This window comes from Streptomyces sp. SD15 (assembly GCF_054462255.1).
The window spans coordinates 115,344-223,164 of record NZ_JBTLMO010000009.1 but is presented as its reverse complement, the minus strand read 5'-3'; the positions used below and the strand labels follow the sequence as shown (position 1 = coordinate 223,164).

Sequence of the window (107,821 nt, the reverse complement as noted above, 5' to 3'; positions counted from 1 at the left end):
CCACCTCGGCCTACTCCAACTCGCCTGCAGCATCATCTGCTTGAGACGACTCCGAACCTCATTCTGAAACGATCAGTTAGACGGTGTCCTACGCGTAGGACACCGTCTTAGCTTGACGCCTGTCCCGGCCAGCCTGTTGTGGCATGTGACCCTCGTCTGTCAGTGCTCGGGCGGTCCGGCGCAGCGGCGTAACCAGCCCAGGAAACGGCGCATCACAAGTGCCGCCAAGTGCGCCACGGGCGGATGATGACCTCCCGGAAGGTGTGGTGCGACGGGTTCCGGCCGGAGTGCGACAGCGCCCAGCCTTGCGGGTAGGCGAAGTCCCGGTTGGCCGCCGAGGACTCCCCACACACCGCGCACTCCATCGCGTACGTGGTTGGCTCCGCGTCCGGCTCGCGGTCCGGCGCCAGCGTCCACGTCTCGTGACGGATTACCGAACGTGCGCTCACAGGCCCCGCTCCGCTCGCAGGTTGGCGGCCTTCACACCAGCGCTGAGCCTTTCCGCCACCGTGGCTGGGCGAATACGTGTCGGGTCTGCCTCCCACTCACGACCGCCGCCCATCGGCCTCAGCATGGCGTGGGGCCCTGCCGCTCCCTGGTACTCCCCGACATTGCGCGTCGCCGGGTCGTACATCAGCGCCCCAACCTCGGGCACGGCCGTCTCTGCTTCTCTTCCTTGAGTCGCCATGCCAATGACGCTAGGTAACAGCGCAGACACGCCTCAATGGCACTTTCGCGAGGTGTCAGACCGAAGTGCCACACCGCGTCACAGTGGTACACCGATCGCGTCGGCAAGGCTCCGCATCTCTGGCGTGAGAGCGCGCCGACGGGCGATCACCCGGTTGAAGATGTCTCGTGCGTACCGCTGGTTGGGCAGCCACTGGGGCGCGACCGCGCTGATGCCTTGCAGGACCTCAACCGTCTTCGCGTAGTCGCGCGAGCGGACGTGTGCCTCCGCCACGTCCAAGAGGTGACGATTGCGGTTGTTGGACGTGGGTCGCATGCCTCCGGTGGGGATGCGTGCCGCGAGCTTGAGCACCAGGTCCGGCTTGTCGACGATCATGGCGTTCTCGGCACGCTTCAGAGCCACCGTTACCGGGCCGAAGGCTTGCAAGAAGTCGTCACGCGGCGCGAACTCGCGTCCCATCGCCACCGCCGCAGAGTTGGCGTACCGCAAGGTGTCCTCGGCCTCCCCGGGCCGGTTGTCCCGGATCGCGGCAGCGGAGGACCGCAACAGCAGCCACCCCCACGCGCTCAGTTCCGCTGGAGTCGCCCGCGAGATGCGCGGCTCCACTTCATCCGCCCACCTGGTTGCCAGCTCTCGCGCCTCGGCCAGCCGACCGCGACGTAGCAGGAGCCAGCACTGAGTACTCACGGTCGCCGCTGCCTGTAGCCGGTCCGAGGCGTCGTCGAGAGATCGCGTGAGGGCGATGTCCGCCGCCTCGAACTGCCGTGTCTGGGTGAGTAGCCAGCCTGTCAGTTGCGTGAGCCGGACACGGATCGCTCGTCCTTGGGGTCCGCTGTCGGCGATGAGATCGGTATCCCGGAGCAACGGCGGAAGAATAACGCTCAGCTCCGCGAAACGGTCACCGGAGAAGAGCGGCAGGGCAGACTCCAGGGCCTCCTGTACGCCGTTTGCGGTCGGCTCCTCGCTCAGGCCGTCGGCATGCACTGGAGCCAACAGAGCACGCCGGACAGCCTCCCAACGCTCAAACGAACCGGGCGCCGCGTCTGGGGCATCCTCGTGATCGGCGATGAGGCTTGTCGTTGGCACGCGCAGCGTCTGCGCCAGTTGGCGCGCCGTCTCCAGGCGCGTGTCAGCCCTCTCCCCCTGCTCCAGTTTCCGGATCAAGGAGAGAGAAACGCCGGAATCGCTCGCCAGCTGACGCTGTGTCATGCCACGCCGCTTGCGTACTTCTTGAAGCCGCTTGCCGATGTTGGCGCTCATGATTCGAGCGTACGGCGACGATCGGGTGTCCGTGCAGGCTTCCCGTACCCGTCGCTCTCCAGCAGGGGCGACACCGATCGGGCAAGAAACGCTGGTCCCGGCGAGTCTGTGGTGCCGTGTGCCCCTGGAAGGGCATCCGCCCATGACCGCGAGGGTGACGAAGGCGAGCTCAGGGGCGGGGAACCAGCCGGCCCCGTTTGTCTGATCCCAGCGACGTCCCGCTCTTCTTGGACTCCCCTACGCGCGGCCCGCGCTGCGGGAGTAGTGCCACAGCTGGTCATGCTCACGTTGACCTGCGGGACGGTACGAGCGGTTGTCCATGACGAGTGGATATGCGTCACGGCAATTGCTGGATAGAGTCGTCTCGTTACAACTGGTTGTGGGGACAACCAGAGTGCCTCGGGGAGGGCCAGCACCACATGAGTCGTCGCTCTACCGGCTTTGTCGGCGTCTGGGCTGAAATGCAACGACAGCAGCAGCGCCAGATGGAAGCAGAAGCCAGACGGCGGAGACAAGACGCGCAGCAAGCACGTGCCTATCAGAGGCGGGCTGCACAGAGTCACCGTGAGTACAGGCAGGCAGAGGCTCTGCGCCGCACGGAGGAACTGGACGCACAGGTTGCGTCACTGCAAGGACTGCTCGCGACGGGCTGTCAGGCTCCGGCTTTCAGGGCTTCCTCTCTCTTGCGCCCCGAGGAGGTCCAGCCCTTCGCTCCAGGAGCACTGGCGCAGCCCGTGCCCATGCCGGATTTCCAGCAGTACCAAACGCAGAGCGGGTGGAGCGCCAATCGTCGGGCCCAGGCGCAGGCAGAGGCAAGGGCGCGCTTCGAGCGGGACTGGCACGCCGCCCAGACGGCGGAGACTCAGCGGCAACATCAGTTGGCGGTGTATCAGCGGGAGTACCAGCATTGGGCCGAAGCCCAGTTGGCCGAGGTGCGCCGACACAACTCGGGCATCGCCGAGGTGACGGAGGCAGTAAGACTCGGCGATCCTGAGTCGGTGGTCGAGTATTTCTCCGGCGCTCTCTACGCCTCCACTGCCTGGCCGGAGGGTTTCCCACGTCAGGTGGTGGCCGCCTACGATCCAGCAGCTCGACAGCTGGTGCTGGACTGGGAGCTGCCCGCCTACGGCATCATCCCCGAGGTCAAGGCCGTTCGGTACATGTCCGGGGTGGATCAGGACAAGGAGACGCCCCGCCCAGCGGGTCAGCGTCGCGCCCTGTACCGGGAGATTCTCGCGCAGTGCATGCTGCTCGTCCTGCACGAACTCTTTGCCGCGGATGAGCTGAGCGCGCTCGAATCGGTGACCTTGAACGGGTTCGTGGATGGGCACGACCCTACGACGGGCCGACCGGGCCACATCTACCTGGCAACCGTCATGGCTTCACGCTCCACGTTCCGCACCCTGCACTTGGCGCAGGTGGACGCAGGCAGCTGCCTGGCCGACGCTCTGCGCGGGCAACTGTCGGCTCGACCCGACCAACTCACGCCAGTACGGCCGAGTCGCCGGCCACAGGAAGTGGGAAACCGCGTTGTCACGCATGGCGGCGATGAAGAACCCGACCTGTACGACATGGATCCGATCGCCTTCGAGAATCTCGTTGCCGATCTCTTCCGGGCCATGGGGATGCAGGCGGTCACCACCCAACGCTCCAACGATGGCGGCGTGGACGTCGATGCCCTGGATCCGACGCCGATCCGCGGCGGCAAGATCGTCGTGCAGGTGAAGCGCTACCGCAACACCGTTCCGCCCACCGCTGTACGGGACTTGTACGGGACCGTGCAGGATGCCGGCGCCAACAAGGGCGTCTTGGTGACGACTTCGGGTTTCGGCCCTGGCTCACACACCTTCGCCAACGGCAAGCCACTGGAACTGATCTCGGGCACTGAGCTCGTCGACCTGCTGCACCGTCACGGGCTGCGGGGACGGCTGGGCCAGGGTGGGCCTCGGACTGCGGCGTCGCCCACCCTGCCGGGTTCGGACACCCCGTTGCCCGACGACTACAACGTGCTGGGCATGTCGTGGACCGGAAGCGTCGCCCTGGACGTGTGTGCGCTCGTCTGCCGTGGCAAGCGCGTCCTCAGCGACGATCACTTCGTCTTCTTCAACAATCCGCACACACCGGACGGCGCTGTGCGCGCTCTTCCCGCCACCGCGCCTGACAAGGCCGCAATCTGTGTGTCGTTCGACGGGTTGCCGGACGAAGCCGACCGATTCGTGCTCGTGGCCGCTATCGACCCCGAGGTCAACCCTGACGCCGACCTCTCCGGTTTCACGAACGCCCGCATCCGACTGCTCGACCCGAGACTCACTGAGCTGGGACAGCTCGAAGTCTCCGACGGCCGGTCTCGCGAAACCGCCTTGGTACTCGGTTCCTTCCGCCGACGCTCCAACGGAGACTGGGACTTCGTCCTGGGCGGCAAGGGCTACATGCATGGTCTGGAAGAACTCGTGCGGGATTTCGGCATCGCGGTGGAATAGTTCCGCCGTGGGTTCAGCTGCTGCCCTCGCCTGGGGCCCACGTGCGTTGTCGCTTGGGAGATCTCGAAGACCGTCAGCCGTCGTGACTGCGCGGCATGACCGCCAGTCACATGGCCAACGTGTCCCGCTGCATGTCTACGCTCCAGGCAGCCTCGCCCGACGCAAGAAGGAGGCCGTGGCAATCCTTCCGTAGCAGACAGCAACGTCCCCGCCTCTGAAAAGGGGTTGTGAACGCGGCTTGATGACCCACGTCAAGCCGTGTTCACAGACCCTATTAGGGGGCGGGGCGCCTGGCGCTGGGCCCGGCGACGATACCGGAGGCAGTCTTCAGCGAGCTGCTCGGCAGTTCCATCGTGCTTCGATCACCGGCAGCGCAGCACCGGCGAAAGCCGCATCGATCCGGATCTCGGACCGCCCCGGAAAGCCGCTCGCCACTCTCCGGACGTGCGGCAGCGCATGATCGCCGGCGTTGACCTTGTAAACGTGGCATGCACACAATCTGCGGGCCTGCGACGGCCGCTGGCGAATAGGGAGGCCCACCATGTGTGGAGATTGCGGTCACCGCGAGACGATCGCTGCGATCGCGCGAAATCCTGCGGCGCCGGCCGACGTCTTGACCAGGCTGCTGTGCGAGGAAGCCATTGCGGCCCGGAGCACGATCGCCTGGCGCGCCCTGCCGGACGAGGTGGTTGACGCCATCGTTGCGCATCCCGACCACAGGCTGCGGACCGTGCTCACTGAGAACGTCTCGGTGCCGGCGGAACAACGCGCCAAGCTCGTAAACGATCCCGATCCACGCGTCCGCCATGCTCTGGCCATCGGACCCGACTGGTTCCGCATTCCAACGCCGCCACTGCCCCTGTCCACTCAGCAGCGCCTGCTTGCCGATCCGGAACTGCGGGTCCGCCGAAGCGCGGCCTTCTGCCGCCACACAGCTCCGACCCTGGTCGCCGGGCTCGCCGACCACCAGGACGCGGACCTTCGGCAGGCAGCCTGCCGCCAGTGGACCTTGTTGTCCGAGGACACCCGAAGCCGTCTGCTCCGCGACGCTGATGACAAAGTCCGTCAGGCGGCCATGATCGAGGCCTGCCGCGATGACGCGGGCTGTACGGACCTTCTTCTCGGCGCAGGAATTGGCTACCTCGACAGGCGGGATGTGATCCGGTACGGCGCCATGAGTACGGCGACCGCCGAAGGCCTCGCAGCAAGTACCGAAGAGGAGGACCGGCGGGGGCTGGCGGCCAACCTCAACGTTCCCATCGACATCGTCCGTGGGTTGGCGAACGACGACGCGCACAGCGTACGGCTGGCGGTATCGGTACGCCCCGAGCTGACAGAGACAGAACGCACCGCCATTGACGTCACCATCAGCTCGTCCGACCGGCTCCATCCCGTCGAATGGGTTCGCCTCTGCACCGATCCCGACCTCTTGCGCCAATGCGCCAAGTCGGCCAACACCCTGCTACGGCGCAGCGCCACTTACAGCCGGCACCTGCCTGCCGACGCCATCGACCTGCTCTCGAAGGACGACGACTACCCCGTACGACTCCTTCTGTGTGAGAACCAACCGACCGTCGACGGCGAGGTGGTGCTGCAGACGTATCTGGACTGCAAGGTCATCACCAGGGGCGCTCTGCTGAGCCACCCGAACTTCCCGGGCGCGGGCTGCTGGCAACGCTTCGCCAACGACCCGGATCCAGAGAAACGACGGCTGGTGGGGCTGGACTCCGAAGCGCCCGTCGACACTGTGGTCCGGCTGCTTGCCGACCCCGACGATCATGTACGTGCCACGGCAGCCGCGCACCCCGCGCTGCCAGTCGATCTCATTCTCGAAAGCTGCGGGAATCCGGAGACCTCCTCCCGCGCCCTCAGCAACCCGAGCCTTCCCGCGGAAGTCATGCACCAATACCTGGATGATGCAGGCATCCCTCGCTGAAACTGGCAGATCAGGAGTAACGCGAACACTGCGTCGCGCGGACGAGGGTTGGTCACCCGCGCGGCGTGTGCTGGTTGACCGCGGAAGCATGCGCTCCAGCTGGGTCTCTGCCTGCGGGTTTCTGTCGTCTTCCCACATGGAAAGGGCTGTGAATGCGCCTTGATGACCAATGTCAAGCCGTGTTCACAGGCCTCATTGCGGCCGACGCACCTCGCGGGATCAACTCTGTGAAGGGCGACCATGTGCGCACTGCAGGCCGGTACAGCTTTGGAGGCCATCTCATGTGGCTGGTCCGAACGCTGTCATGCGGAAGCCACCACCTCGCCGGCCATGACCTGGGGAGGGTTGGGGAGCAGTGACGCAAGGTTGACCCGCACGAAGTCCGCAGCCCTCGAGATCGATTCCTCGGCACCGGCCTGGTCCTGGAAGACGCTGGTCGAGACCATCACTCCGTCCCCGGCATCGATCCAGTAGTAGGCCACGAAGCCGGAGACCTGGCGCATGAGCGGCACGAACCCCTCGTTCACGAGACGTGCCGCCTCGGCCGAATCGGTCACCCCTTCGTACCGCCGGACTGCTGCGTACATCGCCAAGCTCCTCACGGCGTTCTGGGTTCGTCCTCTGCTGAGACGTCGTACCCCTGCGACGGCTGCCGGGCTCATGAGGCGTCCGGCAATCACCTGAAGGGCCGCCTTGAGTGATCCGAACGGCGGCCGCAGGCCCGGACACACGGCCCTGCGCACGTCTGCCACGAGACGGCATGCAATACCCGTCCTGGTCACGGAGAAGATCGAACTGCACAGGCAGTCGGCCGGGGGCAGAATCGGGCGCGTTCCGGCCTGCCCCCGTGATCCACGGGCGGTTGGTGGTTCTGAGCAGGGTCAGTTCCTCGCCTCATCGGCCAGGAAGGCGCTCAGGCTGTCGAGGAGCATGGTGCTGCCCTGCTCGGCCGTGTCGCGTTCCTCGGCGGTGTCGCAGGTCTGGTGGAGCACGATCTGCGTGTGGTGGTCGTTCTGCTCGTCGAGTTCCATGGTCATGGCTGCCGGCGCGGGCTTGCCGGGTACGTCCATGCCGACCACCAGGAGGCGGTTCTCGGCGACCTCAAGATAGGAGCCGGTCAGCGGGAACTGTCCGCCGTCGGGCGTGACCACCGTGGCCTTCCACGCTCCGCCCGGCCGTACGTCCATCTCGACGGAGCCGGCAACGGCGTAAGCCCACCGGGCGTACTGCTCGGGAGTGGTCCACGCCCGCCACACCTTCACCGCGGAGGCGTCGAGCGTTCGGGTCAGCTTGTAGGAGAAGCCGTTGGCCGGGGTGGCCTGCTCGGTACTCATGCTTCGTCTCCTCGTTTTCGTGCCTGGTCGGGACTGTCGCACCTGTAGACACCCGTGGACGCGGAGACTCATCGGTCTTGCCGGGGCTTTTCTCAATTGGGCGAGAATGCGGGTAGAGAGCGGTTCGAATGAGCCCGGAGGAAGCGTTCAGAATCATCGATCACATCCTTGCTGCGATCTTTCCCGCCCTCTGATGCGCCCTGGTCGATCGACCGCTGAGGCTGCGCCGTTTGCACTACCAACAGATGGCTGGGCGTCCATCCGGACCGCCCTACCGGCTGCGAAGAGTTTGCGAACGCGGCTTGATGATCCACGTCATCCGGTCCCGTTTCCGCGCCGGAGGGAAATGGCCCTCTTCGGCGGCGAGTTGGCCGATTTCCGGAGAGTGTGCCTGGTGGACGGTGACCGTGGATGCTGTGTAGACCGCCTGGATCCCGCGCCGGGGCTCTTCCATGGCGTACAGCGTGGGGTCCAGGTACGCCTCCCGCATCGAGCAGCCTCACACGCGACGTCGGAGATTCTCCAGGCTGCATGAAGGCGTGCCGCGCGGTGGTCCGGCGCGGCTCACCCCTTGGGCGCCCGCGTCGTGCGGCTGGGCGATGTCCGGTCGAGGATGTCTGTGGAGGTGTCTGAAGGTCTGTGGCCCAGTGCTCTGCCCAGCACAGTCAGGCGGCTCTCCGCACGGGCTGCCGGGTCGACTCCTGCCAAGCCTGCCCAGTCCGATCGCTTCGATCCCCTACTGGAGGCTGCCATGGGTCAGGTTCTCGGTGATGTCCTGGGTTTTGCGGCCGCCGTCGCCGTCAGCCCGCTCCCGATCATCGCGATGATTCTCGTACTCGCCACGCCTCGGGGGCGGCTCAACGGGTTACTGTTCGCCGCCGGCTGGGTTCTCGGGCTCTTCGCGCTGGGCGGGGTGGTGCTGGCGATCGCCGGCCCAGGGGGCGCCTCCACCAAGAGTCAGCCGGCCACCTGGGTGGGCGGCCTCAAGCTTGCCCTGGGCGTGCTGCTCGTCCTCTTCGGCGCTCGGCTGTGGCGTCGGCGCCCGAAGGATGCCTCGGAGGCGCAGCTGCCGAAGTGGATGGCCACGATCGACCAACTCACGCCGCTGAAGGTCTTCGGACTTGCCGTGGCCCTGGCCGCGCTCAATGCCAAGAACGCCCCGCTGACCATCGCCGCAGGCGCCTCGATCGCTTCGGCCGGGCTTCCTGTCGGGCAGCAGATCGCCTCGCTGGCGATCTTCGTACTGATCGGCTCACTCGGGCTGCTGGCCCCGCTGGGAGTCTTCCTGATCGGGGGAGACCGAGCAAAGACCACGCTCGGCGGCTGGAAAGACTGGGCCGCGCAGCACAACGTCGCCGTGATGGCAGTCCTGTTCTTCGTCATGGGGGTGAAACTGCTCGGCGACGGCATCGCCATCCTCACCTCCTGACAGCGGCCACAGCAACCGCGCTTCTTGCTGAAACTGAAACGCGAGACCAGGGACCCCACGCGCGAGTACGCCGGCAGCTTCAACGCCCTCTGGCTTGCTGGGGTGAGCGACGCCCGCACGGCCCTTTCCCGGGGTGCGGACGACATGCGCGCGGGATACGCTTTTTGACGGCAAGGTCAGGTTCTCCGGGCGGTTTTGCAGACGCCCGGGCCTCATTCGCGATGATCGATTCTTCCTGCGGAGACCTTTGACGTGCGTGGTGCACCCCTTCGCATTCGCAGGGGTGAGCAACAGCCGATTCCCTTCTTCGAAGGCGTGCCTCGCGCTTTGGGCGCCGTAGTGGTGCTGCCTCAGGGCCCGCAGCTTTGCGTCCCTGAAACGGAGTTCGGGATGAAAGTTGTCGTTGATCTTTCCCGGTGTCAGGGGTATGCGCAGTGCGCGTTCCTGGCTCCGGACGCTTTCCGGATGCACGGCGAGGAAGCGCTGATGTACCACCCGAAGCCCGACGACGTCCAGCGCGAGCAGGTGCTGCGCGCCGCGGCAGCCTGTCCGCTCCAGGCCATTCTGGTCGACCAACTGGAGGGACGGGACGCGCCGGTGGGGGCGTCGCCGTCATGAGCAGTGCCGACACCCTGCAAGGGTTCAAGCGCGACGGCCGCGTCGTGATCGTCGGGGCGTCGCTGGCGGGACTGCGAGCCGCGGAGGCGCTGCGCAACGAGGGTTTCACCGGTTCGTTGACCATGATCGGTGACGAGTTGGGCGAGCCCTACGACCGGCCTCCCCTGTCCAAGCAGGTACTGACCGGGTGGGTGTCGGCCGGGGACACCACGCTGCCGCGACGTCGTGACATCGAGGCGGAGTGGCTCCTGGGCGTACCTGCCGACGGGCTGGACCTGGCGACCAACAACGTGCACCTGGCCGACGGCCGCGAGGTTCCCTTCGACCGCATGTTGATCTCCACCGGGGTACGGGCCCGGCCCTGGTTCGTCGAGGCCGAGGCGGCCCTGGAGGGAGTGTTCGTCGTTCGCACGCGTGGGGACGCCGAGGGCCTGCAGCGAGCGATCGCCGCAGGGCCCTCCCGCGTACTGATCATCGGCGCGGGCTTCACCGGCTCCGAGATCGCCTCCATCTGCCGCGAGCGTGACATCGCGGTGACCGTCGCCGAGCTCGCGCCGGCCCCGCTGGTCGGGGGACTCGGCGCCATGATCGGCGAGGTCGCCGCCGACATGCAGCGCGCCCACGGTGTGGACCTGCGCTGCGGTGTCAAAGTCACCCAGCTGGAGGGCGACGCGCAGGGGCGGTTTCGCCGCGCTCACTTCTCCGACGGCAGCACGGTCGACGCCGACGTGGCGGTGGTGGCGCTCGGGGGCATCCGCAACACCGAGTGGCTGCGGGACTCGGGACTGGCGGTGGGCGTATGGGGAGTGGCCTGCGACGCGGGCTGCCGCGCCTTCGACCTCAACGGCCTGGTCACCGACGACATCTTCGTCGCCGGAGACGTGGCACGCTGCCCGAACCCGATCTACGAATACCGGTTCATCTCGCTGGAACACTGGGCCAACGCCGTGGAGCAGGCCGAGATCGCGGCGCACAACATGGTCAGCGCCCAGGCGGACCGCTGGCCGCACCTGTCCATCCCGGCGTTCTGGTCGATCCAGTTCGGCGTCAACATCAAGTCCGTCGGTGTACCGACCTACGCCGACGAGGTCGTCGTCACCCAGGGATCCGTGCCCGACCACCGCTTCGTCGCCGCGTACGGGTACCAGGGCCGCGTCACCGCGGCCGTCAGCTTCAACAACGCGAAGTGGCTGGACCACTACCGGCAGCTGATCGCCACGGCCGCGCCCTTCCCGCCCCCCTGCCCCACGCCCGACCAGCCCGTCGACGCGAAACCGGTGCCCGTCGACTTCCCCGGCCCCGTGCTGCTCGCCCAGGGCGCCACGGTGATCGTCACGGGCCATGACCCGGGCGAACGGCGCGTCACAGCAGTGCGGCAGCACCGGTAGGAGGGAAAGCGACATGACCACGACCGAGACGCCCGACATCCTGCCCCGGATCCTCGACTACTCCGCCCGGGCCGACCCGTACCCGCTGTACGCCGAGCTGCGCAAGACACCGGTGGCCCTGCAGGAGGACGGCAGCTACGTCATCAGCACCTATCGCGAGCTCACCGGCATACTGCACGACCCGCACCTGAGCTCCGACGTCCGCAACCTGTCACGACCGATGCCCGCGGTCGAGGGACGTGCCACGCCGTCGTTCATCAACCTCGACCCGCCCGAGCACGACCGCTTGCGGCGCCTGGCGATGCGCCACTTCGGCCCCCCGCACACCCCGGGACTGGTGGCCGGCATGGAACCCGACCTGACCGCCACCGTCAGCAGCCTGATCGACGACTTCGCGGGCAAGCAGCAGATCGACATCGTCGACGACTTCGCCTACCCGTTCCCCGTCACCGTGATCTGCCACCTGCTCGGCGTACCACGCGAGGACGAATCGCGGTTCCACCTGTGGGTGAACGCCATCATCGACTCGATCGACTACAACCCCAAGACCGACCCGAAGGAGAAACTGGACAACGGCGTGCAGGCCACCAAGGACCTTCGCCAGTATCTCGGCGGGCTGCTGGAACAACGCCACGGCCGCCCCGGCGACGACCTGTTGACACGGCTGGCCAACGACGACGGGCCCGACGGGCGGATGACCGACGAGGAAATCATCAGCACCGCCAACCTGCTGCTCATCGCCGGCCACGAGACCACCGTCAACCTCATCACCAACGGCATGCTGACCCTGCTGCGCCACCCGCAAGTGCTGCAGCGGCTGCGCGACGAACCGGACCTGGTCGTGCCGCTGGTCGAGGAACTGCTGCGCTACGAGCCCCCCGTGCACATCATTCCGTGGCGGGCGGCGTACAGCGACATCACCGTCGCCGACACCGTCATCCCCAAGGGCTCGCAGATCATGCTCATGCTCGCCTCGGGCAGCCGCGATCCGGACCGCTTCGACGATCCCGACCGCTTCGACCCCGACCGGCAGGACAACCAGCATCTGGGGTTCGGCAGCGGCATCCACCTGTGCTTCGGTGGACCGATGGCCCGGCTGGAGACCCAGATCGCGCTGAACGAGCTCGTACGTCGCCTGGACGGGCCCAGGCTGGTCGCCGACCCGCCGCCGTACCGGACCAGCCCCGTCCTGCGCGGTCCCATCCATCTCCCCATCGAGCAGAGCTGAGTGCCCCCTCGCTGATCCGGTGCCCGTCGAAGGCCGGAGCAGGGCCCGAAGGCTCAGCCATCGGCCTTGTCGGCCTTGGCCACACCGATCGGGCAAGAGACACCGGTTCCGCCGATCCCGCAGTACCCCGCCGGATTCTTGTCGAGGTACTGCTGGTGGTATCCCTCGGCCGGATAGAAGGTGCGGCCCTCCGCCGGGAGGAGTTCGGTCGTGATCGTGCCGTAGCCCGACCCTGTGAGGACCTTCTGGTAGGCCTCGCGGGAGGCCTCGGCGGTCGCCGCCTGGTCCGGGGTGTGGGTGTAGATCGCGGAGCGGTACTGGGTGCCGACGTCGTTGCCCTGGCGGAAGCCCTGGGTCGGGTTGTGGGATTCCCAGAAGAGCTTGAGGAGGGTCTCGTACGAGACGAGGGACGGGTCGTAGACCACGCGGACCGCCTCGGTGTGGCCGGTCAGGCCCGAGCAGACCTCCTCGTACGCGGGGTGCTCGGTGAAGCCGCCCTGGTAGCCGACCAGGGTGGTGTACACGCCGGCCGGGAGCTGCCAGAACTTGCGCTCGGCGCCCCAGAAGCAGCCCAGGCCGAAGTCGGCGATCTCCAGGCCCTCGGGGTAGGGGCCGAGCAGTGGGGTGCCGAGGACCGTGTGCCGGTCGGGGACCGTGAACGTCGGCTCCGGGCGACCGCGCAGGGCCTGCTCCGCGGTGGGGAGCTGCGGCGTACGGCTGTGCAGAAACATGCGGTCTCCACGAGGTCGGTCCGAGGGGGCACGCCCTCCAACGTACGAGCGGGGCCCGGCATTCCTCAGCGTGGCAGCGTCGCCGGGCTGCCCCCGTTCGCCTCGTATCCCGCCACCGCCAGCGCGCGGTAGACCGCGAACTCCGCCGCCGGGTCGGAGGTCAGGGTCCAGGGGAGCGCGCCGATGTGACCGTCCACGTGCACCAGCTGGTTCATCGCCTCGGCCCAGCGCTCGCTGCGGACCAGGAAGAAGATCAGGAGGTGACGGACGTGCGCCAGCATCGGGTCGTCGGGACGGGCCGCGTGCACCGCGAAAAGCGCGCCGTGCACCGCCTTGGTGACGACCTCGCTCTGGTAGAAGCTGCGGACCAGATTCACCTCGGGGAGGTGCTCGAAGACCGCGAAGAGGGGCATCGCGGCGAGGAGAGAGCCCTGTGGGGCGCGGGCCGCCGCGGCCTCGGCGAAGGAGTACGCCACCTCGCGCGAGCCGTGCCACTTCTCGCACCAGTAGTGCAGGGCGGCCAGGTGCGCGCCCATGTGGGACGGCGCGCGATCCAGGATCTTCAGCCAGAGCTGCTCGAACTCCGGCTGGGAGTAGGCGAGTCCGCGGGCCACCGACAGCTCGACGATGTACGGGATCGGGTCCCCGGGGGCGAGGAGCGCCGCCTCGCCGCAGGCCGCCTTCGCCTCCTCCATGATGATCCGGAACTCGTCCGTGCCCGGCGTCGCCGTACGCCACGCCTGCTGCACCAGGAACTCCGCGTGCACCGCCGAGCCGCCCGCGTCCTTGGGCGCCTCGGCCCGCCACACCCGCAGCCACTGGCCGCCCGGCGTCTCGCTCACCCCGCCGGGGTGCTGCGCCAGCTCCAGCGAGGCGGCACCCGCGAAGGCCTGCACCCGCTGCCATCGCTGCTCGCCGTCCCGCTCCGTGCCCGAGAGCAGCTGCGACGCCGAGCGGTAGTCCTGCGTGCGCTGCACCAGGTCCAGCACGTCCAGCAGGTCCTGGTCCGCCCCGGGCATGCGGATGTCCAGCTGCTCCTGCCGCAGGAATCCGTAGTTCGCCGGGTCCGCGGCGTCCGGGTCGGCGGGCGAGACCAGCTGAATACCGGCGCGCCTACGCCTGAGCACCGGCAGCAGGACCAGCGTGAACATGGCCAACGCCATCAGGACCCAGAGAATCTCCATGCCTCAAGCGAACCAGACGGGTCCGACAATTGGCGAACCCGGTCCCCACGAACTCGCTCGCAGGGCCTCGCGGACGTCACCGGACGCGTGGGCGCATTACGCTCGGGACCCATGAGCGACAGGCACATCAGTCAGCACTTCGAGACCCTCGCGATCCACGCGGGCAACACCGCCGATCCCCTCACCGGCGCGGTCGTCCCGCCGATCTACCAGGTCTCGACCTACAAGCAGGACGGCGTCGGCGGGCTGCGCGGCGGCTACGAGTACAGCCGTAGCGCCAACCCCACCAGGACCGCCCTCGAAGAGAACCTCGCCGCCCTGGAGGGCGGTCGCCGCGGCCTTGCGTTCGCGTCCGGACTGGCGGCCGAGGACTGCCTGTTGCGTACGCTGCTCAGCCCCGGCGACCACGTGGTCATCCCCAATGACGCGTACGGCGGTACGTTCCGCCTCTTCGCGAAGGTGGTCTCGCGGTGGGGTGTGGAGTGGTCCGTGGCGGACACGAGCGACCTCGACTCCGTACGAGCCGCCCTCACCCCGAAGACGAAGGTCATCTGGGTGGAGACGCCCTCGAACCCGCTCCTCGGCATCACCGACATCGCCGCGGTCGCCCAGGTCGCGCGGGAGGCGGGTGCCAAGCTCGTCGTCGACAACACCTTCGCCACGCCTTATCTGCAGCAGCCGCTCGCGCTCGGTGCGGACGTCGTCGTGCACTCGCTGACCAAGTACATGGGCGGGCACTCGGACGTCGTCGGCGGTGCGCTGATCGTCGGCGACCAGGAGCTCGGCGACGAACTGGCGTACCACCAGAACGCGATGGGCGCGGTCGCCGGGCCCTTCGACTCCTGGCTGGTGCTGCGCGGCGCCAAGACGCTCCCCGTGCGTATGGACCGGCACAGCGAGAACGCCACCAAGGTCGCCGACATGCTGACCCGGCACGCGCGCGTGACGCGCGTGCTGTACCCCGGCCTCCCGGAGCACCCCGGTCACGAGATCGCGGCCAAGCAGATGAAGGCGTTCGGCGGCATGGTCTCGTTCCAGGTCGAGGGCGGCGAGGAGGCGGCCGTGGAGGTCTGCAACCGCGCCAAGGTGTTCACGCTCGGTGAGTCCCTGGGGGGTGTGGAATCCCTGATCGAGCACCCGGGGCGTATGACGCACGCGTCCGCGGCCGGCTCGGCGCTCGAGGTGCCCGCCGACCTCGTCCGCCTCTCCGTGGGCATCGAGAACGTCGACGACCTGCTCCAGGACCTCCAGCAGGCCCTGGGCTAGGCATCAGGGAACGGCCTGGCAGAGGCCTACCAGCCCCTCAGCGGTGGAGTCGTCTCCGACGGCGGCTCCACCCAGGGGCGGGCCGTCGTCGCCCAGACCACGAAGGCGACGGCCGCCGCGAACAGCAGCAGCCACAGCAGACGCCGGGCCACCGTCCCGCGACGCAGCATGCGGCCGCCCCGGCGCACGACGTCCGCGTACAGGTCGGGCGGCAGCGGGGGCGGCGCCTGCTCCAGCATCCGCCGTACGGCTGCCTCCCGCTCGCGCTGGTTCATGAGGGTGCCACCTCCGCCACCGCCGATGCCGGTCCGCGCGGCGGGTGCAGCAGTGTCGCGGTCGCGCGGGCGCAGATCGTGCGGACCCGTTCCGTGGGGAGTCCGAGCAGGGCCGCCGTCTGTTCCTCGGCGACCCCCTCGTACAGCCTGAGGACCAGGACCAGCCGGTCCTGGGGGGCGAGCCCGGCCAGGACGCCGCCGGTGGACGGGCGGGCCCGCCCGAAGCTTCCGTACGGGTGCCAGGCGCCGCGCGCGAAGCGCACGGCCAGATGCCGACGGGCCCGGTCGTACGGGTCCTCGCCGCGCAGCCGGTCCCAGGAGGCGTACGTGTGGGCGAGGGCCAGCGTCAGCAGGCGCCGCGCGCGCGGGTTGGCGTGCGGAGGTTCCGCCGTGAGCAGGGTGGCGGCATGCAGCAACCGCCCTGCCGCGCCCGCGACGAACGCCTCGAACTCCCGGGCCCGGCGGGCGCCTTGCGACGCACGCCGTTCTCGCACCACGCCTCCCGCCCGAGGGCGACCCTGAGGGCAACGGGGCCCCGGCCGGGTACGACGGGCCGCACCGCGTGCGACAAGGACCCGGTCTCATATGAGGCCAGGTGCTGCCTTCCGGTCAAGACTCCGGGATGCCAGGACTGACGAACGCCAGGACTGCGGCACGCCAGGGCTGTGGAACGCGACGACTCCGGGACGTCAGGGCTGCGGGGCGCGACGACTCCGGGACGTCAGGAGTCCGGCTGCTCCGCCGTCGTGACCCCCGTGGGGGCCATGCGTGCCGACAGCGCGCCATTGAAGCGCGTGAGGAGCGTGCAGAAGGCCTCGCGCTCCTCCGGCGCCCAGTCGTGTGTCAGCTCGGCCATCAACTGACGCCTGGAGGAGCGCACTTCGTCGAGGCGGGACTGCCCGCGCGGCGACAGCTGGAGCACCACGGCGCGCCCGTCCTCGGGGTGCGAGGTGCGCTTGACGAGGCCGGTGTCGACCAGCGGGGCCACCTGCCGGGTGACCGTCGACGAGTCGATGCCCATGCTCGCGGCGAGCGCCTTGACGCCCATCGGGCCCTCGTTGTCGAGGCGGTTGAGCAGCAGGTATGCGGCGCGGTCCATGGAGTTGCGCACCTGCCCCACTCCGCCGAGCCGGGTCTGTTCGGCACGGCGCGCGAACACCGCGACCTCGTGCTGCAGCGTTTCGAGAAGACCGGTGTCACCGACGGTCGTCATGTCCATCGACATCTCTGGTGTTGTGGGCATGGCCGGGGGCTCAATTCATGCGTGGGGAGCTGGGTTGGGGGACAGGGTACGCGGCTGGGGCGTGGGCCGTACGGGCGCTGCGAAAACCGGTCTCGGACCTTGGTCACGCCAGGAGTGCGCCCGTGTGAACTGCGAGACTGGTGGTCATGAGCTACAGCACGGCTGACTCCTTGCCCAGGGTGACTCTGGACGACGTACGAGGCGCCCAGAAGATGCTCACGGGCGTGGCGCGGATGACCGCGATGGAGGGCAGCAGGTATCTGTCCCAGCTGGTGGGCGCTCCGGTGCACTTCAAGTGCGAGAACCTCCAGCGCACGGGCTCGTTCAAACTGCGTGGCGCGTACGTGCGGATCGCGGGGCTGCTGCCCGAGGAGCGCGCCGCGGGTGTGGTCGCCGCGAGCGCCGGCAACCACGCGCAGGGCGTCGCGCTGGCCTCCTCGCTGCTCGGCGTGCGTTCCACGGTCTTCATGCCGACCGGCGCCCCGCTGCCGAAGGTAGCGGCCACCCGCGACTACGGCGCCGAGGTGAGGCTGTACGGGCAGGTGGTGGACGAGACGCTGGCCGCCGCCCAGGAGTACGCGGCCCGGACGGGTGCGGTGTTCATCCACCCCTTCGACCACCCCGACATCATCGCCGGTCAGGGCACGGTCGGCCTGGAGATCCTGGAGCAGTGCCCCGAGGTGCGCACGATCGTCGTCGGTATCGGTGGCGGCGGCCTTGCCGCGGGGGTCGCGGTCGCGGTGAAGGCGCTCCGTCCCGACGTGCGGGTCGTCGGTGTGCAGGCGGCGGGCGCGGCGGCGTATCCGCCCTCGCTGGCGGCCGGGCGTCCGGTGACGATCGAGAATCCGGCGACGATGGCCGACGGCATCAAGGTCGGGCGGCCGGGCGACGTGCCGTTCCAGCTCGTCGGGGATCTGGTGGACGAGGTCCGCACGGTCTCCGAGGACAATCTGTCCAGCGCGCTGCTGCTCTGCCTGGAGCGCGCCAAGCTGGTCGTCGAACCGGCCGGCGCGAGCCCGGTCGCGGCGCTGCTGCGGGAGCCCAAGGCCTTCGAGGGGCCGGTCGTCGCCCTGTTGTCGGGCGGCAATGTGGACCCGCTGCTGATGCAGCGCATCCTGCGCCACGGCATGGCCGCCGGCGGCCGCTATCTCGCGGTCACCCTGCGGCTGACGGACCGTCCCGGCGCCCTGGCCACACTTCTTGGGGTGTTGTCAGTGGCGGACGCTAACGTCCTCGACGTGAGCCATGTACGGACCGACCCACGGCTCGGGCTCACGGAGGTGGAGGTCGAGCTGCACCTGGAGACGAAGGGGCCGGAGCACTGCGCCGAGGTCGAGCGCGCGCTGCGCGAGGCGGGCTACATGGTCATCGACTGAGGTCGGGGCCGCCGTCGTCCGTCGGCGTCGTCCGCCGTTGTCGTTCGCCCTTGTCTCCGATGGAAAAAATCCGTTGAGCAACGCGATACATCGCGTTATGGTGTGGCTCAGCGTGAAGTCCCGACTCGTAAAAACCCCCAACGACGTGGAGAAAACACATGCCAGGAGCCATCTACGCCGAAGGTCTGGTGAAGACCTTCGGTGACGTAAGGGCTCTGGACGGCGTCGATCTCGATGTCCCGGAAGGCACCGTCCTGGGCCTGCTCGGGCCGAACGGCGCGGGTAAGACGACCGCCGTCCGCTGTCTGACCACCCTCCTGCGGCCCGACAGCGGAAAGGCGGTCGTGGCCGGAATCGACGTGCTCAAGCACCCCGACGCGGTACGGCGCAGGGTGGGCCTCTCCGGACAGTTCGCCGCCGTCGACGAGTACCTGACCGGCCGCGAGAACCTGCAGATGGTCGGCCAGCTCTACCAGATGCGGGCGAAGGCCGCGAAGGTGCGGGCGGACGAGCTGCTCGAGCAGTTCAACCTCGCGGACGCCGCCGACCGCACCGCGAAGACGTACTCGGGCGGTATGCGCCGCCGGCTGGACCTGGCGGCCGCCCTGGTCGTCTCGCCTCCGGTGATGTTCATGGACGAGCCGACGACCGGCCTCGACCCGCGCAACCGCCAGCAGCTGTGGGAGGTCATCAAGCAGCTGGTCTCCGGCGGTACGACGCTGCTGCTGACCACGCAGTACCTGGAAGAGGCCGACCACCTCGCGCACGACATCTGCGTGGTCGACCACGGCCGCGTCATCGCCCGCGGCACCGCCGACCAGCTCAAGGCGCAGACGGGCGGTGAGCGCGTCGAGGTGGTCGTGCACGAGCGCGAGCACATGGTGACCGCGGCCGAGGTGCTGCGCGGCTTCGGCAAGGGCGAGACCACGGTGGAGGAGCACACCCGCAGGCTCACCGTGCCCGTCACCGGCGGCGCGAAGCTCCTCGCGGAGGTCATCCGCGAGCTGGACACCCGCGGCATCGAGATCGACGACATCGGTCTGCGCCGCCCGACCCTGGACGACGTCTTCATCTCGCTCACGGGCCACCTGGCCGAAGAGCGGGAAGAGGGCTCCGGGACGGCTGACGACCGCAAGGCCCAAGCGCGCAAGAAGGAGACCACCAAGTGAGCGCCGTCACCGACGCCGTGCAGGTCGCGGCGCCCTCGAACCCGATCGGCCAGTCCGTCCGGGACTCGTTGGTCATCGCCCGCCGGAATCTGATTCGCATGGGCAGGATTCCCGAGATGCTCATTTTTGGGCTGATCCAGCCCATCATGTTCGTGGTGCTGTTCACCTACGTGTTCGGCGGCTCGATCCAGGTCGGCTCGTCCAGCTCCACCCAGGCCTACCGCGAGTTCCTGATGGCTGGCATCTTCGCCCAGACCGTCACGTTCGCCACGGCGGGCGCGGGTGCGGGCATCGCCGACGATATGCACAAGGGCCTCATCGACCGCTTCCGCTCCCTGCCGATGTCACGTGGTGCGGTGCTGACCGGCCGCACCATTGCCGACCTGGTGCAGACGGCGCTCACTCTCGTCGTGCTGGCGGTCGTCGCCGTGATCGTCGGCTGGCGCACACACGAGAACCTCGGCAAGGTGCTCGCTGGATTCGGCCTGCTGCTGCTACTCGGGTACGCGTTTTCCTGGATCGGCGCGCTCATCGGCCTGTCCGTGCGCACTCCTGAAGCAGCGACCTCGGGTGGCCTGATCTGGCTGTTTCCGCTGACATTCATCTCGAACGCCTTCGTAGACGCGAACCAGATGCCGTCCTTCTTGCGGCACATCGCGGAGTGGAACCCGTTCAGCGCCACCGTGCAGGCGTGCCGCGAGCTGTTCGGCAACCTTCCCCCGGGCTTCCAGACGCCCGACGCCTGGCCCATGCAGCACCCCGTATGGGCCTCGCTGATCTGGTCGGTCGTGATCATCCTGATCTTTCGGACGCTCGCGGTCCGCAAGTACCGCCGGGCGGCTGGTTGATGGCTCTGCTTTCCGGATTCTGTCCGCCAAAGTTGGCTAGGGTGCAGTTGGCCTGGGCGCGCCTCTGACCAGGAACGATGACCCACCTCGAAGCCCCTCCAGGAGATGAACGCCATTGGTTGATTCCGCCCCGCGGGTCTCATCTGGCGAGGCGGCTTTGATCAACAGCGTCCCCTTTCCGCGTGAGGGGCTCAGGGCCCTGCCTCAGCCTGTGAGTCACAGCGCCCGACGGGGCCTCAGCCGCACCCGAGGGGTCGGCGACTACTTGCTCAGTACGTGTGCCGTGGCGCCTGGGTGACGTCACGGCACACGCGAAAATCAATGGCCGACGGGAACCGGTCGGCCGCACGCTGTACGCCATGGAAGAACCGCAGCGCGGGATCCGTGCGGTGCACGCGGCGTCCACGATCACCGTCTACCAGGCGTACTCACCGGAGATCGGCCTGCCCGCCCGTCCGGGAGGGCCGTTTTCCCGCCAAGTGGAAGCGGGACCGGATGACGTGGATCAAGCCGGCCTTCCTGTCCCGGGCGGCAGTCGGCCGTTCGGCAAACTTGTCCGTCATGGAGAGTGGGAAAACCATGGGAGGGTCATTTGTTCGAATGTTGGTGGCCCCCTGTGGCGCTCGCGGCACAGGTCTCCTTGGAGACTTGGCGCGGAGGAAAGATCGCTAAGCGTTCGAACGCTTGCTCCTCTCGCGGTTTTTCCCGCTCTCCCGGAAGGGCCTCGTTGTACATGCCGCCACCGGGCCTATCGCGCGGCCCCGTACGGGTTATTTCGGTACGGCGACACGGTGTCCACGCGGAAGAAGGGGTAGTCAGTCTCCAGACCCGGACACGGAATGACGAAATATCGCAAAGAAAGGTGGAAGAGATGCCCCTCCCCCTCCCCCTCCCCCTGCCCCTCCCCCTCCCCGCTGACGAGGTCATGTGCCTTGAGGAGTGGCGTCTGGAACTCGCTGAGGGCGACACCGACTGATTCGTTGCCGTTTCCGGCGGCAGATCCTTGTGCGAGGGTCCGCCGCCTCAACTGTGAGGGGAGTCGACGAACGTGACGGACGCGTCCACGCTGCGGCGGCCGGTCGTGGATGAGGTGCAGGGGCGGCTGGTGTCAGATCCGTACCGGTGGCTGGAGGACGACACGGCGGCCGAATGCGCGCAGTGGCTTGCCACCCAGGATCAGATGCTCGCCAAGCACTCGTCGGCCTGGCGGACGAGGCCCGCTTTCCGGGCGCTCCTTGGTGAGCTGATGGACTGCGGGGGCGCGGCGGCGCCTGTGGTGTCGGCGCCTGTGGTGCGGGGGCGGCGGCGGTTCTTGCTGCGCCGGCGGGCTGGGCAGGAGCTGCCGGTGCTGGTCACCGTCACGGGCGGGGAAGGGGGGGAGGTCGAGGATGTAGTGCTCGACCCGATGAGCCTGGATCCGTCCGGGAGGACGGCGCTGTTGGCGTGGCGGGCGTCGTGGTCGGGGCGGCTGGTGGCTTTCCAGGTGGCGGCCGGCGGCGCGGAGGCGCCTGTTCTGCGGGTACTGGACGTCGCTGACGGCCGGGTGGTGGATGGGCCGTTGGCTCTGGGCCGGCCGACCGCGGTGGCCTGGCTGCCTGACGACACGGGCTTTTACTACGTGACCGGGTCGGTGGCCGAGCCGCGCCGGGTGAGACTGCACGGCATCGGGGACGATCCCGCGCACGATCCGGTCGTGTTCGAAACGGCGATGCGCCACCTGTCGGTTTCCCTGGGCCCCGAGGGCCGCTGGCTGCTGGTGAGCGCCGCCCCCGGGGCGCAGACCGGCAACGTTCTACGCCTGGCGGACTTGGAAGCTGATGTGACCGGCGGGCGGGGGCTCGGCACGCCGGATCTGGTGACGGTTCACGACGGGACGTCCGACGGCAGCAGCGCTCTGGTCAAAACCGGCCCGCGAGGTCTGCTGTATGCCATCACCAACGCGGGAGCTCCGCGCGGGCGGGTGTGCCTGCTCGATCCGGTCCAGCCGCGCTCTGCGGCCTGGACCACCGTCGTCGAGCCCGGCCCCGACGTCCTGCTGTCCGCCTGCACCGCCTTGAGTGATGCGGGCAGCGGGGAGATGAGGCTGCTGGTGAGCACCGTAAGCAACGGCGTTCCCAGCCTCGCTCTGCACGAGGTGACCGGGCGGCTGCTCACCGACATCCCCACGCCGGGGACTGGTCCGGGCACGATCAGCGGTCTGACGACCCCGCCGGGGGACGCGGACCGGGTGTGGTTTCGCTACACCGACTTCCTCACCCCTCCGGCCGTCTACCGGTTCGAGCTGCCGCAGGAGCGGTGCTTGCCAGAAACGAGCCACCTGCCCCGGACAACGCCCGTCCGCCCCCGACCGCCGGCGCCCCGGCAGGAACCACCTGTCGTACGGCAGCTCACCTACCTCTCCGAGGACGGCACCCCAGTCGGCCTGTACCTCATCACCCCTCCCGGGCCCGTTCACGGCCCGCGCCCCGCTCTGCTGACCGCCTACGGAGGCTTCGGCGCCTCCGCGGCCCCCGCCTACTCGCCCACCATCACCGCCTGGGTCCGGGCCGGCGGCATCTACGCCGTGGCCGGCGTCCGCGGCGGCGGCGAACACGGCACCACCTGGCACGCCGCGGGCAGCGGACCCAACAAACCCAACGCCTTCGCCGACTTCGCGGCCGCCGCCTGCCACCTCATCGACGAGGGCCTGACCACCCCCGCCCAGCTCGCCGTCAAAGGAGCCTCACACAGCGGACTGATGGTCGCCGTCGCCATCACCCGCAACCCCGAGCTCTACGCCGCAGCCGTCTGCTCCGACACCCTGACCGACATGGTCCGCTATCCCCTGTTCGGCCAGGGCACGTGGTGGACAAACGAGTTCGGTACGCCAGACGATGCCGGCCTGCTCGACACGCTGCTCAGCTACTCGCCCTACCACAACGTCCGCCCTGGCACCCCTTACCCCGCCGTCCTCCTCACCAGCACACGCATCGACCCCCGGGTCGGCGCAGCCCACATGCGCAAATTCACCGCCGCCCTCCAACACGCCACCACAAGCGGCAAACCCGTCCTCCTGCGCACCGAAGACGGAGTCGGCCACGGCTCCCGCGCTCCCTCCCGCTACGCCGACCTCCACAGCGACGCCCTCGCCTTCTGCGCGGAACACACCGGCCTCACACCCCCCCGGAGACCGGAAAAATCGTGGGAGGGGTGAGCCCTGACCGGTTGTTGAATCAGGCCGCGAGCTCGACCCTTCCGGGGGTGGTGAAGCCGGGGTACCAGCGGGCGAAGTCGTCGGCGAGGTCTCCGTTGATGACCCGGGTGCGGACTTGCAGCAGCAGGTGGGCGCCTCGTGGTGACCAGCGCATCTGCTGTTTCTTGACCATGCGCTTGCTGATGACCTGGTTGACCGCGGACTCGGCCGTGGCGCTGGAGACCGGCTCGCCGCAGCGGTGGCGCTCGCCGTAGTTGGGGATCTGATCGGCGTTGCCGTGGATGTAGCCGCAGAACTCGCCAAGTCGGGTGGAGAACGCCTGTTGCGTGTCGCTGGGGTCTTCGGTGCACAGGATCTCGAAGTCCTCCACGAGGTCGTCGAGGAGGTCCAGGGCACGGAAGGTGTTGCCGTGCCACAGGAAGTGCTTGATCCGTTCCAGCTCGGCGTCCACCCGTTCGGGGTCCACGGTGAACGTGTCCTGGTCGTCCTCGCTGTCTGGCGGTGGTGGGGGCAGCGAGCGGGTCATCTGCCGCAGCACGGTGAGGCGCATGGTGATGTGGAACCAGTCCAGGTAGTACTCGGCTTGGGGGTTGAGGAAGGCGGGCAGCTCGCGGATGTCCTCGCCGCCGTCGGTGAGGAAGACGACCTGCTGGTTGTCCTGCATGCCCTGGCTCTTGAGGACTTCGTAGAGCCGCCGTTTGGGTTTGGTGTCCCAGGTCTGCACGAACGCGAAGGTCTTCGCTGTGCCGTCGCCGGTCGGCGTGGACCTGCCGGTGATCACCTCGAACCAGCCGTTGCGTCGGGAGGTCTGGTTGCTGGAGTGGACGTATCCGCCGTCCAGGGTGACCACCAGCGGAAGGTCCGGACGCGGCAGGTCCTCCCAGTCGCGCGGGCAGGTCTCGATGAAGCTGGTCTGTTCCTCGCCGAGCTCGTCCTCCAGCCGGGCAGCGGTGCGTTCGACGTGCTGGCGCACCGCGGCGGCCTGAAGCTCCCGCCCGAGAGGGAAGGTCTCGCTCAGCAGGGTCGCGGCGGCGCCGTAGGAGGTGAGGGCTGCGTACGTGGCCTCCCAGAACAGGAGCTCCGGTGTGGTGCGCTCAGGCAGTAGCCGGGCCAGCGGACTGACCGTCGCCGCGCCGTCGGCCCCGCAGGCGCGGGCGAGGAAGCGGCCGTCTGGGCTGAGATTGAGGCCATGCTTTCGGACGTGGACAAGTTCAGGGCCCTTGCTGCCAAGTGGTTGGGGGCGATCCCGGCGCGCGCTGAGACGTATCGGGAGCGTCTGGCCGAGTTGGACGCGCAGATCGAGAAGAAGAAGGCCAGCCGCAAGGGTCAGCTCATCGAGAAGCTCACCCAGCTCTTTGAAGATGAGTTGGGCGAGGGCGCCGGAGACGGCCTCGACGGGGACACGATTCGGGAGGTGAAACAAGCTCTCCAAGCGAAGGAAGACGAACTGACCGCCGAGCGTGATCGTGTGGCTCGTTGGCTCCGAGAGGCCGAAGATCAGCAGCAGTGGGCGGGCGAGATCGTTGCCCTGGTGGAGGAGCAGGCGACCGAGATGGACTCCTTCACTCCCGCGCAGCGCCGGGAGCTGCTCGAGTTGCTGGACATCCGCGTACAGGTGATGGGCAAGGGGCAGCCGCGCCGCAGGGGGATCGCCGACCCCCTCACGGAGTGGCACAGGGAGACAGGCATGCTGGTGCCTCTCAAGATCACCGATGAGGAATGGGCGAGGACTGACGCCGTCCTTCCTGACTCTCGTCAGAACTGGACGCCCAAGCGCGAGATGTTCGAAGCGATCTTGTGGAAGCTGCGGACTGCTGCCCGGTGGAGCGAGGTGCAGGTCTCCGGGAACTCCTGGAGCGCCGTGAGGCGGCGCGCGGAAGTCTGGCGTATCTCGGGTGCCTGGGAGACTGCCATGGCTCTGAAGGGCTCCGGCGGGGTTCCTGTGCCGCCACTCATGGTCCTGCCGCCCATGGAGGTCTGGGGCAGCATTGACCCGAGGTTCGCGGCGCTGTCGCTGGAGACCTGCGAGGGGGACGGGGACTGCTGCAACCAGAATCACACCCACGCACACACGGCAGCACCAGCTCCACCGACTACCGCAACTTCCTGATGGCGGGCATCTTCGCGCAGACCGTCACCTTCGCCACCGCGGGCGCCGGCGCGGGCATCGCCGACGACATGCACAAGGGCCTCATCGACCGCTTCCGCTCACTGCCCATGGCACGCGGCGCGGTGCTCACCGGGCGTACCCTCGCCGACCTCGTGCAGACCGCGCTGACCCTGCTGGTCCTCGCGGCGGTGGCCCTGCTGGTCGGCCGGCGGGTCGGGTCGGACGGCGACACCAACGCCGCCAAGGTGCTGGGCGCCTTCGGGCTGCTGCTCCTGTCCGGGTACGCGTTCACCTGGATCGGCGCGCTCATCGGCCTGTCCGTACGCACCCCCGAGGCGGCCACGTCCGGCGGGCTGATCTGGTTCTTCCCGGTCACGTTCATCTCGAACGCGTTCGTGGACTCCAGCAATATGACGCCCTGGCTGCGGCACATCGCGGACTGGAACCCGTTCAGTGCCACGGTGCAGGCCTGCCGGGTCCTGTTCGGCAACCCGGGGGTGTCGGCGTCGGACGCCTGGCCCATGCAGCACCCGGTCTGGGCCTCGGTGATCTACTCCGTCCTGATCATCGTGGTGTTCAGAACCCTCGCGGTACGCAAGTACCGATCCGCCACGGCGTGACCCGGGCATGACGGTGCCCCTGGCCGCGTGGCCAGGGGCACCGTCGTAGTCGCTGGTCCCGGGCTCAGCCCTGGTAGGGCTCGGCCTTGAGGATCTTCACCGAGGTGAGCTTGCCGTTGGGCAGCTCGTACTGGGCGTCCTCGCCGACCTTCTTGCCGTTCACGCCGGAGCCCAGGGGGGACTGCGGCGAGTACGTCTCGATGTCGGCGCTCGCGTACTCGCGCGAGGCGAGCAGGAAGTCCAGCGTGTCGTCCTCATCGCCGTCGAAGGCGATGGTGACGACCATGCCGGGGGCGACCGCGCCGTCCGCCGCGGGAGCCTCGCCCACCTTGGCGCTCTCCAGGAGCTGGGTCAGCTGGCGCACACGGAGCTCCTGCTTGCCCTGCTCTTCCTTGGCTGCGTGGTACCCGCCGTTCTCGCGCAGGTCGCCCTCCTCGCGCGCGGCCGCGATCTTGGCGGCGATCTCCGTGCGCGCGGGACCAGACAGGTACTCCAGCTCGGCCCTGAGCTGGTTGTACGCCTCCTGGGTCAGCCAGGTGACGTTCTCACTGGTCTGGGTCACAGGTGCTCCTCGTAGGTACTGGGAATACAAAGCATCGCCCTACCCAGAAGAATGTTCCTTCACGGGTGGGCGAAACCACGAGCCTAACAATTCAGCGGCTGAAGGGGGAGGACATAAGACATCAGAATTACGTCAACGCAGGTCAGTGCCTGGTCGCCCATGACGGACAGTAGGTGTCAAGGGGACGTCAGTCGGCGTGGCAGCCGAGCAGCTCGGCCGTGGTGCCACGAGAGGTCGTACGGAGCGTGACGACTTTGTCGATGCGGGAGGAGTCCTGCTCGAAGCGGAAGTCCGCGCGGCCCACCTCGGTGCCGTCCTCGCTCTGTGAGCGCAGGGTGCAGTAGCCCTGGGCGTCCGCGTCCTTGCGTACCTCCAGGTGCACCTCGACCGCGCTGTCCGAGGCCGCCTTGAAGGTGATCACCTCGGCGCTGATGTTGTTGGCGGCGACGTAGTAGTACGCGAAGTAGCCGAGCAGGGCGAGCAGGGCGACGCCCAGCGCACCGCCGATGACCTTGAGCTTCCGGTCGGCCCGCTCGTCCGCGGAGCGGCCGTACCGGCCCTCGGGCAGCTGCGTGCTCGCCGTACTCATGATCGTCCTCTCGGCAGGGCCGGGACCGAGATCTCGCCACGGTCCTGGATAGGGGCCCCGGGAACCGGGCCCCGGAATTATTCGCCCCCCGATTCCGTCACTATAGAAGCCGCCCATGGCGCAGATTCACGCTGGGCGCCGACTTGCTGACTTGCCGACCGGCCGACGTCGTCGACTGGCCGACTTACCGAGGATTGAGTCTTGACTGACCAGCTGCGACTGATGGCCGTACACGCCCACCCCGACGACGAGTCGAGCAAGGGCGCGGCCACCATGGCGAAGTACGTGTCCGAGGGGGTGGACGTGCTGGTCGTGACCTGCACGGGCGGGGAGCGCGGCTCCATCCTCAACCCGAAGCTTCAGGGCGACAAGTACATCGAGGAGAACATCCACGAGGTACGCAAGAAGGAGATGGACGAGGCCCGCGAGATCCTCGGCGTCGAGCAGGAGTGGCTCGGCTTCGTCGACTCGGGCCTGCCCGAGGGCGACCCGCTGCCGCCGCTGCCCGAGGGCTGCTTCGCCCTGGAGGACGTCGACAAGGCGGCCGGGGAGCTGGTCAGGCAGATCCGCTCGTTCCGTCCGCAGGTGATCACCACGTACGACGAGAACGGCGGTTATCCGCACCCCGACCACATCATGACCCACAAGATCTCGATGGTGGCGTTCGAGGGGGCGACGGACACCGAGAAGTACCCGGAGTCCGAGTACGGCCCGGCGTACCAGCCGCAGAAGCTGTACTACAACCAGGGCTTCAACCGCCCGCGCACCGAGGCGCTGCACCACGCGATGCTGGACCGTGGCCTGGAGTCGCCGTACGGGGAATGGCTGAAGCGGTGGAGCGAGTTCGAGCGCGTCGAGCGCACCCTGACCACCCACGTCCCGTGCGCCGACTTCTATGAGATCCGTGACAAGGCGCTGATCGCGCACGCCACGCAGATCGACCCCGACGGCGGCTGGTTCAAGGTCCCCATGGAGCTCCAGAAGGAGGTCTGGCCGACGGAGGAGTACGAGCTCGCCAAGTCCCTCGTCGATACCTCCCTCCCCGAGGACGACCTCTTCGCGGGCATCCGCGACAATGCCTGACATGAGCGCAAGCCTGGCACTGACACACCTCGTCCCTCTCGCCAAGGAGGTCGACGAGAACAAGGTCACCCCCGGCGTCCTCGGCTTCATCGTCTTCGCGGTGATGGCCCTGGCGGTATGGGGGCTGATGAAGTCGATGAATCGGCATATGGGCAAGGTGGCCTTCGAGGAGGATCCGGAGAAGGGCGCGGCGGCCTCCGACGCCACCCCGGGTGGGAAGGCGTCGCCGGCGAAGGGCTGAGTCCCTTCACGCCGACGGTCACCGCGAGTGGTCCGCCAGCGACAGCAGCAGGTGCGCGGACTCCGGCCGCAGGTGGTCGGAGTGCGCACCCGCCGGGCCGTTCCCCCGTACGAATACCTCGCTCGCGTCGACACTGACGAAGCGGTGGTCGAGGACGTCGCGCGGATACGGCTCCTCGACGGGCCGCATCCTGATGGCGGAGACGGGCGCGGGCGCGGTGCCGATGCCCGCGTACCCGATGCCCGCCCGCTTCTCGGCGCGCAGATGCCAGAAGCCGGTGGCCCGGTCGTGCTGCGAGTACGTCGCCACGACGGGGCCGCGCAGCGGGGCCTCGGCGAGGGCGGTGAACGTCGACGCGAACGCGTCGCGCGGCCCTGCCATCTGCAACAGCAGCATCGAGTCGACGGTGAAGGGCCGGCCCGGCGGCTCGGGTGTGGACCAGCCGAGCGTGCCCGCGTCCCGACGCCGCGCCGCCCACTGCACCGCCTCGCACAGGAACCGGCAGCCGAACGAGTGCCCCACCAGGTGCAGATACTGGCCGCCGCGGTTCGCCAGCACGGGAGCGGCCGCCGGGTCGGCCCGATGGCCGTCCAGATAGCCGAGCAGCTGTCCCACGACGCGTGCGGCGTGCCCGCCGGTGGACATGGCGTGTGCGCGGTCCCGTATCCGCCGGTAGCCGCCGAGCGAGGGCAGGGAGCGCGACGGCCAGCGCACCAGCACGGGCCAGGGGACGAACGGCCGCCCCGCGCCGCCGAGCCGCGGATAGATCTCGCGGCGCCCTTCGAACTGTTCGCGGACCAGCCCCAGCAAGTCGCGTACGGCGTCCAGCGCCGAGTCCCGCGAGGTCTGCCAGCCATGGACGTACACGACGATGTCGGTGGCCCACGGTGGCGGGGTGAGCCGCTCGGCGAAGTACGCGTCGAGTCGCGCGGCGGGCACGGGGCGCGGGCCGGAGCGGGTGGGTCCCAGGGGCCAGCCGGACTCGTCGAGGTCGAAGGCGCGCACCTCGGCCGCCGCACCGCTGCCACTCATCCGGTGCGCTCCAGTCTGTTGTCCATGCCGCAGTGCAGGGTGTAGGCGAAGCCGAGCGGGTTGTTCCAGGTGTCGGCGAAGTACCGGGCCAGCCCGTGGGCTATCTCTCCGGCGGTCTCCCGGCCGCCGAGATAGCGGGTGACGTACGCGTACGCGTACTCGGCGGCGAACATCTGCGGCATCTCGATCTGCGGCCCCAGCACCCCGCCCGCGCCCGCCTCGATGAGGGCGCCGCCCAGGTGCACCAGCTCGGCGGTGCCGGGCAGACCGGCGTAGCAGGCGTTGAGGAGCACCAGAGGGCGCTGCCGCAGCAGCGGACCGCCGGTGGTCCGCCGGGCCAGCACCGCGCGGGCGTCGATGTCCTTGTGGTCGCTCAACTGCACCACGAACAAGGGCGAGTTGTCGTCCGCGGTACGTCTGAAGTGCCCGTGGCACCAGAAGTACATCAGCTGCTCGTCGAGCCCGCCCGAACCGAGCGCACGCAGCAGTTCCTCGCGCCGGGTGCGTTCGACGCACAGGGTGTCCGCGGCGAGGGCGGCCTCGACCTCGGCGGCGCGGGTGACACCCTCCGGGTCGATGCCCTTGTCGTGGTTCAGGCTCACGACCGGTGGGGAGGGCGGCGGACAGGCGCCCTCCCCACCTTCGCCTTCGACCTCGGCTTGGGCTTCGGCTTCGGCTTCGGTTTCGGGGAAGACCGGGTAGCAGCTGCCGGTCTGTTCGATCTGGTGCCGGTAGCCGAGGAAGCGGCGGAAGACGTGGCCGCCGGGGTCGGTGGCCGTGTCCTCGGGCAGACACAGCATCGGCCAGGGCAGGAACAGGTTGGAGTCGACCCGGATCCGCAGCGGCCGTTCGCCGCTCAGCGCGCCGGTCAGGATGTCGCGGAAGCGCCGGGTGGCCTGGCCGCCGTCGCCCAGCAGTTCCCCGTACAGCAGATAGGCGCCCTGCCGCGCGAGTTCGTCGAGGATCTCGCGCAGCTCCTCCTCGGGCTCCGCGGTGAGATCCGGGCAGGTCGCGTACGGGAAGTGGGGGCGGCCCCCGACCGGGATCCCGCGCTCGTCGACGGGCTGGAAGTCGACCAGTTCCCGCTTCCACAGGGCGCGCAGCTGCGCCGCGGCGGCGGTCACGGCGGCGGGCTTCACGTTCAGCTTCAGTGCGTGCTCGGTCGGGGACGGGGGAGTGGCCGGGCCGTACATCCGGGCCCTGATGTGGTCGTCGGCGTACGCGTCGAGGGCGAGGACCAGGTCCGGGTGGCGGACCGAGGGCGCAGGTCGGCGGGTGAAGCCGACGCTGGGGTCCTGGACGACCTGGGCGGGAAGTTCGCGGGCCATGGGGCTCAGGCCCTCCGTGCGGGTTCGGGACGGGGCGCCGCCGCACGGGGCCCCGGGGCGGAGGGGATCACGTCGATCTCCGTCTCGACCTGCTGGAGGACGGCGCCGGTGACCGGGTCCTCGATCGTGAAGCGCAGGCGGTGGTGGCCGGGGCGGTGCGGGGTGAAACGGAACTCCGCGCCCTCACCACGCACGGTCACGGTCACGGCGTGCGGGGGTTCGACCTCGGCGTGCGTGAGGGGGGTCGCGCGGGCGCGGAGCGCGGGGAGCGGGGCGGTGGACCAGGGGTGCCGGGCGCCCGGGACGACCTGGAGGGCGATGCGGGCGGACTCGTCCTGGGCGGGGGCGTCGTCGAGGAGCGTCAGGCGGACGTGGGCGTGGGTGGCGTCCGGGCCGCGGTCGTCGGGGTCGTGGCTGTCGGGGCGGGGTTCGGGCTGGGTGTGGCGGGCGGTGCGGGGGATGAGCAGATCGCCGTCCTCGGTCCACTCGACCGCGTCCAGCACGGCGGCGGGGTACCGGCGGACCAGTTCGTACGGGGGCGCGGTGCCGGGCGGCGATTCGGCCAGGTCCACCCATGCCTCGCCCGCGTCGTCGCCGACGAGGCGGAACATATGGCGGATCTCCGCCGACCAGTCGGCGTTCAGGAACCGGCGGGCGGGGGCGCGGAGCGCGTACTCCAGCATGGTCCAGGCCCTGCCATGGGGGCAGCTCGCTATGTCGAAGAGCAACACGGACTCCTCGAACAGCCGGTCCGCCTCGCGCCCGCTCTCCTCCGATCCGCTCACGCGGGTCAGCGCCAGCCCGTGGTGGTGCAGCGCCCAGGCCAGGCCGAACTGGTCGTACGTGGCACGAAAGCGGCGTACGACGGCCGTGAACTCGTCCTGCCAGGGGAAGCCGGGCTCGTCCACGCTCGCGAGGATCCACCACAGGTGTGCCCAGGCGGCGCCCCGCCGGTCGCCCTCGCGCTCGTGCAGACGGCGGGGCACGGCGAGGGCTTCGGGGTCCGGCGTACCCAACGGGAAGGAAACCCGCCCGAGTTCGGTCGCCGCCCAGGCCACGCCCCGTACGTCACCGATCGCGTGGAACGCCTCCTGCGCGGCGTACAGCAGCTTCTCCGCGTCCTCTGCCTGGCCGCGCAGCAGACACAGCCGCCCGTACTGGAACATCGTCCACGCCTCGCCGCGCCGGTCGCCCGCGACCTGGTGAGCCTCCACAGCGCGCCTGAGCAGGGGTCCGGGTGCGCGCAGATCACCCCGGTCGCAGTGCACGGCGGCCCGGGTGAGCAGGGCCCAGCCGTCGGCGCCACGGCCGGAGGGGAGGGTGGCGAGGTGGCCCTCGGCGTTTCCGAGGCGGCCCATGTGGTGGGCGGTGACGGCCAGTTCGAGGACGGCCGCGGTGTCGGGCGCGTGGGTGGCGAGGAGCTGGGCGGCGGGCTCCGGACGTCCGGCCTCGCGCGCGGCGACGGCCAGCGGCACGTCCAGGGGTATGTCTCCCCTCCTGGCCCGGAGGACCTGCCGCAGGACCAGCAGCTCGGCGAGCCGGCCGCGTCGCGCCAGCTGATCGGTCAGCGGTCCGACGAACTCGTCGCCCGCCGTGTCCGTGCGGCTGACCAGGTCGACGAAGGTCGCCGGGTGATCACCGAACGCGCCCGGGTGCTCGTGCGCGGCGTCGAAGAGTGTTCGGGTGACCGCGTTCGCCCTCGCCTGCGACGCGGCGCCGCTCCAGCCCCGTAGGACGAGCGAACGGATCAGAGGAGGGAGCCGCAGATCTCCTTCGCCGGTGGCATGCAGCAGTTCGAGCCGGTGCAGTTCGCGCATGGCCGTGGCGGATCCCAAGAGGGGGGCCAACTCGGCCGGCAGTTCCTCGATGCCGAGTGCGGCCAGGTCGTCGAGCAGCTCCCTGGCCTCGTCGCCCGCGACCCGTTCGATCGCTTCGAGTGTCTGCCGTTCGCTGCGGTGCTTCAGCCCGCCCCGAACCAGCTCTTGCCCGTCGCCCGGGAACGGCGAGACCAGACGGCAGACCGCCAGCCGCGGGTCGGAGGGCGGACGAGGTCCCGCCGAGCTCATCAACAGCGGCGACTCCGTTTCGGAGAGGGCGGCGAGAAGGGGGGCGGGTGCCGTGCCGTCGGGCAGCCCGTGCACGACCACGACCGAGGGGCGTACGCGGAACACCTCACGGCAGGCTCGGACGACCGCGTCCATCAGCCCTTCCGGAGCCCGCCCGATCAGCGTGGCGAGAGCCCCGGCACCCTCCGCACCGCTCGCCCCCAGCAGCCGCAGCAGCGTGACCTCGGAGGGCCGGTCCCCGGCGTAGTCCGCCACCCGCACGCGGCACACCGGAAGCCCACGCTCCGCCGCCAGCTCCCGTGCCAGTACGTCGAGAAACTCCGACCTGCCCGCGCCCGGCCCGCCGGTCACCAGCAACGGCCGACCGTCCGCCAAGTCCCGCCGCGCAACCGCCAGTTCGTGCCCGCGCCCCACTAACCCCACCGGATCCCCGCCTCCCGCTCGCCCCCGTACGCGTCCTATCGCGGCGTGGCGACCGCCACCCCCATGACTTCCCGAGCGTGTCGATCGGGCACCATCCCCAACCGCCAAGCCTGCCATCCCGCGTCCAGGTCGACGCCCCGTTCCAGCAAGAGCTGATACGCCTCCACGTAGTCGTCGAGCTTGGTGTCGCGGGACGGATGGCCGGTGCGGGAGAGCCGGCCCAGTTCCTCCTGGGCTACGGCGCTGCCCACCTCGAGTCCGCCCGGGGAGGCGTACGGCAGGAGGGTGCACCGCAGGAGCCTGGCCCAGTCCTCGCCACGCCGGTCGCCGTACGAGGTGAAGAGGTCCACCGCCTCGTCGCACAGGGCGAGAGCCTGTTGCGTACGGGCGTTGCCGGCGTCCACCACGGCCAGCTCCAGGCAGGTCCACGCCTCGCCATGGGCCACGCCGATGCGCTGGAAGTCGGCCCGCGCGTCCACCAGAAGCTGGCGGGCGAAGCCCGAGTTGCGCAGCGAGCCGGTCTGCGCGGCGCGCTGGTCGCGGGTCACGCGGGCCGAGTGGTGACGCGCACACGCGAGCCCGTACACGTCCCGCATCCGGGAGAACATCGTGCGGGAACGCTCCAGTTCACGCACCGCCTGGTCCAGGTTGCCGGTCTCCTCCAGGGCCTGGCCCAGGTAGTACACCGTCCAGGCCTCGCCGCGTGCGTCCTCGTTCTCGCGGTGCCGGGAGATCGCCTGGCGCAGGCCCGCGATCGCGCCGGTCGGGTCGCCGTCGACGAGGCGGGCGCGGGCCAGCTGGGTCAGCGCCCAGGCCTCGCCGCGGGCGTCGCGGGTGCGGCCGTACAGGTCGAGGGCCGCGCGCAGATCCCGCTCCGCGCTCGGTACGTCGCCCCTGCGCAGGCCCAGCTGGCCGAGCTGGAAGTGGGCCCACGCCTCGCCGTGCACGGACTCGCTCTCGCGGTGCAGGTCGAGGGCCTGGGTGAGCAGGTCGAGGGCGGTGGCGAGGCGGGCCCGGTCGCGCTCCACCGCGGCGAGCGCGTGCATCGTCCAGGCGCGGTCCGCGGCCAGCTCCGGGGCGGCCTGGAGGTCCATGGCCTCCTGGAGCTTGGCCGCCGCCTCGGTGAGGTTGCCCTGGTGGTGCAGGGTGATGCCGAGAGAGCACAGGGCCCGGGCCGCGCCCGCGTCGTGGTGTGCCTCGAAGTAGAGATCCACCACGGAGGACAGGGTGGTACGGGCCTTGTCCAGCTCGCCGAGCTGGCGGGCCGCGATGCCGGTGCGCCACTGGACCGAGCGCACCAGGAGTCCCTGGTCCACGGCCTGCGTCAACTCGCTGATCTCGCCCAGGCGGTAGAGGTCGCCGCGCAGCAGGCAGTAGTCGCACAGGGCGCCGAGCAGGTGCAGTACGGCCGCCTGGTTGACGCCTTCCGCGTGGCGCAGGGTCGCCGTGATGAAGCTCGACTCGTCGTCCAGCCAGCGCAGGGCCGCGTCGAGGGAGGTGAATCCGTGCGGACCAAACTGATCAGCGCGCGTGGACGTCTTGCCGTCGACCAGGCGGATCACCGAGTCGGCCAGTTCGGCGTAGTTCACGATCAGGCGCTCCTGCGCCGCCGTCCGCTCGGACGGTTCCTCCTCGTCCAGCAGCCGCGCCTGCGCGAAGGCCCGGACGACGTCGTGCAGGCGGTAGCGGCTGCCACGGACGTGGTCGATCAGGCCCGCCCGGGCGAGCGCGGTCAGGTGGCGGGTGGCCTCCTGCTCGTCCGTCGCCAGCAGGGAGGCCGCCGCCGCGGCGCCCAGTGAGGAGCGGCCGGCCAGTGCCAGGCGCCGCAGCAGCCGCCTGGCCGGATCCGTCTGGTCGGTGTAGCGCAGCCACAGCACCCGCTCGACGGGCTCCACGGGGCCGTACGCCCCGAGGTCGGAGGCCAGTTGGCGGGGTGTGCGCGGGCCCAGCGAGGAGCCCGCGACGCGCAGGGCCAGCGGCAGGCTTCCGCACAACTTCCTTACGTGGTCGGAGGATTCGGCGTCGTAGGGTCCCGACGAGTCCTGTGCCACCGCCTTCAGCAGTTCCTCGGCGCCTGCCGCGTCCAGCGCCTCGACGGGCAGCTGGTGCACCCAGGCGGGGAGGTCGGCGGGCAGGTCGAGCGGCTTGCGGGCGGTGACCAGGACCAGGCTCTCCGAGCGCTCGGGGACCAGGGTGCGCACCTGCCCGGCGTCGGACGCGTCGTCGAGCACGATCGTCACCGGCAGGCCGGTCAGATGCTGGTGGTACAGCTCGCTGAGCCTTCTGACCTGCTGGTCCTGCGAGGAACGCTCACGGAAGAGGAGCTGTTCGCGCGGCGCGCCGAGCCGGTTCAGGAGGTGCAGCAGCGCGTCGCGGGTGGTCAGCGGCGGCTCCTCCGCGCTGTCGCCGCGCAGATCCACCACGCACGCGCCGCGGAACTGGTCCCGCAGGCTGTGCGCCGCCCGGACGGCGAGGGCGCTGCGGCCGGAGCCGGGCGCGCCGTGCAGCACCACCACCGTCGGCTTCGTCTCCGTGCTCGCCCGCGCCGCGTGCACCCACTGCGCGATCCGCGACAGCTCGGTCCGACGGCCCGCGAACGGGCCGTCCGGCTCGGGGAGTTGGCCGAACGACTGCTCCAGGACGCTGCGCCGCCTGGCCGCCGCGCTCTTGTCGGTGCGGCGCAGCTGGGGCGCACCCTGCTTGGCGCCCGTGGTGGCGCTGAGTACGCGCTGCTGGTCGAGGAACGGCCGGATGCCGCGTACCTCCAGGGCCGTCAGCCACTGCAGTCGCAGCTGCTCGGCGCCTCCCGGCCGGCCCAGGGCTCCGGCTCGCCTGCTCGCGGCCGGCAGATGCGAGGCCGTCACCTTGACCACGGTGGCCGCCGCGCCCACCACCGCGACCGTCGCCCCCGCGCCGATCGCCGTCCCCGCGCCCGTGCCGAGCGCCAGGTCGGCCACGCAGGCCGCGACCGCCGCGACGACCGCCACCAGCAAGGGGGTACCGGCGCCCTCCCGGGCGTAGCGCTGCCCGAAGGTCAGCCGGCCGGCCTCCGCCTCGTCGAGGGCATGGGTGTACGCCCCGTACTCCTCAGCGGCGGCCTGCCCCAGGGCGTCGAGCGCGGTGCGGGCCCGCGACAGCAGCACGGCCCCGTCGGTGCGCCCGCCCGAGCGCCGTACCTCTTCCTCCACAGCCCGGGCCAACAGCCTTTCGGCCTCCGCCCGGTGGCTGTCCCGCATGTCACGTCCCCCTCCGGCGGCAACTCCCTTTCCGTCAAGTGTCCTTCGCGCGGGGCGCGAGCGCGAGGGGGCGGCGATCACGGAAACGCGGGGGTGGGTGGCGCTCGTACGGCGCTGGGCGGATCGGTCGCGCGGATCGGGTGGCGTCGTACCGAGGACGGTCCGACGATCAGGCCGCCCCACGCGTGACCGGGAGCCTTCGGGCAGGATGGAGACATGCCGAACCGACTGGCCCATGAGACGTCCCCGTACCTGCTCCAGCATGCCGACAACCCCGTCGACTGGTGGCCCTGGTCGGAAGAGGCCTTCGAGGAGGCGCGGCGGCGGGGCGTTCCGGTGCTGCTGAGCGTCGGCTATTCGAGTTGCCACTGGTGTCACGTCATGGCGGACGAGTCCTTCGAGGACGAGGCGACGGCCGCGTATCTGAACGAGCACTTCGTCACCATCAAGGTCGACCGAGAAGAGCGCCCCGACGTCGACGCCGTCTACATGGAGGCCGTCCAGGCGGCCACCGGCCAGGGTGGCTGGCCCATGACGGTCTTCCTCACCCCGGACGCCGAGCCGTTCTACTTCGGCACCTACTTCCCGCCCGCCCCCCGCCATGGCATGCCCGGCTTCCCGCAGATCCTGGAGGGCGTGCACAGCGCCTGGACCGACCGGCGGGGCGAGGTCGCCGAGGTCGCCGGGAAGATCACGCGGGACCTCGCCGAGCGGGAGCTGAGTTACGGGGACGGCCAGGTCCCGGGTGAGCCCGAGCTGGCCGGGGCCCTGCTCGGGCTCACCCGGGAGTACGACGCCTCGCGGGGCGGCTTCGGCGGCGCACCCAAGTTCCCGCCGTCCATGGTCATCGAGTTCCTGCTGCGCCGTCACGCGCGGACCGGCTCCGAGGGTGCCCTCGAGATGGCGCAGGACACCTGTGAGCGGATGGCGCGCGGGGGGATCTACGACCAGCTCGGCGGCGGCTTCGCCCGGTACTCCGTCGACCGCGAGTGGACGGTGCCCCACTTCGAGAAGATGTTGTACGACAACGCGCTGCTGTGCCGTGTCTACGCGCATCTGTGGCGGGCCACCGGCTCCGAGCTCGCCCGCCGCGTCGCCCTGGAGACCGCCGACTTCATGGTCCGCGAACTCCGCACCGACGAGGGCGGGTTCGCCTCCGCGCTCGATGCCGACAGCGACGACGGGACCGGCCGGCACGTCGAGGGCGCGTACTACGTGTGGACGCCCGAGCAACTGCGTGAGGTGCTCGGGGACGCGGACGCCGAACTGGCCGCCCACTACTTCGGGGTGACCGAGGAAGGCACCTTCGAGGAGGGCGCCTCTGTCCTCCAACTCCCGCAGCGCGAACGCGTGTTCGACACCGAGAAGATCGACGACATCCGGCGCAGGCTGCTCGCCGCCCGCGCGGAGCGCCCGGCCCCCGGCCGCGACGACAAGGTGGTGGCCGCCTGGAACGGCCTCGCCGTCGCCGCCCTGGCCGAAACCGGCGCCTATTTCGAGCGTCCGGACCTCGTGGACGCCGCGATCGGCGCCGCCGACCTCCTCGTACGCCTGCATCTGGACGAGCGTGCGCGGCTCGCCCGTACCAGCAAGGACGGGCGGGTCGGGGCGAACGCCGGGGTGCTGGAGGACTACGCGGACGTCGCCGAGGGGTTCCTCGCGCTCGCCTCGGTGACCGGCGAGGGGGTGTGGCTGGAGTTCTCGGGGTTCCTCCTCGACCGTGTGCTGATCCACTTCGTCGACGCCGAGTCGGGCGCCCTGTACGACACCGCCGACGACGCCGAGCAGCTCATCCGCCGCCCCCAGGACCCCACCGACAACGCCACGCCGTCCGGCTGGAGCGCGGCCGCCGGAGCCCTGCTGTCGTATGCCGCCCAGACCGGTGCAGAACCCCATCGCACCGCCGCCGAGCGGGCGTTGGGCGTCGTGAAGGCGCTCGGGCCGCGCGCTCCCCGCTTCATCGGCTGGGGCCTGGCGGTCGCGGAGGCGCTCCTCGACGGGCCGCGTGAGATCGCGGTCGTCGGTCCGGCCGGCGATCCGGCGACGAAGGCCCTGCACCGCACCGCGCTGCTGGGCACCGCGCCGGGCGCCGTGGTCGCCGTAGGCGCTGCGGGGAGTGATGAGCTGCCGCTCCTTGTCGACCGACCTTTGGTGCAGGGGCAACCTGCTGCGTACGTTTGTCGTAACTTCACCTGTGACGCCCCGACGACCGACCCGGAGCAGCTCGGCGCGGCTCTGAACGGCTGAAACATCGATCAGCAACCGGTCTAAACCGGATCTGTGTACGATTTATTCAGTAATCAATCCGACTGTCTTGAAACACGCTCTTCATCAGAACAGCGCGCGCGCTTCACAGATCACCCATAGCATCTGCACGGTGACGCGGCGGATGTGACTGGCCGTCGCGACTGGGGGTTTTGGGGATCTGGGGGGATCTGTTGTTGACGTCTGTCTTTATTGCTGCCGTTTCGCTGGCCCTGTTCTGGATGGCAGCCTTCACTTTGTGGTGGCAGATGCATGCCTGGCGTACGCCCGAAGTGCTGGCTTCCACCCGTTTCAGCAGACCGGACGGCGGTGACCGGCTCGCCTTCTCGCTGCTGCTGCCGGCCCGCCACGAACAGGCCGTGCTCGACCACACCATCCAGCGCCTGCTGGAGTCGAGCCACACCGATTTCGAGATCATCGTCATCGTCGGGCACGACGATCCGGAGACCACCGCGGTGGCCCGGGCGGCCGCGGAGCGCGACGCGCGTGTACGCGTCGTCGTCGACCATCACGAGAAGAAGAACAAGCCGAAGGCCATGAACACGGCGCTGCCGCACTGCCGCGGCGACGTCGTCGGAGTCTTCGACGCCGAGGACCAGGTCCATCCGGAGCTGCTCGCCCACGTGGATCACGCGTTCCGCACGACGGGTGCGGACGTCGTCCAGGGCGGTGTCCAGCTCATCAACTTCAACTCCAGCTGGTACAGCCTGCGCAACTGCCTGGAGTACTTCTTCTGGTTCCGCTCACGGCTGCACCTGCACGCGCAGAAGGGGTTCATCCCGCTCGGCGGCAACACCGTCTTCGTGCGGACCGACGTACTGCGGGAGGCCGACGGCTGGGATCCCAACTGCCTCGCCGAGGACTGCGACCTGGGGGTCCGGCTCTCCAGCGTCGGCAAGAAGGTCGTCGTCGCCTACGACTCCGACATGGTGACCCGGGAGGAAACTCCCGGCAGCCTGATGTCACTGATGAAGCAGCGCACCCGGTGGAACCAGGGCTTCCTACAGGTCTACCGGAAGAAGGACTGGAAGCAGCTTCCGGGCTTCGGGCAGCGGCTGCTCGCCCGCTACACGCTCATGACGCCGTATCTGCAGGCCGTCTCCGGTGTGGTCATCCCGCTCAACGTGGCCATCGCGCTCTTCCTCGACGTGCCCGTGGGTATCGCCTTCATCACCTTCCTGCCGGCCGTGACCGCCCTGGTCACCTTCGTCTTCGAGCTTGTCGGACTGCATGACTTCGGCAAGCAGTACGGGCTCCGTGTCCGCTTCATCCACTACGTCAAGCTCGTCTTCGGTGGCCCCTTCTATCAGGTGCTCCTCGCCGGTGCGGCCGTCCGTGCCGTGTGGCGTGAGCAAAGGGGCCGCAACGACTGGGAGTTGACCAGCCATGTCGGCGCGCACCTCGCCGAGGTCGAAGTGAGCCGCTAGGGCCGGCGCGATCCGGCGTGATCCGGCGGGGCCGATGTGGCTCCGCCAGGACCCTATGTGGCCCGTCAGGGCTGATGCGGCCCCATGGGGCCGATATCGGCCCTGAGGGTGGATATGGCCGTCAGGGCCTATGTGCTCCGGCTGGGACCCGCTCCGGTGGGCCGGCCTTGCCGCCGAGCGTCCGATAAGTACCGAAAGTGCCGAAAGTCCCGAGAGGACCTTCCCGCGTGACCTCGACCCTTCCCGCGGCGACCACCTCCACGGTCCCCGCGCAGCGGCCCTCCGCGCCCAAAATCGTCCACGACTCCCGTCCCCTGCAGCGTCTGCGCCGCTCGCGCGCCGACCTCGTGCTGTGCGGTGTCCTGCTCCTGGCGATCCTCGCCGTGCAGGGCTGGAACATCACCGACTACCCGACCCTCAGTGACGACGAGGGCACCTATCTCGCGCAGGCCTGGGCCGTCCAGCAGGGCAAGGGCCTCGCCCACTACACGTACTGGTACGACCACCCGCCCATGGGCTGGATCCAGATAGCCGCGCTGACCTGGATCCCGGCCCACCTCAGCCCCTCGCTGATGACGGTCGGCTCGATGCGGGTCGCGATGCTGGCGGTCAGCGCTGTGAGCGCGATCCTCCTGTACGTCCTCGCGCGCCGTCTCTCGCTGCCGCGCTGGGCGGCCGGGCTCGCGATGGCGCTCTTCGGGCTCTCGCCGCTGTCGGTGGTGCTCCAGCGCGAGATCTTCCTGGACAACATCGCGGTGATGTGGACGCTGCTCGCGTTCTGCCTCGCCGCGTCCCCGAGCCGCCACCTGTGGCACCACTTCGCGGCGGGCATCGCGGCCGCGGCGGCCGTGCTCACCAAGGAGACGATGCTGGTCATCCTGCCCGCGCTCCTGGTCACCATGTGGCGCCACGGCCACCGCGACACCCGCAAGTTCGCGCTCACCGGAGCCATCACCGCCTGCGCCCTGATCGGCCTCTCGTATCCGCTCTTCGCCCTGCTGAAGGGCGAGTTGTTCCCGGGCTCGGGCCATGTCTCGCTCTGGGACGGCATCATCTACCAGATGAGCCGCCCCGGCTCCGGCTTCATCCTCGACCAGAGCACCGGCTCGTACGGCGTCCTGCAGTCCTGGCTGTACTACGACCGCGTGCTGCCCCTCGGCGGCCTGGCCGGAGCGCTCCTGCTGCTGGCCACCTGGCGCTGGTCGGTGACCGCCCGCGCGCTGGCCGGACCCGCGCTCACCGTCGCCATCCTCGCCCTGGTGGCGCTGCGCCCGAGCGGCTACCTGCCCGCGATGTACGTCATCCAGGCCCTGCCGTTCCTCGCCCTGGTCCTCGCCGGGGGCACCGCGAGCGTCGCCCACGCGGTGCTGCGCAGGGGGCGCGGCGCGGACGACAAGCCGTACGTCACCTGGGGACGGCGGGTGACGGCGGCCGCGCTCGTGGCGGCGGCCGCCGCCTATGTCGTCCCGCGCTGGTACGACGGCAACCACACCGCCGTCACCGCCGACGCCAACGCCCCCTACCGGGCCGCCGCCGCGTGGATGAAGACCGAGGTGAGCGATCCGCGGAACACCCGGGTCCTCGTCGACGACGCGCTCTGGCTCGACCTCGTGCACGACGGCTACCGGCCCGGACTCGGCGTCATCTGGTTCTACAAGGCGGACCTCGACCCCGCGGTGACCAAGACGATGCCCAACGGCTGGAAGGACCTCGACTACGTCGTCGCCTCCCCGACCGTGCGCCGTGACGCGGTGGACCTGCCCAACGTCAAGGCGGCCATCGAGCACTCGACGCCGGTCGCCACCTTCGGCAAGGGCGATGACCGGATCGAGATCAGGCAGATCAACGACACCACCATGACCACGGCGAGTTCCGGAGGCAGCCGATGAGCAGCTTCGAAAGCACTGTCCCCGACGAACTGGGCGACCCGGCCGTGCGCGCCGCGGAAGTTGCTGAACCGGGTGCCGTCACTATTGTCGTACCGACCTTCAACGAGTCCGCGAACATCCGCGAGCTGCTGCACCAGATCACCGAGTCGGTGCCGGCCCGGCTGCCCTGCGAGGTCGTCTTCGTGGACGACTCCACGGACGACACCCCGGAGGTGATCAACCGGGAGGCGCAGGACTGCCCCTTCCCGGTCACCGTGCTGCACCGCGACCAACCCGAGGGCGGGCTCGGCGGGGCGGTCGTCGAGGGGCTGAAGGCGGCGAGCTCCGAATGGATCGTGGTCATGGACGGCGACTGCCAGCACCCGCCGTCCCTGGTACCGGAGTTGGTGGCCTCCGGCGAGCGCGCGAACGCCGGGCTCGTCGTCGCCAGCCGCTACATCAAGGGCGGCAGCCGCCAGGGGCTGGCGGGCGGCTACCGCATCGCCGTCTCACGCGGCGCGACCTGGCTGACCAAGACGCTCTTCCCGCGCAAGCTGCACGGCATCAGTGACCCGATGAGCGGCTTCTTCGCGATCCGCCGCAGCGCGGTCACCGCCGAGGTCCTCCAGCCGCTCGGCTACAAGATCCTGCTCGAACTCGCCGTGCGCAGCCGCCCCCGCGAGGTCACCGAGGTGCCCTTCGTCTTCCAGGACCGGTTCGCGGGCGAGTCGAAGTCGACCGCGCAGGAGGGCTTCCGGTTCCTGCGCCACCTCGTCGGGCTGCGCACCGCCTCGCCCATCGCGCGGATGGTGGTCTTCGGCCTGATCGGCGCCACCGGCTTCGTACCGAACCTGCTGGGCCTGTACGCGCTCACCGCCGCCGGAATGCACTACCTGCCCGCGGAGATCCTCGCCAACCAGCTCGGCGTCGCCTGGAACTTCCTGCTCATCGAGCACCTCCTGTTCCGGGACCGCCGAAAGCACCGCAAGCGGTGGGACCGCGTGGGCCGGTTCGCGCTGCTCGCCAACGCCGATCTGGTGCTGCGCATTCCGCTGATCGCGCTCTTCGTCCACCACCTCGGGATGGGCGCGCTGTCCGCCACCGCCCTGGCCCTGGTGACGACCTTCGTCCTGCGCTTCGTGGGGACCGAAGCGCTGGTCTATCTGCCGCGCCGCAGCGACAAGGCCGCGCGTGGGAGCCGCACCGCAAGGAGAGCCGCATGACCTACCTGGTACGACCAAGACGCAGAACGTCGCTGCTGGCCGTGGTGGGCCTCGCCGCCGGGCTGCTGCTCATCTCCCCGCAGCCCGCGTCCGCCGCGAACCTCGTCACCAACCCGGGCTTCGAGACGGCGGGCACGGACGGGATGCCGTACTGCTGGGAGAAGTCCGGCTGGGGCGACAACGACTTCACCTTCGCCACCGTCGCCGACGCGCACTCCGGCACCAAGGCCATGAAGGTCGAGCTGACCCGACGCGTCGACGGCGACCGCAAGGCGCTGATCACCGAGTCCACCGCCTGCGCGCCGGTGGTCACCGTGGGCAAGCAGTACGACCTCGGACTCTGGTACAAGACGACCACCCCGGACGCCTCCATCACGCTGTTCCGGCACGACACGACGGCGGGCTGGCAGTACTGGACCGACCTCAAGACCCTCGACATGGCGGGCAGCTGGACCCAGGCCACGGTCCGCACGCCCGCTGTCCCGGCCGGCACCGACCGCATCACCTGGGGCGTCTCGGTGTACGGCACCGGCGCCGCGACCACCGACGACTACACGATGGAACAGGTCGCCGACACGCCCCCGCCGGCCACCTGCACCGGCTCCGCCGAACAGTGCGCCAACGGCAAGTGGGACGTGCTGCCCACCCAGAACCCGGTGCGCTCCATGCACTCCGTCGTCCTCAACAACGGCAAGGTGCTGCTGATCGCGGGCTCCGGCAACAGCGAGGAGCAGTTCAACGCGGGCACCTTCACGAGCGCGGTCTACGACCCGGTGAACGGCACGTACAAGACGATCCCCACGCCGAAGGACATGTTCTGCGCCGGACACGTCCAGCTCTCCGACGGGCGCGTGCTCGTGATGAGCGGCAACAAGGCGTTCCCGGCGGCGGACGGTTCCCACGGCTACGAGGGATACAAGGACTCGTACATCTTCGACCCGGCCACCGAGACGTACAACAAGACGAACGACATGAACGACGGCCACTGGTATCCGTCGGCCACCGAGCTCGGCAACGGTGACATCATCTCCTTCGGCGGGCTGCGCGAGGACTCCACCGGTTCGGTGACCGCCGAGCTCTGGTCGGACGCCCAGCAGCAGTGGCTGCCGACGTGGCAGGTCAACCAGACCTGGTCGTACTGGGGCCTGTACCCGTCGATGATCCTGATGCAGGACGGCCGGCTCTTCTACTCGGGCAGCCATGTCTTCGGCAACGGCACCCCCGGCACCGGCTCGGCGATCTACGACTACGACGCCAACACGACGACGGCGATCCCGGGCCTCCAGAACAAGGACGAACGCGATCAGTCCGCCAGCGTGCTGCTGCCCCCGGCCCAGGACCAGAAGGTGCTGACGATCGGCGGCGGCAACATCGACTCCAACCCGGAAGCCAACCGGCTCACCGACATCATCGACCTGAAGTCCGCCAACCCGACGTACGTCGCGGGCCCGCCGATCCCGCAGGGCACGGTCGACCTCGGCAACGGCAAGGTGGCCCAGACCGGCGCCCAGGGCAAGATGTACGTCTCCACCGTCCTGCTGCCCGACGGCAAGGTCCTGGAGACGGGCGGCGCCCTGCACAACCGCGCCAACCCGGTGTACGAGACGTCGATCTTCGACCCGGCGACCTCGACCTTCGACCAGGTGGCGACCGACCCCGAAGAGCGCGGCTACCACTCGTCCGCGTTCCTGCTGCCCGACGGCCGGGTGATGACGACCGGCGACAACCCGGGCAACGGCACCTGGAACCACGACGTGTCCATCTACACCCCGCCCTACCTCTTCAAGGGCACCCGTCCGACGATCACCTCGGTGATCGACAACGAGTGGGTGTACGGCGACACGCAGCGCATCACGGTCGACCGGCCCATCGCCAAGGCCGAGCTGATCCGCCCGGCCGCGGTGACGCACTCCTCGGACCCGAACCAGCGGTTCGTGGACCTGCCGCTGAGCGTGGACGGCAACAACGTCGACCTGAACGTGACGAGCAACCCCAACCTGGCGCCGCCCGGCTGGTACATGCTCTTCGCGGTCGACGCGAACGGCGTCCCCTCGATCGCCAAGTGGGTGCACCTCCAGGGCCCGTCGGCACTCGCCGCCGCGGACACCGCCTCCGCGCACGTCCACTCCTTCGCCGACTCCCTCGAGGGAACCGTCAAGGAGCCCGGCAAGAAGAAGACCTCGCAGAAGGTCAGTCCCACCCTTTCCGGCTGCGACCGGCACTACGGCTCGATCAACGTCTGCGTGCCGACGGTCTTCCCGGACGAGGTGAAGAAGACGACGGCCTCACGCTGCGCCTGGCTGAAGACCAATGACTACGGCCGACTGAAGGTCAACGGCAAGGACGATCCGCTGGGCCTCGATCCGAACAAGGACCGGGTGGCCTGCGGCGCGAAGGACCTGAAGCGCCGCTAGGGCCTGTCCGGTCAGCTTCCGAACTCGGCGAGGGCGCGCCCCACGATGGCCTCCAGGCGGTCGTGGTGCGCGCCCTTCCAGTAGGCGCGTCCACACTCCCCGCACTGCGCGAAGACCTCGTACGACCGCTCGGTGCCGCCCTCCAGCTGATGCGCGACCTGCTCCTTCGTGGCGGTCCCGAGCAGGCCGTTGCACGCCGTGCAGCGCGTCCAGGGCTTCAGCTCGGGCGCGAACCGGCCCAGTACGTCACGGAGTTGGTCGTCGGGCAGGGTGCTGTAGACGAAGGCGCCCGCCCACAGCTCGCGGCGCCGCAGCAGTCCGCGGTCACGGCTGAGCATGACGCGCCGCTCGGCGGCGGAACGGGCGGCGAGGGCCGGGTCGCCGATGTCCGTGGACTCGTACGCCGTGTCCACGCCCAGCAGGCGCAGCCGGCGGGCGAGGGTGCCGAGGTGAACGTCGAGGAGGAAGCGGAGCGGGGCGCCGGGGACCTCCTGCGGGCGCTCGACCGTGAGCACCCGTACGAACTCGCCGGCCACCGGGATGTGCGAGAAGGGCACCTCCCGGCCGTCCACGACCAGGGTGCCGACCTCCGTCAGCGGAACGCCGAGCGACTCGACGACATGGCCGAGCGTGGAGGATCCGTCGGTGCCGACCGGAGTGGCACCCGCGCGCCGCCCGTGCGGGACGAACACCCCCAGCTCGGGGGCGAATTCCACGTGGATCTCCGGTCCGTTCACCAGGTCAGGATGTCATGCGGGGCGCGCCCGTGGCCTCCGGGCCTGCGGCGGCCAGACCGTGCTGCAGGACGTCCACCGCGCGGCCGACGATCTCGGCGAAATCCTCCTGGTGGCCGCCCTCGGCCCAGTACAGGGAGGTCTCCATCAGCCCGCCGATCAGCGACATCGCGAACACCCGCACTTCGAGGCTGTCGGGGTCCCGGCCGGTGCGCTCGCCGATGGCCCGGCACAGCAGGCGGCCGGTGAGCGACATGCTCTCCATCATCCGGGAGCGCACCGCGGGGACCTCGACCATCAGCCGCGTCCGCAGCCGGCTCACCTCGGGCTCCTCGGCGTTCCCGATGCCGACGGCCTTCGTCATCACATACCGCAGGGAGTCGAACCACGGCTCGTCCGCGGGCCGCGACCGCAGCTCCTCCTCGAGGACGGGGTCGAACTCGTCGGTGAGGACGATGTCCTCCTTGGTCGGGAAGTAGCGGAACACCGTGGACGGGGAGACCTCGGCCGCCTCCGCGATCTGCTCGATGGTCGTCGCTTCGTACCCCTGCTGCTGGATCAGTCGGTACGTCGCGTCGCGGATCGCGATCCGGGTCTTCCTCTTCTTCCGCTCCCGGAGCCCCAGCTGGGGTTCGGGAGCGGAAGAGGTGCTGTGTGCGGTGGCGGCCATGCTGTTCATTGTCCGGCATCCACGGGGGTCGGAGCCATGGCGGTGTCCTCCTTCGACGCGGGCTCGACCTGCGGGGTCCCCGGCAGCAGCGCCGCGGCCGGCAGCGCGACGAAGCGAGCCGAGCAGGGCGATGCCGATCGCGCTGCCCACCTGGCGCACGGTCATCAGGAGCCCTCCGCCTCCCCCACTGCCTTAAGGGCGTGGGGGTACCCCCAGCCGGCCCGGTCGCGGGGCAGGGCGCCGAGGGCGGCGGACATCGCGGGCACCACGGCGAAGCCGAAGCCGAACCCGGCGATGGACAGCCACAGGGCGGTGAAGCCGTAGCCGTGGGGGCTGTCATGCGCCGTCAAGGCATGGCAAAGGGCCGCGGCTTGAAGCCGCGGCCCTGGAAAGAGGCTGGTCGGGAGGGTAGCTCCCGCCGGTGGGGGTTATGCGTGCTGGTAGGCCACCAGCGAGATGCCGACGTAGTGCACGACGAACGCCGCGAGGGTGAAGGAGTGGAAGACCTCGTGGAAGCCGAACCAGCGCGGTGACGGGTTGGGGCGCTTGATCCCGTAGATCACGCCGCCCGCGCTGTAGAGCAGTCCGCCGACGATCACCAGGACGAGGACGGCGATCCCGCCCGTGCGCATGAAGTCCGGCAGGAAGAAGACGGCCGCCCAGCCCATCGCGATGTAGCAGGGGGTGTAGAGCCAGCGCGGGGCGCCGACCCAGAACACCCGGAAGGCGATACCGGCCGCCGCCGCGGCCCAGATGCCCCACAGGAGCCACTGCCCCTTGGCCCCCGGCAGCAGCAGCATGGTCAGCGGTGTGTAGCTGCCCGCGATGATCAGGAAGATATTGGCGTGATCGAGTCTGCGCAGCACTCCGTCCATGCGCGGGCTCCAGGTGCCGCGGTGGTAGAGCGCGCTCACCCCGAACAGCAGGCAGGCCGTCAGGGCGAAGATTCCGCAGGCGATGCGGCCGCGGGTCGAGTTCGCGAGGGCGGTGAGCACCAGGCCGGAGATGAGAACGGCCGGAAACATGCCCAGGTGCAGCCAGCCGCGCAGCTTGGGCTTGATCTCGTGCGTCTCGTGCAGCAGGGGGGACGCCACGGGGCCGCGGCCTGCGGCCGGCGAGTCCGTGGGCGCGTCGGGGACGGGCGCAGTCATGCGCCGAATCGTACCTACGGAACCGTAAGTTACGTATCAGTACGAGGCAATCATCGGCCAGAAGTGGCCATGATCTCACGCGTTGTCCGGGCCTGCGAGGGGCGCCCTGGATGAACCCGCGATGTGCGGAAGGAAACCCCGAGGTGAGCCGCGCGTGAGTGGCGATGGTCACTCCGCTCAGTTGTGCGGCCATCTGGACAGATGCGCGGTACCATCGGATGATCAAATGAGTGCGGTCGGCACCGGATGAGCGCCATGGGCTTCCATGCCCCGAAGCATCCGGGTCGCAGCCCCCACGGGGCACCAAAAACAAAACCCCTCATCTAGGAGCAATCGTGGCGCGCGACATCGCGGCTCCCTCCACCGTTCCCTCCCAGCACAAGGAACTGATCTCGTGGGTCAACGAGATCGCAGAACTGACGCAGCCGGACAGCGTGGTCTGGTGTGACGGATCCGAGGCCGAATACGAGCGGCTGAGCGAGGAGCTCGTCCAGAAGGGCACCTTCAAGAAGCTCGATCCGATCAAGCGACCCCACTCCTACTACGCCGCCTCCGACCCGACCGATGTCGCGCGGGTCGAAGACCGGACGTTCATCTGCTCCGAGAAGGAGGAGGACGCGGGCCCGACCAACCACTGGAAGGACCCCGCGGAGATGCGGGAGATCTTCACGGGAGATCAGGGCGTCTTCCGTGGCTCGATGAAGGGCCGGACGATGTACGTCGTCCCGTTCTGCATGGGCCCGCTGGGCTCGGACCTCTCCGCGATCGGCGTCGAGATCACCGACTCCGCCTACGTCGCCGTGTCCATGCGCACCATGACGCGCATGGGACAGCCCGTCCTGGACGAGCTCGGCTCCGACGGGTTCTTCGTGCGTGCTGTGCACACGCTCGGAGCGCCGCTGGCCGAGGGCGAGGCGGACGTGCCGTGGCCGTGCAACTCCACGAAGTACATCTCGCACTTCCCGGAGTCCCGCGAGATCTGGTCGTACGGCTCGGGTTACGGCGGCAACGCGCTGCTCGGCAAGAAGTGCTACGCCCTGCGCATCGCGTCCGTGATGGCGCGCGACGAGGGCTGGCTCGCCGAGCACATGCTGATCCTCAAGCTCACGCCGCCGCAAGGTGAGTCGAAGTACGTCGCCGCCGCCTTCCCGAGCGCCTGCGGCAAGACCAACCTCGCCATGCTGGAGCCCACCGTCTCCGGCTGGACGGTCGAGACGATCGGCGACGACATCGCCTGGATGCGGTTCGGCGAGGACGGCCGCCTCTACGCGATCAACCCCGAGGCCGGTTTCTTCGGCGTCGCGCCCGGCACAGGTGAGCACACCAACGCCAACGCGATGAAGACGCTGTGGGGCAACTCCGTCTTCACCAACGTCGCGCTCACCGACGACAACGACATCTGGTGGGAGGGCATGACGGAGGAGACTCCGGCCCACCTGATCGACTGGAAGGGCAACGACTGGACACCGGAGTCCGGGACGCCCGCCGCACACCCCAACGCCCGCTTCACCGTTCCCGCCGCGCAGTGCCCGATCATCGCGCCGGAGTGGGAGGACCCCAAGGGCGTGCCGATATCGGCGATCCTCTTCGGCGGACGCCGCGCCACCGCCGTACCGCTGGTGACGGAGTCCTTCGACTGGAACCACGGCGTCTTCCTCGGTGCGAACGTCGCCTCCGAGAAGACCGCCGCCGCCGAGGGCAAGGTCGGCGAGCTGCGCCGCGACCCGTTCGCCATGCTGCCGTTCTGCGGCTACAACATGGGCGACTACATGGGTCACTGGGTCGACGTCGCCAAGGACAAGGACCAGGCGAAACTCCCGAAGATCTACTACGTGAACTGGTTCCGCAAGAACGACGCGGGCAAGTTCGTGTGGCCGGGCTTCGGCGAGAACAGCCGTGTCCTGAAGTGGATCGTGGACCGCCTCGACGGCAGGGCCGAGGGTGTCGAGACGCCGATCGGCATCCTGCCGGCCAAGGGGGCCCTGGACACCAAGGGTCTCGACCTGTCCGAGTCCGACCTCGACTTCCTGCTCACCGTCGACAAGGACGTGTGGCGCGAGGAGGCGGCGCTCGTGCCCGAGCACCTCAACACCTTCGGCGAGCACACACCGAAGGAGCTGTGGGACGAGTACCGGGCGCTGGTGCAGCGCCTGGGCTAGGTCCTGCCATGGATCTCCGCGGCCGGTCCGACATGCCCTGACCTGCGACGTCGTCGCGATCGGCCGCGGTGGCACCATCCCGGGAGGCCGGGGCCCGCACAACGGTGTGCGGGCCCCGGCCTTCTGGTGATGCGGTTGACGAATCTGGTCGGCGGTGTCTCCGGCACCCCAGGGGTGCCGGAAACCGCCAACACTTTGGCCCGAAGTGTTGGCGGTTTCCGAGAAGGGTCCCCGGCAGCGGATCGGCGACAGCGTCTTCTGGTGTGCGGGGCACCGGCTTTCTGGTGTGCGGGCCCCGGACGTCGGCCGTCGTGGGGTCGAACGTAATCCCGGCCCTCATTTCCGCCATCACCTCTGCCCCGACGGGGATTTCGCGGGACACTCGGGACATCCTGCAACGAACCCTGAAATGAGGTGAGCGGGATGCGCACGCCGGTCAGCGACCCCATGAAGATCGGGCCGTACCGCATCGTGGGGCGGCTGGGCTCCGGGGGCATGGGATGGGTGTATCTCGGCCGGTCGCCCGCCGGGCGCGAGGTCGCCGTCAAAGTGGTGCGGCCGGAACTCGCGGCGGAGGACGAGTTCCGGGAGCGCTTCGCGCGCGAGGTCGCCGCCGCCCGGGTGGTGAGCGGCGCGTACACCGCCGCCGTGGTCGACGCCGACACCGAGGCCGAACTGCCCTGGCTGGCCACGATGTACGTGCCCGGACCCTCGCTCGCCGAAGCGGTTCGCACCGACGGCCCGCTGCCCGAGCCGCAGGTACGCCGGCTCGGCGCGGGCCTGGTCGAGGCGCTCCAGGCCATCCACGCCGCCCGCGTGGTGCACCGGGACCTCAAACCCGCGAACGTCCTCCTCGCCTCCGACGGGCCCCGCGTTATCGACTTCGGGATCTCCCGCGTCGACGGCGCCCCCGGGCTCACCCTGACCGGCGTCGTGGTCGGCACCCCGCCGTTCATGTCGCCCGAGCAGGTCAAGGGGGCGCGGGTGGGCCCGCCGAGCGACGTCTTCTCCCTCGGCGGGGTCCTGGTGTACGCCCTCACGGGCCGGCCGCCGCACGGCAGCGGGGAGGCGGTGCGCTACCGGGTCGCCCTCGCCGAGCCCGAACTCGACGGCGTACCTGAGGCAATGCGGGAACTGGTCGGGCGCTGCCTGGCCAAACGTCCCGAGGACCGGCCCCCATTGGACGTCCTCCTGACCGAGTTGCTGGAGCCGACTCCCCAACCGGCGTCCTGGCCGCCGCCCACCGTGGCCCGGAGCATCAAGGTGCGCACCCGCGACCTGGCGGTCCGCCGTCGCAGTGGTACGAGCGTGTCCGTGCCCTCCTGCCTGCTGCTGCACGCCCAGGCACTGCTGGACGCGGGGCTGACCGACGCGATGGTCGCCGAGGCGGTGGGCCGTGGCGACGCCTGAGTCGTTTCCCGGCCGGGAGCCTTTTGCCGGCCGGGATCACGAGGTGCTCGAAGTGGGCGCCCACTGGCGGAGGTTGGTGCAGAACTGGGTGGCGTTACGGAATTACCACACCGTGACCGACACCGTTTCCGTGTCCCTGCAATTCGATCTCAAGGAGACGGGACGGATGGTCACGGTGCGCTTCATGACGACCAAAAGGCTCCTTGTCGCCTTCGCGACGGACGGTCATTATCTGCGCCAGGACCAACTGGCCGTCGCCGCCGCGGCATCGAACGCATGGAATACCGAACAGTTGAATCCCATGCTGTCCGTGTGGGACGTACGAGGGCCGCGTCCGTGTCTTGCCGGGGTCTGCGATCTGCCGCTGACCTGCCGGGTGACACAAACAGATTTTGATGCTTTGGCCAGCGATTGGGTGGAACGGGCGCGGCAGATGTTCATCCGCTGCCACCAGGTTTTCAAGTTGTAGAAGTGAAACGCGCTTTGTGGAAGTGAAAGCCGTCAGGTGCCCCAAACCCCTTCCGGGCGCACGCCGGTTGCCCTCACTATGGGCGAGTGCCTTTCGGGCCACGGGGGTTTCCATGAGACGTGCACTGTATTTCGTCGCGCTTTTGGGGTTGTTGGTCGCGGTGGTGCCCGCGGGGGCGGTTTCGGCGGCCGAGGAGTGCGGCGGGGACTTCGAGGCTCGCCTGCGGTGCTGGTCCCAGTGGATCGACGAGGGGACCGTCGTCGTCAGGCTGGACGACGAGGTGCCCTTCGACGGCAAGCAGACGGACCGCGGAGCCCTCGAGAAGACCGTGTGGGACAACAGGGAGCGCCTCGTCGTCCAGGTGCCGACAGGGCAGCGCACCGGAGAGGGCGGCACGGCGCTGCTGCTGCTGGCGTCGACCGGCTATGTGGCCGAGGACGCCACGATCTCCCGGCTGACAGGGCCTGCCCTCAACGAGCTGGAGACCGTCGGGGCCTGCCACCCCAAGGACCCCAGAGACCTGTGCGCCCGGCTGGCCGACGGCGAGCTGAAGGGCCGTGATCTGATCGCCGCGAACGGGACGGCGTACCGCTCCGCGCGTGCGTACTCCATCGCCCCCACCCCCTCCGACCGACCCACTCCCTCCGACCGACCCACCCTCGTCGAGTCGCCCGCCCCCAAGGAGCCGACCGCCGACGGGAACTCCTCCACCTTCGACAAGGCCACCCTCGCCGCCCTGTGTGCCGTCCTCGTCCTCCTTCTCGCTTTCCTCCTCATCCTCGTCCGCCGCTCCTCCCGGGGCTCCGGACACACCCACCGCCTCGCCGCGCCCGGCGTAGGAGCCGTGCCGGCGTCCGCGCACACCCGGGCCGAGGACAAGACGACCACCCGGATCAGGGTCACACCGGGCCCCCGGTACGGACGTGAGGTCGGCGGCAGGTCGGGGCCCGCGAGGTCCGCCGTCGTACGCACCGAACTGCACCCCCAGGGCTATGTCGAGCTCGACCACGTCCTGTACCGGGCGGTGTGGGCGGAGCCCGGGCGCCCGCCGCCCGCCCCCGGCGGACTCGTCGATGTCACCGACGCACGGGAGCGGGACTCCGACGTCCTGTACGCCTTCCCGCCCGCCGCCGGACGGCACGCCAAGGGCACCCGGCCCTGAGACCCCGGCCCTGAGACCCGGCCCTGAGACCAGGAGAAACAGAGATGTACAGCGAACACCCGCCCACCATGCCGGCGGAGTACGCCGACATCGAGTTCGAGAACAACGCGCAGCGCCTGCCCCTGGTGCTCTGCCTCGACACCTCGAGCTCCATGGCGGGAGCGCCCATCCAGACACTCAACAACGCGCTGATGGAGTGGACCCGGGAACTGCACGACGACGTCAGCCTCAGCTACAGCGTCGAGGTCGCAGTCATCACCTTCGGCGGCCAGGGCGTCGGCGCCTGGCGCGGGCCCCAACTCCTCCCCCCGCGCGCCCCGGTGAGCCCCTTCGTACCCGCCCACATGTTCCGGCCGCCGCAGCTCACCGCCGCCGGGGTGACCCTGATGACGGAGGCGCTGGAGCTGTCGATGCACATCGTGGCGGCCCGCAAAGCCGAGCTGCGCGCCTCCGGACTCCAGTACTACCGGCCGCAGATCTGCCTGGTCACCGACGGACTGCCGACCGACGGCACGGGCCATCTCACCGACTCCTGGCACCGGTTGATACCCGTGCTCGCCGAGGAACAGATCGCCCGCCGTTTCCGGCTGTACGCGATCGGGGTCGGCGGCATCACCGACATGGGCGAGCAGGTGCTCCAGGCCTTCGCGCCGAAGTTCAACGCCCGGCTGCAGGGATTCCCGTTCCGCGAGCTGCTCCAGATGATGTCCGCGAGCGCGAACGCCGAGCAGAAGGGCGCGGGCGACGAGGTCTTCGAGAAGATCTTCAGCCAGTTCAAGACCCAGCGCCCGGCCTGGGAATCCTGACCCATGGCCGGAGCCGAGAAGCTCGAGTCGACGCCGTGGCGCATCCACGGCATGAGTGTCGAGGGCTACCGCCACCGGCGCCAGGGCCTGCCCTGCCAGGACGCCTGTGCCTACACGGTGTCGAATTCGGTGGCGGTCCTCGCGGTCGCGGACGGCGCGGGCAGCCGGCCGCGCTCCGAGGAGGGGGCGCGGCTCGCGGTCGAGCTGGCCGCCGAGCACTTCGCCCGTCGGGCCGCCGCGGCAGCCCAGAGCCAACCCGGCGACAGCGTCCACGAACTCCTCGAGGACGCCTTCCACGACGTCAGCAAGACATTCCTGGACACCACCGGCGCCGACGCCGCGGACTTCGCCACCACCCTCACCGTCGTGGTGCTCGCCCCGGGCTGGCTCGGCCATCTCACCGTCGGCGACGGCTTCGTCGTCCTACGAGCCGGTACGGAGGACGGCGAGCGCCAGTTCCATCTGCTGCCGCAGGCCGCCGCGGCCAGCGAGTACAGCAACGAGACGGTCTTCCTCACCTCACCGGACGCGGCCCGCTGGGTGCACACCGAGTGCGTGTCCGACGAAGGCGTCGACGGGGTGCTGCTGTCCACCGACGGACTCGCCCAGGCCGCGCTCGCCCGCTCCGGCAACGGCGCGCAGAGCCCGAACGCGTCCTTCGCCGACGCCGTGTTCCGCTCCCTCGACACTCCCGGACCCGTGCCCGACACCGCCCACGAGGGGCTGGCCACACTGCTCAGGTCGGACCGGCTGACCGCCCTGAACGCCGACGACAAGACCCTGCTGCGGGCCGTGCGCAAGGCGCGCCCATGAGCGGCCTCACCGTGTTCCTGGACGGCAAGCCCGTCACCCTCGCGGAGCTGCCGCTGAAGGGCGGCGGCCAGGCGGCGGTCTTCCCGGTGGTCGGCGACGACAGGACCGTCGTCAAGCTCTACCGCGAACCCCCGGGCCCGGAACAGGAGCGCCGGCTGACCCGGATGCTGACCATGTCCCCGCTCGCCGCCCGCCCCACCAACGCCTCCCAGCCGCCCGAACTGGCCTGGCCCACGGCCCTCGCCCGCAGCGCCCGGGGCGACTTCCTGGGCTACGCCATGCGCCGCTTCGGCGAACCCGAACACGTCCAGCTGATCGGCCTGTTCACCCGCGCCCAGCGCCTCAAACTCTTCGCCGAGCGGGCCGACTGGCGCTTTCTGCTCGGCGTCGCCTGGAACCTCGCCTTCATGACCGCCCGCATGCACCACGACAACCTCGTCATCGGCGACTTCTCCAGCAACAACGTCGTGGTCGACGGACACGGCTTCGTCACCTTCCTCGACTGCGACTCCATCGCCTTCACCGACCCGCTCACCGGGGAACTCTTCCCGTGCCTCATGCACACCACCGACTACTCGTCCCCCGAGCGGCAGGCCGGCGGCCCCGCCACCCGCGCCACCGACAACTTCGCCCTCGCCGTCCTCGTCTACCAACTCCTCACGGCCGGCAACCACCCCTTCGGCGGCGTCCCGCACGACAGCGCGTCCGAGTCGACCGTCAAGGACAACATCGCCGCCAGCTGCTCCTACGTCGTACGCCCCGAGCTGGTCGTCATCCCACGCGGCACCATCGACCCCACCGTCCTCCCCGCCGACCTGCTCACCCTGGCCCGCGCCGCCTTCGGCCCCGGTGTCCTCGCCCCGGCCGCCCGGCCCCCGGCGGAAGCCTGGCTGCGCGCCCTCGACAAGGAGCGCTCCCAGGTACAGATCTGCCCACTGCGCCCCCTGCACGCCTACGGCTCCCATCTCCCGTCCTGCCCCTGGTGCACCCGCGCGGCGACCACCGGCCACGACGTGTTCAACGGGCCCACGCCGGTGCCGCTGCCGGACCCGCCGCCGCAGGAGGAGAACGAGAAGAAGACGGGCGAGACCTGGTCCAAGGCGCTGAAGGTCGCCCTGTTGATCGCGGTGGTGGTGATCCTTATGGTTCTCGCGGTGCGGTCGGGATGAACCCACACTGCGAGGACCGCCTACGGGAAGTCTGGGCGGTCAACGCATCCGGCTGGGCCGGCACCACTGGACGCTCGAGCACACGATGTCCTGGCTGGGCGGCTGCCGCCGCCTGCACCCCCTCGTCACTGGCCCACCCTTCCGTCGACGCACTCGCGCAACAGGTCGGCGTGCCCGCAGTGACGGGCGTACTCCTCGATCCTGTGCACCATCAGCTCCCGAACCGCGATCCCGTCCTTCCCCAGACGCTCGCTCAGATCCGGGTGCTCGGCCAGCGCGGCGTCGACCTCGGCCTGCTCGGCGACAGCTCCGTCGAAGTCCGCGTCACGCTCGCCGTACAGCTTCGGCAGCGGATCACCGTCGCTGATCCAGTTGCGCCAGTCCCGTTCCACCTCGACGAGGTGCCGAACCAGGCCGAACAGCGACATCGTCGACGGCGGAACCGACCGACGGGCCAGTTGCTCCGCATCCAGGCCCTCGCACTTCATCCGCAAGGTCATGCGGTAGCCCGCCAGGAAGTCCTGCAGCGTCGCAAGCTCGCCGTCCGGACTGACTCCTTCGCTGTGGCGGGGGTCGTCGTCCGGGTCAACCCACATGTCGGGGTGGGTGGTTGCCCGGCTCTATCGTGCGGGTTCGTCACTCATGCGTTCCATGTTCGTCCGTGAGGACCCGAGCTCGCTAGTGCCCCGCGCTTGAAGCGTTCTTCAGGTTCGGGTGCTTGTGGGCGGATCCATCACCAGGTACAGCTCGCCTTCGACGGGGTGGGCTTCCGCTACGAGCGCCCCCGGTCCTCCAAATACCGCGTGTGCGACTCCTGGCGGCGGGCCTCCGTCTCCCGTAGGGCGGCGGCCAGGCGGTCCGCCTCCTCGTGGAGGAGGGTGAGTTGGCGTTCCAGGTGGCGCTCCGGGGGTTCGGTGCCGGGGGTCAGGCGGGTCCACCACCTTGTGCGTACGAAGGTGTCGACGGCCTCGGGGATGTCCTGGCGTACGGCGCGGGACAGGGCGTGCACGCCCTCCGGGTCCTGGGCGAGGACCGCGGCCACCCAGCCGGGGTCCAGCAGGGCGGTCAGGATTTCGGTCAGCTCGGTGAGCCGGCCCGCGGCTGCCGGGGGCAGCTCGATGCCGTTCAGATAATCCCGGAGCTTTCCGAAGTCAACGCGCAGTTCGTCGAGTTGGGCCGAGGGGTCCGGGAAGTCGGGGAGCGGCGGGCGCTCCGGCGGGGCGATCAGGGCGCCCGCGCCGTACAGGCCCACCACGACGACAGGCCAGTACGCGCCCGCGAGCCCGGTGAAGGTCAGGGCGAGGCCGACGAGCCCGCAGGCGCTGCCGGTGAGGTTCTTGCGGGACTCGAGATAGCCGACGAACTTATTGGTAGCCACGGATCTCCTCGAAGGCGCCGTCGAGCGAGCCCTTCTGGGCGTCGAAGAGACGGCCGCCGGTCAGGTCGGCGATGTGCTGGAGTTCGCCACGGTCGGAGTCGCCGAAGAGGATCGGGAAGACGGGGATTTCGCGCTCCGCGTCCGGCAGTGCGCGGTAGAAGCCGTCGAAGTGCTCCGGGTCCGCGCCCGCCGTGTTCTCGCCGTCCGTCATCAGCACGATCGACGTGAATGTGTCGTCGTCGGCGCCCAGATGCTCGTACGCCTTCTCCAGCGAGGTGAAGATCGCGGTGTCGCCGCTGGCGCTGAGGGCGCGGGTGTCGGCGCGGATGCCGTCGAGCCCGGTCTGCGGGTCGGCGGGACGTACGAGGTGGGTGCGGACGCTCTTGACCTCCGATCCGAAGGGCATCAGCGTCACTTCCTCGCGCTCGCGGAAGTCGCCCGTCAGGGAGGTGAGTGCCTTCTTCAGGCGGTCGAGGCGGTCGCCGCGCATCGAGCCCGAGGTGTCCAGGACGTATACGGTCCGGGAGGGCCGGCGGAGCTGGTTCTCGTACGAGTCGAGGAGCCCGTCGGCGACGGACCGGCTGCCGGGAAAGGGCAGTTCGCGTCGGCGGCTGGTGTCGAGGCCCGCGGCCGGGGCGACGGAGGCGACGACCGGGCGGCGCAGGGTGGTCTCGGTGATCTGCCGCTGGACGGCCGGGGTGCGCAGCGCCTCGGTGAGACGGCGGACCGTCTCGCGGGTGTCCTTGCTGGAGGAGGCGAGCGAGGTGAGCGGATAGTCGGCGGTCACCACGCCGTCGCTCGGGCGGATGACGGTGAGCCCCTTCGTGCCCTTGAGGACCGACTCGTAGTTGAGCAGGGCGTCCACGGTGCCGCGCCGCTCGTACGCCTCCGCCAGCCAGCCGGAGGAGCCCGAGGTCAGTTTCTGCCCCTTGAAGAACTGCTTCAGCCGCGGCGTCGCCTCGTCCACGTCCGCGTCGGTGAGTGCCGACTGCGCTCCGGACAGGCCCGAGGCCACCGAGATCAGCGTGGAGAAACCGGAGTTGGAGTCGGCCGGGTCGGTCATGCCGTACGTCAGTTTCCCGTCCGTCACGGCCTGGTCCACCTGCGACCAGGTGACGTCGTCCGGCTGCCAGTCCAGGGCGCTCACGGTCGCCGGCTTCACCCCGATGGCCACCGGGCTCGACATGATCGGCGTCTCCGAGACGACCTTCTTCGCCGCCTCGGGGCGCAGCCGCAGATAGTCGTTGGAGGACAGCCACAGCGCGTCGTACGAGTCGTCCACCGTGCCCTTCGCGAGCAGGTCGACGGCGGTGAGTGTGCCCATGTACGTGGGGCGGACCGTGATGCCGGTGTCCTCGCGGACCTGTTCGAGCACCGGGGCCATGTCGGCGAGTTCGCTGGAGGCGAGGACGCGCAGGGTGCCGGGCCGGGGGGCGTTGTCCTCGGGCTGCGGCTGCTGCTGCGTGGTGCACGCGGTGAGCAGCGCGAGCACCGTCAGGGCGGCCAGGCGTACGTGTCTCATGCGAGCCCGCCTTCCAGGGCGCCCTGCGAGCGGCTGCGGTCCAAGTAGGCGGACGCGTGCTGGAGTTCGGACGTCAGGGACTCGACTGTCGCGGCCATGGCCTCGGTGGCCTGGACCTTGTACGTGTCGATCGCGTCGAGCGTGCGGTAGATCTGCTGGAAGGCGCTGCGGAGGGTCTCCGCGCCGACGGCCGGGTCGGCGGCGATGCGCTGGATCTCGCCGCTCTGTGTGGCGAGCATTTCGGCGTTGCCGCGGATGAGGTCCTCCGTGGTGCCGCGCAGGGCGTTGACCTGGTCGACGACCTTGCGCTGGTTGTCGAGGGCGGAGGCGAGCATCACGGAGATGCGCAGCGCGGAGACCGTGGTGGTGGCGGCGCGGTCGACGCCCTTGATCAGCTCGTCGTTGTTGCGGCGTACGACGTCCATGGCGAGGTAGCCCTGTGCGCACACCGCCAGCTGGGTGAGCAGGTCCTGGTGCTTCTGGCGTACGGGGAAGAGGACGTCGGAGCGGAGGGTGTCGGCCTGGGCCGGGTCCGTGGCCTCGGCGGTGGCGATGTGTTCCTCGACCGCCGTGTCCAGGGCCTGGGTCAGCACGACGTACTCCTGGAGCTTGCCCATCGTCTCCCAGAGCCGGACGCGTTCGGTCTGCAGGGCGGCGTTGTCGCGGCGCAGTTCGTCCTGGCCGCCGCGCAGTGAGCCCACGATCTTGTTCAAGGTGGCCTGCGAGGAGGCGTACTTGGCGACGTGGTCGCGCAGTTTGTTGCCGCCCGGCAGCTTCGACAGGAACTTCCGCCCCTTGCTCGCGGACAGGTCGCGCGGGTCCAGGTCCTCCACGACGCGCCGGAGTTCGACGAGCGAGCCCGCGACGTGCGACTGTGCGTCCTCGCCCTTGGAGGGCAGACTGCGGATGGTGCGCTCCAGCATGCGGTTGGACTGCGCCGCGGCGCCCCGCATCTCACTGGCGCCCAGGCCCGCGATCTCTCCCACCTTCCCGGCGAACTCCGGGGAGCGGGCGTCCAGGACGGCGAGCCCGCCGACGTATTCGGCCGCGCGCCGTGCCATCTCGTCCTGCACGGACGGGTCGACGGGCACCAGCCCGCCCGCCTTCTCGCGGGGCACGGGTGTGACGGCCTCGGGAGGTGTGAGCGTCAACTCGTTGTGTTCGGTGGTCATGTGGTGCTTCCCCCTAGTTTCCGGCCCGGCGCGTCATCTCGTGCAGCACCTTGGAGGCGGGCACGGGCGCCTGCCGGACGCCGGTCAGCTTCTGGTTGAGATACCTGGCCCGGTCGGCGGTCGCCGCCGTGAACTCCGCGGCCGTGCCCTGCGGCCGGAACCCGTGCCGCACGGCGAGCTTGCGCAACGCGGGGTCGGTGCTGAGGAGTTCACCGAGTGCGCGGCCTTCGGGAGTGAGCGGTACGACGGTGTGGTCGCTGTTCGCCGTGGTGTCCGGGTAGAGGACGGTGAGGTCGCCGACGTCCTCGCCCTGGATGAGCAGCGAGGCGACCTGGGACTCGTACGCGAGAACCAGCGGGTTGCCGGCGCCGCTGATGAAGTCCCGGAATGCCGCGTCCGTGCTGGACTGCTGGGCCCCCTGGACGCTGATGAGCTTGCGCATGAGGGGCGCGGTGCGCTCGACGGCGGCGGTGTCCGCGGCGACCCGGCCGCCGTCGGCGACGTACGAGGCGGCGGCGAGGTAGAGCGCGCCGGAGTTGGAGGTGGCGGGGTCGGTGGTGGCGATGTAGAGGGTGCCGGTCAGTTCACCGTGCGCCTTGGCCCCCTTGAGCTGCTGCCACGTCCGGTCGCGGCGGGCCGCGTCGAGATACGCGGTCATCTTGAGGGTGCCGGTGTTCTTGTCCAGCGTTGCCAGGCCGTTGTCCTCGAGCACCTCGGCGGCGCTGCGATGGGCGACGACCACGAGGGGCGAGTAGAACGGCCGGGGCAACGGCTGCCGTACGTCGTACTTGTCGGCGAGCTCGTCGGCCGGAGCCTGGCTGGAAGGGAAGGCGAAGTCGTACCCCTTGAGGTCCAGGCCCTCCATGGCCCAGGACCCGGAGGTCTCCGTCTTCACGGTGTAGCCCTTGGCAGCGAGGGCCTTCACCACGTCGGGATCGGCGAAGAACTCCGCCTTCTCCGATCCGATCACTCCTTGCACGGTCTTCGTTGCCGTGCCCTTGTCCTGGTCTTCGCGGCCTGCGACGACGGCTGCTACCACGCCGCCGATCAGCAGGACCGCCAGGACGATTCCCGCGATGCGTCTCACACCGAGGAGAGTGCTCCCGGAACCCAACATTCCCCGTGGCGGCGGGTGAACGGGGAGTGTCGGACCTATCCCGGTATGCAACCGGAACGGCAGCCTCCGATGACCGGACCGACCGGCGGGTGTGTGGCGCCCGGTCCGCACGTCGCTGCGGGTGCGCGCGGACCGGGGCCGTACGGGGGAGCCGTGGGCTCGGGTGAGCCTGTCGGCTCAGTGGGACGCGAGTTCCCTCGGGTCGGTGGTGGCGGCGTGGGCGTCCATGCGCTCGGCGGACAGGATCGCCGCCGCCGTGTCCGCGCGGGACGCCGCGACGACGAGGGCGCGGCCGGCGAGGGCGTGCGCCCGCTGGTGCAGGGCCGCGAGACGTGACTCGTGGCGGGCGGCGGCGGCCGACGCTCGCAGGGGCGGCAGCCCTCCGCGCAGCCGGGCCACCTGCTCGGCGAGCCGTCCGGCGGCGGCGTCCAGGTCGTCGGACGGCGCCAGCGCGCGCAGCTCGTCCGTCACCGCCAGCAGCGCCGCGAGATGACCCGCGAGCTGGATGTCCAGCTCCTCCTCGCGCGACCGGTGGGGGAAGTCGGAGGTGGTGCCGGCCATCGTGTGCACCGACTTGGTACGGATCGGTTCGTACATGGGATGGCCTCCTGTGCTCTGACAGGAAACCATCCTAGCTTGGATTTCGTCTAAAGTTGAGTCGGGTCGCGGAGCTCGTCAGAACGCGCACACAGGGTGAGCGTCACGGCTGGCTGTAGCCGTCCAGGAAGTTCCCGATCCGGGTCACCGCGTCCGTCAGGTCACCCACGGTCGGCAGGGTGACCACCCGGAAGTGGTCCGACTCGGGCCAGTTGAAGCCGGTCCCCTGGACGACCATGATCTTCTCGCGGCGCAGCAGGTCGAGGACCATCCGCCGGTCGTCCTTGATCTTGAAGACCTTCGGGTCGAGGCGCGGGAAGAGATACAGCGCCCCCTTGGGCTTCACGCAGCTCACCCCCGGGATCTGCGTCAGCAGCTCGTGCGCGACATCCCGCTGTTCCTTCAGCCGCCCGCCCGGCAGGACCAGGTCGGTGATGGTCTGCCGTCCGCTGAGTGCGGCGACCACCCCGTGCTGGCCGGGCATGTTCGCGCACAGTCGCATGTTCGCGAGGATCGTCAGGCCCTCGATGTAGGAGTCGGCGTGCGCGCGGGGGCCGGAGATCGCCACCCAGCCGACCCGGTAGCCGGCCACCCGGTAGGCCTTCGACATGCCGTTGAAGGTGAGGGTGAGCAGGTCCGGGGCGACCGAGGCGGTCGGGGTGTGGGTCGCGCCGTCGTACAGGATCTTGTCGTAGATCTCGTCCGAGCAGACGAGGAGGTTGTGCCGGCGGGCGATGTCGGTCAGCCCGCGCAGCATCGCCTCGTCGTACACCGCGCCGGTCGGGTTGTTCGGGTTGATGATGACGATGGCCTTGGTGCGGTCGGTGACCTTCCGCTCCACGTCCGCGAGGTCGGGCATCCAGTCCGCCTGCTCGTCGCAGCGGTAGTGGACGGCGGTGCCGCCGGACAGGGACACGGCGGCGGTCCACAGCGGGTAGTCCGGCGCCGGTACGAGCACCTCGTCGCCGTCGTCCAGCAGGCCCTGCATGGCCATCACGATCAGCTCGGAGACGCCGTTGCCGATGAAGACGTGCTCGACGTCCGTCTCGATGCCGAGGGTCTGGTTGTGCATGACGACGGCGCGGCGCGCGGCCAGCAGGCCCTTCGCGTCGCCGTAGCCGTGCGCGGACGACACGTTGCGGAGGATGTCCTCGAGGATCTCCGGCGGGCACTCGAAGCCGAAGGCGGCCGGGTTGCCCGTGTTCAGCTTGAGGATGCGGTGACCGGCCGCTTCCAGCCGCATCGCCTCCTCGAGCACCGGACCCCGGATCTCGTAGCAGACGTTGGCGAGCTTCGTGGACTGGATCACCTGCATGTCCGTGAGCTTACGGCCGCGTAACGCATCGCGGGGCGTGTTTTCCACCACGTGAGACGTGGCGCTATGACCCCCTTTGTCTTCTCGCTGTGCCGCAAGCCCTTGCGGTATCTAGAATCCGCCCTCATGTCCTGGCAGAACGGCGAATCCGAAGCCATACCCGAAGCCGCACCGAAGGTGTACCTCCCGCAGAGCGATGGCGCGGCGCCGCCGGCCTACGAGGCGTACGCGGACCCGGCCGAGGCGCACGGCTGGCGGAAGACGTACGTGGACGGCGGCGACACCGCCGTGCTCGACGCCGTCCCCGACGTACGGGATGCCACGGCCGAGGATCCGTCGGGCCGCCACGACCGGCTGCTGCGCCGTCGCCGGGCCCGGCTGTTGCGCCGGGGGGCGGTGGCCGGTGGGGCGGTGTGCGTCGTGCTGCTCGCCGCGGTGGTCTCGGGGCTCTTCGACTCCGGAACGTCCACGGATCCCCGGCCCTCGGGGCGGAGCGAGAGCGACGGTGACCCGGAGGCGACCTCGTCTCCCGAAGCGGCGGCGTCGACGGCGTCGACGGACGGTACGACGACGACCGCGGGAGCGTCGGCCACGGCCGCGTCGCCCGGAGGGTCCCAGGCGTCCGGGGGTCCCGCCGGGGCCTCCCCGAGCGCGACCGCGTCCGCCTCGGCCGCCGCCTCCGCGAGCGCGGCGGAGCCGAGCGGGACCGGAACCTCCAGCGCCACGGCCGAACCGGGTCAGGAGACCTCGAACGGCAACCCGGGTCGCGGCAAGGGTGCCACCAAGAAGCCCAATTAGCCGCCGTTTCCCGCTGGTTGGCCGATCTGCAGGCCGGAAACAACTCCTTGCCCCCTCATGCCCCTCCCTTCACAATGCGCATGACAAAACTGGAAGTGGCCGGAAGATCTCCGGTCGCCCACGTCGCAAGAGGGGACCCCCACATGAGAAAGCCTCTCGTCGCCGCGCTCTTCGCCCTGGTGATCGCCGGGGCGGGCGTGGCACCCGCGGTCGCGGCTCCCGCGCCGGAAACCGCGGCGGCCGAAACCGTGACCGCCGAGACCGCGACCGCATCCGCCGAGACCGCGGCCGCACCCGCCATTCAGGCCGTCGACTTCGCCGGCACCGTCTCGCTCAGCAACTGCTCCGGCTCGGTCATCCGCATGCCCGCCTCCGAGGCCGACGACCCCGCGCTCGTGCTCTCCAACGGCCACTGCCTGGAGACCGGCTTCCCGGAGCCCGGCGAGGTCATCGTCGACCAGGCCTCCACCCGCACCTTCGGCCTGCTCAACTCCGCCGGTACGAGGGTCGCGACGCTGCGCGCCAGCAAGGTCGCGTACGCGACGATGACCGACACCGACGTCACGATCTACCAGCTCACCAGCACCTATGCGCAGATCCAGAGCGCGTACGGCATCAGCGCGCTCACCCTTCAGGACACGCACCCGGTCGCCGGCACCGCCATCAAGGTCGTCTCCGGGTACTGGAAGCGGATCTACACCTGCGCCATCGACGGCTTCGTGTACCGCATCAAGGAGGGCGACTGGACCTGGAAGGACTCGGTCCGCTACACCTCCGCCTGCAACACCATCGGCGGCACCTCGGGCTCGCCCGTCATCGACAACGCCACCGGCAAGGTCGTCGCCGTCAACAACACCGGCAACGAGGACGGCGCGACCTGCACCGTGAACAACCCCTGCGAGGTCGACGCGAGCGGCAACGTCACCGTCCGCCAGGGCATCAACTACGCGCAGGAGACCTACCAGATCGTCCCCTGCTTCGGCCTCGACAACAAGCTCGACCTGAGCCGCACCGGGTGCACCCTGCCCCAGCCGTAAGGAGTGACGAGTAACGAGTAAGGGGTACGGGGCGGGCGGTCACCGGGGAGTACGGCGGACCGCCCGCCCCGCGAGGACGTCCGTGCGCCGCCCGTCCTCGATGACGAAGCGGCCGTCGATCAGGACGTACGGGATGCCGACGGGGAGCGTGCGCGGCGCCTCGAAGGTCGAGCCGGCGGCGACCGTGTCCGGGTCGAAGAGGACCAGGTCGGCGCGGTAGCCCTCGCGGACCAGGCCGCGGTCGGGGAGGCGCAGCCGGGCCGCCGGGCGCGAGGTGAGGTGGGCGACGCACTCCTCCAGGGAGAGGATGCCCAACTCCCGCACGTACCGGCCGAGATAGTGCGGGAAGGTGCCGTACGCGCGCGGATGCGGCTTGGCGCCGCGCAGGATGCCGTCCGAGCCGCCGGTGTGCACACGGTGCCGCATGATCGTGCGGACGTTCTCCTCGTGACCGACGTGCTGGAGGATCGTGGAGCCGAGCCGGTCGTCGAGGAGAAGACGGCGGGCGATGGCCCAGGGGGTCTCGCCGCGTTCGTCGGCGGACTGCTGGATCGTGCGGCCGATGTGGGCGGCGAGCGCCGGGTCGGTGACGCCGGAGATCTCGATCGTGTCCCACTCGATGGGAACGCCGTGGCAGCCGTCCGCGCCGATGACCTCCATGTGGTGCCGGATCCGTTCGGCGGTGTCGTCGTCCGCGAGGCGCGCGAGGATCGCCTCCGGGCCGCCCTCGCCCGCCCAGCTCGGCAGCATCGCCACGAGGGTGGTGGATCCGGGGGTGTAGGGGTACGTGTCGAGGCTGATGTCCGCGCCCTCGGCGAGCGCGTGGTCGAGGAGGGCGAGCAGCTCCGGCGCCCGGCCCTCGTTCACGCCGAAGTTCATGGTGGCGTGGGCGAGGTGGAGCGGGCAGCCGGCCTCGCGGGTGAGGGCCACCATCTCCTCGTACGCCGCCAGGGCGCCCGCTCCGTACGAGCGGTGGTGCGGGCAGTAGTAGCCGCCGTACTCGGCGACCACCCGGCACAGTGCGGTGAGTTCCGCGTCCTCGGCGTACATGCCGGGGGTGTAGGTGAGGCCGGAGGACATGCCGACGGCGCCCTCCCGCATGCCGTCGGCGACCAGCTGCCGCATGCGGTCCAGTTCCCTCGGGGTCGCCGGGCGGTCGTCCCAGCCGACGGCGAGCATACGGACGGTGCCCTGGGGGATGAGATAGGCCGCGTTCACCGCGATGCCCTCGTCGAGCCGGTCCAGGTACTCGCCCACAGAGCGCCAGCTGAAGTCGATGTCGTCGCCGGGGCCGTTCCAGCCGGTGATCGCGCGGCGGACCTCGGCGAGGGTGCGGTCGTCGACGGGGGCGTACGACAGTCCGTCCTGGCCGATGACTTCGAGGGTGACCCCCTGTGCCGCCTTCGCGCTGTGGTCCGGGTCGCGAAGCAGGGCCAGGTCGCTGTGGGCGTGCATGTCGATGAAACCGGGGGCGAGGGCGAGACGGTCGGCTTCCAGCGTCCGGCGTCCGTGCAGTCGGGGGCCGTTTCTTCGGATCGCGGCGATGCGGCCCGCGTCGATCCCGATGTCGGCGTCATACCGGGCCTTGCCCGTGCCGTCCACGACGGTGGCGTTTCTGATCACCAGGTCCATGCGTGCCGTCCCTTTCCGCGCCTCCGGCGCGAGTTTTCCCGCCTACCCGCCCGTTTCCAGTCCGTCTCCCGCGCTCCGCGCGGCCCCGTCGCGCCCCCCTCCCGCTAAAAGAACGTCCGTACGTAATCCACGACCGTCCCGTCCCCCTCCACCACCGGAATCAGCTCCCACTTGTCGAAGGACGTGCAGGGATGGGACAGACCCATGCCCACCCAGTCCCCGACCTGAAGGTCCGCCTCAGGCGTCGTCCCGAGCCAGCCGTGCTGGTCGGAGAGGCCGGTGACCATGACGCCCGTCGCGGGGCGCTCGGCACCGTCCCGGCGTACGACCTGCGCCTCGGGCAGATCGAGGTCGTACGCCGCGTCCCGCTTGCCCGCGTTGACGAAAGCCTGATCGGGGGAGGGCCGGGAGACGACCTGGGCCCAGAGGCGGAACGCGGGGTGGAGGGCGCCTTCCTCCGGTACACGGTTGAACGGGGTCACCCGGCGGTAGTGGCCGACGTCGTGCGAGACGTACGCGCCCGAGCGCAGCAACTTCAGTACGGGAGAGGACAGTGCGGGGATCTCCGCGAAGACGTCCGCGACCGCGTCGAACCACGCGCTGCCGCCCGCGCTGACGACGATCTCCGCCACCTCCGCGAACCGCCCCGCCTTGTCGAAGTCCACCGCCAGCGCGGTCAGCCGGCGCAGCCACGCGTGGACGCGGTCCGGGTCGGCCTTCGGGACCTCGCCCTCGTAGCCCGCCACGCCGACCAGGCGGAGCGTCGTCGTGGCGGCCACCGCATCCGCGACGGCCGCGCACTCCGCCTCCGTGCGGACGCCGGTACGGGCCCCGGCACCGGCGGCGAGCTCGACGACCACGTCCACGGGGCGGGTCGTCTCCGTACCCCGCAGCGCGGCGTCCATCAGTTCGACGCCGCGTACGGAGTCGACGTAACAGATGAAGTCGAAGTCGGCGTCGGCTTTCAGCTCGGCGGCGATCCACGTCAGCGCCGCCGCGTCGACGAGTTCGTTCGCGAGGAACACCCGCTGGATGCCGAACTCCCTTGCCACGCGCACCTGGTGGGGGACCGCGAGGGTGATGCCCCAGGCGCCGCGCTCGATCTGCTGCCAGAACAGCTGCGGGGCCATCGAGGTCTTGCCGTGCGGCGCGAAGGTCAGGCCGTGGCGGGTGGTGTACGTCTCCATGAGCGCGAGGTTGTGCGTCAGGCGCTCGGCGGAGAGGGCGAGGACGGGGGTGGTGAAGCCGCCGGTGAAGAGGTTGCGGCGCTGGGCGGTCAGCTCGCCGACGGTCAGGCCCTCGGCGTCCGGGGGGAGGCCCTTGAAGCGGTGGTCGACGCGGTCGGCCGCGAGGGCGGCGAGGCGTGCTGCGGCGGTGTCGGCGCCCATGGGGCCTCCCTGATGAGGTGCTTGCGTTGCATGGTGTGCAACGGTCATTGCGTATGGTGCTCAGTGCTGTCTAACATCCCAGCCGACGCAGGGTCAACGGCGCCGCTGAACGCAAGAGCAAGGAGCTCCAGCCATCGTGACGGACAACGGATGCACCGATCCCGTGGATGCCGTCGCGCTCGGCGAGTCCATGGTCACGTTCCTGCCGTCCCGGCCGGGACGGCTCGCCGACGTGCCGTCGTTCGAGCGGGCCATCGGGGGCGCCGAGTCCAACGTGGCGTGTGCGCTCGCCGCGGCCGGGCACTCCGTGCGGTGGGTCAGCCGGGTCGGCGCCGACGGGTTCGGCGATCACCTGCTGGCGGCGATCACCTCGTTCGGCGTCGACACCTCCGCCGTACGCCGTGATCCCACGCGGCCGACCGGCGTCTACTTCCGTACGGCGAGCGACCGGGCGACCGACACCCACGAGGTGGCCTACTACCGGGCCGGGTCGGCCGCCTCCGCGATGGCGGCCCACAACGTGGACCTGGGCGCCGTCCGCTCGGGCCGCGTCCTGCATCTGTCCGGCATCACCCCCGCGCTCTCCGCGGACTGTCTGGCGCTGCTGCGGGAACTGACCGCCCCGCGGCCCGCCCGCCCTCTCGTCTCCTTCGACGTCAACCACCGCGTGGACCTCTGGCACCACCAGGGAGCCGGCCAGGTCCTGCTGGACCTGGCCCGCGGCAGCGACCTCGTGTTCGTGGGTGAGGACGAGGCCGAGGCGGCCTGGGGGGTCACCGGCGGGCCGGCCGCGATCCGGGCCGCGCTGCCCGAGCCCCGGGTACTGGTCGTGAAACAGGGAGCCCGGGGCGCCACCCTCTTCGAGGCCGACACCGTCACCTTCGTCCCCTCCCTCCACGTCGACGTCGTCGCCCCCGTCGGCGCCGGTGACGCCTTCGCCGCCGGATTCCTCTCCGCCACCCTGCGCGGCCTGCCCGCCCAAGAGCGGCTGCGGCACGGCCACCTCATGGCGGCAGCCGCCCTCACTGTCCCGGGTGACCTGGCCGCGCCCCCCTCCCGGGACCACGCCGACCGGCTGGCCGCCCTGGACGACCAGGCGTGGGAGACACTTCGACTCGGCCCCGGCTGGACCGACGCCGTCACACGGGCCGACGAGGAGGTATGTACCCCATGAGCCAGACCGTCGACCGAGCGCTGAGCATCCTGCCGCTGCTCGCCGAGGGCCCCGCCGACCTCGGGCAGGTCGCCGACCGGCTCGGCGTCCACAAGTCCACGGCGCTGCGCCTCCTGCGCACGCTGCACGAGCACGGGCTCGTCCACCGCCAGTCCGACCAGCGCTACCGCCTCGGCGCCCGCCTCTTCGCGCTCGCCCAGGAGGCCATCGAGAACCTGGACGTCCGGGAGATCGCGCACCCCCATCTCGTACGGCTGAACGAACAGTGCGGGCACACCGTGCACCTCGCGGTGTACGAGGAGAACGAGGTCCTCTACATCGACAAGGTGGAGAGCCGCTATCCCGTGCGGATGTACTCGCGGATCGGGAAGCCCGTCGCCATCACCGTCGCGGCCGTCGCGAAACTCCTCCTCGCCGACCTGCCCGAGGGCGAGCGCCGCGCCCTCGCGGAGAGGCTCGACTACCCCATGTACACGGCCCGTTCGACCCCCAACGCCCCCGCCTTTCTCAAGGAGTTGGCGACGGTACGCGAACAGGGCTGGGCCACCGACCTCGGTGGCCACGAGGAGTCCATCAACTGCGTCGCCGCCCCCGTCCGCGGCGCCGACGGGCGGGTCGTCGCCGCGATGTCGGTCTCCGCCCCGAACGTCGTCGTCACCGCCGACGAACTCCTCACGCTGCTCCCGCTGGTGCGCCGTACGGCGGACGCGATCAGCGGCGAGTACTCCGGCAGACCCCCAGCCCCAGCCCCTTCCAAGGAAGCCACCTCATGACCGAGAAGATCGCCCTCACCCCGAAGACCCACACCACCCCGCCCGCCAAGTTCTCGCACGGCGTGAAGAAGGGGAACATCCTTCAGGTCGCCGGGCAGGTCGGCTTCCTGCCCGCCGTCGAGGGCCGGCCCCCGACGCCGGCCGGCCCGACCCTGCGCGAGCAGACCCTGCAGACCCTCGCCAACGTCAAGGCGATCCTCGAAGAGGGCGGCGCGACCTGGGACGACGTGATGATGATCCGCGTCTACCTCACGGACGTCGATCACTTCGCCGAGATGAACGGCATGTACAACACCTATTTCGAGGAGCAGGGCCTCACCGCGCCCCCCGCCGCCCGCACGACGGTCTACGTCGGTCTGCCGGCCGGACTCCTCATCGAGATCGACGCGCTGGCCGTACTCGGCTGACGTCTCTCTCCCCACCTCTCCCGCACCTCGTACGTCATCACGGTGCGGCGCCCGGCATCTGCCATCCCTGGGGCGCCGCACCGCGATACCCCCTGCCCGGCTGCGCCGAACGGGGGGCACCCCCCCAACCCCCGGACGATGTTCTCAAGAACAAGAAGAGGTCCCCCTTGCTCTCGTCTCCGCTCGCAGCGACAGCGCCCGCCACCGAGACCCCACCCCACACCGGCGGCCTGCTCCTCCTCATCGACGGCACCGCGGGCCTGCTCACGGTCGCCGCCCTCGGAATCGCCCTCCTCCTCATCCTGATCATCAAGGTCAGGCTCCAGCCCTTCGTGGCGCTGCTCGCCGTCTCCATAACCGTCGGCCTGGCGGCGGGGCTGTCGGTCACGGAACTCTTCGGCACGGTCCAGCGGTCGGACGCGGTCTCGACCATCGAGTCCGGCATGGGCGGCATCCTCGGCCACGTCGCGATCATCATCGGCCTGGGCACGATGCTCGGCGCGATCCTCGAAGTCAGCGGCGGCGCCGAGGTGTTGGCGTCCCGGCTGCTGAACCTCTTCGGTGAGAAGCGGGCACCCCTGGCCATGGGCCTGACCGGCCTGATCTTCGGTATCCCGGTCTTCTTCGACGTCGGCATCTTCGTCCTCGCGCCGATCGTGTACGCCGCCGCCAAGCGCTCCGGCAAGTCGATCCTGCTCTACTGCCTGCCGCTGCTCGCGGGCCTGTCGATGACCCACGCGTTCCTGCCCCCGCACCCGGGCCCGGTGGCCGCGGCGGGCCTCCTGCACGTCGACCTCGGCTGGGTCATCCTCATGGGCATCGTCTGTGGTCTGCCCGCCGTACTCGCCGCCTGGGCCTTCTCCGCCTGGATCGGCCGGCGGATCTTCGTCGCCGTACCGCAGGACATGGTCGAGGCGGCGGCCGAGTCGAAGCTGGCCGTCATCGAGGAGCAGCGGGCGTCGGGCGTCGAGCCGCGCGAGAGCCCGGTGCCGCTCGGCACGGTCCTCGCCATCATCGGTACGCCGCTGGTGCTGATCCTGGCCGCCACCTTCTCCTCCATCGCGCTGGACCCCTCCACCGGCCGCTCGGTCATCGAGTTCTTCGGCAGCCCCTTCGTCGCCCTCACCATCGCCCTGCTGCTCGCGTACTACCTTCTCGGGATCCGGCGCGGCTGGTCCCGCAAGTCCCTTGAGACGGTGTCGACTTCGTCGCTGAAGCCGGTCGGCAACATCCTGCTCGTGGTCGGCGCGGGCGGTATCTTCGGCGCCGTACTGAAGGCCAGCGGTGTCGCCCAGGCCCTCTCCGACACCTTCAACGACGTCGGCCTGCCGGTGCTCGTCCTCTCCTACCTGATCTCCGTGGTCCTGCGCGTCGCCCAGGGCTCGGCCACCGTCGCCATCGTCACGACGGCCGGCATCGTGGCGCCCCTCCTCGCCGAGGGCGACCACTCCCAGGCCTTCGTCGCCCTCGTCATCATGGCGATCTCGGCGGGCTCGATCTTCGCCTCGCACGTCAACGACGGCGGCTTCTGGATGGTCGCCAAGTACTTCGGCATCAGCGAGCGCGACACCCTGAAGTCCTGGACGGTTCTGGAGTCGGTCCTGTCCGTCTCCGGGTTCGCGGTGGCGGCGGTGCTGAGCGTTTTCGTATAACGGCCGTGTAGCTATATAGGGGCTGGCTGTTCCTGACACAGGATCTTCGACCATACTGCCCGCTGTGGAGCAGCGCATAGGTTCGAAGAGCCAGCCCCTGGACGCCGCCGCGGTCAACCCGGCGTATATCCCCGGGCTTACGTCACCCGTGCCCGTGGAGCCGAAGGACGCGGTGGAGGAGGCTGCGGCGGAGGAGACCGCCACAGAGGAGGCTGTCTCGGACACGGCTGTCTCGGGCGAGGCTGTCCCGGACGCGGAGCCCGCCGCCGAGGCCTCCTCCGAAGCGTCCTCCGAAGAGGAGGACGACGCCGAAACCGCGCCCGGAACGGAGCCTGACTCCGAGTCTGAGCCCGAGGCCGAGGCCGATCCCGACGGGCCCGTCTTCGAGGCCTCCGACCGGCGCGCCTCGATCAAGGCCGACCACAGCGGCGTACACCTGCGCCTGGACGACCAGGCGGCGGAGTTCCGTTGGGACGAGATCGGCGCCATCGAGACGGAGTCGCCCCGCTTCGGGAAGCGGTTCACCATCACGGTGCACACGCCGGACCGCCGCTGGTACCCGATCGAGATCGAGGCGACGGCCCGGGCACGCTTCAAGGAGTGGGAGTCACAACTGGACGCGGTCCTCGACGCCTACTTCGACGAGAGTGTCGACGACGGCGAGGACAAGGCCACGGACGAGGCCACGGACAAGGCTCCGGCCGAGGTCGACGAGCCCTAGGGCCTGTCCGGCGGATCATGCCGCAGACGCGGGGTCTGGCACGCCCACCTGCGGCGTTGTCGTCGGTTGCCGACGCTCCGCGTCGACGCCCTCCTCCGCCTTGCAGTTGGACGCACCAGGCCCCGCTCACCGGCGCTGATCAGGCTCCGTTGTTTTCCTGCGACCTGTCCCGCCGGACAGGCCCTAGACGAGTAAGTCCCAAGTGCCCGTTCCCTCCGGTGTCGCCGGACGGAACGGGCACATTCGTCACTTCGTCTGCAAGGACATGCCTTCCGCCGAGGTGAGTCCCTTGGCGGGGTCGGCGCGGATCGTCGCCTCGTCCGGGTCCCCGAAGTCGGCGGGCCGCCACACGGCGGCGACTCCCGAGTCCATGTCCGCCTGGGTGCACGGGGTGTCCTGGCCGAAGAACGAGCAACCGGTCAGGGCGGTCGCCGTGACTCGAGCCGAGGCGCGGGGAACCGCGCGACCGGCAACAACCGGCCCGCAGTTCCCCGGCTACCTGGCTACCTGGCGACTTGGCTACCTATCTACCTGTCTACCTGCCTGTCCCCGCTCCTAGCTGCAGTACTGCGCCTCCTTGCCGATGGACCGGTACATGCAGTCCGCGTTCTCCAGCAGTTGCAGCACCGCGTCCCGGTTGCGGGCCGTCTCCCGGTCGATGACCTCGTCGGGCGGGTAGAAGCCGCCGCCACTGGCGGAACCCGGATACATCTCGAAGGTGTAGGCGAAGATCTTCTGGGAGCCCCAGAGATAGTCGTCGATCGAACCGTCCGTGATGTACAGGTCGCTGGCCTGCTCCGGTGTGTAGCCGTTGCTGGCGGCCATCTTCCCGCCGACGGTCGCGAACGCGTTGCGGTCGTCGGCCGTCATGCCGGTGGTGGTGTCGGCCGTGGTGTAGCCGAACGGCCAGAGCACCAGCTGGCTGTACGTGTGGAAGTCGATGCCCGCCTTGATCTGCTGGACCCCGCCGACGACCCGGCTGCGCACGAAGTTGGCGACCACCCTGACCTCGGGCGCTGACTCGGGCGCCGTACCCCGGTAGGTATCCGAGGACGTCGTGCCGGACGAGCCGCCGCAGCAGCCCCAGCGGTAGTTCCAGTTGCGGTTGAGGTCGGTACCGACGGCCGTCGAACCGCTGTTGGGCTGGCGGTTCTTGCGCCACGAGCGGTACGAGCCGGTCGCGATGTCGTACTCGCCGCCGTCCGGGTTGAGGTCCGGGACGATCCAGATCTCGCGGGAGTTGACCATGCTGGTGACCCGGGAGTCCGTGCCGTAGTCCGAGGTCAGCTCGCGCAGCAGGTACAGCGCCATCTCGACGGTGAGGTGCTCACGGGCGTGCTGGTGGTGGGTGAACAGCACCTCGGGCTCGGCCTCGTCCGTGCCGACGTTGTCGCTGATCTTGATGGCGACGATGTTCCGGCCCTGGTACGAGGTGCCGATGACCCGCTGGCTGGCGATGCCCGGGTTGGCCGAGATGATCGAGTTGATCTCGCTCGTCATCTCCGCGTAGTTGTGGTAGCGGGAGTCGGCCGTGGGGAAGTCGAACAGCTGTACGTCGCCGGTTCCGTCGGACCGGTCGGGTACCTGACCCAACGGCGTGACCTCATAGCCGAGTTGACGCAGCTTCTTGACCTGGTCCGCGCGGCCGGAGATCACGACGCCGTGGCTGTCGGCCTCGTCCACCGTCACACCCGACTGCATGAGCGCCGTGCGGGACTTGGAGTCCGAATGCATGTGGATCTCGTACTGGCGGATGTCGTCCGCCGAGGGTGCGGGGCGCGCGGCGCTGGTCGCGGTGGCGTCGGTCGTCGTGGCCGTGATCGGGGCCGCGAGGGCGAGGGCCACCAGGACGGCGAAGGCGGCGGTGCGCTTGCCGCGTCTGGGGCTGGTGCCTTCGGCGCCGCTGCCGCGGATGCGAAGTCGCATGAAGTCTCCTTGTTTCTCCAGGGATTCCGGGGTCTCCGGAAGTGGGGGGTGTGGAGCTGGGGGGTGGATCCGTGCGACGTACCGGTGCGGGTGTGGCGCTCATGGTGGATGGATGTCATGCGCTGGTCAAGACTGAATAAAGAGCCGGTGGCGGGAACCCTTCGAAAATAGGCCGGGCCCCGACGGCACTCACTGCCGTCGGGGCCCGTTGTCCTCCAGATGGCTCAGCGCAGCTTCAGCCACTTCTCGCTGATGGCGATCGACTTGAGCTGCTCCATCGTGAGCGCGGGGGTGGCCCGGGTCTTGGGATCCTTCAGCCCACCGGTGTTGAGGGCGCTGACCGCCACCCGCCTTCCGTCGGTCCTGATGGTGTCGGCGGTCCACATCACGACCCCACCGCCCTGCTCTCCCGCTGCCTGACGCGTGGTGACCTTCGTGCCGTCGGGCAGGGTCTCCGCGTCCGGACCGAAGAGCTGGTCCTCGACGTCGGACATGTCGGGCTGCACATTGATCTGGAGCAGGCTCCTGCCCTTGCCGTCGTCGAGGACGAGGTACACGTACTCGGTCTCCTGGCCACCCTGGGCCACCACCTGGACCCCCTCGGGAACCAGGGAGACGAGCGTCGAGCGGATCGCCTTGCCGCTGATGCCCGGCGGCGTGTTCGGGACGGTCTCCTTGTCCGGCTGCCGGGGTTCCTCGGGAATGGCGTCGACGGCGGCCCGCCACGCCTGAGCCGTGACCAGCTCCTTCAACTGTGCGGTGGACAGCGGAGGTTCGTCCCTGCTGATCGCCGCACCCTTCTCCGCCGGGGCGTTCCACTCCATCACACCGATGTGCTGCCCCTTCGGCGTGACGAGGTCCGCGGTCCACATCTTCGTGTCCTCGCGACGGTCCGGATACTCGTACCCGCGGAAGAGCCTGAGCACCGACCCGTCGGCCAGCTTGCTCGTCACACAGTCGTCGTACGGGGTCAGCACCTTGTCCGGGCACTCGGTCGCCTGAGCCGCCATCAGGTCCCCGGCCTCGACCCGGTTCAGGGAGACGCTGACGGCCGCCTTGCCCTGGCCGTCGTCGTACACGACATAGGCGTACGGCCCCAGTTCCGCGTCCGTACCGCGCGACTGCGCCCCGCTGAACGTGCCCTTGGGCAGCAGCTTCTCGAGCGTGCGGACGAGTTCGGCGCCGGAGACGGGGCCCGTGGGCGTGGCGGAGGCCGAGGCGGACCCGCCCGAGGCGACGGACCGCTTCCCGGTCTCGCGCTCGCTGCCGCCGCCCCCGGGCACGAGCAGCGCCCCGCCGAGCCCCACGAGGGCGACCCCGGCCACGCCGCCCGCGACGGCGGCCCGGCGCCGCCGCACCACCAGCCGCCGGCCGTGCGCCTCACCGGCGGCGACGAGGACGTTCCGGTCGGTCTCGAAGGCGCCCCCGGCGTCGCGCAGGGCGGCGCCGAACCGCTCCTCGAAGTGGCTGTCGACGTGTTCGTTGCGGTCATCGGGCATGCCAAACCACCGTTTCTGCAAGGGGCTGTTGAGACCGTGAGTCTTAGGAGGCCTCCTAGGCCTATGAGGCCTATGAGGCCCAGGAGGTCATGGGGTCTGCTCAGGGAGCGGCGTACTCGTCCAGGTTTTCGCCGAGAAGCACGCGCAGCTTGGCGAGCGCACGGACACACCGGGTGCGCACCGCGGCGGAGCTGACGTTCATCGCGTCGGCGGTCTCCTCGATGCTGCGGTCCTCCCAGTAGCGCAGGACGACCACGGCCCGGTCCTTGGCGGGCAGCCGCCCGAGCGCCTCGACGAGCGTCAGCCGCAGCGGGGTGTCGGCGTCGGGCCCGGGGATACGCGGATCGGGAACATCGGGGAGCAGATCGGTGGCCCGCTCCTTACTGTTGCTGTGGCGCCGCTGGTGGGCGAGGAACGTACGGGTGAGCACGGTCTGGGCGTACCCGGCGGGGTTGTCGACCCGGGAGACCCGGCTCCAGCGGACGTAGATCCGGCCCAGGGCCTCCTGCACCAGGTCCTCGGCGAGATGGGTGTCCCCGCCGGTGAGCAGACAGGCGGACCGGTAGAGATGCCCCGCACGCGCCGCCGCGAACTCCTGGTACTCGTCGGTCCGGACCTGCCTCATGCACTTCCCCCGAGTTCGCGTCCGCCGCCTTCACCTCATTGATGCGGTGGACCCCCAGAAATGTTTCAGGGCAGGTGATCGAGGGATGCCGCGGGTACGAGGGCGATGCGTCAAGAGTTGCACCGCACCGGGCACAGGCCCACGTACAACCAGTACGTGGGCCTGTGCCCGGCACGCCGAGAGCACGCACCTACGGCAGACATCAGCCGCTCCGCGGCGGGCGTGAGGCCCGTGAACCGGGCGGCGGTACGCGCATGTGGGCGACCCTGGCGGTGCCCCTGGTCTCACGGAGACCCTCCCTGAAGCCCCGGCGGAACTCTTCCTCGGCGCTCTTCTTCTCGGTCTCCGCGATCGTGCCGCACTTGACCTCGGGACCGCCGATCTGCTGTGCGGTGACCGTGCCCTCGGCCTCCTTGACCGTGAACGTGCGCCTCGCCGAAGGACCCCGAGTGGTGGGCCGTCCATGGGCCCCGCATCTTCCTGACAGGGCGCCGCTCTCTCAGTGGCGGGCCCCACAGGTTCTCAAGAGGTCTCTCCACCGTCCCGCCGCCCGTGCGCTGTGTCGACTCAAGGAGCGGTCATCCCCGGGCCGCATCCACCTCGCGCGCGCAGGCGTCGTGTGGGGCGGGGCCGAAGCGGGCGCTCCAACCCGGCGGTACGGCGCACCAGGCGGGCCACAGGGACAGCTGCCCGCGGGCGTTCTCCAGCACGAGGTGGGTGTCCTTGCCGTCGGGGCCCGGATCGAACGGACCGGCTTCACGGCTCATGCGTCGAGCTCCTTCAGGCGCGCCGCCAGGATGGTGGCGATGTCGTCGAGGTGGCGGTCCTGCAACAGCTGCGGATGGGTGCAGTCCAGGTCGTGGTTGACGATCGCGCCGCTGATGTGCGGATGCCATGCCTTCGATGTGAGCCAGTTCTCTGTCCGCGGCGCGGCTGCCGTGAAGAAGAGCAGGTCGCCCTCGAAGTGGCGGTGCTGGTGCTCACGCACGATGCGCGCGTGGTGGGGCACGATTTCGATGATCTTCGACAGGGTCCGGTCGGTGAGCCCGGCGAGCGGGCTGCCCGCCCGGCGCAGCGTGGCCAGCACGTCGTCGCGAGTGCGCTCGTCGGTGCGGTCGAAGCCGGCCATACGCAGCACCGCGGTGAGCGCGTCGCCTTCCTCGGGCGCGGGCCGCTCCCGCCACTGCTCGGCCGGGAACGCGTCGAACAGCGCGAGGAGTTCGACCTTCTCCCCGGCCTCCTGGAGCATGCAGGCCACGGTGTGCGCGAGGATGCCACCGAGGGACCAGCCGAGCAGCCGGTACGGACCGTGTGCCCGCACCGTGCGGAGGTGCTCGACGTAGTCGGCTGCCTGCTCCCGCAGAGTGCCCGGCAGCGGCTCGTCGCGGACCAGACCGCGCGCCTGGATGCCGTACAGAGGCTGGTCCGGATCGAGTCGGGCGGACAGGCCCGCATAGCACCAGGAGATGCCACCGCCGGGGTGGAACGCGAACAGCGGGGGCCGCTCGCCGTCGGTGCGCAGCGGAAGGAGGACCTCGAGGGAGTCCTCGGCAGTGCTCCCTCTGAGGCCGGCGCCGCGTGCGGACCCCGCGGCCTTGAGACGGGTGGCGAGAGCGGCGGGGGTCGGCGCCTCGAACAGCGAGCCGATGGTCAGCTCGATGCCGAACTCCTCCCGCACGCGCGCCATCAGCTTCACCGCGTGCAGCGACGTACCGCCCAGGTCGAAGAACGCCTCGTCGGGACCGGCCAGTTCGACCCCGAGCACCTCCGCGAACAGCCGCGTCAGCGCCTCCTCGAGCGGCTTGGCCGGGCGTCCGGCGCCCTCGGCGCCGGTGAAGACAGGGGCGGGCAGTGCGTGACGGTCGAGCTTGCCGTTGGGGTTCAGCGGGAACGCGTCGAGGCCGACGACCGCCGCCGGGACCATGTGTTCCGGCAGCATTCGCGCCAGCTGGGCCCGTACGGCCGTGGGATCGGCGCCTCCGGTCACGTACCCGACGATCCGGTCCTCCCGCACCACGGCGCAGGCGCCGTCCACGCCGGGCTGCCCCATCAGCGCGGCCTCGATCTCGCCCAGTTCGATGCGCTGCCCGCGCAGCTTCACCTGGTGGTCGGTGCGGCCGAGGTACTCGATCTCGCCCTGCCGGGTCCAGCGCGCCAGATCGCCCGTGCGGTACATCCGGCTCCCGGGCGGCCCGAAGGGGTCGGCGACGAACCGGGACGCCGTCAGCGCGGGGCGGTGCAGATAGCTGTCGGCCAACTGCCGACCTGCCAGGTACAGCTCACCCGTGATGCCCGGCGGGCACGGCTGGAGCGCCGCGTCCAGCACGTACAGGCGGGTGTTCCACACCGGGCTGCCGATCGGCACCGGGCCGCCGCTGTCCGGGAGCGTGGGCGGGGCGCACGCGTGGTACGTGACATCGACGGCGGCCTCCGCCGGCCCGTACAGGTTGTGCAGTTCGACGTCGGGCAGCGCCCGCACGAAGGCGTTCACCGTCTCGCGGGGCAGGGCCTCACCGCCGCAGAAGACCCGGCGCAGCCCCGCGCAGGCGGCCGGGTCGGCCTCGGCCAGGAAGACCTGGAGCATCGACGGCACGAAGTGGCAGGTGGTGATGGACTGTTCGTGGATCAGGCGGGCGAGTTCGGCCGGTTCGTTGTGGACCTCCGGCTCGGCGACGACGATCGCCGCGCCCTCACGCAGCGGCCAGAAGAACTCCCACACGGACACGTCGAACGACGACGGAGTCTTCTGCAGCACCCGGTCGTCGGCGGTCAGCGGGTAGGTGTGCTGCATCCAGCGCAGCCGGTTGTCGATCGCCCCGTGCGAGACGACGACGCCCTTGGGGCGGCCCGTGGAGCCGGAGGTGTAGATGACGTACGCGGGGTGGGCGGGCGTGAGCGGACGCGCCGGGTCGACCGCCGGGTAGGGGGACACGTCGAGTCCGTCAAGGACGACGAGGGGGACCGCCCCGGTGTCCTCGGGAAGGCGTCCCGCACGGTCGACCACGGCGCACACCGGCGCCGCGTCCCGGATCATGTACGCGAGTCGCTGCGCCGGATAGTCCGGGTCGAGCGGCAGATACGCGGCACCCGACTTGAGCGCGGCGAGCACGGTGACGACCAGCTCCACCGAGCGGGGCACCGAGACCGCGACCACCGCACCCGGCCGGGCGCCGAGGCTCTGCAGATGCCGGGCCAGCCGGTTGGCCCGGGCGTTCAGCTCCGCGTACGTCCATGAGGTGTCCCCGTACACCAGCGCGGTCGCGTCCGGGGTGCGTATGGCGCGCGCCTCGATGGGGCCGATGAGCGTGGTCGCGGGCAGTGCGCGTTCGGTCTGGTTGAACTCGTGCAGGACCAAGGTGTGTTCGGCGGGCGTCGCGATGGTGTGAACGGCGAGCGGCTGCCGCGGGTCGGTGTCGGCGAGACGGTCCAGCAGGTGTACGAAGCGCTCCTGGTGGGCGGCGAGTTCGGCGTCCTCGTACAGGGCCGGGTTGCCGTCGTGGTCGATGCGCAGGCCACGGCCGTCGGCGCGGTCGTAGACGTGGACCGTCAGGTCGTCGACAGGGCCGGTGGCGAGGTTGTGGGCCTTCGCGGGCGCACCCGCGAAGTCGACGTCGTAGTCGAAGGGCATGACGTTGACGACCGGGCCGATCAGAGCGCGGTTCTCGCCGAGCAGGCCCAGGTCGCGGCGGATGTCCTCGTAGCGGTAGCGCTGGTGGCGGCGCGTCTCGCGGATGCCGAGCACGACCTGGTGCACCAGTTCGGCGAAGGTCGCGTCGGGGGAGACGGCCAGCCTGAGCGGGAGCACGTTCATCACCATGCCGGGCACGCGCAGCGCGACCGACCCCATACGGCCCATCAGGGGCAGTCCGAGCACGACGTCGGAGCGGCCGGTGGCGCGGGAGGTGTAGAGGGCCTGCGCGGCGATCAGGATCTCCGGCCAGGTCGCGCGGAGCCGGGCGCCCAGTTCGCGCAGACGCTCGGTGGTCTCGGGAGGCAGATGAGCCGTGCGGCGACGGAACGTCCGCGAGGGCAGCGCGCCGCGGCCCGCGAGCCGGGGCGCCTCGGGCCGGTCGGCGAAGGCCTCCGTCCAGTGGGCGCGGTCGGCCGCGAAGGCGTCGGACGAGCGGTAGACGGCATCCTCGGCGACGAGGTCGGCGAGGGTTCCGAAGGTGCGCGGGGCGGGCTCCTCGCCGCGGGCGAGCGCCGAGTAGACCTCGGCGGTGCGGCGGACGAGGAGCGAGTAGCCGAAGCCGTCGATGACGAGGTGGTGGATGCGCTGGTACCACAGCCACCGCCGCTCGCCGACCCGGAACAAGGCGTGCCGGAAGAGCGGGCCGGTCGCCAGATCGCAGGGCTTGGCGAGATCGGCGCGCATCCACATCTCGGCCTTCCGCTCGGCGTCGCCTTCACCGTCGCGCATCCACATCTCGGCCTTCCGGTCGGTGCCGTCACCGCCGCGCAGATCGTGCACGGTCAGCGGCAGCTCGACGGTGGCGCGTACCCGCTGGCGCGGACCGTCCCGGCCGTTCTCGATGCACACCCGCAGGGCGTCGGCCTCGGCGGTGACGCGACGCAGGGCCGCGGCGAAGAGGTCCGGGTCGAGCGGCCCGCCGATGTCCAGGCACTCCGCGGTGTTGTGCGTGGGGCTGAGCGGATCGAGGGCCTGCGCGTACCACATGCCCGACTGGGCCGCCGTCAGCGGCAGCACGGTGGCCGGGGGGCCGGCGCCGGTGCCGACGGTCGTGGGGGCGGTCATGACGCCCTCAGCAGCGGTGCCCAGGCCTTGATGGCCGGCTGCTCGGCGAGGTCTGCGAAGTCCGCTTCGACGCCGTGCTCGCGGCGCCATCGTTCGAGCAGCGCCATGATGCGGACCGAGTCGAGTCCGAAGTCCACGAGGTTCTCGTCGAAGGGGATGTCGGCGGGGTCCTCGCCGAGACAGTCGGCGATATCGCTGCGGAGCTGCTCCAGAGTGAGGGCCACGGTGCTCAGAACTCCTTGAAGAGCGCGTCGGTGGTGGTCACGAACGCGCAGCGGCCGGCGGCCCAGCGCAGGGCCATGTCGTGTTCGTCGCGGGAGAAGTCGGCGACGGCATCGGCGACGACGAACGCCTGAATGTCCCGCATCCACGCGTCGCAGGCGGTCACCAGCACCCCGATGTGCGCGTACACACCCATGACGACCAGCTGGTCGCGGCCCGCCTCACGCAGCAACTGCGCCAGCCGGGTGCGGACGAAAGCGCTGTACTTCCACTTGGTCAGGACCCTGTCGCCGGGCTGTGGCGCGACCTCGTCCGGCACGGCGAGGGCATCGGCGTCGTCGGCGACGCCGGGGCCCCAGAAGTCGAGCTGGAGCCCGCGCTGCTGGGGCGTCTGGCCGCCGCGCTGCGTCGAGTAGACGACCGGTATGCCGAGGCCGCGGGCGCGCTCCAGCATCCGGCCGGTGTTGCCCAGCATCCCCGTCAGCGGCTGCTCGCCGGACGGGAACGCGCCGAGGAAGTGGTTCTGCAGGTCGTGGACGAGCAGCACGGCGCGGGCGGGGTCCGCGGTCCAGGCGACGCGGTTCTCCGGCAGCTCGTCCGCTGCCGGCAGCGGATAGGAGGCGATGGCGGGAAGTGCCATGAGAAAGAGCCTTTCAGTGCTGCTCGGTGGCAGCCGCGGCGGACCGCAGCCCCTTCTTGCTGACCTTGCCGACCCCCGTCCGCGGGAAGGCGTCGACGAACTCGACGAGATCGGGGATCTTGTAGTCGGCGATGCCGCGGTCACGGACGAACCGCTTGATGGCGACCGGTTTCAGCAGCTCTGCGCTGTCGCGGAGGATGACGTAGGCGAGGGAGCGTTCCCCGAGGTATGCGTCGGGCACCGCGACCACGGAGACGTCGTGCACGGACGGATGGGCGAGGATGATGTTCTCCACCTCCTCCGGTGCGAACTTCTCCCCGCCCCGGTTGATCTGGTCCTTGGCCCGGCCCTCGACGACGAGGTGGCCCGTCGGGGTGCGGCGCACGATGTCGCCGGTGCGGTAGAAGCCGTCCGGTGTGAAGGCGCGCGCGTTGTGGCCGGGGGCGCGCCAGTAGCCGCGGATCGTGTAGGGGCCGCGGGTCAGCAGGTGCCCGAACGCGCCCTCGGGGACGTCGTGTCCGGTGTCGTCGACGATGCGGATCTCGTCGTCCGGGGAGATCGGGCGGCCCTGTGTGGTGATCACGGTCTCGAAGTCGTCGTCCAGTCGTGTGTAGTTGACGAGCCCCTCGGCCATGCCGAAGACCTGCATCAGCCGGCAGCCCAGGGCGGGTTCCAGACGGCGCGCCGCCTGCTCGCTGTACTTGGCGCCGCCGACGAGCACCAACTCCAGGCTCGACAGGTCGTGTTCCGTCGCCGGACCGGCCTCGGTCCACACCAGGGCGAGCGGCGGCACCAGCCCCGTCATCGTGATCCGCTCCTGCTCGATGAGCGGCAGCGCCGTCGCCGGGTCGGGGCCGGGGGACAGCACGACGGTGCCTCCGGCATACAGAGCGCCCAGCCAACCCGGCGAACTCATCGGGAAGTTGTGTGCGGCCGGCAGGACGACGAGGAAGCGGGTGTCCGCGTCGACGCCGCAGATCTCGTTGGAGCCCCACAGCGAGTAGATGTAGTCGTCGTGGGTGCGCGGGATGAGTTTCGGTACTCCCGTCGTACCGCCCGACAGTTGGAGGAACGCCAGATCGTGGGGCTGTGGTCCGGCGGGCAGGACGACCGGGTCGCACGGCACCTCGGTGAGCGCGGTGTGCTCGCCCGGGTCGCCGGCCACGAAGACGTGCCGCAGGCTCGGCGTGCGTTCCTTGATGCGCGTCGCGAGCTCGCGGAGGTCGAAGCCCGCGTGCCGGTCGGGGATGACGTAGGCGACGGCCTCGGCGAAGGAGCAGAAGTGGCCGATCTCCGTCTCCCGGTGCGCGGGCAGCGCGTACACGGGCAGCGCGCCGATGCGGAACAGGGCGAAGACGACCTCGATGAACTCGCCGATGTTCGGGAGCTGCAGGACGACCCGGTCGCCCTGGGAGATCCCGCGCGCCGCGAATCCGGCGGCCAGTCGGTCGGCGCGCTCGTCCAGTTCCCGGTAGGTCCAGGTACGGCGCTCAGGGGCCGGGTCGACGAGGGCGATCCGGTCGGGGTGGGCGGCGGCGCGCTCACGCAGTACGCCCCCGAAGGTCTCGCCGCGCCAGTAGCCCGCGGCGCGGTAGCGCTCGGCGAACTCCCGGGGCCACGTGGGGGCGTCGATCCCCGGGGTGGTGGCGGACACGGTCACAGCGAAGCTCCCACGGCGTCGAGAAAGGTACGGAACTTGGCGCCCGTCTCCGCGGTCTCGGCCTCCGGCGACGAGGAGGCCACCACCCCGGCGCCCGCGAACAGCCTGAGCGAGCGCCCTTCGGCCTCGGCGCAGCGGATCGTCACGACCCACTCGCCGTCGCCGTCCGCGTCCTGCCAGCCGACCATGCCGGTGTACGGGCCGCGGTCGAAGGGCTCCGACTCGGCGATGACGGCGCGGGCCACGTCGGTCGGGGTGCCGCACACCGCCGGGGTGGGATGCAGGGCGGATGCCAGCTCCAGGGCGGTGACGTCAGGGTCGGCGAGCTCGCCCGTGACGGTGGTCGACAGGTGCCACATTGCCGCCGTACGTACCAGTGTGGGCCGCTCGGGCACCTCCAGGCGGGTGCAGAACGGCGCGAGCGCCTCGCGTACGGCGTCGACGACGACGGCGTGCTCGTGCAGGTCCTTGGGCGACTCCAGGAGCGCCGCCGCGCGTCGGACGTCCTCGGCCAGGTCGGGGCTGCGTGGCGCGGATCCGCCCAGTGGGTTGCCGATCAGGCGGCCGCCTCTGCGGGCGACGAGCAGTTCGGGGCTGGCTCCGATGAGTGTGCGACCGGGGCCGCTGGGGACGGCGAAGGTGTACCCGGCAGGGTCGCGGCGGGCCAGGCGGCTCAGCATGGCCGGGAGATCCGGCTCGTCGGGTGAGGTCAGCTCCAGTGTGCGGGCGAGGACGACCTTGGTGTACTCCCCGGACCGCATCCGCGTCACCGCGTCGGCGACCGCCTGGCCGTACCGCTCGGCCGCCGGAACCTCCCGTACCTGCCAGACGGTGCCCTCCAGGGGGAGCGGCCCGGGCAGGGCGATGAGCGGGTCCTGACGCAGCGGCGGCGCCCACTGGACGGACCGGGGGGAGGCCAGCGAGTGCGGTGCGTCCGGGGCGAAGGGCACGGAGCCGACGACGATCGGTGCCACGGCGCCGGCCCGCCGCAGTGCGTTCAGTACGTCGCGCACCCGCCATGTCAACGGCCGCGTGTCGTGGGGGACGTGGGCGGCGGCTCCTTTGCCCAGCAGGGTGTGGTGGGGCGAGGCGAGGAACCGGTCGGTGCCCGGGCGGTAGGCGTCGAGCAGGGCGGTTGCCGCGCCGGGCGAGACCAGCGGCGTGGCTGTGGGTTCGCGCAGAGAAGTGGACATCGATGTCTCCTGCGGGGGAGGGAACGGCCCGGGGTCGGCGGAGCCTGTGGGACGGGCGGGCTCAGGCCCGCAGGGTGGCGCCGCCGTCGACGTACAGGTCGTGCATGGTGATGTGACGCGCGCGGTCGGACACGAGGAAGGCGACCGCCTCGGCGACGTCGGAGGGGTCGGCGATCCGGCCGAGCGGGATGCCGGTGCGGTGCGTCGCGAGGTCTCCCTCGACGACGCGGCGCTCGGCGGCTGCCGGGTCCTGGTCGTCGGAGGCGGTCCACATCGCGCGCTGCATGTCGGTCAGAGTCGAGCCGGGGGAGACCGTGTTGCAGCGGACGCCCCGTGAGGCCACCTCCAGGCCCAGGCATTTGGTGAACATCACAGCGGCGGCCTTCGAGGCGGCGTAGGCGGACAGGCCCACGCGGGGAATGCCGGCCGCGTTCGAGGCGACGGTGACGATGGTGCCGCGGCCGCGCGCGGTCATGCGGCGGGCGGCCGATCGCGAGACGTGGAAAACACCGCTGGTGTTGACGGCGAACGTGGCCGCCCAGTCCTCGTCCATCAGGTCCACGACCTGGGAATCCCGCAGGATTCCGGCGACGTTGACCGCGATGTCCAGCGCGCCGAGCGCGCGCTCGGCCTCGGCCACGAGGGCCTCGACGGCCGCGGCGTCCGTGACATCCAGCGGGCGGGCGGTGACCTGGTCGCCGTACTTTCCGGCGAGTTCCTCCACGCCCTCGGGATCCAGGTCGGTGGCGAGTACGCGGGCGCCGCGTTCCACGAGCGCCGTCACCACCGCCTTGCCGATACCCCGGCCCGCGCCGGTCACGAGGGCGAGCCGTTCGGAGAGTTCAGGGTCGGCACTCACTTGACCATCGCCTTCCGGATGTCGTCGAGCACCGAGACCGCCGCCTGAACACCGCCCAGGCTCGTCCACTTGGAGCCGTTCATCGCGGTCGCGTGCTTGTTGCGTACGGTGTTCAGCTGCCGGTAGGCAGGCTTCTCGGCCAGTTCGTCGAGGAGTTCGGCGTCCGATCCGGTCGAAGACAGGGTGCCGACGCACAGCCAGTCGCCGTTGATCTCCTCGATGTTCTCCTCGCTGATCGGCGTCGAGTGGCCCTCGCCCTTCTCGGTCTGGATACCGGGCTGCTCGAAACCGATGCGCTTCAGGATATCGCCGATCATCACGCCCTGCCGCACGACGGCTGTGCCGTACGCCGAACAGCGGGCCACGGCCCCTCCCACCTGGGCCTGGGCACCCGAGCCGCCACAGCGACACCGGCCCTCGCGACCGCCCACGGTCACCGGTTCTGGAAGAGGGCCGGGAGCTCGGCGATCAGTGTCCGGCGCCTGCTCGGTGATCACGCCGTCCTCCACGACAACGTGACACCCACGCGGGGACACCAACCCGTCACGTTGTCCCCGCGATGCGCGAAAGAGGACCCCGGGCTAACGTGAAGGTGTCATCGACGATGACCGTGCTCGCGGCACCGCAGGTCCTGGGCTACTCCGTATCGAAGGCCGACAGGAACCCCTGGCCCCAACCCCTGGCCCCTCGCGAGCGCCACCCACCGCGCGCTGCGGCGCATCCGGTGCCCGACGGGTTCACCACGACCGATCCGCGCCCCGAGTCGGAGACCGAGGCGCGGATCGAGGGAATGCAACGGCTCATCGGGCGCATCCGTGAGGCGGAGGCGAGGAGCGAGATCCCGTGAGGTCTACGGCAACCCGTGCACGTGCGGCCCCACCGCGTTCGACCACGCGTTGCCCGCCGCCGCGTCCCAGTTCGTCGACCAGGTCATCGCGCCGCGCAGGTCCGGGTACGTGCGCGACGGCTTGAAGGTGCCGCAGCCCGTGCCCTTGGCCAGGCAGTCCAGCGCGTTGTTCACCACGGACGGCGACACGTAACCGCTGCCCGCGCCGCTGGTCGAGGCCGGCAGGCCCAGGCCCACCTGGGACGGGGCGAGGCCGCCCTCCAACTGGATGCAGGCCAGCGCGGTCAGGAAGTCGACCGAACCCTGGCTGTACACCTTGCCGTCGCAGCCCAGCATCGAACCGCTGTTGTAGTACTGCATGTTGACGATGGTGAGGATGTCCTTGATGTTCAGGGCGGTCTGGAAGTAGGCGTTCGACGTGGACTGCATGTCGATCGTCTGCGGCGCCATCGTGATGATCAGCGAGGCGCCCGCCTTTGCCGAAAGAGACCTCAGCGCCTGCGTCATGTACGTCGCGTTGAGGCCGTTCTCCAGGTCGATGTCGACGCCGTCGAAGCCGTACGTCTGCATGACCGAGTAGACGGAGTTCGCGAAGTTCGTCGCCGAGGTCGCGTCGTTGACGGCCACCGTGCCGTTCTGGCCGCCGATCGAGATGATCACCTTCTTGCCGGCCGCCTGCTTGGCCTTGATGTCGGCCTTGAACTGGTCGACCGTGTAGCCGCCGAGCCCGGCCGAGTCGAGGGCGAAGCTCACCGCGCCCGGCGTGCCGGTGGCGTCCGCGAACGCCACCGCGATGATGTCGTACGCGGACTGCACGTCGGAGATCTTCTGCACCGTCGCGCCGTTGTTGAAGTTCTGCCAGTAGCCCGTGACGGCGTGCTTGGGCAAGGCGCTGCCACCGCCGGTCGACGCCGTCGTCGTGCCCGTCACCGCCGCCGACTTCGCCGACTCACCGGCCGAGTTGGTCGCCGTGACCTGGAAGGAGTACGACGTCGAGGCCGCGAGACCGGAGACGGTCGCCGACGTTCCCGTCGTCGACTGCACTTTCGTACCGCCCTGGTAGACGTTGTAGCCGGTCGCGCCCGACACCGTGTTCCAGGACAGGGAAACGGACGAGGAGGTGGTGGACGAGACGGCCGGAGTGGTCGGCGCCGCGGGGATCGTCGGGGCCGGGTCGCCGCCTCCGCCGCCGTCGGGGCCGAACACCGAGAGGTCGTCGGCGTAGTACGCGGCCTGCCCGTACCAACCGTGCGTGTACACCGTCACCGAGGTCGTCGACGCGCCCGTGGTGAAGGTGGTCGTCAGCTGCTTCCAGGAAGAGGAGTCGGGCGTCCAGGTCGACACGTCCGTCGTGCCCGTGCCGGTCGCGCCGAGGTAGGCGTACCCGCCCTGCACCCAGGCGCTCAGCATGTACGTCGAGTTGGGCCGGACCGCGACGGACTGGGTGCACCGGGCGTTGTCCTGCCCGGCGGGCGTCGCCTTGAGCGCGGCCGAACCGCCGTGCACCGGCGAGGAGACGGTCGTACCGCTGCTCGCGGAACACGTCCAGTTGCCCAGGCCCGACTCGTAGCCGGCGTTCTTGGCGTTGTTGACGTCCGCGGCCGAGGCCTCGGTGGCGAAGCCGGTCAGGGTGAGGACGGACGCGGTGAGTACGGCGGCCAGGGCTCCGGCCCATGTCCGTCTGCGTGGGGGCATGCCTGATACGCGGTCCACTGGGGCCTCCGGGGAGGGGTGGGGGAGGGGAACGGAACGGTGGCCACCGTTGTGGACGTACAAGGTGGTCCAGACCAATCGGGTTGTCAAGACCCCTGAACCCCCAACCCTCTTGCGGGAGGGCTGAGTTGTGGCATATGCGTCTCACTCTCCGTTGATCAAGCTGCACCTTCGGTGAGTTGATCTTCCGAAGTCGGTGTTGAGCGGGGCATGCCGTGGATATGGTGCAGATGCAGGAGGACGTCACAGTGGCGATCTGTGGCCATCTGTGACGGTTCATGGCCAAACAGGGGCGATCTGAGGCGGTGGTTGACCACCCCGCCGCAGTGAACGGGGTGTGTGCAGCGTGCCGACCGCGATAGCCGTCACCAGTCCCGACCTGGTGCTCCCGCCGCACGACCGGCAGACCCCGCCCGCGGTCGTCCAGCCCCTGGACAGCCTCGAAAGCTCCCTCACCGCGATGCACACCCTCATCGAGCAACACGGGTACGTCATCTCGCTCTACCCGGCGTCCGTTCCCACCGAGGTCACGCAGCGACTGCGCACCGTCCGCTCCGTCCTGGAGAGCGACCGCATCGCCCTGCTCGGCATCGACCTGCCGCCGCTCGGAGTCGCCCTGCTCGCCCAGCAGTTGCGGCAGCTGTCGGTCTGCGACTTCAGTCCGGGCGTGCTCGCCTCCTCCGCCCGGCTGCTCGCCCACTACATCTACGCGGGCGCCCTGCTCGGTTCGGTCGCCAAGCTCGACCGGGTCCCGGTGACGTTGAAGTCGCACGCCAAGTCGTGGGTGCCGGGCGCCCAGTTCGCCGTACTGGCCAATCCGCGACCGCAGCTCGCGCGGATCGGCCAGGAGGAGCTGGCCGGACCCGAGTTCGGCACCCGGCTGCTCGTCGCCTCGGGTCAGCCGCCGTCCGACTGGGTCACGGCCACGCTCGCGCCCGCCTGGCGGGTGCAGGGAGTCGCGACCGTGCCGCTGCCGCAGGAGTCGGCGCGCTGGTGGGGCACCACCAAGCTCGCCGAGTTCGCCGCCGGTCTGTACGACGTCTCCGTCCTCTACCAACTCGTGTCGTCCGTCCGGCGGGAGGAGTGCCACTGGTGCGGCCTCGAACTCATCGGTGACCGTTGCGGGTTCTGCGCCGCGCCACTCCCGCCCCCGCAGGAGCTTCCGGCCCCGGCCATCCGGGCAGCATCTTCTGTACGCGCCCTGCCCCGAGGTGCCACATAAGCCGCACAGGCACGTCCATGCACACCTGTGCATCACCCCGGGGGGCAACCCCCGGACCCCCGGCAGAAAAAGCAGGCCCGCTCGACTACCCGGTACGCCCCCACGAGGTGAGATGTAGTGAACTCGCGCCAGCGCCGCGGCGTCATCCTGCTGGTCCTCTCGGTCCTGTGCGCCCTGGGCGCCTTCGCCGGAGTGCTCTCGGTGATCCGTGACGTGAACTCCAAGGTCGGCCCGGAGGTGGCGGCGTACCGCCTGAAGAGCGACATCGCGCCCTACAAGGAGCTGTCGGCCGACCAGTTCCAGAAGATCTCGATGCCCGAGCGCTGGCTGTCGGACACGGCGGTCACCGACCTCTCCCAGATCCGCGGGAAGATCGCGGTCACCACGCTGGAGAAGGGCTCCCTGCTCCAGAGCGACATGATCGTGGACCGGCCCGCGCTGGAGGCCGGCCAGCAGGAGATCGCGATCATGATCGACGCGGCGACGGGCGTGGCCGGAAAGATCGACCCGGGCTCACGGGTCAACATCTACGCCACCTTCAAGGCCGAGGACGGCAAGGGCACCGACCAGTCCAGGGTCATCGTCGAGAACGCCCGCGTCATCGACGTCGGCAAGCTCACCGCCCTCGACCCCGACCAGTCCAGCTCCGAACGCAGCCGCACCGCCACCCAGGCCGTCCCCATCACCTTCGCGCTCGGCACTACCGACGCCCAACGCGTCGCGTACGCCGAGTCGTTCGCCGAACACGTCCGGCTCGCCCTGGTCGCGGGCGGCTCCGACTCGGCCGTCGCCCCCGGCGACCGCACGTACACCCTCGACGAGGACAAGTAGGAGGCCGCGCATGAGGTCCACGCCCACGGGGCTGTGCCGATGACCATTCGTATCCTCTCGGCCGTCGGCGACATCGACTCGGCCCGCGCGCTCGCCACGCTGCTGAGCCAGCTCGCGGACGCCGAACCCGCCCCGCCCGTCCCCGACTCCACGGCCCTCCTCGACACCCTCGCCCGCCTCGCGGCCGAGTCGCTCGACGAGCTGCCCGAGGTCGTCCTCGTCCATGAACGGATAGGCCCCGTCCCGGCGTTGGACCTGATCCGGGACCTGGTGCTGCGCTTCCCGGCTGTCGGCGTCGTCCTCATCACCGCCGACACCAGCACCGGTGTCCTCACCGCCGCGATGGACTCCGGCGCCCGCGGCATCATCGGCCTGCCCCTGGGCTACGACGCCCTCGCCGAACGCGTCCAGGCCGCGGCGGGCTGGTCGCTGGGCATGCGCCGCCACCTCGGCAGCGGTACGCCCGAGCTGTACGCGGGCCCCGGCGGCACCGTCGTCGCCGTCACCGGGGCGAAGGGCGGCGTCGGTGCGACGGTCACGGCCGTCCAACTCGCCCTTGCCGCCCAGGCGTCGGGCCGCAGCGTCGCCCTGGTCGACCTCGACCTCCAGTCCGGGGACGTGGCCTCCTACCTGGACGTCCAGTTCCGCAGGTCGATCGCCGACCTCGCCGCGATCAGCGACATCAACCCGCGCGTCCTCCAGGACGCCGTCTACACCCACGACAGCGGCATCGGCCTGCTCCTCGCCCCCGCCGAGGGCGAACGCGGTGAGGAGGTCACCGACCGGGTGACCCGCCAGGTCCTGTCCACCCTGCGCTCCCGCCACGACGTGGTGGTGGTCGACTGCGGTTCACAGATGAACTCCGCGACCGCGGCCGCCGTCGAGATGGCCGACCAGGCGCTGCTCCTCGTCACCCCCGACGTCGTCGCGGTCCGCGCCGCCAAACGCATGGTCCGCATGTGGGACCGCCTCCAGATCCGCAAGGCGGAGGAGACGACGACCGTCGTCAACCGTTTCGCGCGCGGTACGGAGATCCAGCCCTCCCTCGTCGAACGCGTCACCGGCACCAAGGTCGCCCGCTCCGCGGTCCCCGCCGCCTTCAAGGAACTCCAGTCCGTGGTCGACGCGGGCCGGCTCCAGGACCTCGACGCCCGCTCCACGGTCAAGCAGGCGCTGTGGGCGCTGGCGGGGGAGCTGGGGCTCGTCGTGACCCAGGAGACCGGCGGCAGGCGTCGTAAGGCATCCGCCGACCGCGGGGTGCCGGCCCTGCGGCGACGGGGCGGCGACCGGGGCGCGGTGACCCTCGAATTCGCCGGAATGTTCCCGCTCCTTCTCGTCGTGATGACGATCCTGTGGCAGTGCGTGCTGTACGGCTACTCGTACTCGTTGGCCGGGAACGCGGCGGACGAGGCGGCTCGGGCGGCCACGGCGGCGTACGCGCTCGACGGTGACGCCGACGGGGCCTGCGAGACGGCGGGGAGCAGGCATCTGCCGGGCGCCTGGGACGGGGCGGAGATCGTCTGCACGCCGGCGGGCTCCGTCATGAGGGCCACCGTCCAGGTCGACGTACCGCTGTTCTTCCCGGGCTTCGACGCGGGGTGGGTCGTGAGAGGGAGCGCGGGCGCGGCGCTTGAGGGAGGCGACGACGGATGAGGCCTTTACGGAGGCTGAGGCTGAAGCGTGGGCTCCGCGACGACCGGGGCGTCTCCATGCTGGAGTTCGCCGGGTTCCTGCCCATCCTGCTGGTCGTCGGGATGGCCGCCATCCAGCTGGGTCTCATCGGGTACGGCATCAACCAGGCCGGTTCCGGGGCGCGGGCCGCCGCGCGGGTCCAGTCGCAGGGAGGCAACGGCACGGCGGCGGGACAGGCCGCCGTGAGCGGATGGCTCACCCCGCAGGTGACGCCCGAGGACGGGCCCGACCTCACTACCGCCACGGTCCAGGTCACCGTCCCCGGAGTCATTCCCCTCCTGGGCCCCTACACCCTGACCCGCCGCGCCACCATGCCCACCGACGACTGAACCGACGCCCGAACCCACAACTGAACCGACGCCCGAACCCACTACCGAACCCACGACTGACCGAGAGGAGCCGAACCCCATGAGCCTGCGTTCCCGCCTGTCCATCCCTGACGAGTCAGGCCCCGCCCGCGAAGACGGACACCTCGTCGCCATCTACCGCGCCAAGCTCCTCGAAGAGATCGACCTCGCCGAGATGTCGAGCCTGGCGGCGGCCGAACGCCGGGTACGCCTGGAGCGCGTACTCGGCCACATCATCAGCCGCGAGGGCCCGGTCCTCTCCTCCGCGGAGCGCGCCCAGCTGATCCGCCGCGTCGTGGACGAAGCGCTCGGCCTCGGTGTCCTCGAACCGCTCCTCGCCGACGCGTCGATCACCGAGATCATGGTCAACGGGCCGGACTCCATCTTCGTGGAGCGAGCGGGACGCGTGGAACAGCTCCCCCTCCGCTTCGCCTCGAACGAGCAGCTCATGCAGACCATCGAGCGCATCGTCTCCACGGTCAACCGACGCGTCGACGAGTCGAACCCGATGGTCGACGCCCGCCTCCCCACCGGCGAACGCGTCAACGTCATCATCCCGCCGCTCTCCCTCACCGGCCCCACCCTGACCATCCGCCGCTTCCCCCGCGCGTACACGCTCCCGGAGCTGATCGGCCTCGGCTCCCTCGACGAGCAGATGCTCATGCTCCTCGCGGCCTTTGTCCGCGCCCGCTTCAACGTCATCGTCAGCGGCGGCACCGGCAGCGGCAAGACGACCCTGCTCAACGCCCTGTCGGGCCTGATCCCGTCCCACGAACGCATCATCACCATCGAGGACTCGGCCGAACTCCAGCTCCAGCAGGAGCACGTCATCCGCCTCGAGTCCCGCCCCCCGAACGTCGAGGGCAAGGGCCAGATCACCATCCGCGACCTGGTCCGCAACTCCCCGCGGCGGTGAGACCCTCGACATGCTCCAGGCCATGTCGACCGGCCACGACGGTTCCCTCGCCACCGTCCACGCGAACTCCGCCGAGGACGCCCTGATGAGGCTCCAGACCCTCGGCTCGATGTCCGAGGTGCAGATCCCCTTCGAGGCGCTGAAGGACCAGATCAACTCGGCCGTGGAGGTCGTCGTCCAGCTCTCCCGGCACGCCGACGGCTCCCGCAAGGTCACCGAGATCGCCCTGCTGGTCTCGCACGGCCGCGAACAGTTCCGCATCGTGCCCGTCACCCGCTTCGTCACCCGACCCGTCGGCCCCGACCGCGTCGTCCACGGCCACTTCGAGCATCTCCCGCTGCCACGCCCGGTCGCCGAGAAGCTGTACGTCGCGGGCGAGCCGCTGCCGCCCGCCTTCGGGGTCGTCGAGGCCATCGACGTACTCGACACAAGGCAGGCCATCGGATGACATCCCCCACCTCCGACACCCCGGAAGGGAGCCGGCCATGAACGACCCCGCCCTCCTCGCCCTCGGCGCCACCGTCCTCGGCGGCACCCTCGCCGTCGCGGGCGTGCACACATACGCGTCCGGGCGTGCCCAGCGGCAGGCCCTCGTCGACCGTCTCGCCGGCGGCGGCCAGCGGCGTACGGCGGCCGGGCGCGCACGACGTTTCGCGGCCGTCGACCGCCGGCTGCGCCGCACCCGCCTCGGCCGCACCATCCAGCTGCGGCTGTCGGCGACCGGCCTCGATGTGACGGCGGGGGAGTTCGCCACGTACGTCACCGCGGTCGTCGTCGCGCTGTGGCTGATCGCGGCATCGGCGCTGGCGCCGTTCTTCGGCCCGATCGCCGCGCTCGTCGGCGTCTGGAGCGCGGCCATCTTCCTCAACTGGCAGCGTCAGAAACGCATCGAGGCCTTCATCAACCAACTCCCCGACGTGGCCCGCCTGCTGGCCAACGCGACGGCGGCGGGCCTCGCCCTGCGCACCGCACTCGCCATGGCGGCGGAGGAGCTGGAGGCCCCGGCGGGCGAGGAACTAGCTTATGTGGCCGACCAGTTGATGCTCGGCCGCTCCATCGACGACGCCCTCGGTGAACTCGCCGAACGCCTCCCTTCCCGCGAACTGATCGTCCTCGTCACGACGTTGGTCCTGGCCAACAAGGCGGGCGGCTCGGTGGTCAGTTCGCTGCGCAACCTCACCCAGACCCTGGAGGACCGCAAGGAGACCCGCCGTGAGGTCCGCACGATGCTCTCCGAGGTCAACGCGACGGCCTTCACCGTCCCCCTCCTGGGCCTCGGCTCGCTTCTCCTGATCAACTCCTCGAACGAAGGCGCCCTCGCCCGGGTCACCGGCTCAGGACTCGGCCAGGCCCTGATCCTGATCTCGCTCGGCCTCTACACCGTCGGCTTCTTCGTCATCCGCCGCCTCGGCAAGATCGAAGTATGAGGGAGGGGTTACGTTGCCGGCCTTGCTGCTAGCTCTCCTGATGGGCGCGGCTGTCGCGGGCGTCTTCCTGGGCATCCGCATGATCCGCGCCGACGCCAAGCTCCCCAGCGACCTCGCGCTCGCCCTGGAGGTCGGCGGAAGCCGCGTCTCCAAGGCGGAGTCCGCCGTCGACCGCCTCGGCATGCGCTTCGCGCCCACGGTCCTGCGCCTGATGGGCCCCCGCCGCGTCGACGCGAAGCGCCGCCGTATCGACATGGCGGGCAACCCCGGCGGCCTGACCCTCAACCGCTACGCCGCCCGCCGCGCGGTGTACGGCATCTTCGGCGTCGTACTCACTCTCGTCTTCCTCTCCAACGGCAGCCTCCTCCTCGCCGCCCTCACGCTGGCCTTCGGCCTCGTCGCCGCCGACGCCCTCATCTGGCAGGCCGTCCGCGAACGCAAGGACGTCATCGACCGCACCCTCCCCGACTTCCTCGACGTCCTCGCGGTCGTGGTCTCGGCGGGCCTCGGCTTCCGGCAGGCCCTGGACCGGGTGGCGGAGAAGTACGAGGGCCCGTGGGCGGACGAGCTGCGCATCACCCTGCGCCAGATGGACATGGGCGTCAGCCGCCGCCAGGCCTTCGACGAGCTGCGCAAGCGCAACTCCTCCGAGCAGGTCGCCCAGTTCGTGTCGGCCCTGCAACAGGGCGAGGAGCTGGGCTCCCCGATCGCCGAGACCCTCATCCAGCTCGCCACGGACATGCGCCGGACGGATGCCCAGAACGCCCGCCGCCGCGCCGCCAAGACCATCCCCAAGGCGACGATGGTGACGCTCGTCTTCATGCTCCCGGCGACGATGATCCTGATCGCGACCGGCATGTTCCTTGGGTCGGGCTCGAACTTCGGCTCGATTCTGGGCCGATGATGAGCAGCCGCCGTACCCACCCCGACGCGAAGCACCCGGAAGCCGGGCGCCGGTGGTCGTGGGGCGATACCGGCAAGGTGTCGCCGGAAGCCGGGGCAGGCACGGGCCGGCGCCGGGGCGGCGCCGGATACCTGGCGGACGACGCCCCGGCCCCCGCCGGCATCCGCCTCCAGCTGAGCGCCCTCCAGGCCCTGTGCCGCCAGGCCTTCGCCGTACGCCTCGCCGCGATCGCGATCGGCGCACCCTTCGCGATGGCCAACGCGACGGACGGCCCGCCCGGCTACACGGTCCTGGCCGCCGCCGTCCTCGGCGTCATGGGCTCGTACGCCATGCTCAGGGACTGGGACCGCTTCGGCCCCCGCCTGCTGGCCCACCCCACGCTCATGGCGGTGGACCTGACGTTCGGCGCGGTCCTGCTCCTGACGGCCTCCCCCGCGTCCCCCCTCGCCTACGCGACGGTCTGCACCCCGCTCCTGGCGGGCCTGCTGTACGGCTGGCGCGGCTCGGGAGTCTTCACGGGCTTGCAACTGATCGTCCTGGTGACGGTCTACAGGGCGTGGCAACACCACCCAGGAGCCGGCGCCAACACCCTCCTGATCGCGGGTTTCTGCATCGGCGCGGGCATCATCGGCGTCACCCTGCGCAACCTGATGTTCCGCTTCGGTACGGCGAGCCAGGCGCTGTCGGAAGCGAACTCCCGCCTGGCGGTGGCGGAGGCCGTGGAATCCGAACGGGCCCGTCTGGCCCGGGAGATGCACGACTCGGTCGCGAAGACCCTGCACGGCCTGGCACTGGCGGCGGAGGCGCTGGCGGCCTCGGCTTCGGCGCAGGACTCGGACCCGCACACGCTGAAGAGCCAGGCGACGATCGTCGCGGGGGCGGCCCGCCGGGCGGCGGCGGAGTCCCGCGACCTCCTCTCCGACCTGCGCCGCCACACGGACCTGACGACCCCGGACACGGACGTCCTGGCCGAACTGGCCCCATGTGTCAGCGAATTCGAATCCCGTACGCGCCTCACCACCACCCTCCGACACCGGGGCGGGCGCCGCCCGATCCTCCCCTGCGCCACCGCCCACCACGTTCTGGCGATCGTGTCCGAGGCCCTGGAGAACACCCACCGGCACGCGGGCGCGACGGCGGTGACGGTCGAACTGGCGGGTGGGGACGATGAGTTCGTCCTACGGGTCCAGGACGACGGGGTGGGCATCCCACGGACCTCCACCCTCGACGACCTGACCAGAACCGGCCATTTCGGCCTGCTCGGCATGGCGGAACGAGCCGCGTCCGTAGGCGGCCGCATCGAGCTGAACCGTTCCCCGCAAGGAGGCGCGGAGGTCCACCTGACCCTCCCGCTCCCCACTGCCGCCCTCCCCCCACCCCCCACTCCCCAAGAGGAGGCCGCACATGCCTGACCAGGCACTTCCCGGCCCGCCCCTCCGTGTCCTCGTGGCCGACGACAACCCGGTCGTCCGGGCCGGCCTGACCGCGCTGCTGGGCGGCCACCCGGATCTCGACGTGGTCGCGGAGGCGGCGAACGGCGAGGAGGCTCTCCGGTCCGCCATCCGCCGCACCCCGGACGTCGTCCTCCTCGACGTCCGCATGCCCGGCACGGACGGCCTCACGGCCCTGCCCGACCTGGCCCGGATCGCTCCCGTGATGATGCTGACGTACAGCCGTGAACCCGAGGTCGTGGCCGAGGCGTTGCGCCGGGGCGCGGTCGGCTATCTCGTCCACGGTGAGTTCACGGCGGCCGAACTGGTCACCGCCGTACGCGAGGTGCGGTACGCGAAGCCGACTGTCCCGGTTTCACTCGGTGTTTCGTACGAACCGAACGAATCCTCTTCGCATCTGCAACCATTTGTGGCACAGTCGTCAAAGGCTCACCCCGGCTTCGCGGCACGACTCCACCGCCGCGTGCCCAACCGGCTCAACTTCGGCCTGAGTTCAAGGGAGGTGGAGGTGATGGACCTCATTGCGACCGGCATGAACAACCGCCAAATCGCCGCCACCTGCTTCATCAGCGAGAAGACCGTCAAGAACCACATCAACCGCATCTTCGCAAAGCTGCACAGTACTTCGCGCAGCGAAGCGATCGCCCACTGGTTGGGTACGGCGCGGGAGGGGTGGAGCCGATGACTCCGCCGGTCGGAAGTTGGGCCCCTGGACCCACCCGGAGTAGGCGCGTTCTCACGTACGGTGCTCAGGTTGATGGTTGTGGCGTCGGGCGGGAGGGCTGTGACGATGAACGGGCTCAACAGGTGGACGCGGACCGTTGTCTCCCGGATGCGGGGGAAGGGGCGGGACGCGGGGGCGGGGTTTGTGGAGTATGCGGGGTTGATGATCATCATTGCGGGGATCTTCGTGATGATCGACGGGCTGGGGCTGGACGGCGCGATCTCGGAAGCCATCATGAATGCGGTCAACGACGTCATTGGCGGAGGCGGGGCCTGACCCACGCACATCTGCGCGGCGATCACGGGCAGACACTTCCCATCTACATCTGGTTGACGGGGATTCTGCTCTTCGCCGCGTTGGCCTTCTTCGTATTCGCCCAAGCAGCGTCCGCCCGGAATGGAGCTCAATCCGCGGCGGACGCTGCGGCGTTGGCGGCGGCGCAGGACGCGCGGGACGAGTTGATGGACCGCCTGGGTGGCGCTATCGGCCAGGACGACGACTGGCTGGACTGGATCGACGGCGTGCTGGACCCGGAAGGAGCGGGGGCTGCTGCCGCGGCTCAGCAGCTGGCCGCCGAGAACGACTCGGCCCTTCTGGGCCTGCAGTTCGAGCCGACGAACGGCTTCCCGGGTTACCGAGCCGACATTCAGACCAACTACACGGTCGGCGACTCGATCATCCCCGGTACTGAGGGCATGCAGGCGCAGGCCCATGCCGTCGCCGTCATCCAGCCGCGCTGCGATTTCGATCTGGATGCGGATCCTGAGAAACCCGTCGAACTGGACTGTGACGGCGAGATCGTGAACATCGACCCCGGAGATTTCGATCCGGACGACCTTCCGGACGCGTCCGTGCTGTTCTCCGTGCGTCTGGCCGAGTGAGAGGAAGCCGTACCGATGGACTTTCGGCACACCATGAAGGGCCGCAGGGCGCTGAGCGCGGTGGCGATCACGACTGGGTTGCTCCTCGCGGTGGCCGGGTGCGGCAGCGGTGACGACGACAAGTCCGACAAGGGAGCCTCGTCCTCGTCCGGCTCCGCGACGAGCAGCGACGGCGGCACCACCCAATCGAAGGCACCGGAGTCCGCCCCGCCGCTTGCCGAGGTCAAGGGTCAGGACGGACTGACGCTCACCGTGACATCCGCCAAGCGCGATCAAGGCGGATTCGTGACCGTCGAAGGAACGGTCACGAACAACAGGGGTAGCTTCTGGGCCGTGGCGGACTGGCGTGGTGACGAACGCGAGCTCTCCAAGAACGGCGGGTCGATCGCCGGTGCCAATCTGATCGACCAGAAAGGTAAGAAGAAGTACCTCATTCTCCGGGACACTTCCGGCCGCTGTCTCTGCACGCAATTCACCGGTGGTGTCGACGAGGGTGCGACCGCCCAATGGTTCGCCCAATTCCCGGCCCCACCCGCCTCCACCACGAAGGTCGACTTCCAAGTCGGCGCCATGCCCCCCGCCACCATCGAACTCTCCGAGGGCGAGTAGCCATGGCCCTCCCACCCCGCACCGCCGCGACGACGCTCACGGCCCTCGCCGTACTGGTCACCCTGAGCCTTCCCGTGGGCCCGGCGTACGCCGATGACACCGACCCCAGTGCTCCACCGGGCAGCGTCACCACCTCCCCGCCCCCCGAAGTGGACGCGAACAGCCCGGGGTTGAAGCTCGCCGACGGCGCGACGCTCGCGGCCGCCAAGGTCCTGGACATCAAGTCGATTGTCGAGGACCTGGGCGGTGAGGAGCGGCGTGTGGACACGAACGAGAACGTGACGTTCGCTCTCCAGGCCGAGGTCCTCTTCCCCAAGGACAGCTCGAAACTGAACCCGGAAGCCCGCTCCCGTATCCGGGCGATCGCGGACGAGATCAAGGCCCAGAACGGGACGACGGTCAGAGTCTTCGGCTTCACCGACAACCTCGGCTCGTACGCCCACGGCCTGACCCTCTCCAGGAACCGCGCGGAAATCGTCCACGACGAGCTGGCGGCGGCGCTCGGTTCGACGGACGTCACCTTCGAGGTGCGCGGCTACAGCGAGGACTACCCCATCGCGGACAACACGTCGGAGCAGGGCCGCAGGAAGAACCGCCGGGTGGAGGTGACGTTCCCGAGGGGTGCGTCGAGCAGTGAGAACCGGCAGGGCTGACAGCTTGGCCACGTTCGACCACCGCATCGTCGTACTCGTGAGCGTCAAGGGCCTGCGTACGGACTGCGAACTCTTCGAGGAGGCGTGCGCGCGGCACGGCTGGGCGATCCTGGAGAAGCCGCCGCACCCCAGTGGATGTGAGCTGTCCACGATGGAGTACACGGTGGAGATACGCCTGCCGGGCACCTACGGCGGAGCCGTCCGCGGCTCGCGGCTCCAGGTCGAGAGGGTGGCCCGGCAGTTCCGCCTCGACCTGCACGTACGGGTGGCAGAGCGGCTGGAGTCCGACAGCAAGGGTCGGCCGCGGTGGCGTGTGTACATCGACCCCGCGGCGCGGCCGGTCGGCTTCACCCCCGTCTGGGCCCGGTCCCGCATCCGTCGCGCGGTTGTCCTCTTCGGCCTGCGCGACACCGGTCGCGAGCTGAGCGCGGAGAACGAGGCGGAGGCACTGATCCTGGCGCGCCGCGCGCTGCCGGGTTCGGCGCCGGTGCCACCGGGAATCCGGGTGCGGAGCCTGTCCCGGAAGCCGGAGCGACCCCGTGCGATGAGGCGGGGCAACCAGATCGTGTGGGGCCGCCTGTTCTACCTGATTTTCGCCGGCGCGCTGTCGGCGGTGATGCTGGGCTATGCCCTGAACCACGAGAACGCCGTGGGGACGATGTTGTCGATCCTGGCTCTCGTGTGGGTCGGTGCGGGTTTCGCGGTGGTGTTGCTCCGCCGCGGCCGGCAGCACCCGGAGTCCTGGCGGAGAGAGGACAGCGTTCTCCTTGTCGTGGGCGTGCTGCTGATTTTTCCGACCGCGTTCGCGAACGGGGTGAGCGGCACCGACTCCGACGTCTGGCCGGGGGTTTTCTTCGTTCTTGGGCTCCTCTGCCTGCGCGGCCTGTACCTGTTCATCCGACAACGGAGCTGGCGGACCTGGATGCCATGGGTGCTTCCGGCCCTGCTTCCCTTCGCGTTCGGCACGTTTCCAGGTGTGGGATCGTTCGTCCACGTCACCTACCTGGACGTGTTCGGGGTGGGCCTGGCAGACGTGGACGTACCGGCGTACTGGCAGCTCTTCGCAGCGCTCCGATGGGGCCCGGTGGTCCTGGTCCTCCTTGTCGGACCCGCGTTGTACGGCTACATCAGGCACTCCCACCGGCCTGGGGAGGACCGTGCGCTCTTCGGCGTCCTCCTCGCGCTGTTGCTGATCGCGGCCGCGATCGGGGCCGGAGAGGGTTTCGTCATCGGCCAGGCCCACGACGCCGGAGTCGAGGCCCGCCGTGCCGCCGCGAGCGGCGACACCCCGGCTCCGTACTACGGCGTCGAACCGGAGTGGGTCTGCGTCAGCCCTGTCACGGGCACCCAGCCAGGTGAGATCCCCGTACAGGGCGGCGACTTCACCCCCACTCGCTCCTACCTCATGCTCGGCGACTCCGGCGGCACGGTCGTCCTCTGGGACCCCGGCACCAGAAAGTCCCTCGCCTCAGGACACGCCCTCAAGCTCCCCCTCGACCAGCTCCGCATCGCCCCGACGCCGCACCCGGACCGGAGCTGTGCCTGACACATGGGGTCACACACCCACGGGGCGGACCTTGTCCCCGCAGAGCTTGTTCATGTCGTCCGCGTCGGATGTGACGATGATGCGAGGCCCCGAGTAGCCCAGGGCCGTCGCAGCCACGACGGAGTCGATCGCGTACTTGTGGCCGTGCAGGCCCGCGTTCCGCAACAGGTCGATGGCCCGCCATGTGACCGCGTCTGTGACGGGGAGAACCTCCAGCCGCGACGTATGCCACCGGAGGCGGTCCATGTGGGCCTTTGCGTGCCATGCCTCGATCAGCGTCAGATTGCTCACGGCAACGAGCGTGTCCTTGGCCTGTGCGGTACGGATCAATCCCGTGACGTACGGGTCGTTGGCCATGAACTTGCTCAGCCCTTCGCTGTCGAGGAGCAGGATGCCGTAGCTCAACTGGCCTTGTGCGCGCGCCATTCCGGGCCCTCGTCCCCATCGGGGGTGTCTGTCGACGGCTCGTTCGCCGCCAATGTCTCGGCCTCGCGGAAGATCTCCGCGGCCCACTCCTGAATCTGCGGGGATGGCGAGCCGATCTCCGCTTCCTTCGCCTGGAGTAGTTCCTCCAGCAGATCGCGTTGTATCTGCCGCTCCACCGCCGCGCTGACGTACGCCGAGAAGCCGCGTGCGCCCACCCGTTGCTTGACCGCCGCGATGCGGCCTGCGGGCATGGACACGCTGACTTTCTGGGCCGGACCCTCGTCCTTGCCGTACTCCTCGATGCCGGTCATGCCGCCAGGCTAGCATCGAGTAGTAAAGCAAGTAGCAAATCTATGCTCGGGAGAGTGCCCGAGCCTGCCCTCGTGCCCTCTCCGGCAGGAGCGTGGCCCAAACGTGCCAATCGCCGAGTAGGACCGAGTAGGACACGGGGCGGCCGACTGCCCACTCCGCTGTATCCGGAGGATGCGGGCGGGGCAGGCCGACACGGTCGGCGACATCCCGTCGACCGGCCGAGTCTCCTGCCACGATGCCCCCGCAATGACTCCCACACGACCCAGGTGAGGTCCGCGCATGCGAAAGATCATCCTGATGATGTCGGTGTCTCTCGACGGATTCATTGAGGGGCCGAACCGTGAGATCGACTGGCATGTGGTCGACGCCGAGCTGCACCAGCACTTCAATCGGGAGATCCGGAAGCTGGGCGCTCTGCTGAGCGGGCGGGTGACGTACGAGCTGATGGCCGGGTTCTGGCCGACGGCCGACAAGGACCCGGAGAGTACGCCCGAGGTGGTCGAGTTCGCCGGGATCTGGCGGAACATGCCCAAGGTGGTGTTCTCGCGGACGCTCGAGCGTGCCGAGCGGCACACCACCATCGTGCGGGAGGTCGTGCCCGACGAGATCCGGGCGATCAAGGAGCAGCCGGGCGGGGATCTGGGACTCGGCGGGGCCGATCTCGCCGCCGCGTTCATGCGGCACGATCTCGTGGACGAATTCTGGGTGTACGTCCATCCGGTGCTGCTCGGGCGCGGCAAGCCGCTGTTCCCGGAGGCGGACGCCCCGACCCGGCTCCGGCTCATCGAGGTGCGGGTCTTCGGCAACGGCGTGGTACAGCTGCGGTACGAGCGTGCCGACGCCGCTGAATCGTAAAGAGGTTGTCCCGGAGGTGGGCCCGGGGTAGGACGTGCGCATGACTGGACTCGGTGCTGTGTTCCGACCCCAACTTCCTCCCGAGCGACTGCGTGCCATGGCCCGCGTCGCCGAGGATGCGGGCCTCGAGGAGTTGTGGCTGTGGGAGGACTGTTTCCTCGAAGGGGGGATCTCCGCCGCGGCGGCGGCGCTCGCCTGGACCGAGCGGTTGCGTGTCGGGGTGGGACTGCTGCCCGTCCCGCTGCGGAACGTCGCCGTCACCGCGATGGAGGCCGCCACGCTGCACCGGATGTTCCCGGGGCGCGCGATCCTGGGCGTCGGCCACGGCGTACAGGACTGGATGGGGCAGGTCGGGGCGCGGGCCGAGTCGCCCGTGACCCTGTTGCGCGAGCACCTCGACGCCCTGCGCGCCCTGCTGCGGGGGGAGAGGGTGACCAGGGACGGGCGGTATGTGAAGCTCGACGGCGTCGCCCTCGACTGGCCGCCGACGGGGGCCCCGGAGGTGCTGACCGGCGCCACCGGCCCTCGTACGCTCCGGCTCTCCGGCGAGGCCGCGGACGGCACCATCCTGCACGCCGCCACCGCGCCCGAGGGAGTGCGACGGGCACGTCAACTCATCGACGAGGGGCGGGAGTCGGCGGGCCGGACCGACTTCCACCGGGTGGTCGTGAACCTCCACACGGCCACCGGGCCCGGCGCGGCCGCCCGCCTGCGCGCCGAGATCGAGGCCAACGGAGAGAAACCGTTCCCGGAGCACGGAGTCGCCGGGGGCGCGGGCGCGGTCGCCGAGGCGGTCCAGCGGCTCGTGGACGCGGGCGCCGACACCGTCGTCCTCCAGCCCACCGCCGACGAACCGGACCCCGAGGGCTTCGTACGGTTCGTGGCCGAGGAAGTGCGCCCACTGATTACCTAGCCAGGGCGAGTGTCAGTGCCCGGTGCCAGACTCGCCGAGTAGGGATGACGGCGTACGTCTGAGGGACGTGGACGAAGCGGAGCTGGAGGTCTTCATGGCCCACTGGCGCACGAAGATCCTCCTCACCGCATGACCACGCGCCTCCCGTACGTCGCTCAGCCCGGCCGGTGATCCCCCGCGCCCCCGTCGATCAGCTCCCGCACGACGTCCATGTGACCCGCGTGCCGCGCCGTCTCCTCGACCATGCGGATGAGGACCCAGCGCAGCGAGACCGTCGTGCCGTTCCACGACGTGCCCACGTCGTCGAGGGACAGCTCGGAGAGGGTGCGGTCGGCGGCGGCGCGGGCGCGGCCGTAGAACTCCACGATCTGCGCCGTCGTCTCGCCCTGCCCCGCGCTCATGTCCTCCTCGCTGAACGGGTCGAACCACAGCGGCTCGACCTCGCGCCCGAAGGTCGAGCAGAACCAGCCGTACTCGACGGACGCCAGATGCTTCACCAGGCCCAGCAGGTTCGTGCCGGACGGTGTCATCACCCGTCGCACCTGCTCGTCGTCGAGCCCCTCCAACTTCCAGAGCACGGCGTCCCGATGCCGGTCGAGACTCGCGTGCAGACTTTCCTGCTCGCCACCGGTGTACGGCACCCGGAGGGCCCCTGGATTCGTCGTCATGGGCGGAACGTAACAGTGGCCACCGACAACGCCCGTCCGTGCGCGTCTGTCCACCAGGAGGCACTCGACATTCACTCGCTGCCCCACCCGCCCCCTTGAGACGATCCACCCGTGACCGCCACCGGCACCTCCTTCGAAGCCCTCGTCGCCGAGGCTGTGGCCGCGCCCGTCGAGGGCTGGGACTTCTTGTGGTTCGAGGGCCGCGCCACCGAGGAGCGGCCCTCGTGGGGGTACGCGCAGGCGATGGCGGAGCGGCTGGCGCACGCCGGCGCCGCGCTCGACCTCCGGACCGGCGGCGGCGAAGTCCTCGCCTCGGCCCCGAAGCTGCCCCCGCTCACCGCCGCCACCGAGGGCTGGCCGTCGCCCACAGCACCCGCTTCCTGATCGAGGCGCGCAAGCTCCGCCGCCCCCTGGGAACCTCGGCATCCTCAAGGTCATGAGGGGATTGACCGAAAACACCCCGATGCGGGCCGTCCTGTGTGAGATGTCCGTCCGTATGTCGGACGTATGCCGGCGTATGCCGGACATGCGCCGGCAGGCTTCGCGGGGGTTTCCGCATCGTTATCGAGGCGGCTCGTTCAGGGCGGGCACCTCGCGTAAGTTCAGACCAATGCAATTCGCGTGAGCAATGCTGCGCGTGTGAGCGCCGCGTGGCGGAGGGGGCTGCGCGGTGCTGCGCCGCCCGCCCGGCGCGGCGTCACCGGTCGTGCACCGTGACCCGCACTCCGCGCCGTACGCCCCACCGCTCCATCGCCCCGGCCTCCGCCTCCAGGACGTACCGAGCCCGCGGGCGGGGCCACCCCACCCGGCCCGGACGCATCGTCCGCACTGCCAGGACCCGGAATTTCCGGTCCAAATAGGCGACGTCGATCGTAAACCGCATCCCCAGGGTGTGCACCGAGCTCGCCGGGCCGAGCAGCAGCGCCCCCGTGACCCCGTCCCGCCCGAGCAGCCCGCGGCGCCGGGCCCGCGCCGATTCGGCGAGTTCCAGCGGCACCGGCTCGGGCGTCCGCGGAGTGGTGAACACGGCCATGGCTGCGAAGTTAGCGGCGCCGTCAAGCGGGCGGCGCCGACGCGCGTCACCCGCCTGGAGCACGTACGGACAACTCGCCGAGGAGATCACAACCCGGAGCAAACCCCATGGATCTCTCCGCATACCCCGCGATTGCCTTTGAATCCGCTGTGATTCGGCCATGATCGGGCCCTGAATCGGCGCTTCCACCCCCACCGTGGCGTCGTCGGGCGATTCCGGAGAGTAGTTGTGGCACGCCGATGCACGCAGCATCACTTACGAAGGGTTATGGTGGAAACCCCCCCTCGGGCCGGTCCGTCTCCCCCCCACGGACCGGCCCGTTTTTTTGTGCCCGCATCCGGCGGCCCGTCGGCACCACGCCTGCGCCCCCGTGCGCCCCCCTGGCCCCGCGAGTGCGGGCCCGGTGACTCTCTCGACACGCCGTACTCCACAGCCGTACTCCACAGCCGTACTCCACGGCCAAAGTCCGCAGCCGTACTCCGCAGCCATACATCCGCAGCCCGGCCTCCACCGTCCACCGAGTCGTACGGCTCCGTTGCGGCGCGGTACAGAGACCCGTCGTCCACGCGGGCGAACCTGTGCCGGGGCACTGACGCGGCACTGACACCCCTGGGCGGAGCCTTGGATTCCCGGGGGTAGGCTTCGCCCCCGGGGGGACCGCCATCCGGACATGGGGTCGCGCGGAGCGAGGCCGCTCTGCCGCGCCCGTCCGATCCGCACGGAGGGGCTGACAACACGTGAACCTGCGGGACAACCTGCGCCGTCTGCTGGTCAGGTTCTATACACGCAGGGTGGAGGGCCACCTCGACCACGACCAGGTGCCCAAGCACATCGGGGTCATCATGGACGGCAACCGACGCTGGGCGAAGGCGGCCGGCAGCACGGCCGCCCAGGGCCACCGCGCCGGTGCCGACAAGATCGAGGAATTCCTCGGCTGGTGCTCCGAGACCGATGTCGAGGTCGTCACACTCTGGCTGCTGTCGACGGACAACTTCGACCGCCCCGCGGACGAACTCGTCCCGCTCCTGGAGATCATCGAGGGCGTCGTCCGTACCCTGGCCGCCGACGGCCGCTGGCGTGTGCACCACGTGGGCACGCCGGACATCCTGCCC

The 107,821-nt window shown here is 70.0% G+C and carries 96 protein-coding genes and 4 pseudogenes (1 of these 100 running past the window's edge); 53 read left to right on the top strand and 47 right to left on the bottom strand.

The genetic code is table 11. The features are described from left to right. Positions 1-212: 212 nt before the first annotated feature. On the bottom strand, positions 213-449 hold the full coding sequence (locus tag ACX28W_RS12175) for a DUF7848 domain-containing protein (protein WP_458998911.1): 237 nt from the start codon (positions 447-449) through the stop codon (positions 213-215). 317 nt (positions 450-766) lie between these two features. Then, positions 767-1,948 (bottom strand): helix-turn-helix domain-containing protein, encoded by a 1,182-nt coding sequence (locus ACX28W_RS12170; RefSeq protein WP_458998910.1) that lies wholly within the window; start codon positions 1,946-1,948, stop codon positions 767-769. 419 nt (positions 1,949-2,367) lie between these two features. Between ACX28W_RS12170 and ACX28W_RS12165 the strand changes: the two genes are divergently transcribed. Together ACX28W_RS12165 and ACX28W_RS12160 are read left to right on the top strand one after the other, a co-directional pair. Continuing rightward, entirely contained in the window at positions 2,368-4,428 is a 2,061-nt protein-coding gene (locus ACX28W_RS12165) for a restriction endonuclease (RefSeq protein WP_458998909.1), read from the top strand. 541 nt (positions 4,429-4,969) lie between these two features. Continuing rightward, positions 4,970-6,364, top strand: a complete 1,395-nt coding sequence (locus tag ACX28W_RS12160) for a hypothetical protein (RefSeq protein ID WP_458998908.1) — start codon at positions 4,970-4,972, stop codon at positions 6,362-6,364. Between the two features lie 302 nt (positions 6,365-6,666). Here the strand turns inward: ACX28W_RS12160 and ACX28W_RS12155 are convergent, their stop codons facing one another. The 3 genes from ACX28W_RS12155 to ACX28W_RS12145 all read right to left on the bottom strand — a co-directional run bounded on the left by ACX28W_RS12155 (position 6,667) and on the right by ACX28W_RS12145 (position 8,152). Continuing rightward, entirely contained in the window at positions 6,667-6,951 is a 285-nt protein-coding gene (locus ACX28W_RS12155; protein ID WP_458998907.1) for a hypothetical protein, read from the bottom strand. A gap of 294 nt (positions 6,952-7,245) precedes the next feature. Beyond that, a complete protein-coding gene (locus ACX28W_RS12150) occupies positions 7,246-7,698 on the bottom strand; it encodes an SRPBCC family protein (protein WP_458998906.1) in 453 nt (150 codons plus the stop codon). 271 nt (positions 7,699-7,969) lie between these two features. Beyond that, positions 7,970-8,152 (bottom strand): DUF4291 family protein, encoded by a 183-nt coding sequence (locus tag ACX28W_RS12145; RefSeq protein WP_458998921.1) that lies wholly within the window; start codon positions 8,150-8,152, stop codon positions 7,970-7,972. Positions 8,153-8,449: 297 nt separating this feature from the next. On the opposite strand from ACX28W_RS12145, the gene ACX28W_RS12140 reads away from it, so the two are divergent. The 4 genes from ACX28W_RS12140 (at position 8,450) to ACX28W_RS12125 (ending at position 12,361) form a co-directional block, all read left to right on the top strand. Then, positions 8,450-9,127, top strand: a complete 678-nt coding sequence (locus tag ACX28W_RS12140) for a GAP family protein (RefSeq protein WP_458998905.1) — start codon at positions 8,450-8,452, stop codon at positions 9,125-9,127. 390 nt (positions 9,128-9,517) lie between these two features. Then, positions 9,518-9,745 carry a ferredoxin gene (locus ACX28W_RS12135; RefSeq protein WP_458998904.1) on the top strand — a complete coding sequence of 76 codons (228 nt, stop codon included), beginning with the start codon at positions 9,518-9,520 and terminating at the stop codon, positions 9,743-9,745. After that, positions 9,742-11,133 carry an NAD(P)/FAD-dependent oxidoreductase gene (locus ACX28W_RS12130; RefSeq protein ID WP_458998903.1) on the top strand — a complete coding sequence of 464 codons (1,392 nt, stop codon included), beginning with the start codon at positions 9,742-9,744 and terminating at the stop codon, positions 11,131-11,133. Before ACX28W_RS12135 ends, ACX28W_RS12130 begins: the two co-directional genes overlap by 4 nt. A gap of 13 nt (positions 11,134-11,146) precedes the next feature. Beyond that, positions 11,147-12,361 (top strand): cytochrome P450, encoded by a 1,215-nt coding sequence (locus ACX28W_RS12125; RefSeq protein WP_458998902.1) that lies wholly within the window; start codon positions 11,147-11,149, stop codon positions 12,359-12,361. Between the two features lie 53 nt (positions 12,362-12,414). On the opposite strand, the gene msrA is transcribed toward ACX28W_RS12125, so the two are convergent. Beyond that, positions 12,415-13,092, bottom strand: a complete 678-nt coding sequence (msrA, locus tag ACX28W_RS12120) for a peptide-methionine (S)-S-oxide reductase MsrA (protein WP_458998901.1) — start codon at positions 13,090-13,092, stop codon at positions 12,415-12,417. A gap of 65 nt (positions 13,093-13,157) precedes the next feature. Beyond that, positions 13,158-14,276, bottom strand: coding sequence for a hypothetical protein (locus ACX28W_RS12115; RefSeq protein ID WP_458998900.1), 1,119 nt, complete (start codon positions 14,274-14,276; stop codon positions 13,158-13,160). Between the two features lie 111 nt (positions 14,277-14,387). Here ACX28W_RS12115 and ACX28W_RS12110 point away from each other — a divergent pair, with 111 nt between their 5' ends. Then, a complete protein-coding gene (locus ACX28W_RS12110) occupies positions 14,388-15,542 on the top strand; it encodes a cystathionine gamma-synthase (RefSeq protein ID WP_362074081.1) in 1,155 nt (384 codons plus the stop codon). 26 nt (positions 15,543-15,568) lie between these two features. Here the strand turns inward: ACX28W_RS12110 and ACX28W_RS12105 are convergent, their stop codons facing one another. The 3 genes from ACX28W_RS12105 to ACX28W_RS12095 all read right to left on the bottom strand — a co-directional run bounded on the left by ACX28W_RS12105 (position 15,569) and on the right by ACX28W_RS12095 (position 17,042). Next, positions 15,569-15,817, bottom strand: coding sequence for a hypothetical protein (locus ACX28W_RS12105; protein ID WP_458998899.1), 249 nt, complete (start codon positions 15,815-15,817; stop codon positions 15,569-15,571). Then, entirely contained in the window at positions 15,814-16,311 is a 498-nt protein-coding gene (locus ACX28W_RS12100; RefSeq protein ID WP_458998898.1) for a sigma factor-like helix-turn-helix DNA-binding protein, read from the bottom strand. Before ACX28W_RS12100 ends, ACX28W_RS12105 begins: the two co-directional genes overlap by 4 nt. Positions 16,312-16,538: 227 nt before the next feature. Then, entirely contained in the window at positions 16,539-17,042 is a 504-nt protein-coding gene (locus tag ACX28W_RS12095) for a MarR family winged helix-turn-helix transcriptional regulator (protein WP_458998920.1), read from the bottom strand. A 164-nt stretch (positions 17,043-17,206) separates the two neighbouring features. Between ACX28W_RS12095 and ilvA the strand changes: the two genes are divergently transcribed. From ilvA to ACX28W_RS12070, 5 genes and pseudogenes are all read left to right on the top strand, one after another. Further along, entirely contained in the window at positions 17,207-18,436 is a 1,230-nt protein-coding gene (ilvA, locus tag ACX28W_RS12090; protein ID WP_458998897.1) for a threonine ammonia-lyase, read from the top strand. Positions 18,437-18,594: 158 nt separating this feature from the next. Beyond that, entirely contained in the window at positions 18,595-19,605 is a 1,011-nt protein-coding gene (locus ACX28W_RS12085) for an ATP-binding cassette domain-containing protein (RefSeq protein ID WP_458998896.1), read from the top strand. Beyond that, entirely contained in the window at positions 19,602-20,453 is an 852-nt protein-coding gene (locus ACX28W_RS12080) for an ABC transporter permease (RefSeq protein WP_458998895.1), read from the top strand. Before ACX28W_RS12085 ends, ACX28W_RS12080 begins: the two co-directional genes overlap by 4 nt. Before the next feature lie 359 nt (positions 20,454-20,812). Further along, a pseudogene (locus ACX28W_RS12075) lies at positions 20,813-20,975 on the top strand (DUF4291 family protein); the annotation flags it as partial. 526 nt (positions 20,976-21,501) lie between these two features. Next, complete coding sequence (locus ACX28W_RS12070; protein ID WP_458998894.1) at positions 21,502-23,646, top strand: prolyl oligopeptidase family serine peptidase; 2,145 nt, start codon at positions 21,502-21,504, stop codon at positions 23,644-23,646. A gap of 19 nt (positions 23,647-23,665) precedes the next feature. Here the strand turns inward: ACX28W_RS12070 and ACX28W_RS12065 are convergent, their stop codons facing one another. Further along, the gene (locus ACX28W_RS12065) at positions 23,666-24,913 is read right to left on the bottom strand and encodes an ISKra4 family transposase (protein WP_458998919.1); all 1,248 of its coding nucleotides are present in this window, start codon (positions 24,911-24,913) and stop codon (positions 23,666-23,668) included. On the opposite strand from ACX28W_RS12065, the gene ACX28W_RS12060 reads away from it, so the two are divergent. Both ACX28W_RS12060 and ACX28W_RS12055 read left to right on the top strand, forming a co-directional pair. After that, complete coding sequence (locus ACX28W_RS12060; protein WP_458998893.1) at positions 24,836-25,756, top strand: transposase; 921 nt, start codon at positions 24,836-24,838, stop codon at positions 25,754-25,756. The genes ACX28W_RS12065 and ACX28W_RS12060 overlap by 78 nt on opposite strands. After that, complete coding sequence (locus tag ACX28W_RS12055) at positions 25,687-26,376, top strand: ABC transporter permease (protein WP_458998918.1); 690 nt, start codon at positions 25,687-25,689, stop codon at positions 26,374-26,376. Before ACX28W_RS12060 ends, ACX28W_RS12055 begins: the two co-directional genes overlap by 70 nt. Before the next feature lie 64 nt (positions 26,377-26,440). Here ACX28W_RS12055 and greA read toward each other — a convergent pair whose 3' ends face one another. Continuing rightward, positions 26,441-26,938, bottom strand: coding sequence for a transcription elongation factor GreA (greA, locus tag ACX28W_RS12050; protein ID WP_458998892.1), 498 nt, complete (start codon positions 26,936-26,938; stop codon positions 26,441-26,443). A 187-nt stretch (positions 26,939-27,125) separates the two neighbouring features. After that, complete coding sequence (locus ACX28W_RS12045; RefSeq protein WP_458998891.1) at positions 27,126-27,527, bottom strand: DUF4307 domain-containing protein; 402 nt, start codon at positions 27,525-27,527, stop codon at positions 27,126-27,128. 222 nt (positions 27,528-27,749) lie between these two features. Between ACX28W_RS12045 and mca the strand changes: the two genes are divergently transcribed. Together mca and ACX28W_RS12035 are read left to right on the top strand one after the other, a co-directional pair. Then, positions 27,750-28,610 carry a mycothiol conjugate amidase Mca gene (gene mca / locus ACX28W_RS12040; protein WP_458998917.1) on the top strand — a complete coding sequence of 287 codons (861 nt, stop codon included), beginning with the start codon at positions 27,750-27,752 and terminating at the stop codon, positions 28,608-28,610. After that, positions 28,603-28,851, top strand: coding sequence for a hypothetical protein (locus ACX28W_RS12035; RefSeq protein ID WP_458998890.1), 249 nt, complete (start codon positions 28,603-28,605; stop codon positions 28,849-28,851). Before mca ends, ACX28W_RS12035 begins: the two co-directional genes overlap by 8 nt. An 18-nt stretch (positions 28,852-28,869) precedes the next feature. Here ACX28W_RS12035 and ACX28W_RS12030 read toward each other — a convergent pair whose 3' ends face one another. From ACX28W_RS12030 to ACX28W_RS12015, 4 genes are read right to left on the bottom strand one after another with little or no spacing between them, the layout of a single operon-like run. Further along, positions 28,870-29,883, bottom strand: coding sequence for a hypothetical protein (locus ACX28W_RS12030; protein ID WP_458998889.1), 1,014 nt, complete (start codon positions 29,881-29,883; stop codon positions 28,870-28,872). Next, on the bottom strand, positions 29,880-31,211 hold the full coding sequence (locus tag ACX28W_RS12025; protein ID WP_458998888.1) for a CHAT domain-containing protein: 1,332 nt from the start codon (positions 31,209-31,211) through the stop codon (positions 29,880-29,882). The genes ACX28W_RS12030 and ACX28W_RS12025 overlap by 4 nt, the downstream gene beginning before the upstream one ends. 5 nt (positions 31,212-31,216) lie before the next feature. Further along, positions 31,217-33,691, bottom strand: coding sequence for a hypothetical protein (locus ACX28W_RS12020; protein ID WP_458998887.1), 2,475 nt, complete (start codon positions 33,689-33,691; stop codon positions 31,217-31,219). Between the two features lie 44 nt (positions 33,692-33,735). Further along, positions 33,736-36,936 (bottom strand): tetratricopeptide repeat protein, encoded by a 3,201-nt coding sequence (locus ACX28W_RS12015; RefSeq protein ID WP_458998886.1) that lies wholly within the window; start codon positions 36,934-36,936, stop codon positions 33,736-33,738. Between the two features lie 216 nt (positions 36,937-37,152). Here ACX28W_RS12015 and ACX28W_RS12010 point away from each other — a divergent pair, with 216 nt between their 5' ends. From ACX28W_RS12010 to ACX28W_RS11990, 5 genes are all read left to right on the top strand, one after another. Beyond that, on the top strand, positions 37,153-39,183 hold the full coding sequence (locus ACX28W_RS12010) for a thioredoxin domain-containing protein (protein WP_458998885.1): 2,031 nt from the start codon (positions 37,153-37,155) through the stop codon (positions 39,181-39,183). 191 nt (positions 39,184-39,374) lie between these two features. Next, positions 39,375-40,628 (top strand): glycosyltransferase, encoded by a 1,254-nt coding sequence (locus tag ACX28W_RS12005; protein ID WP_458998884.1) that lies wholly within the window; start codon positions 39,375-39,377, stop codon positions 40,626-40,628. 227 nt (positions 40,629-40,855) lie between these two features. Further along, positions 40,856-42,517: an ArnT family glycosyltransferase gene (locus tag ACX28W_RS12000; protein ID WP_458998883.1), complete on the top strand. Its 1,662-nt coding sequence runs from the start codon at positions 40,856-40,858 to the stop codon at positions 42,515-42,517. Further along, positions 42,514-43,719 carry a glycosyltransferase gene (locus ACX28W_RS11995; RefSeq protein WP_458998882.1) on the top strand — a complete coding sequence of 402 codons (1,206 nt, stop codon included), beginning with the start codon at positions 42,514-42,516 and terminating at the stop codon, positions 43,717-43,719. Before ACX28W_RS12000 ends, ACX28W_RS11995 begins: the two co-directional genes overlap by 4 nt. Beyond that, positions 43,716-46,133, top strand: a complete 2,418-nt coding sequence (locus ACX28W_RS11990) for a galactose oxidase-like domain-containing protein (protein ID WP_458998881.1) — start codon at positions 43,716-43,718, stop codon at positions 46,131-46,133. Before ACX28W_RS11995 ends, ACX28W_RS11990 begins: the two co-directional genes overlap by 4 nt. Before the next feature lie 11 nt (positions 46,134-46,144). On the opposite strand, the gene ACX28W_RS11985 is transcribed toward ACX28W_RS11990, so the two are convergent. The 4 genes and pseudogenes from ACX28W_RS11985 to trhA all read right to left on the bottom strand — a co-directional run bounded on the left by ACX28W_RS11985 (position 46,145) and on the right by trhA (position 48,688). Next, complete coding sequence (locus tag ACX28W_RS11985; RefSeq protein ID WP_458998880.1) at positions 46,145-46,870, bottom strand: Mut7-C RNAse domain-containing protein; 726 nt, start codon at positions 46,868-46,870, stop codon at positions 46,145-46,147. A 4-nt stretch (positions 46,871-46,874) separates the two neighbouring features. Further along, a complete protein-coding gene (locus tag ACX28W_RS11980; RefSeq protein ID WP_458998916.1) occupies positions 46,875-47,546 on the bottom strand; it encodes a TetR/AcrR family transcriptional regulator in 672 nt (223 codons plus the stop codon). Between the two features lie 45 nt (positions 47,547-47,591). Next, positions 47,592-47,914 (bottom strand): annotated as a pseudogene (locus ACX28W_RS11975) (hypothetical protein); the annotation flags it as partial. 51 nt (positions 47,915-47,965) lie between these two features. After that, positions 47,966-48,688 carry a PAQR family membrane homeostasis protein TrhA gene (trhA, locus tag ACX28W_RS11970; RefSeq protein WP_458998879.1) on the bottom strand — a complete coding sequence of 241 codons (723 nt, stop codon included), beginning with the start codon at positions 48,686-48,688 and terminating at the stop codon, positions 47,966-47,968. A 335-nt stretch (positions 48,689-49,023) separates the two neighbouring features. Here trhA and ACX28W_RS11965 point away from each other — a divergent pair, with 335 nt between their 5' ends. From ACX28W_RS11965 to ACX28W_RS11935, 7 genes are all read left to right on the top strand, one after another. Then, entirely contained in the window at positions 49,024-50,847 is a 1,824-nt protein-coding gene (locus tag ACX28W_RS11965) for a phosphoenolpyruvate carboxykinase (GTP) (RefSeq protein ID WP_458998878.1), read from the top strand. 423 nt (positions 50,848-51,270) lie between these two features. Continuing rightward, positions 51,271-52,257: a serine/threonine-protein kinase gene (locus ACX28W_RS11960; RefSeq protein WP_458998877.1), complete on the top strand. Its 987-nt coding sequence runs from the start codon at positions 51,271-51,273 to the stop codon at positions 52,255-52,257. Beyond that, the gene (locus tag ACX28W_RS11955) at positions 52,244-52,726 is read left to right on the top strand and encodes a hypothetical protein (protein ID WP_458998876.1); all 483 of its coding nucleotides are present in this window, start codon (positions 52,244-52,246) and stop codon (positions 52,724-52,726) included. Before ACX28W_RS11960 ends, ACX28W_RS11955 begins: the two co-directional genes overlap by 14 nt. Positions 52,727-52,838: 112 nt before the next feature. Continuing rightward, on the top strand, positions 52,839-53,888 hold the full coding sequence (locus ACX28W_RS11950; protein ID WP_458998875.1) for a hypothetical protein: 1,050 nt from the start codon (positions 52,839-52,841) through the stop codon (positions 53,886-53,888). A gap of 44 nt (positions 53,889-53,932) precedes the next feature. Then, positions 53,933-54,694 (top strand): vWA domain-containing protein, encoded by a 762-nt coding sequence (locus ACX28W_RS11945; protein WP_458998874.1) that lies wholly within the window; start codon positions 53,933-53,935, stop codon positions 54,692-54,694. Between the two features lie 3 nt (positions 54,695-54,697). After that, a complete protein-coding gene (locus ACX28W_RS11940) occupies positions 54,698-55,507 on the top strand; it encodes a PP2C family serine/threonine-protein phosphatase (protein ID WP_458998873.1) in 810 nt (269 codons plus the stop codon). Beyond that, complete coding sequence (locus tag ACX28W_RS11935) at positions 55,504-56,676, top strand: hypothetical protein (RefSeq protein WP_458998872.1); 1,173 nt, start codon at positions 55,504-55,506, stop codon at positions 56,674-56,676. Before ACX28W_RS11940 ends, ACX28W_RS11935 begins: the two co-directional genes overlap by 4 nt. Before the next feature lie 125 nt (positions 56,677-56,801). On the opposite strand, the gene ACX28W_RS11930 is transcribed toward ACX28W_RS11935, so the two are convergent. The 7 genes from ACX28W_RS11930 to ACX28W_RS11900 all read right to left on the bottom strand — a co-directional run bounded on the left by ACX28W_RS11930 (position 56,802) and on the right by ACX28W_RS11900 (position 63,777). Beyond that, the gene (locus ACX28W_RS11930) at positions 56,802-57,272 is read right to left on the bottom strand and encodes a mycothiol transferase (RefSeq protein ID WP_458998871.1); all 471 of its coding nucleotides are present in this window, start codon (positions 57,270-57,272) and stop codon (positions 56,802-56,804) included. Positions 57,273-57,448: 176 nt separating this feature from the next. Further along, positions 57,449-58,054: a hypothetical protein gene (locus ACX28W_RS11925; protein WP_458998870.1), complete on the bottom strand. Its 606-nt coding sequence runs from the start codon at positions 58,052-58,054 to the stop codon at positions 57,449-57,451. Then, positions 58,041-59,576: a vWA domain-containing protein gene (locus ACX28W_RS11920; protein ID WP_458998869.1), complete on the bottom strand. Its 1,536-nt coding sequence runs from the start codon at positions 59,574-59,576 to the stop codon at positions 58,041-58,043. The genes ACX28W_RS11925 and ACX28W_RS11920 overlap by 14 nt, the downstream gene beginning before the upstream one ends. After that, positions 59,573-60,748, bottom strand: coding sequence for a toxic anion resistance protein (locus ACX28W_RS11915; RefSeq protein ID WP_458998868.1), 1,176 nt, complete (start codon positions 60,746-60,748; stop codon positions 59,573-59,575). Before ACX28W_RS11915 ends, ACX28W_RS11920 begins: the two co-directional genes overlap by 4 nt. Before the next feature lie 13 nt (positions 60,749-60,761). After that, the gene (locus tag ACX28W_RS11910) at positions 60,762-61,835 is read right to left on the bottom strand and encodes a hypothetical protein (RefSeq protein ID WP_458998867.1); all 1,074 of its coding nucleotides are present in this window, start codon (positions 61,833-61,835) and stop codon (positions 60,762-60,764) included. Positions 61,836-62,042: 207 nt separating this feature from the next. Beyond that, positions 62,043-62,462, bottom strand: a complete 420-nt coding sequence (locus tag ACX28W_RS11905) for an SCO4983 family protein (protein ID WP_458998866.1) — start codon at positions 62,460-62,462, stop codon at positions 62,043-62,045. A gap of 103 nt (positions 62,463-62,565) precedes the next feature. Next, on the bottom strand, positions 62,566-63,777 hold the full coding sequence (locus tag ACX28W_RS11900; RefSeq protein ID WP_458998865.1) for a pyridoxal phosphate-dependent aminotransferase: 1,212 nt from the start codon (positions 63,775-63,777) through the stop codon (positions 62,566-62,568). Between the two features lie 126 nt (positions 63,778-63,903). On the opposite strand from ACX28W_RS11900, the gene ACX28W_RS11895 reads away from it, so the two are divergent. Beyond that, entirely contained in the window at positions 63,904-64,575 is a 672-nt protein-coding gene (locus ACX28W_RS11895; RefSeq protein WP_458998864.1) for a hypothetical protein, read from the top strand. Positions 64,576-64,718: 143 nt separating this feature from the next. Next, on the top strand, positions 64,719-65,612 hold the full coding sequence (locus ACX28W_RS11890; protein WP_458998863.1) for a S1 family peptidase: 894 nt from the start codon (positions 64,719-64,721) through the stop codon (positions 65,610-65,612). Positions 65,613-65,651: 39 nt separating this feature from the next. Here ACX28W_RS11890 and ACX28W_RS11885 read toward each other — a convergent pair whose 3' ends face one another. Together ACX28W_RS11885 and ACX28W_RS11880 are read right to left on the bottom strand one after the other, a co-directional pair. Then, positions 65,652-67,244 carry an N-acyl-D-amino-acid deacylase family protein gene (locus ACX28W_RS11885; RefSeq protein WP_458998862.1) on the bottom strand — a complete coding sequence of 531 codons (1,593 nt, stop codon included), beginning with the start codon at positions 67,242-67,244 and terminating at the stop codon, positions 65,652-65,654. Positions 67,245-67,348: 104 nt separating this feature from the next. Next, positions 67,349-68,632 (bottom strand): amino acid deaminase, encoded by a 1,284-nt coding sequence (locus ACX28W_RS11880; RefSeq protein ID WP_458998861.1) that lies wholly within the window; start codon positions 68,630-68,632, stop codon positions 67,349-67,351. A 136-nt stretch (positions 68,633-68,768) separates the two neighbouring features. Here ACX28W_RS11880 and ACX28W_RS11875 point away from each other — a divergent pair, with 136 nt between their 5' ends. The 5 genes from ACX28W_RS11875 (at position 68,769) to ACX28W_RS11855 (ending at position 73,359) form a co-directional block, all read left to right on the top strand. Beyond that, positions 68,769-69,806, top strand: a complete 1,038-nt coding sequence (locus ACX28W_RS11875) for a sugar kinase (RefSeq protein WP_458998860.1) — start codon at positions 68,769-68,771, stop codon at positions 69,804-69,806. Next, complete coding sequence (locus tag ACX28W_RS11870) at positions 69,803-70,579, top strand: IclR family transcriptional regulator (RefSeq protein ID WP_458998859.1); 777 nt, start codon at positions 69,803-69,805, stop codon at positions 70,577-70,579. Before ACX28W_RS11875 ends, ACX28W_RS11870 begins: the two co-directional genes overlap by 4 nt. After that, positions 70,576-70,986, top strand: coding sequence for a RidA family protein (locus tag ACX28W_RS11865; RefSeq protein ID WP_458998858.1), 411 nt, complete (start codon positions 70,576-70,578; stop codon positions 70,984-70,986). The genes ACX28W_RS11870 and ACX28W_RS11865 overlap by 4 nt, the downstream gene beginning before the upstream one ends. A gap of 167 nt (positions 70,987-71,153) precedes the next feature. Next, positions 71,154-72,638 (top strand): GntP family permease, encoded by a 1,485-nt coding sequence (locus ACX28W_RS11860; protein ID WP_458998857.1) that lies wholly within the window; start codon positions 71,154-71,156, stop codon positions 72,636-72,638. Positions 72,639-72,702: 64 nt separating this feature from the next. Beyond that, entirely contained in the window at positions 72,703-73,359 is a 657-nt protein-coding gene (locus ACX28W_RS11855) for a hypothetical protein (protein ID WP_458998856.1), read from the top strand. Between the two features lie 246 nt (positions 73,360-73,605). Here ACX28W_RS11855 and ACX28W_RS11850 read toward each other — a convergent pair whose 3' ends face one another. The 12 genes from ACX28W_RS11850 to ACX28W_RS11795 form a co-directional block, all read right to left on the bottom strand. Beyond that, positions 73,606-73,731, bottom strand: a complete 126-nt coding sequence (locus ACX28W_RS11850; protein ID WP_458998855.1) for a hypothetical protein — start codon at positions 73,729-73,731, stop codon at positions 73,606-73,608. A 183-nt stretch (positions 73,732-73,914) separates the two neighbouring features. Continuing rightward, positions 73,915-75,285 (bottom strand): M14 family metallopeptidase, encoded by a 1,371-nt coding sequence (locus tag ACX28W_RS11845; protein WP_458998854.1) that lies wholly within the window; start codon positions 75,283-75,285, stop codon positions 73,915-73,917. A 224-nt stretch (positions 75,286-75,509) separates the two neighbouring features. Continuing rightward, the gene (locus tag ACX28W_RS11840) at positions 75,510-76,784 is read right to left on the bottom strand and encodes a hypothetical protein (RefSeq protein ID WP_458998853.1); all 1,275 of its coding nucleotides are present in this window, start codon (positions 76,782-76,784) and stop codon (positions 75,510-75,512) included. 100 nt (positions 76,785-76,884) lie between these two features. Continuing rightward, positions 76,885-77,409: a SigE family RNA polymerase sigma factor gene (locus ACX28W_RS11835; protein ID WP_458998852.1), complete on the bottom strand. Its 525-nt coding sequence runs from the start codon at positions 77,407-77,409 to the stop codon at positions 76,885-76,887. Between the two features lie 578 nt (positions 77,410-77,987). Continuing rightward, the gene (locus tag ACX28W_RS11830; RefSeq protein WP_458998851.1) at positions 77,988-78,176 is read right to left on the bottom strand and encodes an MbtH family NRPS accessory protein; all 189 of its coding nucleotides are present in this window, start codon (positions 78,174-78,176) and stop codon (positions 77,988-77,990) included. Further along, positions 78,173-82,165 carry an amino acid adenylation domain-containing protein gene (locus ACX28W_RS11825; RefSeq protein WP_458998850.1) on the bottom strand — a complete coding sequence of 1,331 codons (3,993 nt, stop codon included), beginning with the start codon at positions 82,163-82,165 and terminating at the stop codon, positions 78,173-78,175. Before ACX28W_RS11825 ends, ACX28W_RS11830 begins: the two co-directional genes overlap by 4 nt. Then, complete coding sequence (locus ACX28W_RS11820; protein ID WP_458998849.1) at positions 82,162-82,389, bottom strand: phosphopantetheine-binding protein; 228 nt, start codon at positions 82,387-82,389, stop codon at positions 82,162-82,164. Before ACX28W_RS11820 ends, ACX28W_RS11825 begins: the two co-directional genes overlap by 4 nt. Positions 82,390-82,394: 5 nt before the next feature. Then, positions 82,395-83,027, bottom strand: a complete 633-nt coding sequence (locus ACX28W_RS11815) for an isochorismatase family protein (RefSeq protein ID WP_458998848.1) — start codon at positions 83,025-83,027, stop codon at positions 82,395-82,397. Between the two features lie 13 nt (positions 83,028-83,040). Then, a complete protein-coding gene (locus tag ACX28W_RS11810) occupies positions 83,041-84,687 on the bottom strand; it encodes a (2,3-dihydroxybenzoyl)adenylate synthase (protein ID WP_458998847.1) in 1,647 nt (548 codons plus the stop codon). After that, complete coding sequence (locus ACX28W_RS11805; RefSeq protein ID WP_458998846.1) at positions 84,684-85,880, bottom strand: isochorismate synthase; 1,197 nt, start codon at positions 85,878-85,880, stop codon at positions 84,684-84,686. The genes ACX28W_RS11810 and ACX28W_RS11805 overlap by 4 nt, the downstream gene beginning before the upstream one ends. Positions 85,881-85,941: 61 nt before the next feature. Further along, entirely contained in the window at positions 85,942-86,739 is a 798-nt protein-coding gene (locus ACX28W_RS11800; RefSeq protein WP_458998845.1) for a 2,3-dihydro-2,3-dihydroxybenzoate dehydrogenase, read from the bottom strand. Next, a complete protein-coding gene (locus ACX28W_RS11795; RefSeq protein WP_458998844.1) occupies positions 86,736-87,104 on the bottom strand; it encodes an ABC transporter substrate-binding protein in 369 nt (122 codons plus the stop codon). Before ACX28W_RS11795 ends, ACX28W_RS11800 begins: the two co-directional genes overlap by 4 nt. Before the next feature lie 239 nt (positions 87,105-87,343). Here ACX28W_RS11795 and ACX28W_RS11790 point away from each other — a divergent pair, with 239 nt between their 5' ends. After that, positions 87,344-87,586 carry a hypothetical protein gene (locus tag ACX28W_RS11790; protein WP_458998843.1) on the top strand — a complete coding sequence of 81 codons (243 nt, stop codon included), beginning with the start codon at positions 87,344-87,346 and terminating at the stop codon, positions 87,584-87,586. A 3-nt stretch (positions 87,587-87,589) separates the two neighbouring features. Here the strand turns inward: ACX28W_RS11790 and ACX28W_RS11785 are convergent, their stop codons facing one another. Beyond that, positions 87,590-89,281, bottom strand: coding sequence for a chitinase (locus ACX28W_RS11785; RefSeq protein WP_458998842.1), 1,692 nt, complete (start codon positions 89,279-89,281; stop codon positions 87,590-87,592). A 364-nt stretch (positions 89,282-89,645) separates the two neighbouring features. On the opposite strand from ACX28W_RS11785, the gene ACX28W_RS11780 reads away from it, so the two are divergent. The 13 genes and pseudogenes from ACX28W_RS11780 to ACX28W_RS11720 all read left to right on the top strand — a co-directional run bounded on the left by ACX28W_RS11780 (position 89,646) and on the right by ACX28W_RS11720 (position 102,502). Beyond that, positions 89,646-90,521 (top strand): hypothetical protein, encoded by an 876-nt coding sequence (locus tag ACX28W_RS11780; RefSeq protein WP_458998841.1) that lies wholly within the window; start codon positions 89,646-89,648, stop codon positions 90,519-90,521. 117 nt (positions 90,522-90,638) lie between these two features. Further along, a complete protein-coding gene (gene cpaB / locus ACX28W_RS11775; RefSeq protein WP_458998840.1) occupies positions 90,639-91,352 on the top strand; it encodes a Flp pilus assembly protein CpaB in 714 nt (237 codons plus the stop codon). A gap of 39 nt (positions 91,353-91,391) precedes the next feature. After that, the gene (locus tag ACX28W_RS11770; RefSeq protein ID WP_458998839.1) at positions 91,392-93,005 is read left to right on the top strand and encodes an AAA family ATPase; all 1,614 of its coding nucleotides are present in this window, start codon (positions 91,392-91,394) and stop codon (positions 93,003-93,005) included. After that, entirely contained in the window at positions 93,002-93,373 is a 372-nt protein-coding gene (locus ACX28W_RS11765; protein WP_458998838.1) for a TadE/TadG family type IV pilus assembly protein, read from the top strand. The genes ACX28W_RS11770 and ACX28W_RS11765 overlap by 4 nt, the downstream gene beginning before the upstream one ends. A 79-nt stretch (positions 93,374-93,452) precedes the next feature. Beyond that, positions 93,453-94,755: pseudogene (locus ACX28W_RS11760) on the top strand (CpaF family protein). A 37-nt stretch (positions 94,756-94,792) separates the two neighbouring features. Then, complete coding sequence (locus ACX28W_RS11755) at positions 94,793-95,734, top strand: type II secretion system F family protein (RefSeq protein ID WP_458998837.1); 942 nt, start codon at positions 94,793-94,795, stop codon at positions 95,732-95,734. 13 nt (positions 95,735-95,747) lie between these two features. Further along, the gene (locus ACX28W_RS11750; RefSeq protein WP_458998836.1) at positions 95,748-96,638 is read left to right on the top strand and encodes a DUF5936 domain-containing protein; all 891 of its coding nucleotides are present in this window, start codon (positions 95,748-95,750) and stop codon (positions 96,636-96,638) included. After that, the gene (locus ACX28W_RS11745) at positions 96,635-98,050 is read left to right on the top strand and encodes a sensor histidine kinase (RefSeq protein ID WP_458998835.1); all 1,416 of its coding nucleotides are present in this window, start codon (positions 96,635-96,637) and stop codon (positions 98,048-98,050) included. The genes ACX28W_RS11750 and ACX28W_RS11745 overlap by 4 nt, the downstream gene beginning before the upstream one ends. Further along, complete coding sequence (locus ACX28W_RS11740; protein ID WP_458998834.1) at positions 98,043-98,774, top strand: response regulator; 732 nt, start codon at positions 98,043-98,045, stop codon at positions 98,772-98,774. The genes ACX28W_RS11745 and ACX28W_RS11740 overlap by 8 nt, the downstream gene beginning before the upstream one ends. A gap of 311 nt (positions 98,775-99,085) precedes the next feature. After that, complete coding sequence (locus tag ACX28W_RS11735) at positions 99,086-99,694, top strand: pilus assembly protein TadG-related protein (protein ID WP_458998915.1); 609 nt, start codon at positions 99,086-99,088, stop codon at positions 99,692-99,694. Between the two features lie 15 nt (positions 99,695-99,709). Next, positions 99,710-100,303 carry a hypothetical protein gene (locus tag ACX28W_RS11730; RefSeq protein WP_458998833.1) on the top strand — a complete coding sequence of 198 codons (594 nt, stop codon included), beginning with the start codon at positions 99,710-99,712 and terminating at the stop codon, positions 100,301-100,303. A 2-nt stretch (positions 100,304-100,305) separates the two neighbouring features. Further along, entirely contained in the window at positions 100,306-100,956 is a 651-nt protein-coding gene (locus ACX28W_RS11725) for an OmpA family protein (protein WP_458998832.1), read from the top strand. A 4-nt stretch (positions 100,957-100,960) separates the two neighbouring features. Continuing rightward, complete coding sequence (locus ACX28W_RS11720) at positions 100,961-102,502, top strand: hypothetical protein (RefSeq protein ID WP_458998831.1); 1,542 nt, start codon at positions 100,961-100,963, stop codon at positions 102,500-102,502. A 9-nt stretch (positions 102,503-102,511) separates the two neighbouring features. On the opposite strand, the gene ACX28W_RS11715 is transcribed toward ACX28W_RS11720, so the two are convergent. Both ACX28W_RS11715 and ACX28W_RS11710 read right to left on the bottom strand, forming a co-directional pair. Beyond that, complete coding sequence (locus ACX28W_RS11715) at positions 102,512-102,928, bottom strand: PIN domain-containing protein (RefSeq protein ID WP_458998830.1); 417 nt, start codon at positions 102,926-102,928, stop codon at positions 102,512-102,514. Next, entirely contained in the window at positions 102,904-103,239 is a 336-nt protein-coding gene (locus tag ACX28W_RS11710; RefSeq protein ID WP_458998829.1) for a hypothetical protein, read from the bottom strand. Before ACX28W_RS11710 ends, ACX28W_RS11715 begins: the two co-directional genes overlap by 25 nt. Positions 103,240-103,519: 280 nt before the next feature. On the opposite strand from ACX28W_RS11710, the gene ACX28W_RS11705 reads away from it, so the two are divergent. Then, positions 103,520-104,095, top strand: coding sequence for a dihydrofolate reductase family protein (locus ACX28W_RS11705; protein WP_458998828.1), 576 nt, complete (start codon positions 103,520-103,522; stop codon positions 104,093-104,095). A 40-nt stretch (positions 104,096-104,135) separates the two neighbouring features. Further along, a complete protein-coding gene (locus ACX28W_RS11700) occupies positions 104,136-105,008 on the top strand; it encodes an LLM class flavin-dependent oxidoreductase (RefSeq protein ID WP_458998827.1) in 873 nt (290 codons plus the stop codon). A gap of 155 nt (positions 105,009-105,163) precedes the next feature. Here ACX28W_RS11700 and ACX28W_RS11695 read toward each other — a convergent pair whose 3' ends face one another. Further along, positions 105,164-105,676 carry a DinB family protein gene (locus tag ACX28W_RS11695; RefSeq protein ID WP_458998826.1) on the bottom strand — a complete coding sequence of 171 codons (513 nt, stop codon included), beginning with the start codon at positions 105,674-105,676 and terminating at the stop codon, positions 105,164-105,166. A gap of 111 nt (positions 105,677-105,787) precedes the next feature. Here ACX28W_RS11695 and ACX28W_RS11690 point away from each other — a divergent pair. Then, a pseudogene (locus tag ACX28W_RS11690) lies at positions 105,788-106,057 on the top strand (SAM-dependent methyltransferase); the annotation flags it as partial. 316 nt (positions 106,058-106,373) lie between these two features. On the opposite strand, the gene ACX28W_RS11685 reads toward ACX28W_RS11690, so the two are convergent. Next, positions 106,374-106,709 carry a DUF192 domain-containing protein gene (locus tag ACX28W_RS11685; RefSeq protein ID WP_458998825.1) on the bottom strand — a complete coding sequence of 112 codons (336 nt, stop codon included), beginning with the start codon at positions 106,707-106,709 and terminating at the stop codon, positions 106,374-106,376. A 737-nt stretch (positions 106,710-107,446) separates the two neighbouring features. On the opposite strand from ACX28W_RS11685, the gene ACX28W_RS11680 reads away from it, so the two are divergent. Further along, positions 107,447-107,821, top strand: partial view of an isoprenyl transferase gene (locus tag ACX28W_RS11680; RefSeq protein WP_458998824.1) — the 5' portion only. The gene runs 399 nt beyond the window's last position; the window shows 375 of its 774 coding nt (coding positions 1-375); it begins with the start codon at positions 107,447-107,449; the stop codon falls past the right edge of the window.

Excerpts from the sequence above, each read along its gene's own strand:
- ACX28W_RS11865 (WP_458998858.1), top strand. The coding sequence starts at position 70,576 with ATGACCGAGAAGATCGCCCTCACCCCGAAGACCCACACCACCCCGCCC.
- ACX28W_RS11890 (WP_458998863.1), top strand. The coding sequence starts at position 64,719 with ATGAGAAAGCCTCTCGTCGCCGCGCTCTTCGCCCTGGTGATCGCCGGG.
- ACX28W_RS11790 (WP_458998843.1), top strand. The coding sequence starts at position 87,344 with ATGACCGTGCTCGCGGCACCGCAGGTCCTGGGCTACTCCGTATCGAAG.
- ACX28W_RS12135 (WP_458998904.1), top strand. The coding sequence starts at position 9,518 with ATGAAAGTTGTCGTTGATCTTTCCCGGTGTCAGGGGTATGCGCAGTGC.
- ACX28W_RS12060 (WP_458998893.1), top strand. The coding sequence starts at position 24,836 with ATGCTTTCGGACGTGGACAAGTTCAGGGCCCTTGCTGCCAAGTGGTTG.
- trhA (WP_458998879.1), bottom strand. The coding sequence starts at position 48,688 with ATGACTGCGCCCGTCCCCGACGCGCCCACGGACTCGCCGGCCGCAGGC.
- msrA (WP_458998901.1), bottom strand. The coding sequence starts at position 13,092 with ATGTTTCTGCACAGCCGTACGCCGCAGCTCCCCACCGCGGAGCAGGCC.
- ACX28W_RS11960 (WP_458998877.1), top strand. The coding sequence starts at position 51,271 with ATGCGCACGCCGGTCAGCGACCCCATGAAGATCGGGCCGTACCGCATC.
- ACX28W_RS11805 (WP_458998846.1), bottom strand. The coding sequence starts at position 85,880 with ATGTCCACTTCTCTGCGCGAACCCACAGCCACGCCGCTGGTCTCGCCC.
- ACX28W_RS11870 (WP_458998859.1), top strand. The coding sequence starts at position 69,803 with ATGAGCCAGACCGTCGACCGAGCGCTGAGCATCCTGCCGCTGCTCGCC.
- ACX28W_RS11940 (WP_458998873.1), top strand. The coding sequence starts at position 54,698 with ATGGCCGGAGCCGAGAAGCTCGAGTCGACGCCGTGGCGCATCCACGGC.
- ACX28W_RS12105 (WP_458998899.1), bottom strand. The coding sequence starts at position 15,817 with ATGAACCAGCGCGAGCGGGAGGCAGCCGTACGGCGGATGCTGGAGCAG.
- ACX28W_RS12125 (WP_458998902.1), top strand. The coding sequence starts at position 11,147 with ATGACCACGACCGAGACGCCCGACATCCTGCCCCGGATCCTCGACTAC.
- ACX28W_RS11825 (WP_458998850.1), bottom strand. The coding sequence starts at position 82,165 with ATGACCGCCCCCACGACCGTCGGCACCGGCGCCGGCCCCCCGGCCACC.
- ACX28W_RS11950 (WP_458998875.1), top strand. The coding sequence starts at position 52,839 with ATGAGACGTGCACTGTATTTCGTCGCGCTTTTGGGGTTGTTGGTCGCG.
- ACX28W_RS12025 (WP_458998888.1), bottom strand. The coding sequence starts at position 31,211 with ATGGCCCGCGAACTTCCCGCCCAGGTCGTCCAGGACCCCAGCGTCGGC.
- ACX28W_RS11945 (WP_458998874.1), top strand. The coding sequence starts at position 53,933 with ATGTACAGCGAACACCCGCCCACCATGCCGGCGGAGTACGCCGACATC.
- ilvA (WP_458998897.1), top strand. The coding sequence starts at position 17,207 with ATGAGCTACAGCACGGCTGACTCCTTGCCCAGGGTGACTCTGGACGAC.
- ACX28W_RS11745 (WP_458998835.1), top strand. The coding sequence starts at position 96,635 with ATGATGAGCAGCCGCCGTACCCACCCCGACGCGAAGCACCCGGAAGCC.
- ACX28W_RS11685 (WP_458998825.1), bottom strand. The coding sequence starts at position 106,709 with ATGGCCGTGTTCACCACTCCGCGGACGCCCGAGCCGGTGCCGCTGGAA.
- ACX28W_RS11835 (WP_458998852.1), bottom strand. The coding sequence starts at position 77,409 with ATGAGGCAGGTCCGGACCGACGAGTACCAGGAGTTCGCGGCGGCGCGT.
- ACX28W_RS11920 (WP_458998869.1), bottom strand. The coding sequence starts at position 59,576 with ATGAGACACGTACGCCTGGCCGCCCTGACGGTGCTCGCGCTGCTCACC.
- ACX28W_RS11710 (WP_458998829.1), bottom strand. The coding sequence starts at position 103,239 with ATGACCGGCATCGAGGAGTACGGCAAGGACGAGGGTCCGGCCCAGAAA.
- ACX28W_RS11935 (WP_458998872.1), top strand. The coding sequence starts at position 55,504 with ATGAGCGGCCTCACCGTGTTCCTGGACGGCAAGCCCGTCACCCTCGCG.
- ACX28W_RS11905 (WP_458998866.1), bottom strand. The coding sequence starts at position 62,462 with ATGTACGAACCGATCCGTACCAAGTCGGTGCACACGATGGCCGGCACC.
- ACX28W_RS11915 (WP_458998868.1), bottom strand. The coding sequence starts at position 60,748 with ATGACCACCGAACACAACGAGTTGACGCTCACACCTCCCGAGGCCGTC.
- ACX28W_RS12115 (WP_458998900.1), bottom strand. The coding sequence starts at position 14,276 with ATGGAGATTCTCTGGGTCCTGATGGCGTTGGCCATGTTCACGCTGGTC.
- ACX28W_RS11730 (WP_458998833.1), top strand. The coding sequence starts at position 99,710 with ATGGACTTTCGGCACACCATGAAGGGCCGCAGGGCGCTGAGCGCGGTG.
- ACX28W_RS11715 (WP_458998830.1), bottom strand. The coding sequence starts at position 102,928 with ATGGCGCGCGCACAAGGCCAGTTGAGCTACGGCATCCTGCTCCTCGAC.
- ACX28W_RS11705 (WP_458998828.1), top strand. The coding sequence starts at position 103,520 with ATGCGAAAGATCATCCTGATGATGTCGGTGTCTCTCGACGGATTCATT.
- ACX28W_RS12130 (WP_458998903.1), top strand. The coding sequence starts at position 9,742 with ATGAGCAGTGCCGACACCCTGCAAGGGTTCAAGCGCGACGGCCGCGTC.
- ACX28W_RS12140 (WP_458998905.1), top strand. The coding sequence starts at position 8,450 with ATGGGTCAGGTTCTCGGTGATGTCCTGGGTTTTGCGGCCGCCGTCGCC.
- ACX28W_RS12085 (WP_458998896.1), top strand. The coding sequence starts at position 18,595 with ATGCCAGGAGCCATCTACGCCGAAGGTCTGGTGAAGACCTTCGGTGAC.
- ACX28W_RS12110 (WP_362074081.1), top strand. The coding sequence starts at position 14,388 with ATGAGCGACAGGCACATCAGTCAGCACTTCGAGACCCTCGCGATCCAC.
- ACX28W_RS11725 (WP_458998832.1), top strand. The coding sequence starts at position 100,306 with ATGGCCCTCCCACCCCGCACCGCCGCGACGACGCTCACGGCCCTCGCC.
- ACX28W_RS11765 (WP_458998838.1), top strand. The coding sequence starts at position 93,002 with ATGAGGCCTTTACGGAGGCTGAGGCTGAAGCGTGGGCTCCGCGACGAC.
- ACX28W_RS12145 (WP_458998921.1), bottom strand. The coding sequence starts at position 8,152 with ATGGAAGAGCCCCGGCGCGGGATCCAGGCGGTCTACACAGCATCCACG.
- ACX28W_RS11695 (WP_458998826.1), bottom strand. The coding sequence starts at position 105,676 with ATGACGACGAATCCAGGGGCCCTCCGGGTGCCGTACACCGGTGGCGAG.
- ACX28W_RS12150 (WP_458998906.1), bottom strand. The coding sequence starts at position 7,698 with ATGAGTACCGAGCAGGCCACCCCGGCCAACGGCTTCTCCTACAAGCTG.
- ACX28W_RS11700 (WP_458998827.1), top strand. The coding sequence starts at position 104,136 with ATGACTGGACTCGGTGCTGTGTTCCGACCCCAACTTCCTCCCGAGCGA.
- ACX28W_RS11980 (WP_458998916.1), bottom strand. The coding sequence starts at position 47,546 with ATGAACAGCATGGCCGCCACCGCACACAGCACCTCTTCCGCTCCCGAA.
- ACX28W_RS12160 (WP_458998908.1), top strand. The coding sequence starts at position 4,970 with ATGTGTGGAGATTGCGGTCACCGCGAGACGATCGCTGCGATCGCGCGA.
- ACX28W_RS11845 (WP_458998854.1), bottom strand. The coding sequence starts at position 75,285 with ATGCGACTTCGCATCCGCGGCAGCGGCGCCGAAGGCACCAGCCCCAGA.
- ACX28W_RS12010 (WP_458998885.1), top strand. The coding sequence starts at position 37,153 with ATGCCGAACCGACTGGCCCATGAGACGTCCCCGTACCTGCTCCAGCAT.
- ACX28W_RS12030 (WP_458998889.1), bottom strand. The coding sequence starts at position 29,883 with ATGAGTGGCAGCGGTGCGGCGGCCGAGGTGCGCGCCTTCGACCTCGAC.
- ACX28W_RS12155 (WP_458998907.1), bottom strand. The coding sequence starts at position 6,951 with ATGTACGCAGCAGTCCGGCGGTACGAAGGGGTGACCGATTCGGCCGAG.
- ACX28W_RS11895 (WP_458998864.1), top strand. The coding sequence starts at position 63,904 with ATGTCCTGGCAGAACGGCGAATCCGAAGCCATACCCGAAGCCGCACCG.
- ACX28W_RS11990 (WP_458998881.1), top strand. The coding sequence starts at position 43,716 with ATGACCTACCTGGTACGACCAAGACGCAGAACGTCGCTGCTGGCCGTG.
- ACX28W_RS11880 (WP_458998861.1), bottom strand. The coding sequence starts at position 68,632 with ATGGGCGCCGACACCGCCGCAGCACGCCTCGCCGCCCTCGCGGCCGAC.
- ACX28W_RS11885 (WP_458998862.1), bottom strand. The coding sequence starts at position 67,244 with ATGGACCTGGTGATCAGAAACGCCACCGTCGTGGACGGCACGGGCAAG.
- ACX28W_RS11995 (WP_458998882.1), top strand. The coding sequence starts at position 42,514 with ATGAGCAGCTTCGAAAGCACTGTCCCCGACGAACTGGGCGACCCGGCC.
- ACX28W_RS11815 (WP_458998848.1), bottom strand. The coding sequence starts at position 83,027 with ATGGCACTTCCCGCCATCGCCTCCTATCCGCTGCCGGCAGCGGACGAG.
- ACX28W_RS11755 (WP_458998837.1), top strand. The coding sequence starts at position 94,793 with ATGAACGACCCCGCCCTCCTCGCCCTCGGCGCCACCGTCCTCGGCGGC.
- ACX28W_RS12045 (WP_458998891.1), bottom strand. The coding sequence starts at position 27,527 with ATGAGTACGGCGAGCACGCAGCTGCCCGAGGGCCGGTACGGCCGCTCC.
- ACX28W_RS11770 (WP_458998839.1), top strand. The coding sequence starts at position 91,392 with ATGACCATTCGTATCCTCTCGGCCGTCGGCGACATCGACTCGGCCCGC.
- ACX28W_RS12095 (WP_458998920.1), bottom strand. The coding sequence starts at position 17,042 with ATGTCGATGGACATGACGACCGTCGGTGACACCGGTCTTCTCGAAACG.
- ACX28W_RS12035 (WP_458998890.1), top strand. The coding sequence starts at position 28,603 with ATGCCTGACATGAGCGCAAGCCTGGCACTGACACACCTCGTCCCTCTC.
- ACX28W_RS11900 (WP_458998865.1), bottom strand. The coding sequence starts at position 63,777 with ATGCAGGTGATCCAGTCCACGAAGCTCGCCAACGTCTGCTACGAGATC.
- ACX28W_RS12165 (WP_458998909.1), top strand. The coding sequence starts at position 2,368 with ATGAGTCGTCGCTCTACCGGCTTTGTCGGCGTCTGGGCTGAAATGCAA.
- ACX28W_RS12170 (WP_458998910.1), bottom strand. The coding sequence starts at position 1,948 with ATGAGCGCCAACATCGGCAAGCGGCTTCAAGAAGTACGCAAGCGGCGT.
- ACX28W_RS11740 (WP_458998834.1), top strand. The coding sequence starts at position 98,043 with ATGCCTGACCAGGCACTTCCCGGCCCGCCCCTCCGTGTCCTCGTGGCC.
- ACX28W_RS11850 (WP_458998855.1), bottom strand. The coding sequence starts at position 73,731 with ATGGACTCGGGAGTCGCCGCCGTGTGGCGGCCCGCCGACTTCGGGGAC.
- mca (WP_458998917.1), top strand. The coding sequence starts at position 27,750 with ATGGCCGTACACGCCCACCCCGACGACGAGTCGAGCAAGGGCGCGGCC.
- ACX28W_RS11930 (WP_458998871.1), bottom strand. The coding sequence starts at position 57,272 with ATGTGGGTTGACCCGGACGACGACCCCCGCCACAGCGAAGGAGTCAGT.
- ACX28W_RS12015 (WP_458998886.1), bottom strand. The coding sequence starts at position 36,936 with ATGCGGGACAGCCACCGGGCGGAGGCCGAAAGGCTGTTGGCCCGGGCT.
- ACX28W_RS11840 (WP_458998853.1), bottom strand. The coding sequence starts at position 76,784 with ATGCCCGATGACCGCAACGAACACGTCGACAGCCACTTCGAGGAGCGG.
- ACX28W_RS11830 (WP_458998851.1), bottom strand. The coding sequence starts at position 78,176 with ATGAGCCGTGAAGCCGGTCCGTTCGATCCGGGCCCCGACGGCAAGGAC.
- ACX28W_RS11785 (WP_458998842.1), bottom strand. The coding sequence starts at position 89,281 with ATGCCCCCACGCAGACGGACATGGGCCGGAGCCCTGGCCGCCGTACTC.